113 protein-coding genes, 5 pseudogenes and 1 other annotated feature (1 of these 119 running past the window's edge) are annotated in these 115,343 nt (G+C 34.1%); of the genes and pseudogenes, 93 read left to right on the forward strand and 25 right to left on the reverse strand.

Features of this window, described 5'->3' with window-relative positions; genetic code table 11:
- Nucleotides 1–114: 114 nt before the first annotated feature.
- Complete coding sequence (locus RBB48_RS13490) at nucleotides 115–1,362, forward strand: DUF4153 domain-containing protein (protein ID WP_098082528.1); 1,248 nt, start codon at nucleotides 115–117, stop codon at nucleotides 1,360–1,362.
- A gap of 133 nt (nucleotides 1,363–1,495) precedes the next feature.
- Here the strand turns inward: RBB48_RS13490 and RBB48_RS13495 are convergent, their stop codons facing one another.
- Nucleotides 1,496–2,452 (reverse strand): arsenic resistance protein, encoded by a 957-nt coding sequence (locus RBB48_RS13495; RefSeq protein ID WP_088063036.1) that lies wholly within the window; start codon nucleotides 2,450–2,452, stop codon nucleotides 1,496–1,498.
- Between the two features lie 443 nt (nucleotides 2,453–2,895).
- On the opposite strand from RBB48_RS13495, the gene RBB48_RS13500 reads away from it, so the two are divergent.
- From RBB48_RS13500 to RBB48_RS13520, 5 genes are all read left to right on the forward strand, one after another.
- A complete protein-coding gene (locus RBB48_RS13500) occupies nucleotides 2,896–3,588 on the forward strand; it encodes an FMN-dependent NADH-azoreductase (protein ID WP_088063037.1) in 693 nt (230 codons plus the stop codon).
- Between the two features lie 235 nt (nucleotides 3,589–3,823).
- Nucleotides 3,824–5,179 (forward strand): branched-chain amino acid transport system II carrier protein, encoded by a 1,356-nt coding sequence (gene brnQ / locus RBB48_RS13505; protein WP_306007763.1) that lies wholly within the window; start codon nucleotides 3,824–3,826, stop codon nucleotides 5,177–5,179.
- A gap of 83 nt (nucleotides 5,180–5,262) precedes the next feature.
- The gene (locus tag RBB48_RS13510; RefSeq protein ID WP_000750833.1) at nucleotides 5,263–5,682 is read left to right on the forward strand and encodes a VOC family protein; all 420 of its coding nucleotides are present in this window, start codon (nucleotides 5,263–5,265) and stop codon (nucleotides 5,680–5,682) included.
- Between the two features lie 332 nt (nucleotides 5,683–6,014).
- Nucleotides 6,015–7,664 (forward strand): copper resistance CopC/CopD family protein, encoded by a 1,650-nt coding sequence (locus RBB48_RS13515; protein ID WP_098133644.1) that lies wholly within the window; start codon nucleotides 6,015–6,017, stop codon nucleotides 7,662–7,664.
- A 34-nt stretch (nucleotides 7,665–7,698) separates the two neighbouring features.
- A complete protein-coding gene (locus RBB48_RS13520; protein WP_306007764.1) occupies nucleotides 7,699–8,319 on the forward strand; it encodes a YcnI family copper-binding membrane protein in 621 nt (206 codons plus the stop codon).
- 42 nt (nucleotides 8,320–8,361) lie between these two features.
- On the opposite strand, the gene RBB48_RS13525 is transcribed toward RBB48_RS13520, so the two are convergent.
- Nucleotides 8,362–9,267 (reverse strand): DMT family transporter, encoded by a 906-nt coding sequence (locus RBB48_RS13525; protein ID WP_098082531.1) that lies wholly within the window; start codon nucleotides 9,265–9,267, stop codon nucleotides 8,362–8,364.
- A gap of 97 nt (nucleotides 9,268–9,364) precedes the next feature.
- On the opposite strand from RBB48_RS13525, the gene RBB48_RS13530 reads away from it, so the two are divergent.
- From RBB48_RS13530 to RBB48_RS13545, 4 genes are all read left to right on the forward strand, one after another.
- Nucleotides 9,365–10,234: a LysR family transcriptional regulator gene (locus tag RBB48_RS13530; RefSeq protein WP_088063041.1), complete on the forward strand. Its 870-nt coding sequence runs from the start codon at nucleotides 9,365–9,367 to the stop codon at nucleotides 10,232–10,234.
- 120 nt (nucleotides 10,235–10,354) lie between these two features.
- Entirely contained in the window at nucleotides 10,355–10,786 is a 432-nt protein-coding gene (locus tag RBB48_RS13535; RefSeq protein WP_088063042.1) for an Rrf2 family transcriptional regulator, read from the forward strand.
- Between the two features lie 70 nt (nucleotides 10,787–10,856).
- A complete protein-coding gene (locus RBB48_RS13540) occupies nucleotides 10,857–11,507 on the forward strand; it encodes a DsbA family oxidoreductase (protein WP_088063043.1) in 651 nt (216 codons plus the stop codon).
- A gap of 57 nt (nucleotides 11,508–11,564) precedes the next feature.
- Complete coding sequence (locus tag RBB48_RS13545) at nucleotides 11,565–12,167, forward strand: nitroreductase family protein (protein ID WP_088063044.1); 603 nt, start codon at nucleotides 11,565–11,567, stop codon at nucleotides 12,165–12,167.
- 151 nt (nucleotides 12,168–12,318) lie between these two features.
- On the opposite strand, the gene RBB48_RS13550 is transcribed toward RBB48_RS13545, so the two are convergent.
- On the reverse strand, nucleotides 12,319–12,738 hold the full coding sequence (locus RBB48_RS13550; RefSeq protein WP_088063045.1) for a GNAT family N-acetyltransferase: 420 nt from the start codon (nucleotides 12,736–12,738) through the stop codon (nucleotides 12,319–12,321).
- 184 nt (nucleotides 12,739–12,922) lie between these two features.
- Between RBB48_RS13550 and RBB48_RS13555 the strand changes: the two genes are divergently transcribed.
- The 3 genes and pseudogenes from RBB48_RS13555 (at nucleotide 12,923) to RBB48_RS13565 (ending at nucleotide 15,952) form a co-directional block, all read left to right on the forward strand.
- A complete protein-coding gene (locus tag RBB48_RS13555; RefSeq protein ID WP_000997338.1) occupies nucleotides 12,923–13,054 on the forward strand; it encodes a hypothetical protein in 132 nt (43 codons plus the stop codon).
- Nucleotides 13,055–13,163: 109 nt separating this feature from the next.
- Nucleotides 13,164–14,761: pseudogene (locus RBB48_RS13560) on the forward strand (amidase family protein).
- A 177-nt stretch (nucleotides 14,762–14,938) separates the two neighbouring features.
- A complete protein-coding gene (locus RBB48_RS13565) occupies nucleotides 14,939–15,952 on the forward strand; it encodes an AI-2E family transporter (protein WP_137050649.1) in 1,014 nt (337 codons plus the stop codon).
- Nucleotides 15,953–16,037: 85 nt separating this feature from the next.
- On the opposite strand, the gene RBB48_RS13570 is transcribed toward RBB48_RS13565, so the two are convergent.
- Entirely contained in the window at nucleotides 16,038–16,982 is a 945-nt protein-coding gene (locus tag RBB48_RS13570) for an L-lactate dehydrogenase (protein WP_000715320.1), read from the reverse strand.
- Between the two features lie 201 nt (nucleotides 16,983–17,183).
- Between RBB48_RS13570 and RBB48_RS13575 the strand changes: the two genes are divergently transcribed.
- Both RBB48_RS13575 and RBB48_RS13580 read left to right on the forward strand, forming a co-directional pair.
- On the forward strand, nucleotides 17,184–18,620 hold the full coding sequence (locus tag RBB48_RS13575) for a flavin monoamine oxidase family protein (RefSeq protein WP_088063047.1): 1,437 nt from the start codon (nucleotides 17,184–17,186) through the stop codon (nucleotides 18,618–18,620).
- A gap of 103 nt (nucleotides 18,621–18,723) precedes the next feature.
- Nucleotides 18,724–19,647 (forward strand): CobW family GTP-binding protein, encoded by a 924-nt coding sequence (locus RBB48_RS13580; protein ID WP_088063048.1) that lies wholly within the window; start codon nucleotides 18,724–18,726, stop codon nucleotides 19,645–19,647.
- A 109-nt stretch (nucleotides 19,648–19,756) separates the two neighbouring features.
- Here RBB48_RS13580 and RBB48_RS13585 read toward each other — a convergent pair whose 3' ends face one another.
- Nucleotides 19,757–20,752: an S-layer homology domain-containing protein gene (locus RBB48_RS13585; protein ID WP_088063049.1), complete on the reverse strand. Its 996-nt coding sequence runs from the start codon at nucleotides 20,750–20,752 to the stop codon at nucleotides 19,757–19,759.
- 203 nt (nucleotides 20,753–20,955) lie between these two features.
- Here RBB48_RS13585 and RBB48_RS13590 point away from each other — a divergent pair.
- The 6 genes and pseudogenes from RBB48_RS13590 to RBB48_RS13615 all read left to right on the forward strand — a co-directional run.
- Nucleotides 20,956–21,388: pseudogene (locus RBB48_RS13590) on the forward strand (3-oxoacyl-[acyl-carrier-protein] synthase III C-terminal domain-containing protein); the annotation flags it as partial.
- Between the two features lie 179 nt (nucleotides 21,389–21,567).
- Nucleotides 21,568–22,785, forward strand: coding sequence for a substrate-binding domain-containing protein (locus tag RBB48_RS13595; protein ID WP_088063050.1), 1,218 nt, complete (start codon nucleotides 21,568–21,570; stop codon nucleotides 22,783–22,785).
- Between the two features lie 90 nt (nucleotides 22,786–22,875).
- Nucleotides 22,876–23,649, forward strand: a complete 774-nt coding sequence (locus RBB48_RS13600) for an ABC transporter ATP-binding protein (RefSeq protein ID WP_088063051.1) — start codon at nucleotides 22,876–22,878, stop codon at nucleotides 23,647–23,649.
- Nucleotides 23,627–24,328 (forward strand): branched-chain amino acid ABC transporter ATP-binding protein, encoded by a 702-nt coding sequence (locus RBB48_RS13605; protein ID WP_088063052.1) that lies wholly within the window; start codon nucleotides 23,627–23,629, stop codon nucleotides 24,326–24,328. Before RBB48_RS13600 ends, RBB48_RS13605 begins: the two co-directional genes overlap by 23 nt.
- 21 nt (nucleotides 24,329–24,349) lie before the next feature.
- Entirely contained in the window at nucleotides 24,350–25,210 is an 861-nt protein-coding gene (locus tag RBB48_RS13610) for a branched-chain amino acid ABC transporter permease (RefSeq protein WP_088063053.1), read from the forward strand.
- A 49-nt stretch (nucleotides 25,211–25,259) separates the two neighbouring features.
- Nucleotides 25,260–26,213: a branched-chain amino acid ABC transporter permease gene (locus tag RBB48_RS13615; RefSeq protein ID WP_142291733.1), complete on the forward strand. Its 954-nt coding sequence runs from the start codon at nucleotides 25,260–25,262 to the stop codon at nucleotides 26,211–26,213.
- Between the two features lie 92 nt (nucleotides 26,214–26,305).
- Here the strand turns inward: RBB48_RS13615 and RBB48_RS13620 are convergent, their stop codons facing one another.
- A complete protein-coding gene (locus RBB48_RS13620; RefSeq protein ID WP_088121888.1) occupies nucleotides 26,306–27,094 on the reverse strand; it encodes a LysR family transcriptional regulator in 789 nt (262 codons plus the stop codon).
- 120 nt (nucleotides 27,095–27,214) lie between these two features.
- On the opposite strand from RBB48_RS13620, the gene RBB48_RS13625 reads away from it, so the two are divergent.
- The 15 genes from RBB48_RS13625 to RBB48_RS13695 all read left to right on the forward strand — a co-directional run bounded on the left by RBB48_RS13625 (nucleotide 27,215) and on the right by RBB48_RS13695 (nucleotide 43,314).
- Complete coding sequence (locus RBB48_RS13625) at nucleotides 27,215–27,763, forward strand: DUF4865 family protein (RefSeq protein WP_106382822.1); 549 nt, start codon at nucleotides 27,215–27,217, stop codon at nucleotides 27,761–27,763.
- A 42-nt stretch (nucleotides 27,764–27,805) separates the two neighbouring features.
- Entirely contained in the window at nucleotides 27,806–28,213 is a 408-nt protein-coding gene (locus tag RBB48_RS13630; protein ID WP_097908184.1) for a tautomerase family protein, read from the forward strand.
- Between the two features lies 1 nt (nucleotide 28,214).
- Nucleotides 28,215–28,538: a carboxymuconolactone decarboxylase family protein gene (locus RBB48_RS13635; protein ID WP_306007765.1), complete on the forward strand. Its 324-nt coding sequence runs from the start codon at nucleotides 28,215–28,217 to the stop codon at nucleotides 28,536–28,538.
- A gap of 153 nt (nucleotides 28,539–28,691) precedes the next feature.
- Nucleotides 28,692–29,135, forward strand: a complete 444-nt coding sequence (locus tag RBB48_RS13640; RefSeq protein ID WP_001205523.1) for a MarR family winged helix-turn-helix transcriptional regulator — start codon at nucleotides 28,692–28,694, stop codon at nucleotides 29,133–29,135.
- An 82-nt stretch (nucleotides 29,136–29,217) separates the two neighbouring features.
- Nucleotides 29,218–30,273, forward strand: coding sequence for an LLM class flavin-dependent oxidoreductase (locus RBB48_RS13645; RefSeq protein WP_087982925.1), 1,056 nt, complete (start codon nucleotides 29,218–29,220; stop codon nucleotides 30,271–30,273).
- A 617-nt stretch (nucleotides 30,274–30,890) separates the two neighbouring features.
- Nucleotides 30,891–32,294, forward strand: a complete 1,404-nt coding sequence (cydA, locus tag RBB48_RS13650) for a cytochrome ubiquinol oxidase subunit I (protein ID WP_306007766.1) — start codon at nucleotides 30,891–30,893, stop codon at nucleotides 32,292–32,294.
- On the forward strand, nucleotides 32,281–33,297 hold the full coding sequence (gene cydB, locus RBB48_RS13655) for a cytochrome d ubiquinol oxidase subunit II (protein ID WP_000950075.1): 1,017 nt from the start codon (nucleotides 32,281–32,283) through the stop codon (nucleotides 33,295–33,297). Before cydA ends, cydB begins: the two co-directional genes overlap by 14 nt.
- Nucleotides 33,297–35,012 (forward strand): thiol reductant ABC exporter subunit CydD, encoded by a 1,716-nt coding sequence (gene cydD / locus RBB48_RS13660; protein ID WP_306007767.1) that lies wholly within the window; start codon nucleotides 33,297–33,299, stop codon nucleotides 35,010–35,012. The genes cydB and cydD overlap by 1 nt, the downstream gene beginning before the upstream one ends.
- Before the next feature lie 2 nt (nucleotides 35,013–35,014).
- The gene (gene cydC / locus RBB48_RS13665) at nucleotides 35,015–36,739 is read left to right on the forward strand and encodes a thiol reductant ABC exporter subunit CydC (protein WP_088608627.1); all 1,725 of its coding nucleotides are present in this window, start codon (nucleotides 35,015–35,017) and stop codon (nucleotides 36,737–36,739) included.
- A gap of 162 nt (nucleotides 36,740–36,901) precedes the next feature.
- A complete protein-coding gene (locus tag RBB48_RS13670) occupies nucleotides 36,902–38,050 on the forward strand; it encodes a hypothetical protein (RefSeq protein WP_088608626.1) in 1,149 nt (382 codons plus the stop codon).
- A 106-nt stretch (nucleotides 38,051–38,156) separates the two neighbouring features.
- Complete coding sequence (locus RBB48_RS13675) at nucleotides 38,157–40,718, forward strand: glycosyltransferase (RefSeq protein WP_106382824.1); 2,562 nt, start codon at nucleotides 38,157–38,159, stop codon at nucleotides 40,716–40,718.
- A gap of 19 nt (nucleotides 40,719–40,737) precedes the next feature.
- A complete protein-coding gene (locus RBB48_RS13680) occupies nucleotides 40,738–41,868 on the forward strand; it encodes an aminotransferase class I/II-fold pyridoxal phosphate-dependent enzyme (RefSeq protein WP_306007768.1) in 1,131 nt (376 codons plus the stop codon).
- Nucleotides 41,861–42,427: an acyltransferase gene (locus tag RBB48_RS13685; protein WP_088063064.1), complete on the forward strand. Its 567-nt coding sequence runs from the start codon at nucleotides 41,861–41,863 to the stop codon at nucleotides 42,425–42,427. The genes RBB48_RS13680 and RBB48_RS13685 overlap by 8 nt, the downstream gene beginning before the upstream one ends.
- 128 nt (nucleotides 42,428–42,555) lie before the next feature.
- Nucleotides 42,556–42,777: a hypothetical protein gene (locus RBB48_RS13690; RefSeq protein WP_087982911.1), complete on the forward strand. Its 222-nt coding sequence runs from the start codon at nucleotides 42,556–42,558 to the stop codon at nucleotides 42,775–42,777.
- Between the two features lie 90 nt (nucleotides 42,778–42,867).
- Complete coding sequence (locus tag RBB48_RS13695) at nucleotides 42,868–43,314, forward strand: DUF6376 family protein (protein WP_087982909.1); 447 nt, start codon at nucleotides 42,868–42,870, stop codon at nucleotides 43,312–43,314.
- 91 nt (nucleotides 43,315–43,405) lie between these two features.
- Here the strand turns inward: RBB48_RS13695 and RBB48_RS13700 are convergent, their stop codons facing one another.
- Entirely contained in the window at nucleotides 43,406–44,407 is a 1,002-nt protein-coding gene (locus RBB48_RS13700) for a S66 family peptidase (protein ID WP_306007769.1), read from the reverse strand.
- Between the two features lie 186 nt (nucleotides 44,408–44,593).
- Between RBB48_RS13700 and RBB48_RS13705 the strand changes: the two genes are divergently transcribed.
- A complete protein-coding gene (locus RBB48_RS13705; RefSeq protein WP_088063065.1) occupies nucleotides 44,594–45,547 on the forward strand; it encodes a D-alanyl-D-alanine carboxypeptidase family protein in 954 nt (317 codons plus the stop codon).
- 245 nt (nucleotides 45,548–45,792) lie between these two features.
- Nucleotides 45,793–46,395 (forward strand): nitroreductase family protein, encoded by a 603-nt coding sequence (locus RBB48_RS13710; protein ID WP_170968397.1) that lies wholly within the window; start codon nucleotides 45,793–45,795, stop codon nucleotides 46,393–46,395.
- A gap of 41 nt (nucleotides 46,396–46,436) precedes the next feature.
- Here RBB48_RS13710 and RBB48_RS13715 read toward each other — a convergent pair whose 3' ends face one another.
- Entirely contained in the window at nucleotides 46,437–46,607 is a 171-nt protein-coding gene (locus RBB48_RS13715) for a hypothetical protein (protein WP_048543210.1), read from the reverse strand.
- Between the two features lie 699 nt (nucleotides 46,608–47,306).
- Between RBB48_RS13715 and entFM the strand changes: the two genes are divergently transcribed.
- Nucleotides 47,307–48,587, forward strand: coding sequence for an enterotoxin EntFM (entFM, locus tag RBB48_RS13720; RefSeq protein ID WP_000755539.1), 1,281 nt, complete (start codon nucleotides 47,307–47,309; stop codon nucleotides 48,585–48,587).
- Nucleotides 48,588–48,685: 98 nt separating this feature from the next.
- Here entFM and RBB48_RS13725 read toward each other — a convergent pair whose 3' ends face one another.
- Entirely contained in the window at nucleotides 48,686–49,450 is a 765-nt protein-coding gene (locus RBB48_RS13725; RefSeq protein WP_088063066.1) for an alpha/beta fold hydrolase, read from the reverse strand.
- Nucleotides 49,451–49,690: 240 nt separating this feature from the next.
- Here RBB48_RS13725 and RBB48_RS13730 point away from each other — a divergent pair, with 240 nt between their 5' ends.
- The 3 genes from RBB48_RS13730 (at nucleotide 49,691) to hitS (ending at nucleotide 53,287) form a co-directional block, all read left to right on the forward strand.
- Nucleotides 49,691–51,451, forward strand: a complete 1,761-nt coding sequence (locus tag RBB48_RS13730; protein WP_088063067.1) for an ABC transporter ATP-binding protein — start codon at nucleotides 49,691–49,693, stop codon at nucleotides 51,449–51,451.
- A gap of 88 nt (nucleotides 51,452–51,539) precedes the next feature.
- Nucleotides 51,540–52,217, forward strand: a complete 678-nt coding sequence (gene hitR, locus RBB48_RS13735; RefSeq protein ID WP_217993520.1) for a response regulator transcription factor — start codon at nucleotides 51,540–51,542, stop codon at nucleotides 52,215–52,217.
- Nucleotides 52,214–53,287 (forward strand): envelope stress sensor histidine kinase HitS, encoded by a 1,074-nt coding sequence (hitS, locus tag RBB48_RS13740; protein WP_098082534.1) that lies wholly within the window; start codon nucleotides 52,214–52,216, stop codon nucleotides 53,285–53,287. Before hitR ends, hitS begins: the two co-directional genes overlap by 4 nt.
- A 23-nt stretch (nucleotides 53,288–53,310) precedes the next feature.
- On the opposite strand, the gene RBB48_RS13745 is transcribed toward hitS, so the two are convergent.
- Nucleotides 53,311–53,898, reverse strand: coding sequence for a DUF3139 domain-containing protein (locus RBB48_RS13745; protein ID WP_131933543.1), 588 nt, complete (start codon nucleotides 53,896–53,898; stop codon nucleotides 53,311–53,313).
- Nucleotides 53,899–54,094: 196 nt separating this feature from the next.
- On the opposite strand from RBB48_RS13745, the gene RBB48_RS13750 reads away from it, so the two are divergent.
- From RBB48_RS13750 to RBB48_RS13765, 4 genes are all read left to right on the forward strand, one after another.
- On the forward strand, nucleotides 54,095–54,814 hold the full coding sequence (locus RBB48_RS13750) for a 3-ketoacyl-ACP reductase (protein ID WP_000818985.1): 720 nt from the start codon (nucleotides 54,095–54,097) through the stop codon (nucleotides 54,812–54,814).
- A gap of 137 nt (nucleotides 54,815–54,951) precedes the next feature.
- On the forward strand, nucleotides 54,952–55,623 hold the full coding sequence (locus RBB48_RS13755; protein ID WP_106382826.1) for an O-methyltransferase: 672 nt from the start codon (nucleotides 54,952–54,954) through the stop codon (nucleotides 55,621–55,623).
- Between the two features lie 131 nt (nucleotides 55,624–55,754).
- A complete protein-coding gene (locus RBB48_RS13760; protein WP_088063071.1) occupies nucleotides 55,755–56,627 on the forward strand; it encodes an aminoglycoside 6-adenylyltransferase in 873 nt (290 codons plus the stop codon).
- A 117-nt stretch (nucleotides 56,628–56,744) separates the two neighbouring features.
- Nucleotides 56,745–57,572, forward strand: a complete 828-nt coding sequence (locus RBB48_RS13765; protein ID WP_088063072.1) for a peptidoglycan-N-acetylglucosamine deacetylase — start codon at nucleotides 56,745–56,747, stop codon at nucleotides 57,570–57,572.
- Between the two features lie 88 nt (nucleotides 57,573–57,660).
- On the opposite strand, the gene RBB48_RS13770 is transcribed toward RBB48_RS13765, so the two are convergent.
- Nucleotides 57,661–58,269: an NUDIX hydrolase gene (locus RBB48_RS13770; protein ID WP_106382827.1), complete on the reverse strand. Its 609-nt coding sequence runs from the start codon at nucleotides 58,267–58,269 to the stop codon at nucleotides 57,661–57,663.
- A gap of 81 nt (nucleotides 58,270–58,350) precedes the next feature.
- Between RBB48_RS13770 and RBB48_RS13775 the strand changes: the two genes are divergently transcribed.
- The 20 genes and pseudogenes from RBB48_RS13775 (at nucleotide 58,351) to bcbE (ending at nucleotide 79,741) form a co-directional block, all read left to right on the forward strand.
- Nucleotides 58,351–58,989, forward strand: a complete 639-nt coding sequence (locus RBB48_RS13775; protein ID WP_306007770.1) for a pyridoxamine 5'-phosphate oxidase family protein — start codon at nucleotides 58,351–58,353, stop codon at nucleotides 58,987–58,989.
- Between the two features lie 233 nt (nucleotides 58,990–59,222).
- Nucleotides 59,223–59,454: a binding site (T-box leader), on the forward strand.
- Nucleotides 59,455–59,605: 151 nt separating this feature from the next.
- On the forward strand, nucleotides 59,606–60,901 hold the full coding sequence (locus RBB48_RS13780; protein ID WP_087982880.1) for a homoserine dehydrogenase: 1,296 nt from the start codon (nucleotides 59,606–59,608) through the stop codon (nucleotides 60,899–60,901).
- On the forward strand, nucleotides 60,894–61,952 hold the full coding sequence (gene thrC, locus RBB48_RS13785) for a threonine synthase (protein WP_000276442.1): 1,059 nt from the start codon (nucleotides 60,894–60,896) through the stop codon (nucleotides 61,950–61,952). The genes RBB48_RS13780 and thrC overlap by 8 nt, the downstream gene beginning before the upstream one ends.
- Nucleotides 61,949–62,842 carry a homoserine kinase gene (gene thrB / locus RBB48_RS13790; protein ID WP_088063077.1) on the forward strand — a complete coding sequence of 298 codons (894 nt, stop codon included), beginning with the start codon at nucleotides 61,949–61,951 and terminating at the stop codon, nucleotides 62,840–62,842. The genes thrC and thrB overlap by 4 nt, the downstream gene beginning before the upstream one ends.
- A gap of 112 nt (nucleotides 62,843–62,954) precedes the next feature.
- Complete coding sequence (locus tag RBB48_RS13795; RefSeq protein WP_088063078.1) at nucleotides 62,955–63,164, forward strand: DUF6366 family protein; 210 nt, start codon at nucleotides 62,955–62,957, stop codon at nucleotides 63,162–63,164.
- A gap of 213 nt (nucleotides 63,165–63,377) precedes the next feature.
- On the forward strand, nucleotides 63,378–65,681 hold the full coding sequence (locus RBB48_RS13800; RefSeq protein WP_306007771.1) for a glycoside hydrolase: 2,304 nt from the start codon (nucleotides 63,378–63,380) through the stop codon (nucleotides 65,679–65,681).
- 283 nt (nucleotides 65,682–65,964) lie between these two features.
- On the forward strand, nucleotides 65,965–66,966 hold the full coding sequence (locus RBB48_RS13805; RefSeq protein ID WP_000093639.1) for an LCP family protein: 1,002 nt from the start codon (nucleotides 65,965–65,967) through the stop codon (nucleotides 66,964–66,966).
- Nucleotides 66,967–67,048: 82 nt separating this feature from the next.
- A pseudogene (locus RBB48_RS13810) lies at nucleotides 67,049–67,504 on the forward strand (sensor histidine kinase); the annotation flags it as partial.
- 100 nt (nucleotides 67,505–67,604) lie between these two features.
- On the forward strand, nucleotides 67,605–68,426 hold the full coding sequence (locus RBB48_RS13815) for a peptidoglycan-N-acetylglucosamine deacetylase (protein ID WP_088608996.1): 822 nt from the start codon (nucleotides 67,605–67,607) through the stop codon (nucleotides 68,424–68,426).
- 14 nt (nucleotides 68,427–68,440) lie between these two features.
- A complete protein-coding gene (locus tag RBB48_RS13820) occupies nucleotides 68,441–69,097 on the forward strand; it encodes a YkyA family protein (RefSeq protein WP_087982867.1) in 657 nt (218 codons plus the stop codon).
- A gap of 159 nt (nucleotides 69,098–69,256) precedes the next feature.
- Nucleotides 69,257–69,937, forward strand: coding sequence for an MgtC/SapB family protein (locus tag RBB48_RS13825; RefSeq protein WP_000119502.1), 681 nt, complete (start codon nucleotides 69,257–69,259; stop codon nucleotides 69,935–69,937).
- Nucleotides 69,938–70,033: 96 nt separating this feature from the next.
- Nucleotides 70,034–70,555 carry a GNAT family N-acetyltransferase gene (locus tag RBB48_RS13830; RefSeq protein ID WP_097906846.1) on the forward strand — a complete coding sequence of 174 codons (522 nt, stop codon included), beginning with the start codon at nucleotides 70,034–70,036 and terminating at the stop codon, nucleotides 70,553–70,555.
- Between the two features lie 297 nt (nucleotides 70,556–70,852).
- Nucleotides 70,853–72,661 (forward strand): IucA/IucC family protein, encoded by a 1,809-nt coding sequence (locus RBB48_RS13835; protein ID WP_088608997.1) that lies wholly within the window; start codon nucleotides 70,853–70,855, stop codon nucleotides 72,659–72,661.
- Nucleotides 72,662–72,719: 58 nt separating this feature from the next.
- Nucleotides 72,720–74,558 (forward strand): IucA/IucC family protein, encoded by a 1,839-nt coding sequence (locus RBB48_RS13840; RefSeq protein ID WP_306007772.1) that lies wholly within the window; start codon nucleotides 72,720–72,722, stop codon nucleotides 74,556–74,558.
- The gene (gene asbC / locus RBB48_RS13845) at nucleotides 74,545–75,783 is read left to right on the forward strand and encodes a 3,4-dihydroxybenzoic acid-AMP ligase AsbC (RefSeq protein WP_097908411.1); all 1,239 of its coding nucleotides are present in this window, start codon (nucleotides 74,545–74,547) and stop codon (nucleotides 75,781–75,783) included. The genes RBB48_RS13840 and asbC overlap by 14 nt, the downstream gene beginning before the upstream one ends.
- Nucleotides 75,780–76,034, forward strand: a complete 255-nt coding sequence (gene asbD, locus RBB48_RS13850) for a petrobactin biosynthesis protein AsbD (RefSeq protein WP_001250756.1) — start codon at nucleotides 75,780–75,782, stop codon at nucleotides 76,032–76,034. The genes asbC and asbD overlap by 4 nt, the downstream gene beginning before the upstream one ends.
- Nucleotides 76,035–76,078: 44 nt before the next feature.
- Entirely contained in the window at nucleotides 76,079–77,062 is a 984-nt protein-coding gene (gene asbE / locus RBB48_RS13855) for a petrobactin biosynthesis protein AsbE (RefSeq protein ID WP_142293485.1), read from the forward strand.
- A gap of 37 nt (nucleotides 77,063–77,099) precedes the next feature.
- Nucleotides 77,100–77,942 (forward strand): petrobactin biosynthesis 3-dehydroshikimate dehydratase AsbF, encoded by an 843-nt coding sequence (asbF, locus tag RBB48_RS13860; protein WP_088063085.1) that lies wholly within the window; start codon nucleotides 77,100–77,102, stop codon nucleotides 77,940–77,942.
- Nucleotides 77,943–78,068: 126 nt separating this feature from the next.
- Nucleotides 78,069–78,275 (forward strand): alpha/beta-type small acid-soluble spore protein, encoded by a 207-nt coding sequence (locus RBB48_RS13865; RefSeq protein WP_000113545.1) that lies wholly within the window; start codon nucleotides 78,069–78,071, stop codon nucleotides 78,273–78,275.
- A gap of 236 nt (nucleotides 78,276–78,511) precedes the next feature.
- Nucleotides 78,512–79,741, forward strand: coding sequence for a bacillibactin exporter BcbE (gene bcbE, locus RBB48_RS13870; protein WP_088063087.1), 1,230 nt, complete (start codon nucleotides 78,512–78,514; stop codon nucleotides 79,739–79,741).
- Nucleotides 79,742–79,794: 53 nt separating this feature from the next.
- Here bcbE and RBB48_RS13875 read toward each other — a convergent pair whose 3' ends face one another.
- Nucleotides 79,795–80,409 (reverse strand): LysE/ArgO family amino acid transporter, encoded by a 615-nt coding sequence (locus tag RBB48_RS13875; RefSeq protein WP_048543181.1) that lies wholly within the window; start codon nucleotides 80,407–80,409, stop codon nucleotides 79,795–79,797.
- A gap of 118 nt (nucleotides 80,410–80,527) precedes the next feature.
- Here RBB48_RS13875 and RBB48_RS13880 point away from each other — a divergent pair, with 118 nt between their 5' ends.
- Together RBB48_RS13880 and RBB48_RS13885 are read left to right on the forward strand one after the other, a co-directional pair.
- Nucleotides 80,528–81,970, forward strand: coding sequence for an aminotransferase-like domain-containing protein (locus tag RBB48_RS13880; protein WP_088063088.1), 1,443 nt, complete (start codon nucleotides 80,528–80,530; stop codon nucleotides 81,968–81,970).
- A 12-nt stretch (nucleotides 81,971–81,982) separates the two neighbouring features.
- A complete protein-coding gene (locus RBB48_RS13885; protein WP_087982849.1) occupies nucleotides 81,983–82,150 on the forward strand; it encodes a DUF3933 family protein in 168 nt (55 codons plus the stop codon).
- A 109-nt stretch (nucleotides 82,151–82,259) separates the two neighbouring features.
- Here RBB48_RS13885 and RBB48_RS13890 read toward each other — a convergent pair whose 3' ends face one another.
- Complete coding sequence (locus tag RBB48_RS13890; RefSeq protein ID WP_000686805.1) at nucleotides 82,260–83,225, reverse strand: patatin-like phospholipase family protein; 966 nt, start codon at nucleotides 83,223–83,225, stop codon at nucleotides 82,260–82,262.
- Between the two features lie 87 nt (nucleotides 83,226–83,312).
- Nucleotides 83,313–83,483 carry a YjcZ family sporulation protein gene (locus RBB48_RS13895; protein WP_098082482.1) on the reverse strand — a complete coding sequence of 57 codons (171 nt, stop codon included), beginning with the start codon at nucleotides 83,481–83,483 and terminating at the stop codon, nucleotides 83,313–83,315.
- Nucleotides 83,484–83,707: 224 nt separating this feature from the next.
- Between RBB48_RS13895 and RBB48_RS13900 the strand changes: the two genes are divergently transcribed.
- The 4 genes and pseudogenes from RBB48_RS13900 to RBB48_RS13915 all read left to right on the forward strand — a co-directional run bounded on the left by RBB48_RS13900 (nucleotide 83,708) and on the right by RBB48_RS13915 (nucleotide 86,556).
- The gene (locus RBB48_RS13900; protein WP_088063091.1) at nucleotides 83,708–84,460 is read left to right on the forward strand and encodes a YwqG family protein; all 753 of its coding nucleotides are present in this window, start codon (nucleotides 83,708–83,710) and stop codon (nucleotides 84,458–84,460) included.
- 145 nt (nucleotides 84,461–84,605) lie between these two features.
- On the forward strand, nucleotides 84,606–85,766 hold the full coding sequence (locus RBB48_RS13905; protein ID WP_088063092.1) for a transglutaminase domain-containing protein: 1,161 nt from the start codon (nucleotides 84,606–84,608) through the stop codon (nucleotides 85,764–85,766).
- Nucleotides 85,767–85,865: 99 nt separating this feature from the next.
- Nucleotides 85,866–86,064 (forward strand): annotated as a pseudogene (locus RBB48_RS13910) (DUF4083 domain-containing protein).
- 30 nt (nucleotides 86,065–86,094) lie between these two features.
- On the forward strand, nucleotides 86,095–86,556 hold the full coding sequence (locus RBB48_RS13915; RefSeq protein ID WP_046954986.1) for an NUDIX hydrolase: 462 nt from the start codon (nucleotides 86,095–86,097) through the stop codon (nucleotides 86,554–86,556).
- A 45-nt stretch (nucleotides 86,557–86,601) separates the two neighbouring features.
- On the opposite strand, the gene nadE is transcribed toward RBB48_RS13915, so the two are convergent.
- A complete protein-coding gene (gene nadE, locus RBB48_RS13920; RefSeq protein WP_087982839.1) occupies nucleotides 86,602–87,420 on the reverse strand; it encodes an ammonia-dependent NAD(+) synthetase in 819 nt (272 codons plus the stop codon).
- 270 nt (nucleotides 87,421–87,690) lie between these two features.
- Here nadE and RBB48_RS13925 point away from each other — a divergent pair, with 270 nt between their 5' ends.
- The 4 genes from RBB48_RS13925 (at nucleotide 87,691) to galT (ending at nucleotide 92,907) form a co-directional block, all read left to right on the forward strand.
- Nucleotides 87,691–89,571 carry an ABC transporter permease gene (locus RBB48_RS13925; RefSeq protein WP_088063093.1) on the forward strand — a complete coding sequence of 627 codons (1,881 nt, stop codon included), beginning with the start codon at nucleotides 87,691–87,693 and terminating at the stop codon, nucleotides 89,569–89,571.
- 115 nt (nucleotides 89,572–89,686) lie between these two features.
- Nucleotides 89,687–89,974, forward strand: coding sequence for an AbrB/MazE/SpoVT family DNA-binding domain-containing protein (locus RBB48_RS13930; protein ID WP_048543174.1), 288 nt, complete (start codon nucleotides 89,687–89,689; stop codon nucleotides 89,972–89,974).
- Nucleotides 89,975–90,249: 275 nt separating this feature from the next.
- The gene (locus RBB48_RS13935; protein WP_088063095.1) at nucleotides 90,250–91,200 is read left to right on the forward strand and encodes a serine protease; all 951 of its coding nucleotides are present in this window, start codon (nucleotides 90,250–90,252) and stop codon (nucleotides 91,198–91,200) included.
- A 210-nt stretch (nucleotides 91,201–91,410) separates the two neighbouring features.
- A complete protein-coding gene (galT, locus tag RBB48_RS13940) occupies nucleotides 91,411–92,907 on the forward strand; it encodes a UDP-glucose--hexose-1-phosphate uridylyltransferase (protein WP_306007773.1) in 1,497 nt (498 codons plus the stop codon).
- A gap of 305 nt (nucleotides 92,908–93,212) precedes the next feature.
- On the opposite strand, the gene RBB48_RS13945 is transcribed toward galT, so the two are convergent.
- The gene (locus RBB48_RS13945; protein ID WP_064474209.1) at nucleotides 93,213–93,521 is read right to left on the reverse strand and encodes an ArsR/SmtB family transcription factor; all 309 of its coding nucleotides are present in this window, start codon (nucleotides 93,519–93,521) and stop codon (nucleotides 93,213–93,215) included.
- 109 nt (nucleotides 93,522–93,630) lie between these two features.
- On the opposite strand from RBB48_RS13945, the gene RBB48_RS13950 reads away from it, so the two are divergent.
- From RBB48_RS13950 to RBB48_RS31685, 3 genes and pseudogenes are all read left to right on the forward strand, one after another.
- Entirely contained in the window at nucleotides 93,631–94,566 is a 936-nt protein-coding gene (locus tag RBB48_RS13950; RefSeq protein WP_088609004.1) for an aldo/keto reductase, read from the forward strand.
- 49 nt (nucleotides 94,567–94,615) lie between these two features.
- Nucleotides 94,616–95,284, forward strand: a complete 669-nt coding sequence (locus RBB48_RS13955; RefSeq protein ID WP_306007774.1) for an MFS transporter — start codon at nucleotides 94,616–94,618, stop codon at nucleotides 95,282–95,284.
- Between the two features lie 152 nt (nucleotides 95,285–95,436).
- A pseudogene (locus RBB48_RS31685) lies at nucleotides 95,437–95,623 on the forward strand (hypothetical protein).
- A 45-nt stretch (nucleotides 95,624–95,668) separates the two neighbouring features.
- Here RBB48_RS31685 and RBB48_RS13960 read toward each other — a convergent pair.
- Together RBB48_RS13960 and RBB48_RS13965 are read right to left on the reverse strand one after the other, a co-directional pair.
- Nucleotides 95,669–95,893, reverse strand: coding sequence for a hypothetical protein (locus RBB48_RS13960; RefSeq protein WP_000162604.1), 225 nt, complete (start codon nucleotides 95,891–95,893; stop codon nucleotides 95,669–95,671).
- An 84-nt stretch (nucleotides 95,894–95,977) separates the two neighbouring features.
- Nucleotides 95,978–96,325: a DUF4257 domain-containing protein gene (locus tag RBB48_RS13965; protein ID WP_060490074.1), complete on the reverse strand. Its 348-nt coding sequence runs from the start codon at nucleotides 96,323–96,325 to the stop codon at nucleotides 95,978–95,980.
- A 196-nt stretch (nucleotides 96,326–96,521) separates the two neighbouring features.
- Between RBB48_RS13965 and RBB48_RS13970 the strand changes: the two genes are divergently transcribed.
- The 5 genes from RBB48_RS13970 (at nucleotide 96,522) to RBB48_RS13990 (ending at nucleotide 101,636) form a co-directional block, all read left to right on the forward strand.
- Complete coding sequence (locus RBB48_RS13970) at nucleotides 96,522–97,049, forward strand: DinB family protein (RefSeq protein ID WP_262719801.1); 528 nt, start codon at nucleotides 96,522–96,524, stop codon at nucleotides 97,047–97,049.
- A 182-nt stretch (nucleotides 97,050–97,231) separates the two neighbouring features.
- The gene (gene rsgA, locus RBB48_RS13975) at nucleotides 97,232–98,281 is read left to right on the forward strand and encodes a ribosome small subunit-dependent GTPase A (RefSeq protein WP_088063100.1); all 1,050 of its coding nucleotides are present in this window, start codon (nucleotides 97,232–97,234) and stop codon (nucleotides 98,279–98,281) included.
- A gap of 206 nt (nucleotides 98,282–98,487) precedes the next feature.
- Nucleotides 98,488–100,470 carry a HAMP domain-containing methyl-accepting chemotaxis protein gene (locus tag RBB48_RS13980; protein ID WP_306007775.1) on the forward strand — a complete coding sequence of 661 codons (1,983 nt, stop codon included), beginning with the start codon at nucleotides 98,488–98,490 and terminating at the stop codon, nucleotides 100,468–100,470.
- A 195-nt stretch (nucleotides 100,471–100,665) separates the two neighbouring features.
- Nucleotides 100,666–100,971 (forward strand): hypothetical protein, encoded by a 306-nt coding sequence (locus RBB48_RS13985; RefSeq protein ID WP_000539573.1) that lies wholly within the window; start codon nucleotides 100,666–100,668, stop codon nucleotides 100,969–100,971.
- Between the two features lie 296 nt (nucleotides 100,972–101,267).
- On the forward strand, nucleotides 101,268–101,636 hold the full coding sequence (locus RBB48_RS13990; protein ID WP_000965083.1) for a DUF3979 family protein: 369 nt from the start codon (nucleotides 101,268–101,270) through the stop codon (nucleotides 101,634–101,636).
- Between the two features lie 36 nt (nucleotides 101,637–101,672).
- Here the strand turns inward: RBB48_RS13990 and RBB48_RS13995 are convergent, their stop codons facing one another.
- Entirely contained in the window at nucleotides 101,673–102,713 is a 1,041-nt protein-coding gene (locus RBB48_RS13995; protein ID WP_087982788.1) for a YkvI family membrane protein, read from the reverse strand.
- A gap of 241 nt (nucleotides 102,714–102,954) precedes the next feature.
- Here RBB48_RS13995 and RBB48_RS14000 point away from each other — a divergent pair, with 241 nt between their 5' ends.
- The 3 genes from RBB48_RS14000 to RBB48_RS14010 all read left to right on the forward strand — a co-directional run bounded on the left by RBB48_RS14000 (nucleotide 102,955) and on the right by RBB48_RS14010 (nucleotide 105,113).
- Complete coding sequence (locus tag RBB48_RS14000; protein WP_000105195.1) at nucleotides 102,955–103,398, forward strand: Dps family protein; 444 nt, start codon at nucleotides 102,955–102,957, stop codon at nucleotides 103,396–103,398.
- A gap of 107 nt (nucleotides 103,399–103,505) precedes the next feature.
- Nucleotides 103,506–103,961 (forward strand): DUF3939 domain-containing protein, encoded by a 456-nt coding sequence (locus RBB48_RS14005; RefSeq protein WP_060490081.1) that lies wholly within the window; start codon nucleotides 103,506–103,508, stop codon nucleotides 103,959–103,961.
- Nucleotides 103,962–104,168: 207 nt separating this feature from the next.
- Nucleotides 104,169–105,113: an alpha/beta hydrolase gene (locus RBB48_RS14010; RefSeq protein ID WP_097908270.1), complete on the forward strand. Its 945-nt coding sequence runs from the start codon at nucleotides 104,169–104,171 to the stop codon at nucleotides 105,111–105,113.
- 45 nt (nucleotides 105,114–105,158) lie between these two features.
- Here RBB48_RS14010 and RBB48_RS14015 read toward each other — a convergent pair whose 3' ends face one another.
- Together RBB48_RS14015 and RBB48_RS14020 are read right to left on the reverse strand one after the other, a co-directional pair.
- Nucleotides 105,159–106,160, reverse strand: a complete 1,002-nt coding sequence (locus tag RBB48_RS14015; protein ID WP_306007776.1) for an LLM class flavin-dependent oxidoreductase — start codon at nucleotides 106,158–106,160, stop codon at nucleotides 105,159–105,161.
- 105 nt (nucleotides 106,161–106,265) lie between these two features.
- Nucleotides 106,266–106,457: a DUF3896 family protein gene (locus tag RBB48_RS14020; protein ID WP_048543153.1), complete on the reverse strand. Its 192-nt coding sequence runs from the start codon at nucleotides 106,455–106,457 to the stop codon at nucleotides 106,266–106,268.
- A gap of 241 nt (nucleotides 106,458–106,698) precedes the next feature.
- Between RBB48_RS14020 and RBB48_RS14025 the strand changes: the two genes are divergently transcribed.
- Nucleotides 106,699–108,162 carry a flavin monoamine oxidase family protein gene (locus RBB48_RS14025; protein ID WP_098649353.1) on the forward strand — a complete coding sequence of 488 codons (1,464 nt, stop codon included), beginning with the start codon at nucleotides 106,699–106,701 and terminating at the stop codon, nucleotides 108,160–108,162.
- 84 nt (nucleotides 108,163–108,246) lie between these two features.
- The gene (locus RBB48_RS14030; RefSeq protein ID WP_306007777.1) at nucleotides 108,247–108,831 is read left to right on the forward strand and encodes a GNAT family N-acetyltransferase; all 585 of its coding nucleotides are present in this window, start codon (nucleotides 108,247–108,249) and stop codon (nucleotides 108,829–108,831) included.
- Between the two features lie 24 nt (nucleotides 108,832–108,855).
- Here RBB48_RS14030 and RBB48_RS14035 read toward each other — a convergent pair whose 3' ends face one another.
- Nucleotides 108,856–109,758 carry an aldo/keto reductase gene (locus RBB48_RS14035; protein WP_088063104.1) on the reverse strand — a complete coding sequence of 301 codons (903 nt, stop codon included), beginning with the start codon at nucleotides 109,756–109,758 and terminating at the stop codon, nucleotides 108,856–108,858.
- Between the two features lie 165 nt (nucleotides 109,759–109,923).
- Here RBB48_RS14035 and RBB48_RS14040 point away from each other — a divergent pair, with 165 nt between their 5' ends.
- Nucleotides 109,924–110,874 carry a CobW family GTP-binding protein gene (locus RBB48_RS14040; protein WP_000613417.1) on the forward strand — a complete coding sequence of 317 codons (951 nt, stop codon included), beginning with the start codon at nucleotides 109,924–109,926 and terminating at the stop codon, nucleotides 110,872–110,874.
- A gap of 96 nt (nucleotides 110,875–110,970) precedes the next feature.
- On the opposite strand, the gene RBB48_RS14045 is transcribed toward RBB48_RS14040, so the two are convergent.
- Nucleotides 110,971–111,441 carry a GNAT family N-acetyltransferase gene (locus tag RBB48_RS14045; RefSeq protein ID WP_088063105.1) on the reverse strand — a complete coding sequence of 157 codons (471 nt, stop codon included), beginning with the start codon at nucleotides 111,439–111,441 and terminating at the stop codon, nucleotides 110,971–110,973.
- Between the two features lie 135 nt (nucleotides 111,442–111,576).
- Entirely contained in the window at nucleotides 111,577–112,527 is a 951-nt protein-coding gene (locus RBB48_RS14050) for a metal ABC transporter substrate-binding protein (protein ID WP_088063106.1), read from the reverse strand.
- A gap of 267 nt (nucleotides 112,528–112,794) precedes the next feature.
- On the opposite strand from RBB48_RS14050, the gene RBB48_RS14055 reads away from it, so the two are divergent.
- The 3 genes from RBB48_RS14055 (at nucleotide 112,795) to RBB48_RS14065 (ending at nucleotide 114,700) form a co-directional block, all read left to right on the forward strand.
- Nucleotides 112,795–112,944: a hypothetical protein gene (locus RBB48_RS14055; protein WP_179861950.1), complete on the forward strand. Its 150-nt coding sequence runs from the start codon at nucleotides 112,795–112,797 to the stop codon at nucleotides 112,942–112,944.
- Nucleotides 112,945–113,059: 115 nt separating this feature from the next.
- Nucleotides 113,060–113,719: an oxidoreductase gene (locus tag RBB48_RS14060; protein ID WP_048559679.1), complete on the forward strand. Its 660-nt coding sequence runs from the start codon at nucleotides 113,060–113,062 to the stop codon at nucleotides 113,717–113,719.
- A gap of 489 nt (nucleotides 113,720–114,208) precedes the next feature.
- Nucleotides 114,209–114,700 (forward strand): DinB family protein, encoded by a 492-nt coding sequence (locus tag RBB48_RS14065; protein ID WP_088063107.1) that lies wholly within the window; start codon nucleotides 114,209–114,211, stop codon nucleotides 114,698–114,700.
- Nucleotides 114,701–114,997: 297 nt separating this feature from the next.
- On the opposite strand, the gene namA is transcribed toward RBB48_RS14065, so the two are convergent.
- Nucleotides 114,998–115,343 carry the end of an NADPH dehydrogenase NamA gene (namA, locus tag RBB48_RS14070; RefSeq protein WP_306007778.1) on the reverse strand. 692 nt of this gene lie beyond the right edge of the window, so 346 of the gene's 1,038 nt are visible here — the last part of the coding sequence; its start codon lies off the right edge, out of view; the stop codon is at nucleotides 114,998–115,000.

Here is a 115,343-nt window from a genome sequence, read left to right on the forward strand (position 1 = left end):
AAATATTTATTGTAAAACAATAAATTTTGTATTAAAATCAATATCATAATAAATCAGTGAGGTGCTTTTTATAGAAAGTTAACAACGCTGTTTTTTATTAGAGGAGGTAAAACTATGAACAATCACAATTTGATTATTAAAAATATGGATAACCCTCATGAGTTGGAGAGAATGTATAGAAAAGACCCGAAAGCTTTTAAAAAGTCATTCTCACAAGCATGGGATGAAAACCCTGATTCTCAGCTTCTAGCTGCTTGGTATGAAAGATTGAATTTCAAGGAGACGGCAAATAAAGAAAAAATATCGCTGTTTCAAAAAGGTTTCTTATTCATGGGCATGTTAGCTATTCTAGCTGGGCTAAGCACTAGAATCATTTTCCACTTTGTCGAGCAGGAAGCAATTGCTCCAATTAACTTGGCTTTTGGTGTAATTCCCTTTATTGCTGCTTATTTTATTTACAATAATACTCCGAAAAAAAGTATTATTTACTTACTTGCAGCGTTGTTCCTAATTGCCGGGTTGTATCTTAATATGTTGCCATTAAATTATAAAGACAGCAGTATCCTTGCGTATTTACATCTTCCTATAATGTTATGGGTCTTATTGGGACTTGCGTTTACGGGAAATGAATATTCAAAAGGTAGTACAAGATTAGCGTATATTAAATTTAATTTAGAATATGGTCTTCTCTACGCGAGTATGGCAGTGAGCGGAATGATACTAGCATTATTCACCATGCGATTATTTAGCTTCGTTGACTTGGATATAGGAGAGTTCTATTTTAGTAATGTTGTTTTATTTGGAGCTGCCGCTCTCGCTGTAGTGGCTGCATACTTAGTATCATTGAATCTTAAACTTGCTAAAAATATTACACCATACATATCTAAAATTTTTAGTCCGCTTGTCTTGATCACATTGTTTATCTATCTAATAACGGTAATTTGGGTCGGGAAAAATCCATTCTTGGACCGCAATTTCCTAATGGCCTTCAACGGAATACTCCTTGGTGTATTGGCTGTTACTATATTTTCTATCGTTGAGAGTGATTCAGACGAGAAAAAGAGCATTTCAGATTATATAAATTTTGCCTTAATTGTTCTGGCGCTTATTATAGACACTGTCGCATTGTCAGCCATTGTATTCAGACTTTCTTCTTACGGGATTACACCTAATAGACTTGCTGTTTTAGGCGTAAACATACTGATTTGGGCAAATCTCATTTGGATTATGTTTTCCTATATGCGTTTTCTACAAAACAAATCAGGACCGACAGCTATCCAAGATGCTGTTACGAAGTATTTGCCAATCTACGGACTTTGGGCAGCTTTCGTTATATTTACTTTTCCTATAATGTTTAATTAGAAAGGTTTTGTTAATGTAACGACAAGCTAATTTTCTATAACGTATAAAATCCTTAGAGCTGATAATTATCGTTACTTCTATAATTTCTCGACAATAAAAAAACGTCCTAAAGTAGGACGTTTTTTTATGTATATTACTGTTTTTTCTTAATAAGTAACAACACTTGTGAAACACAAGCAAGTACTGGCAGTTCAATCAACGGTCCAATAACGAGTGCAAGTGCGATAAGAGGCTCGTCCGGAAAAGCTGTTACAGCGATGGCGAGTGCAACAGGTGAGTTTCTTGCTAATGTTGTTAAGTTTAAACTTACTGTATCTTTATAAGATAAACGCATTATGCGTCCGATAAATTGTCCCAGTACAAAATTAATGATGAAGAACAATAGAACAGGAATGAGTAGTAATAAAACGACATTCATATTTTGTAGTAAATATTTTCCTTGTGATGCAAACATCGCTACGATTGCTAAACTTAAAAATACAATTTGAGCAGAGCTGAAAAACGGAATGAGTTTATTCTCGAGTGTTTCAGCTTTTTTCAGTTTATTCATAATGAATTTTGTAGCGTGTGCAAGTACAAATGGTAAGAAGATTACGATAACAATACTTTCTACTAAAACAGAAACCGCTACAGTCTTCATGACACCAGCAAATAAAAATAAATAAATGGGAAGGAGTAGTACTTGCAAAATTAAATTTACAGGCAAAATTGCAGTAGAAAGTGCTACATTTCCTTTCGCTATTTCAGTAAAGATTAAGTACCAATCTGTACATGGAGTAACCATTAACATAATAAATCCAACCCAAAGTGCTGGGTGATCTGAAAGAAATAGTGCTCCTAATCCCCAAGCGAGTAAAGGTGTCCATACAAAATTAATAGTAAGGCTTGTTCCAGCGAATTTTAAATTGCGGAATCCATTTTTTATTTCTTTCAATGGAATGCTGAGAAATAATCCATACAGCATGAAAAATAAGAAGGGGACAATAAATTGCTCTGCATACATATGTATCAAATTAAATTGTCCGAGTACGATGCCGCATGTAACAGCAAAAAGAATAATAAAAGTTTGAATCTTTTCTATAGTGCTCATGAGTAAATCCTTTCTAAATATGAATTGCCCTCTCAACATCCATTATACAAATAATAAAGTTACAATGGATGTTTTAATTGTATCGAGGTTTTTATTTTTAATTCGAGATATTTTTTTATTTAAAGTTACTTGACTAAAGTAAGTGAAGTGTATTACAATCACTTACATAAGGTAATTAAATAACAAAAAGTATTAATTGTTTTACTTAAGGTATCAATTGGAACTTTTTATCCCGCATTAATGGGCAGTAAGACCCCCACCTCAGAATTCAGCGAAAGCAAAGAAGTTAGGCGGAGATCAACTGCCCATAAAAGCCCGATTGGTTCAACTAATAATCAGTGGGGGATGAAGAACTCCCCCACTGATTAAAGTTTCACTTTATTAGAATAAGAATTTTTATGATGATGAATAATGAATATGATAAGAAAGTTTAGGTGAAGAAAATGGGATTATTTAGCTCTTTATTTGGTAAAAAAGAAGAAAATACAAAAGTAGAGGGGAATAAAACAATGTCAAAAGTATTATTTGTAAAAGCAAACGATCGTCCAGCGGAGCAAGCAGTTAGTTCAAGAATGTATGAAACATTTGTAAGTGCTTATAAAGAAGCCAACCCAAATACAGAAATTACGGAGTTAGATTTATTTGCATTAGATCTTCCGTATTACGGAAATATCGCTATTTCAGGTGGATATAAACGTAGTCAAGGAATGGAGTTAACAGCAGAAGAAGAGAAGGCTGTAGCAACGGTAGATCAATATTTAAATCAGTTTTTAGAAGCTGATAAAGTTGTATTTGCGTTCCCACTATGGAACTTCACAGTACCAGCGCCATTAATCACATATATTTCATACTTATCTCAAGCTGGAAAAACATTTAAATATACAGCAAATGGCCCAGTAGGTTTAGCTGGCGATAAGAAAGTCGTTGTATTAGGTGCGCGTGGTTCAGATTACTCTTCAGAACAAATGGCTCCTATGGAAATGGCAGTTAATTATGTAACGAATGTGCTTGGGTTCTGGGGAATTACAAATCCAGAGACTGTTGTAATTGAAGGGCACAATCAATATCCAGATCGTTCACAACAAATTGTTGAAGAAGGTTTAGAGAACGTTAAAAAAGTAGCGGCGAAATTTTAATTGATAGTAAATGTAAAAAACCAACATGGATGACCATGTTGGTTTTTTAGTCTATTTCTATGTTAAAAAATGTATATTTATAAAATAAAAGAAAAGTTTGAAAATAGTATTGCAAAATATTATATGACAAACTATAATGAGTTCAAGAATAGTTGATAGTCGAATTTAATATTCAGAAAATTCAATTAGTTAAAAATGGAAAATGAGATAAGGAAATTTGAATGGGGGTTATATTATGGCGAATAAAGTACCGTTTTCGTTCATAGTAGTTATTGGATTAATGTTATTTGCACTATTTTTTGGAGCAGGAAATTTAATATTCCCAGCAATGCTCGGTCAATCGGCAGGAGAGAATGTATGGATTGCTAACGCTGGATTTTTAGTAACGGGTGTTGGATTACCATTACTAGGTGTACTGGCATTTGGTTTTTCGGGTAAAGATGATTTACAGTCATTAGCAAGTCGTGCACACCCAGTATTCGGGATTGTGTTTACAACAGTTTTATACTTAGCGATTGGCCCGTTATTTGCAATACCAAGAACAGGAAATGTTTCTTATGAAATTGGTCTTAAACCGTTTATGCCAGAAGGAGTAGGTTCTACACCTTTAATTCTTTTCACAATTGTATTCTTTAGCATCACTTGTTTTTTTTCGCTAAATCCTGCGAAAATTGTCGATATTGTTGGAAAAATCTTAACGCCAATTAAGTTAACTTTCATTGGTATTTTAGTAATCGTTGCTTTTATACATCCGATTGGAGATATGCAAGCACCAGTGGAAGCTTATACATCACATGCATTCTTTAAAGGATTCCAAGAAGGATACTTAACAATGGACACGCTTGCATCATTCGTATTTGGAATCATCATCATTAATGCAATTAAAGAAAAAGGTGCGAAAACGAAAACGCAGATTATGATCGTTTGTGCAAAAGCGACAATCATTGCAGCATCTATTTTAGCAATTATCTATACAGCTCTTTCTTATATGGGTGCTTCAAGTGTTGCAAAGCTTGGACATTTAGAGAATGGTGGAGAAGTATTAGCAAAAGTTTCTAACTACTATTTTGGATCATATGGTGGAGTATTATTAGGATTAATGATTACAGTAGCGTGTTTAACAACTAGTGTGGGACTTGTATCAGCATGTTCTTCATTCTTCCATAAGTTATTCCCAAATGTTCCTTACAAAGCGATTGCAATCACGCTATGTGTATTTAGTGCAATTGTTGCAAACGTAGGATTAACACAATTAATCGCAGTTTCTGTTCCAGTACTAACAGCAATTTATCCACTAGCAATCGTATTGATTTTCTTAACATTCTTCCATTCATTATTCAAAGGAAGAGCTGAAGTTTATCAAGTGAGCTTAATCGTAACATTTATCATCAGCTTATTCGATGGATTAAGTGCAGCTGGAGTTAACATTGAAGTAGTAAGCCGAGTGTTCACTAAATTCCTTCCGATGCAAGAAGTAGGATTAGGATGGATCTTCCCAGCGATTATCGGTGGATTTATCGGATATGGCATTAGCGTGTTAAAAGCAAAAAATCAAGTTCAACCCGCTAGTGCGAATAAGAAAATAGGGTAAATAAAAAAGTTATAGAATTTGATTCTATAACTTTTTTTGTTACTATTAATAATGAAAGAAAATAAAGTAGTAGGGGAAATAAAATGAAAAAAACAATTGATCATATCGGCATCGCAGTTCGAGATATAGATAGTACGATACGTTTTTATGAAAAGGTGTTGTTAGGAACTTTAATAGATCGTTACGTAAGTGAAGCTCCTGGTGTTGAAAGCGAAGTAGCCATTCTTGAAGTGGATGGAGATAGAATTGAATTACTTGCGCCTACGAATAATACGACATCTCCAATAGCACGCTTTATTAAACAAAAAGGTAAAGGTGTTCATCACGTTGCATATCGTGTCGATGATTTAGATGTGGCCCTAGAAGAGCTAAAAGAACAAGGTATTCGAACGTTAGAGCATACACTTCGAATTAATAAGCACGGTAGAAGATTAATATATCTTAACCCAGCTGATACAGAGGGAACAATCATTGAGTATTGTGATTATCCAGAAGAGAAGTAAAGAAATTTTATGATAGAAGAAGGGTATTGCGTAATAACGTAATACCTTTTTTATTTATGTATTTCACACTTTCTTCACAAATGATTCACGATAACTTTTCTTCGTCAGGAACTTACATAAATATATTTTATGATATAATAACAATCGACTTTAAAAATGTAAGTTGTATCACTGAAGGTAGTTACTATTGTATTGGAAGTTTAGGGGTGAGAGAGAAATAAAGAGTTACACTGTGTAGAAACTTATATTTAATCAGGTTAATATTTCGCCGGAAAATTGAACTTGGGAAGTTAAAGGAATGAAAATATAGTGATGTGGAAGAAAGAAGTGAAATGGTTGTGAAAGTAATGAGAAGGTTAGGGGCATGGCTATTAATTGCATGTGTGCTTATTATATTGATACCAAAAAGTGCATCTGCTCATGCGTACATTGTGAAATCAAACCCTGCTGAAAATGAAACGTTGAAGAAAGCACCATCTGTAGTGAAAATTGAATTTGATGAGGATATACAAGTTTCGCATTTTAATACATTGTTTGTAAGAGATACCTCAGGTACAAGAGTAGATTTAAAAGATGCTCATATTGATAAGAAAAACAAAAAGTTATTAGAAGCAGGGTTAAAAGGAAATTTGAAAAACGGTCTCTACTCTATTCAGTGGAAAGTGATTTCTGCTGATGGGCATCCCATTCAAGGAGTTATTCCGTTCCGCATTGGGGCAGCAGAAGCGGGAGCAGACGACGTACAAGTAGAAGAGATGGGATATGTCCCGCAAATAGATATGATTATGGAACGTGGAGTACTATATACAAGTTTCTCACTATTTATAGGAGTGCTATTCTTTAATCTTATTATGTATAAAGGGAATGCAACCTCGGTTCGATCAAGGAGTAAGAACATAATATGGATCTCATTATTGGGTATATTGATTAGCTTATTATTCAATCTGCCATTGCAAGCGAAAATAAATGCTGATGTTTCATGGTTAGAAGCATTCGATCCATTACTATTAAAAGAAACATTACAGCTTTCTGTTTTTGGATATGTATGGATTACTCAAATGGTTCTTATTAGTTCGCTTATAATTGTTACTTATTTTGCGATGAAGCGTGAGAAGCTGTCGTCGTTTAAAGTATGGAGCATTCCGATAGTATTGTTTATTGGGATCCTTGTTATGAAAGCATTTAATAGTCATGCATATGGTTTAAAGTTTAAAGAGATTGCTGTCGTTATGGATTTTCTGCATTTATTTGCAGCATCATTATGGATTGGTGGTCTATCATCCATTATTCTTCTTTTACGTAAAGAGGATGACAAGTGGAGTATGTATTGGGATATGATTAAGCGTTTTTCGCCGTGGGCAACAGGTGCTGTCATCGTGATTTTAATAACAGGTCTTTTTAACAGTACATTCTTTATTCCAACTATCCACTCGTTATTTGATACGAAGTATGGATTAGCTTTATTAGCAAAGATACTTTTATTCATTTTCATGGGGATATTGGGAATTGTTCACTATGTGAAAGGGAAAATGAGAGCGGAGCAAGGATTAGGCGCTACGGTGAAAGTAGAGTTTATCATTGGAATTATCATTTTCGTCATCGTAGCTTTTATGACAAACGTACAAACACCACCGATGCCTCCTACTGGACCTTTTACAGAGAGTAAGCAATTAGATAATGGGTATGAACTTACTTTACATGTAAGTCCTAATAAAGTAGGACAAAATACATTCCATATTACTTTAAAGGATGAAAATGGCCAACCTGTTACTGATATGGAGCAAATTATTTTAACTACGCAATCATTAGATATGAATATGGGAAAAGGTTCATTTAAAGTTTCGGCCGTGTCACCAGGAGAATATGAAGCGGAAGGTATGTATATTAATATGACAGGAAACTGGAATATACAAGTGCACGGATTAACAAAATCTCTTGATAGTTTTGATACGGATTATAAATTTATAGTAGGCGGCAGATAAAGAGAAGGTATAAATAAAAAGGAGTTAATAGAAAATGAAACGTATAAAAAAAATTGGCACAACAATGATCGCAACAATTATTGCAATGGGCATTTTTTCGTTACCAGTTAGTGCGCACGTCGCTGTGAAGCCAGCGACTTCGGACGTTAATTCTTGGGAGACTTACACGATAAAAGTACCGGTTGAAAAGAATGTAGCAACGACAAAAGTTACACTGAAAATACCGTCTGGAGTGGAGTTTCAACAGTATGAACCCGTGCCAGGATGGAAAGTGGAAGAGCAGAAAAATAATGCTGGAAAAGTTAAAACTGTAGTGTGGGAAGCAACGGGAGAAGGGATTTTACCCGGTCAGTTCCAGCGATTTACTTTCGTCGCTAAAAATCCGGATAAAGAACAAAAAATAGTTTGGGATGCATATCAACAATATAAAGACGGAGAAATTGTTGAATGGACAGGCGATGAAAAAGCTGAAAAACCACATTCACTTACTACAATTGCAAAAGGTACGTCATTAACAGGGGAACATGGTGAAGTGTCTAATGTAGAAAAGAATGAAGGTACTAGTAATATGCAATTGATAGCAATTGCCCTATCTATTTTGGCGATTGTATCGTCGGTAGGGGCGTGTGTTTTTGTAGTGCGCCGTAAAAAGTAATATATGAAAAAGAGCCTACAAACAGTAGGCTCTTTCCCATATTTATTTCACTTCAACCTGCTGCCTTACAGCAAGTGTTTTCGGCTTTATATTTACGAAACAAATACTCACAACAATAAATAATAGTCCGATGAATAAGCTAATAGTAATGGCCTCATGTAAGAAAATTGAACTTACAATAATAGCGATTAGTGGAATGAGGAATGTATAAGCCCCAACTTTACTTGCTTCACCGGCTCCAACAAGAGTGAAGTATGCAAGCCATCCCATTGCAATTACAAAGAATGAAATAAAGAGTAGAACACTAACAAACGGTATACTCCAAGCAATACTAGACCAGCTTTCAAACTTTGATCCAAATCCAATTAAGCAAAGCCCGCCAATAATAAGCTGCAGTGTTACCATCCAAATGGAATTAACGCGGTGCCCAGTCTTCTTAATAAATACTGTTCCAAGTGCCCAGCCAATCGCGCATCCTATCGCGAGAAGGATTCCTATAATAGAAATATGTCCAGTTAAACTACTAGAGCTAATGACACCTACGCCAATAAATCCAAGAACAAGCCCGAAAATTTTTAAGCCGTACATAGATTCTTCAAGCCAAATCCATGAGAAAATGCCGAGTAAAACAGGTTGTAGAAATACAATGGCGGAAAATAACCCAGCGGGCATATATTGAAGGCCTACAGTTTGTAATCCGTAAAATATAATGATGTTAAGTAAAGAAGAAATAACGTATAAATGCCAAGTTTCTTTTAAGTGTAACTCTTTGTATTTCGGTAATGCGAAAAGAAGTAAAATGAATCCTCCAATTAAAGTTCGAACGCCTGCAAATAAAACGGGTGGTGTATAATGCAGGGCAAACTTAGATAAAGGCCAATTGATTCCCCACATGAAAACGAGAAAGGTAAGGATTATGGCCGTCTTAGTTCGAGAAAGTTGTGTCACGGTAAGACCTCCTTGTTGTTATTCATTTCACTATGATATGATATCGACTGTAATAAATAAAATGAATCTTTTTTATAAGGAGTATAAGTGATTAGTTATGACCATTACACAACTGCAAGTATTAATAAAAACTGTTGAGTTAGGTAGTTTTACGAAGGCTGCTCGGGTGTTAAATATGACGCAGCCAGCTGTAAGTCATGCGATTTCAAGTATTGAGTCAGAGTTAGGAGTTACGATTCTTATACGTGATAAACGAAAAGGGCTAATCGTTACGGATGTAGGAAACAGAATTCTTGTGCATATTAGAGAGATTTTGAACGGTGTAGAGAAGATTGAACAAGAAGTTGCGATGGAGAAAGGACACGAAGTTGGGACGATTCGAATTGGGAGTTTTCCGAGTGCTTCTGCACATTTCTTACCCAAAATGATAAACCTTTTTAAGGAGAAGTATCCGAACTTAGAAGTCGTTCTTTGTGAAGGAACGATTAAAGAAGTTGAAGATTGGTTAGTATCGAGGGTTGTTGATATAGGAATTGTCATTTTGCCTAATAAAGAGATGGAGATTGTCCCATTAACGAAGGGGAAAATGGTTGCTATCTTAAGAGATGATCATCCTCTTTGTAAGAAGGACTCTATTGCAATTAGTGATTTAGAGAATGAACCGATCATATTATGTAAGGGTGGATACGAACCACCCATTATTGATATGTTTAAACAAGCCAACGTACCACTTCGGGCTGAGTATGTAATATCGACCGTTACTACAGCTTTAAATATGATTCAAGAAGGGTTAGGTATTGCAATATTAGCCGAATTATCTTTAACGAATTTACCACAGAATGTGCAAACGAGAGAATTGGAACCACAAGTATGGAGAGAAATTGCTTTAGCTGTTCCTTCATTAAAGGATTCCTCAATCGCTGTGCAGCTATTTATTGAAGAATTTCAAGCGCTATTTGCAGAATAAAAAGAGGTGTCTCATATATCATAATGGGACACTTTTTAATTTGCTTATAAAAAATCTATGAAAAGGATTGACTTATCTTTTTGTTGTAACTATAATGATTACATCGAGGTGGTGATCACGATGAAAATTAGTAGCCGCTTTTCTATAGCTGTTCATATTTTATCTATTTTGAAAAACAATCCATCTTCACTTTGTACTTCAGACTATATAGCTGAAAGTGTAAACACAAATCCAGTAGTCATTCGTAAAATGATGTCGTACTTGAAACAAGCTGGTTTTGTATATGTAAATCGCGGTCCAGGTGGTGCCGGATTATTAAAGGATTTACACGAAATCACATTGTTAGATGTATACCATGCAGTAAATGTAGTCAAAGAAGACAAACTATTTCATATTCACGAGCAACCAAATCCAGATTGTCCAATTGGAGCAAATATTCAAGCGGTGTTAGAAGTTATATTAATACAAGCGCAATCTGCGATGGAAGAAATTTTGAGAAATATTACGATGGGGCATTTGTTTGAAACTTTGCAAGAAAAAATGAATGCTTAAATCATATTTATATTTTTTTGTTATTAATGTAACTAATTTAATTACAACTATAAAGGTAAGGTGTAAAAGTATGACTATAAAAATGAAAGTATACTCAGATTTTATATGTCCATTTTGTTTTTTAGCAAAAGGTCCATTAGATGAAGTAGCGAAAGAGAAAGATGTAGAAATTGAATGGATGCCATTTGAATTACGTCCAAGTCCATATTCAAAAATAGATCCATGGAATGAGCCAGAAAAATTAGGCTCATGGGATGCTTTTATTCTTCCAACTGCGAAGAAGTTAGGAATCGATATGCGTTTGCCGCGTGTTTCACCGCATCCATATACACATTTAGCTTTCGAAGGATGTCAATTTGCGAAAGAACGTGGACTAGGAAATGAGTATCATCACCGCGTATTCACCGCATTTTTCCAAGAAGAGCAAAACATTGAAGATATTAATGTTTTAACAAAATTAGCGGTAGAAGTAGGTCTTCCTGAAGCTGAATTTAAAGATGCTTTAGTAACTCGTAAATATAAAGAAAAGCATCAAGAAGCAATTCAGCATGCATATGATGAAGCAAATATTATGGCTGTTCCAACTGTCATGATTGGAGATGAAGTCATTCAAGGGCTTGCTAGTAAAGAAACGCTACAAAGAGTCATCGATAAAGAAATTGAAAAGGATAAAACAAATTCATTTGAAGGTATGCAATGTAATACAGATGGATATTGCTAATTCGCTTGTTATGAAATAACAAAATAAATTATAAAACAAATATTTGGAGGAATTAAAATGTCAGCAACTACAACAAATTTAAAAGAAGCAATCGTGAACCGTCGTTCTATTCGTAAAGTAACAAAAAACGATGCAATTACGAAAGAAAGAATTGAAGAAGTTTTACAAACAGCTTTACACGCACCAACATCTTTCAATATGCAAAGTGGTCGTATGGTTGTATTAATGGATGGAGAACATGAAAAGTTTTGGGATATTGTTAAAGAAACACTAAGAGCCCGCGTACCAGCAGAAAACTTTGAAGCGACTGTAGAAAGATTAAAAGGTTTCCATGCAGGTGTTGGGACTGTGTTATTCTTTGAAGATCAAGCAACAGTAGAAAAAATGCAAGAAAATGCACCATTATATAAAGATCAGTTCCCATTCTGGTCTCATCAAGGAAATGCAATGTTACAACATACTGTATGGATGTTATTATCGGCTGAAGGAATTGGTGCATCCCTGCAACACTACAATCCAATCGTAGATGCTGAAGTGAAAGAAACTTGGAACATTCCAGCAGAGTGGAGCTTAGTAGGACAAATGCCATTTGGTGAGCCAAATGAACAACCAGGAGAAAGAACTTTCTTACCTACTGAAGATGTAGTGAAATTTTATTAAGAAATTTAATATATAAAAAGTAAAATAAAAGGAGAGTACGTATTAGTCATATATGTACTCTCCTTTCGTATGCAATGTTAAACTCTTACTGCAAGAACGATTTCCTTCATATGAATCGAAGTTTTTCCTTACAATTAAAAATCTGTTATGTTTATTGTTTTGTAATGACAGTAAACATCCCCGTCATGTTTGGTGAGTAATCCTTAAAATCAAATTTTTCATAGAACGATTCTTTACCTTCTGATGCAAATAAACCGACAAACGCCTTATCAGGGGCATTCTCATGTAAGTATGCAACTAAACGATGCATGATTTCTTTCCCGATACCATGTTTCTGATAATCCGGATGAACTACTATATCTTGAATATAGAAATAGATAGATCCGTCACCAACAATTCGCCCCATGCCAATTATTTGTTCATTATCTTTCACTGTGATGCAGTGAATAGAATTCTTCAGTGAAGTATCTGCTACATCAAAATTCATATAATCAGTCCACCCAACAGAATCACACAAATATTTGTACTCTTCTAATGTTGGAATGTTATGTTCAAACTCATATGTTTTCAAAATGTACCCTCCAAGCCCTTAAATTTAACAAGTATATACATTCGACATTTTTTTATCTTTTCCTCTTATGTAACTGAATTCCCTTTAGCTATTGAATTTCGTCCAGTTTCCGTATTTGTATTTGTGTTAATTAATAAGAGTTTAGGGGAAAAATATAAGAAATAATCGAAAGGGAAGTGGGAAAATGAATGATGAGAAAAAGTATACAGTGGTAGGTACTGATGTTGAAGAAGTAAAACGTTTAAATGAAAATTCGGGATTATCATATAATCAAGTGAAAGAATTATTAGCGAAGCAAATGCAAAAAAAGAAGTAATGAAATTGAAATCCTTTATTTTTTCATTTAGCATTCTAATTAGAGAGAGTTATGAGGATAACTCTCTTTTTCAATACAATGGAGCAACTTTTAGAGCGGAGGAAACAGCATGAAAAAGTGGATAAAGATAACGCTGTCAATTGCTGGGGGTATCGTCCTATTGACATGTGCCGGAGGATATTACGTGTATAAAAATTATTTTCCAAAGGAACCTGAGCGTATCGTATATGATAAAGATAGAGTGTTAAAACCGATACATAATCAGTTGAAAGGGATTAACATAGATAATTTGAAGATAAAAGAAAAAGAGGTTGTAAATGCGACTGTGAACGAGCTTCAAAAAATGATTGATGATGGAAAATTATCATATGAGGAGTTAACGAGTATTTATCTTTTTAGAATACAAGAACATGACCAAAATGGAATATCATTAAATGCTGTTACAGAGATTAATCCAAATGCAATGGAAGAAGCGCGAAAGTTAGATAAAGAAAGGTCTTCAAATAAGAAATCGAACTTATACGGCATGCCGGTTATCGTAAAAGATAATGTACAAACAGAAAAGGTGATGCCGACAAGTGCGGGCACGTATGTGTTAAAAGATTGGATTGCAGATGAAGATGCGACAATCGTGAAGAAGTTGAAAGAAGAAGGTGCTTTTGTTTTAGGAAAAGCGAATATGTCTGAATGGGAAAATTATTTATCCTTTACAATGCCTAGCGGATATAGCGGGAAAAAAGGACAAAATTTGAATCCGTACGGTCCGATTACGTTTGATACATCAGGATCAAGCTCTGGATCTGCTACAGTAGTTGCGGCAGATTTTGCGCCGCTTGCAATCGGGACAGAAACGACTGGATCAATTGTAGCACCAGCGACGCAGCAATCAGTAGTTGGATTACGTCCAACACTAGGTATGGTGAGTAGATCAGGGATTATTCCGTTAGCTGAAACGCTTGATACAGCAGGGCCGATGGCAAGAACGGTAAAGGATGCGGCAACGTTATTTAACATAATGGTAAGTTATGATGAAAAAGATACTATGACAGAAAAAATGAAAGAAAAAGAAAGAATTGATTATACGAAGGATTTATCAATAGATGGATTGAAAGGGAAAAAAATAGGGGTTCTTTTTTCAATAGATCAACAAGATGAGAATAGAAAGAAAGTAGCAGAAAAGATTAGAAAAGACCTTCAAGATGCAGGTGCGATATTGACTGATGATATTCAGTTAAACAGCGAGGGTGTAGATAATCTGCAAACATTAGAATATGAATTCAAACATAATGTTAACGATTATTTTTCACAGCAAAAAAATGTACCGGTAAAATCGTTAGAAGAGATTATAGCGTTTAATAAAAAGGATAGTAATAGACGAATAAAATATGGACAAACATTAATTGAGGCGTCTGAAAAATCTGTTATAACGAAAGATGAGTTTGAAAAAGTAGTGCAAACGAGTCAAGAAAATGCAAGAAAAGAGCTAGATAGATATTTAGTAGAAAAAGGTTTGGATGCTTTAGTTATGATTAACAACGATGAAGTTCTTCTGGCTATCCAGAATTAGCGGTGCCAGCAGGATATGATAACAATGGAGAGCCAGTAGGTGCAGTGTTTGTCGGGAAGCAATTCAGTGAGAAGGAACTATTCAATATTGGTTATGCGTATGAACAGCAGTCTAAAAATAGAAAATCACCTAAATTGTAAAAGGGTAAACGAAAAAAAGAGCTCCATTGAAGTAAGTAGGTGGCTAATGTAAATAGAATCTAACAATATAAAAAGAAAAAAAGGATTCTTTCTAATTAGTAAGAAAGATTGTCTATAGAAGTTCATAAAATGTAATATATTCAATTTCCATCCACTGAAGGGGGAGGTTAAATCTTAATGAATGAAGTGAAAAATTTCTTTCGAAGTAGAGGGTTTCAACGGTTTCTCGTTTTAATAATAGTAGCGTTAGTATTATATGGATTAAAAAGTATGATCAATTTAATATTAATTACGTTTATACTGACATTTTTAATGGATCGTTTTCAACGTTTTATTTCAAAGAAATTGAAAGTGAACCGGAAAATTGTTATCGCCTGTTTGTATATCATATTAGTTTCCTTTATTGGCACGACATTATATAAATATTTACCTGTGTTAACGATACAAATTTCACAATTGATTTATCAATTTAAATTGTTTTTTCAAAACCCACCTGATAATGAAATCATTAAATATGCACTTTCGACAATTAACGGAATGGAAGTATCAAAATATATAGAACAAGGTGTAGATGTCATATATCAATCGATTGCAAATATAGGAAAAGTCAGTTTGCAAATACTCCTTTCTCTTATTTTAAGTTTATTTTTCTTATTAGAAAAAGAACGCATCATATCATTTACTTCGAAATTTAAAGATAGTAGTCTGAAGGTTTTTTATGAGGAGATTGCATATTTTGGTGAAAGGTTTGCAAGATCGTTCGGTAAAGTAATTGAAGCGCAGTTTTTAATTGCAGTTGTAAATTGTATTCTTACTGTCATTGCATTAATTGTTTTAGGATTTCCGCAGCTTCTCGTATTAGCTGTCATGATTTTCTTACTTGGATTAATCCCTGTTGCCGGGGTAATCATTTCCTTGTTTCCACTTTGTATTATTGCATATAACGTAGGCGGAGTTATGTACGTTGTATACATACTTGTGTTCATTACAGTAATCCATGCTCTTGAAAGTTATTTTTTAAACCCGAAGTTTATGTCTGCGAAAACGAATTTGCCAATCTTTTATACATTTATGATTCTCATCTTCTCAGAACATTTCCTTGGAATATGGGGGCTTATTATCGGGATACCAATCTTTATCTTTTTATTAGATGTACTTGATGTAAACAATGAGGAACAGTTTAAAAAATAGGAAATGATAGAAAATAACTGATGTTTTCAAGGAACAATCAAAAAAGCAATCCAAAATAAATTGGATTGCTTTTTTGCATACACAATTAAAGAACTGGAGCCATTGTTTCTTTTAATACTTGAACAGAGTGATCGAATTTTAATTCTTCTTCTTCACTTAATTCCACTTCTAAAATTTCACGAACACCGCCGCGATTTAAAACAGCAGGTACGCCGATATAAACATCTTTTTGACCGTATTGGCCTTCTAAGTAAGCTGATACTGTTAATACGCTATTTTCGTCGTTTAAAATCGCCTTTGTAACACGTAGAAGTGACATACCGATACCATAGTAAGTTGCACCTTTTCGCTCGATAATATGGTAAGCTGCATCACGAACGTTTATGAAGATTTTGTCTAAATCTTCTTGCGTGTATGTGTTGTCTTTATCAAGAAGCGTTTGTAGTTTTTGAATACCGACTGATACGTGACTCCAAACAGGAAGTTCCGTATCACCATGTTCACCGATTATATAAGCATGAATGTTGTGTGGACCAATATCGAAATACTCACCTAACATATAGCGGAAACGAGCAGAATCAAGTGTTGTACCAGAACCGATTACGCGTTCTTTTGGTAAACCAGATTCTTTCCAAGTTACGTAAGTTAAAATATCGACAGGGTTAGTTGCGATTAAGAAAATACCATCAAATCCGCTATCCATAATGCTACGAACGATTTGTTTGAAGATTTTCGCGTTTTTCTCAACTAAATCTAAACGTGTTTCGCCTGGTTTTTGTGGTAATCCAGCCGTAATGACTACAAGATCAGCATCTTTACAATCTTCGTAGCTGCCTTTCCATACTCTAGTTGGAGCTGGAGCAAATGGAACTGCATGACTTAAATCCATGGCTTCTCCTTCAGCTTTTGCCTCGTTTACATCAACTAAAACAAATTCTTCAGCTACAGCTTGGTTAATCATGCAGTAAGCATAACTACATCCAACTGCTCCTGTTCCTACTAATACAACACGGTTAATCCCTTTTTTCATTTCAAAATTCCTCGCAATTTCATTGATTTTATTATGTAAGATAATACGTCTTACTTCTATAGAGTCATATCTAGTTTATTACATTTTATAAAAGATATTCAAGTATTTGAAAATGTATCCTTGCAATTTCTTGCATGAAACATAGGAAGTAAGTTAAAGGAATATAATGCAATAAAATCCTTTATCAAAGGGGAAAAGGGTATGATGCAGCCATTAACGATGGGGAAAATGCTTCATATTATTAATGTGGGGCTCGTTAAAACGAAGAATCCAAAGCAAATTATTATTGCTGGTGCAGGGATTTCAGGATTAGTTGCAGCATCGTTATTGAAAGAAGCAGGGCATAACATAACAATTTTAGAAGCAAATAATCGAATAGGCGGAAGAATATATACGATTCGTGAACCATTTAGCTCTGGTTTATATTTTAATGCAGGGCCGATGCGAATTCCTGGAACACACGAGTTAACTTTAGCTTATATTCATAAATTTAAATTACCGTTAAATCTGTTTATAAATAAAACCGCTTCAGATATTATTTATACGAATAATATTAAAACGAGATTGAGCATATTCGAAAAAAATCCAAGTATACTTGGATATCCTGTTTTAGAGAATGAAAAAGGGAAAACGGCAGAAGAGTTAATGTTAGTAGTATTAGAACCCATACTAAATTTTATAAAAAAAGATCCTAATAAAAACTGGATTATCGTTGAAAAAAAGTATAAAACATATTCGCTCGGCTCATTTTTAACTGAATATTATTCAGACGGTGCAATAGATTTGATTGGGGTACTTCTTGATATGGAAGCTTATATGGGAATGTCTTTAATTGAAGTATTACGGGAAATGATTTTTTTTACTTCAACGACGAAATATTATGAGATAACGGGTGGAATGGATGTATTACCCAATTCATTTTTGCCACAGCTAAAGGATAATATTTTTATGTCATATAAAGTAGAGAAAATTATACAAGAAGATAATAAAGTAATGTTACAAGGAAATCGTGAGCAAACGTTAGAGCGATTTACTATAACAAGTGATATTGCTATTATCACAATTCCATTTTCAGCGTTACGATTTGTAGAAGTTCGGCCGTATCATTTATTCTCTTATTATAAAAGACGAGCAATTCGTGAATTAAATTATATTGCTGCAACTAAAATTGCGATAGAGTTTAAAAGTAGATTTTGGGAAAGAGTGGGGCAATGTGGCGGTAAATCTATTACAGATTTACCTATACGGTTTACATATTATCCGAGTTATGGCATTCATACACCAGGGGCAGCTACCGTTTTAGCGAGTTATACGTGGGCAGATGAGGCGTTAACATGGGATAGTTTACCGAATAGTGAACGCATTCGTTATGCATTAAGAAATTTAGCGGAAATATACGGTGACATCGTTTATAGTGAGTTTGTTACAGGGGCATCTTTTAGCTGGAGTCAAAATCCGTATTCTTGCGGCGCATTTACAGCTTTCGAACCGGGCCAAGAACTCGAGTTATTTCCGTATATTACACCACCATCTGGGAAAGTGCATTTTGCCGGAGAGCATACGACATTAACACATGGGTGGATGCAAGGAGCAATAGAGTCTGGAATTCGAGTTGCTCATGAAGTAAACGAAAAGTGAACATATATTTACAAATCACCACTCTTTTAATAAAATAATAAATATAAATCGTAATTATTACGCTTTGAATACGTTTGAAATAAAGAAATGGATGGTCGATCAAGTGAAAAAAGTAGAAATTCATATATTAGGTGGCTTTTTAGGTAGTGGAAAATCAACATTATTACAAAATTTATTGTTAGCGGAGAAAAAGAAGAATAGAAAAGTTGCAGTATTAATGAATGAAATTGGTGAATACTCGGTAGATACAGATATTATTGGAAAAGAGAATGTTTTAAGAGAGCTTCTGAAAGGATGTATTTGTTGTACGCTAAAAGAAGAGCTTGAAATACAATTACATTCGTTATATCAGCAAGAAAGACCAGATGTCATTTATATAGAAACGACAGGTGTTGCGCATCCAATTGAAGTGTTAGATGCATGTGTATCACCAATTTTAGCGCCTTTCCTGGAAGTGAAATCAATTGTAGTCGTTTTAGATGCAGTAAGGTGGTTAAATCGAAGTGTATTAAGTGCAAACATTCAGCAATTATTACATGAGCAATTGAAGTTTGGTAGCCATATTTTAATTAATAAATCAGATTTACTAACAGATGCGGATAAGAACAAAGTAATTGAAGAAGTGAAAACAATAAATAATCATGCGAAATTGTTTGAAACAAAGTATTGTAATATATCTTTAGAGGATATAGAAGAAGTTGAATTTACGAATGATGGGGAACATGAGACACTACATGTAAAACAGCATTTGCATATACAAACGATGACATATCAATTTACGAAATCAATTGATCAAGATAAATTATACGAATGGCTTTCGAATTTACCAGATAGTATTTATCGTGTAAAAGGTTTTGTGAAATTTCATGGGGACAAATATCCTCACTTATTCCAATACTCGTTCGGGGTACCGACTTTATTGGAACAAGACTTCGGTTTCCCAACGAACTTGGTAGTAATAGGAGAAGGGCTAGATAAGAAACAATTGGCTGAAGGGTTAGAGAAAGTGGAACTTAATTCTAATTAAGATTAAAGGAGCTGCCCCACAAGTCGTTGAAACCGACTTGTGGGGCAGCCTTTTTATTTCTTATGAGTAACCATTTAGCTACTTGTATTCATGTTAAATAGTCACTCTTTTAGTATTTTCGTTTTCCAAGATAAACATTTACTCTAGTACTAGAGTCTCTACTAAATTCAATTTTGCGACCATCTAATTCTATTGTTCGAGAGCTTGCAGTAGGATTTTTAATTAGACTATACAGATAATCTGCTTTAGTTGGTAGTAGTGTATTTAGGATTTTTCTCACCGGCTCGTTTAATACAGGATCATCACTATGAATAGACATTCTATATGCACTGTCATCATAGGGAGAAAAATTAAAATGCATAATGCCATCATATGTTTGACCAGTTTTAGTGAATACATAGTTATAATCGGTTTTTAAAAACCCAGAATCAATCAGTATATTCTCAATTTCTTTATACTTATCCTCATCTTTCGCAGGAATAGAATCAGGAACAAAATAAGGACTTACATTAATTGCGCTATACATAAACCTTGCAAATTGTTCTCTTGTTACATTCAGTTTTCCGCCATATTGATAGTTTCCAATTCCGTTTGTAATACCATTACTATACAATGAACGAACAGAGTTTGTTGCCCAATGATTATTTGGAACATCATAGAAAAGGTCGTTTGTTTTTACAGGTAAATGAAACGCTTTTTGTAAGATAACAGCCATTTCATATCGAGTTAATGTATCATCAGGTCTAAACTTGTCAGTGCTATTGTCCCCTGTCATGATTCCTTTTTGAGCAGCTGCTTTAATATTGTTTTCAAACATATGCCCATGAATATCAGAGAAATGTTTACTTGTAGATCCGGTATTTTCTAGTTTTAAGTATCTTGAAATAATCGCAGCTACTTGCCCACGAGTTACATTGTCCCCAAATCCAAATTTTCCGTTACCATAACCATTCATGACATTTTGTTCAGTTAAATGGTCAATCGAATCTTCAGACCAATGCCCTTTTGGTACATCGATGAAACGTTCAGTTTGTGCATGAGCATTCGTTGCACCGAATAATGTGGCGGTAATTAAGCCTGTTGCAAGTACATGTTTAAAATTCATTATGATTCCTCCTAAGTATATAAAACAATATTTTCTCACTCATATCCGTTACTTTTAAGTGATAATCACTTATTTATTATATTAGTATATTTAGTTTTTGTAAAATATGGATTTACTTTCGGAATATTGCTTAAATATATTTGGTGTTATAAGAGGGAGGGAAGTATAAAAAGTTAACTGACGGGGCGTTGACTCATTTTGATCATGAAGATGTTCGTATCCCAGCTGGTGGATCGAAGCAGGTTGCGAGCTATGATACTGTTGAGAATCGACAACATTATTATTGATGTAATAGATCCTATTAGTATGAAAGAACGTCTAGACCGGGTTTCAACTCCTAATTTTGACAAGGTGATTCGGGAGGCGTTAAGAAAAAGTGGATTTACTCCTAAAGATATTAAAGTATTGTTACCACTGCATACAAAACGTTCTATGTTAATAGAATTGATACAGGGGCTAGGGCTAGCAGAAGAACAAGTTGTATATTTAGATCATTATGGACATATGTCAGCGCTGGATCCTTGCATTGGTCTTCACTTTGCAAATGAACAGGGAAAATTACAGGCCGGAGATATTGCAGTAGTAGTTAGTGCAGGGACTGGATATACGTGGGCAGCGACTGTAATTAGGTGGTGAAAAATGCTAGATGAATATATGGTAAATGGAGGTATTTGGAAAGAGGCGGCGAATGTAAAGGTACTTCATTAAATTTTTTTAACAGATTTGTTTGTATGATCAAAGAAAAGTCATAATTACGGATGGGCAACTTTGGCGTGTTTGACTCTATCAGAAAGTAAAGTATGGGGAGGATCACAATGTCGATGAAAAAACGTAAATGGCTAAGAACGGTGGCTACTGGTTGTATTTTAAGTTCGTTATTAATAACGGCAGCTTGTTCAGGAAAGAAAACAAGTACAGAGGATGAAAAGACGATTAAGGTAGGGGTTCTTGCTTCATTAACAGGTCCATTAGAATCATATGGAAAACAAACAGTGAACGGATTTGAATTAGGGTTAGACTATGCAACGGGTGGAACTGGGAAAGTGGAAGGGAAGAAGATTAAGTTTGTTGTAGAAGATACGGAAACAAAAGCAGAGGTGGCGGTTAAAAAAGCTACGAAGTTATTAGAAGAAGAGAAAGTCGATTTTTTAATCGGATCATCTAGTTCAAGTGATACATTAGCGGTATTACCACTAGCTGAAGAATATGAAAAAATAATGGTTGTTGAACCGGCAGTTGCTGATAGTATTACCGGAAAGAACTGGAATAAATATATTTTTAGAACAGGAAGAAGTTCTTCGCAAGATGCGATTGCAGGAGCAGCGGTAATTGCAAAAAAAGATGTAAAGATTGCGACGTTTGCTCCGGATAATGCATTTGGCCGTGAAGGGATTGCAGCTTTTAAAGCTGGAGCGAAGAAATTAGGTGCGAATATTGTAAACGAGCAATATGCTGATACGAATTCGACTGACTTCACTGCAAATATTCAAAATATCATTAGCTCAAAACCAGATTATTTATTTATCGTTTGGGCAGGGGCAAACTCACCTTGGAAACAGTTAAAAGATATGAATGTGGAAGCACAAGGTATTAAAATTTCTACCGGTGCACCAGATATACCGGCATTAAAAACGATGGATGCGTTAGTAGGAATGCAAGGTTTTTCTGTTTATTATCATACACTCCCGAAAAATAAGGTGAATGATTGGTTAGTGGAAGAACATAAAAAACGATTTAATGGTGCGGTGCCAGATTTATTTACAGCAGGTGGAATGTCAGCGGCAATTTCTATTGTAGAAGCTTTAAAGAAAACAAAAGGTGATACAGATGTTGATACGTTGATTAAGAAAATGGAAGGAATGGAATTTGATACACCGAAAGGAAAGATGAAGTTTAGAGAAAAGGATCACCAAGCGATGCAAACACTTTATTCTATCACATTGAAAAAGCAAGATGGTGTTGATTATCCGGTGCCAGTATTAGAGCGAGAATTAACGATGAAAGAGACAGAACCACCAGTTCAAAACAAATAAACTGAATTTTCTGTTGTTTTTGTATAAAGAGGGGGATGCCCTCTTTATACGTATTTCTTTCATACTTAAAGCTTTAAAGGGAGGGATTTCGTGACACATTTGCTAGAAACGAAAAATCTTAGCGTATCTTTTGGCGAGCATCATGTTATTAAGGATGTGAATTTAACGGTACAAAAAGGAAAACTTATTTCCATTATTGGACCAAATGGTGCAGGAAAGACAACGTTATTTAATTTACTAAGTGGACAAATTTCTCCAACAAAGGGTGAAGTATATTTTAAAGGACGAGAGATTACAAAATTATCAATTTCGGATCGAACTCGATTAGGAATCGGCCGTTCTTTTCAGCTTACAAATATATTCCCAGAGTTAACGGTACTTGAAAATGTTCGTTTAAGTGTTCAATCATTTGTTCAAGATTACTATAGTTTTTTTCCGAGTTCGGCAAAATTTAAGCAACAAGTGGGAGAGGCGAGACGTTTCTTAAAAACAGTCTTACTTCACGAGAAAGAACATGTATTAGCGAAAGATTTAGCACATGGGGAAAAACGAAAGTTAGAGCTTGCGATGTTACTAGCTTTAAAAACGGATGTATTACTACTTGATGAGCCGACGGCAGGTATATCAGTTGAGGAAGTACCGGCTATTTTACAAGTGATTGAAAATATTAAGAAACATCCAGAGAGTACAATTGTACTAATTGAGCACAAGATGGATATGGTACTAGGTTTATCAGACCATCTTATCGTTTTGTTCCATGGAGAGTTATTGGCTGAAGGTTTGCCTGAAGAAATGATGAAAGATGAGCGTGTACAAAGTGCTTATTTAGGGGGATTATATAGTGGCACTATTACAAGTGAATAATATAGAGACGTATTTAGATCAGTTTCATATTTTACAAGGGGTATCTCTTGCTGTTGAGAAAGGAACGATTACTGTACTGTTTGGAAGAAATGGGGCAGGGAAGACGACGACATTACGTTCGGTTATGGGATTTCACCATATCGCACATGGTGAAATTTATTATGATCGTACACAAGTAAATGGATTATCTACACATTTAATTTCAAGGAAAGGAATAGGTTATGTACCAGAAAATCAAGGTATTTTTCACGATCTGACAGTAGAAGAAACATTCGCTCTTGCTAGGGGTAAGGGAGAAGAAGCAGAAGAGAAAATTGAGTGGATGCTTGAACTATTTCCAGATTTAAAGCAGTTTTGGCACAAAAAAAGTGGACTCTTAAGCGGAGGACAAAAACAAATGCTAGCAATTTCAAGAGCATTTATTAATAGTGATGGTTTATTACTTATTGATGAGCCGAGTAAAGGCTTGTCCCCTATTATGATAGAAAAATTAATGATAGCCATTTTGAAAATGAAGGAGAAAACAACAGTTTTACTCGTTGAACAAAACTTTATGATGGCTAGTCAAATTGGTGATTACTTTTATATTATGGATAACGGAAGAATTGTTCATAAAGGTTTTATGCATGAATTAAAAGAGGATAAGGAAATGTGTCACAAATATTTAGGAATCTCTTAACATGAATCCGAGGTGAGAAGGATGGATGTGTTAATCAATTTATTTGTAAATGGGATTTCAACAGGGATGCTCATTTTTTTATTAGCATCAGGACTTTCACTTATTTTCGGTTTAATGAGCGTTCTAAACTTCGCACATGGTGGTTTATTTGCCTGGGGAGCGTTTACAGGTGTTTGGATATTTAATATGACAGGTAGTTATGTATTAGCGTTAATTGGAGCAATTGCTATGGGGATGTTTCTTGGATTCATTTTAGAAAGATTCCTTATTAGACCGGTATATGGAAATCATGTTCGCCAGCTTCTTGTGACGCTTGGAGGAATGCTTGTACTTAGTGAATGTATTAAAGTATTTTGGGGGCCAAATCCAATTGGTGCTAAATTACCGTTATGGTTACAAGGTAGTTATACATTTGAAGGTATTATATTAATTAAATATCGTCTATTCGTAATTTTAATTGGGATCATCATTTATATTTCCTTACTATTATTGCTTAAAAAAACAAAGATAGGTCTAATGATCCGTGCAGGTGTAATGGATAAAGAAATGGTTCAAGCGCTCGGTATTAACGTAAAAGCGATATTTTCTTTCGTCTTTTTATTAGGAGCAGGGATGGCAGCGTTGGGAGGCTTCTTATTAGCACCGTATTCAGGAGTTATTTTCGCCGAGATGGGTATGCAGTATGCGATTTTAGCTTTCATAGTAGTAATCATTGGAGGATTAGGAAGCGTACAAGGTTCAGCAATCGCATCTTTAATTGTCGGATTAGCGGGTGCTTTTACAGCGTATTTTATACCGGATTTATCACTTGCAATCAATATGTTAATGTTACTATTTTTCTTAATAGTGAAGCCAAATGGACTTGTTAGTGAAAAGGGGTGAAATGGTGAACAGCACATCAAATCGAATTAAAGTATACTTCGGAGTATTTATGTTCATTTGTTTAAGTGTATTTCCATTCGTAAATGATTCACGGAGCTTGTTAATTTTGTTCACTCAAATCTTCATCTTTGCTATTTTTGCAATGAGTTTTGATGTATTGCTTGGGTATACAGGAATTGTATCGTTCGGCCATTGTATGTTCTTTGGAATAGGAGCGTATGGGGTAGCACTTTTATTTGATCGGCAAGGAGTATCCATAACGAACTTTTTAATAGGGATAGTAGCTGCAATTATCATTTCAGCAATTGTTAGTTATATAATCGGTTTGCTTTCGTTACGGCTGAAAAGTCATTTTTATGCAATGTTAACACTTGCTATTTCACAGTTATTTTTCGTACTTGCTGAAAAATGGCGTGGACTCACTCACGGAGGGGACGGTTTTACATTTGGTGTACCAGACTTATTCCGTGATCGTTTTACGTTTTATTATGTAACACTTATATGTTTAATTGTCATTTTTATTCTGTTACGTCTTTTCACAAAATCTTCTATTGGAAAAGTATTAAAGGCAATTTCACAAAATGAGCAACGTGTTGAAGCATTAGGATATAAAGTTCTTCATTATAAAATTATTGCTAGTATTGTTGCAGGAGTAGTTGCTACGATTAGCGGTGGTTTATTTGTTATCACACTACGCTTTGTTAATACGACTGTATTTTCAATTGAAATGACATTAAATGCATTATTGATGACAATGATTGGAGGCGTTGGAACGTTAATTGGAGCAATTGCTGGAGCTGGAATTATTGAATCACTGAAATATTATTTATCAGAACTAGCCACAGCGTATCCGATTTTTGAAAGATGGACAATTATTCTTGGTTTATTGTACATTATCGTCTTGCTAGTTTTTCCGAAAGGATTAGTTGGCACGATTAAGAGACTGAAGAATGTGAAACAGAGTAAGAAGGAGAAAAGTGCAGAAGTGGAGCAAAATGTGTGAAAAATCAATTGTATAGAATATGAAAATCCCTCTTTTAAATTCGTAAAGGAGGGATTTTTATTGGTGTATGTAATTAGTTTATAGCTATTCTATTAATCAAATAGTTCATCAGGGATTTGTTTTAAAGAGTTTTCATTTGTAAAAAAATGAACAGCTAATTTCTCGATTGGAACATTTTCAATTGGTACCAATGTATCATTTCTAATCGGCAAAAAGGCTATTCCTTTTCCGTCCTGAATAAACTCTTCCATAAGCGAATAAGAATCTAATTGTTGAAGTTGACGCTGAGATAAATGATTTTCTTTTAGAAATTGTATCGTCTTATTTCTAAAAGGGCACTTTTTGTCATTACTAACGAAGAAGAGTTCCTGCGAATAGTCAATGGTACGTGTTTCTTTCGTTTTTAATAAGCCTATAGAAATTGAAGTAGTAAATACTTTTTTAAAAGCTGCGTCGGGATCATCCTCATAAGTGATGACCATATCAACTTTTTGTTGTTGCAGTAATTTTTGTAAATGACTACTATTTTCTACATATATTTGATAATTCCTGAAATTTTCTTTAATACGCTTACTTACATAATTAGTCAAAATAGATTGTGACGTCGCGATTATATAAGAAGAACCACTCGTTTTAATTTTATCTTTCGCTTCTTCTACTAAAGTTAATATTTGATTCGTGTAGTCTAATAAAATGTCACCAGAAGGTAACAAGGAAACGCCTTTGTTATCTCTATGTAGTAAAGGAGTTTCTAATTCTTGTTCTAATTTTTTGATTCGCTCAGTTACGTTCGGTTGAACATATCCTAACTCTTTAGCAGCTTTACTAATAGAGCCTTCGCTAGCTACAGTTTTGAATATAATAAGATCATTTATTTCCATGTATCACAGCTCCTTATACGGTATCATTATAAATGATATCAAACATAATTTATACCTATTTTACGTTAGTCAATCATCGGTTTATCATTGTGTATATAAGATAGAAAGTGAGTGATAAACATGATTGGAATGCAATATAAGGTTATTTTGCCAAAGGATTATGACATGGAGATTATTAAAAAAAGGGTAAAGGATAATGGATATAAAACTGATGGTTTTCAAGAATTGAATTTCAAAGCATATTTAATTACTGAGGCAGGTAAGGATGGGAATTTCTATAACTGTTATGCACCGTTATATATTTGGAATGGTCATGAAGGAATGAATACATTTATATTTGAAGGGTATTACGATAATATTTTACAATCGTTTGGGTGGCAACAAATAAATATAGGTGTTCCATTAGTTGTTAATCTAAGTGATGACTTTAAGAAAAGTAAATATGTTGTTGAACATGTAGGGAGTATTTCTCAAAGTAATTCACTGAGGGAGACTCAATTAAAAACTATAAATGAAAATATACAAAATATAGAAAAGTGTTTAGGAAATGTAATAGTTTATAATCCAGATAAATGGGGATATAGTCAATTCAGATTTTACAATGAAAAGCCTGATATGGTAACGAATAAAGATGTTACAGTATATGAGATTTTACACATTTCACGATGAAAATTTGTTGAATGTTAAATTAAGGAAAAGGAATGAAAATGTATGCCTTTTGTGAACGTTTATTATCATGAAAATAAATTAAATAAAGAAGAGTTGAAAAAGATAGGTGAATGTATTCATCTTTCATTAATTGAACATTTTAACATCCCTAAAAATGATTATTTTCAACTGTTTTTATCTTACTCGCAAAATCACTTTTTATATAATCCATATTATTTGTTGGAAGGAGGAGAAAAGAGAACAGAGAATATGATTTATGTTTCTATTACATGCGGACCGGAAAGAACGATAAAACAGAAAAGTGATCTGTATCAGTCGATATCCTCGAAGATTTCTGAATGTTCTAGTATAAAAAGTGCAGATATTTTTATTACGCTAAATGAGACATCTGCTGAAAATTGGTCATTTGGTCAAGGATTGGCACAATTGGTAAAAGTGAAGGGAGAGTGAAATGATGAATGAATCAATTAAATATTGTATTCAAGAGAGAATGAAAGAAATGGCACCTGCATTTGCTCATTATAGTGAAGAGATATTGTTTGAGGAAGTGTGGCGGGATGACACTTTAACATTAAGAGAAAGAAGTTTATGTACAGTGTCGGTATTAATCAGTCTTGGTCATACAGAACAATTACCATTTCATTTGCGACTGGCCAAACAAAATGGAATTGGAGAAAATGAAATGATCGCATTAATAACACATATGGCTTTTTATGTTGGTTGGCCCAAAGCTGTAGCAGCTTTAAATATAGCAATGAATGAAATGGAAGATTAAGAATAACGATAAGAAAGAATTCATTTAAATATGAATTCTTTCTTATCGTTATTTATGCAATACTCTAATGAGATATTTTTCACTTTTTCTCTTGCTTTTTTATCACTTGCGTAGTAAAGTGATAGTAAGATTCACGATAGGAAGTGATCAAACATGCGTGATAATACGATAGGGTCATTAATATGGTTACGTTTAATACGATTTACGAACCAAAGTAATCAGATGTCAAATGAGTTTTTAAAACGGTTTGATTTAACGACAGCTCAATTTGATGTGCTTTTGCAAATACGTACGTATCAGCCACTCACACAAATGGAGTTAGCTGAAAAGGTAACTGTTACACAAGGCGGTATTTCTCGAATGTTAACTCGTCTTGAAAAAGAAGGATATATTGTACGAAAACAAGATTGGAAAACGAAAACAATTAGTCTTACAGAGCAAGGGGAAGCAGCTTTAGAGAGAGCGTTGCCAGAGCAACTTGCATTTCAATCATCGTTTTTTGATGATGTATTAAATGAAGAAGAGCAGAAAATATTATACGAGCTGATGACGAAAGTTCATAAGCATAGTGAAAAAAAAGAATTGCCGCAAGAGTAATTTTTTTTCACTATCAATTGACTAATCAAGTGATGGGTGATTGAAGAAAATGAATACGACTGAATTAAAGGAGAGAGCAACTATGGAAAAATACCGTATGGATACAAGTAAAGGAATAGAGTTTGGATTATATTCAATTGGGGATCATGTTTTAAATCCACATAACGGAGAGAAAATTAGTGCAGAACAAAGAATTCATGAATTAATTGAAACAGCAAAGTTAGCGGATGAATCTGGACTTGATGTATTTGCTGTCGGTGAAAGTCATCAAACGCATTTTACAACGCAAGCTCATACAGTTATTTTAGGAGCTATTGCACAAGCTACGAAAAATATAAAAATTGCAAGTTCAGCAACGATAGTAAGTACATCTGATCCGGTACGAGTGTATGAGGATTTTGCTACAATTGACTTAATTTCTAATGGACGTGCAGAAATCGTGGCTGGTCGTGGATCTCGTATTGGGGGATATAGTTTACTTGGTTATGACGTGAATGATTATGAAGAGCTATTTGAAGAGAAGATGGAACTTTTATTAAAAATTAATAAAGAGGAACATGTAACATGGAACGGACAGTTCAGAGCGCCGCTTGCACATGCATCGGTTATTCCGAGAGCTAAAAATAATAACTTACCAATTTGGCGTGCAGTTGGTGGCCCACCAGCTAGTGCGATTAAAGCAGGACGTGCGGGTGTACCAATGATGATAACAACACTAGGTGGTCCAGCTATTAACTTTAAAGGATCAGTAGATGCTTATCGTGAGGCTGCGGCGCAAAGTGGATTTAATCCAGCAAGTTTGCCAGTTGCAACAACGAGTTTATTTTATACAGCAAAAAATTCACAAGATGCGTTTAGTGAATACTATCCTCATATTAATGCTGGCATGCTTACACTGCGTGGTGGTGGGTATCCGAAGCAACAATTTACAAATGCAGTAGATTATCGTGACGCATTAATGGTTGGTAGCCCGCAACAAATTATTGAAAAAATGCTTTACCAATATGAATTGTTTGGACAACAACGTTTTATGGCACAAATTGATTTTGGTGGTGTGCCACTTAATAAAATTGAGAAAAATATCGAATTAATTGCTACTGAAATTTTACCGGCTGTTAGAAAACATACAGCGAAATAATTTAAAAAATACCGAGAGTCTAATCGATTCTCGGTATTTTTTTATGTATTAATTTAGTTTGAAAAAATGGCAAAAAAATAAATTTTTAGTCTAGAAAGAGGGAAGGGATTTTCTATTTTTGAATAACATTATTTCGTGTTTGAATTTTAGGAATGTATTTTTCTCTTGACAAAAAAGCAACTGATTTCTTCATTGGTAAAGAGGACATTTTTTCGTGAATAAGTCAAGCGTATGTAGAGAAAAATGATTTATTTATTGATATGAGAGTAAGTCTTATATTAAAAAAATACATTTTAGTAATGAGAAAAATCTAATTCAAAAAAATGACAAAAGACATATTTCAGACAAAATGATGTCAATAATACGTCAAAAATCAGCTGAATTTACTATGCAGGTATATTATACAATTCGATTAACGGATAAAACACTACTGAAATAGTGAAAAGGTAAATTTTATGAGAAAGTTCTTTTGTAATTATCTTGAAAACTGAAAAATTATATTTTCTAAAAGTACATAAACAAATTTATCTTTCTATATTTCTAAGATTTGAGTTGTTTTATTCATACAACTCAATTGAAATTACGATATAAAAAATTATGAAGGAAGTGATTGTAGTATGGAAACGCTCGAATTGGCACGAATACAATTCGCATCAACAACGATTTTCCATTACTTTTTTGTTCCGCTGTCTATTGGTTTAGCTTTTATCATTGCGTTAATGCAAACGTTATACGTGGTAAAGGGACAAGAAATTTATAAGAAGATGACTAAGTTTTGGACACAAATATTCCTAGTTAACTTTGCGGTAGGTGTAGTAACTGGTATTTTACAAGAATTCCAGTTTGGCATGAACTGGTCAACATATTCACGTTTCGTAGGTGATGTGTTTGGTCCATCACTTGCAATTGAAGGCTTATTAGCATTTTTCATAGAGTCTACATTCCTAGGTTTATGGGTATTCGGTGAGGACAAATTACCGAAGCGAATTCACTTGTTATGTATTTGGCTCCTTTCAATTGGAACAATGTTATCAGCATTTTGGATTTTAACTGCAAGTGCATTTATGCAATCGCCAGTAGGATATGAAATGGCAGCAGATGGACGTGCACAGATGAATGATTTCTTAGCGATTATTCAAAACCCACAATTATGGGTACAATTCCCGCATACAATTACAGCTGCGATTGCAACTGGTGCATTCTTTATTGCAGGTGTGAGTGCATGGAAAATAACGAAAGCTCAAGAAACTGAAGTGTTTAAAAAGTCGTTCCGCATTTCTATCATTGTTGGAACACTTACAACGGCGTTAGTATTATTCTTTGGTCATGCGCAAGCACAACAATTAATTAAGACGCATCCAATGAAAATGGCAGCAGCTGAAGCGTTATGGAATACGAGTGAGGATCCAGCGCCATTTACAGTATTTGCGAAAATTGATGCAGAGAAGCAAGAAAATTCGTTTGAAATTCAAATCCCTTATATGCTAAGTCTATTATCATTTGATAAATTTAGTGGTCAAGTAGAAGGGATGAATCAAATTCAAAAACAATATGAAGAAAAATATGGGCCTGGAGATTATATACCGCCAGTACACACTATGTTCTGGAGTTTTAGAGCGATGGTAATGAGTGGAACATTTATGCTTCTTCTAGGAGCATACGGATGGTTCTTATCAAGAAAAGATCGTTTAGCTGAAAAAACTTGGTATTTAAAATTAATGGTGTATGCAATTGCACTACCGTTTATCGGTAATACAGTAGGATGGATTATGACTGAAATGGGACGTCAGCCTTGGGTAGTTTTCGGTGTTATGAAAACGGAAGATGCTGTATCTCCAAATGTTACGTTCGGAGAAGTATTATTCTCTTTAGTTTCATTCACATCACTATATTTAATTATAGGTGGAATCACTATTTACTTATTCGTTCGTATTATTAAAGGACATGAGAATAAGAAAGCGAAACAGAATTCTCAAAGCCATGATCCATTTGATAAGGAGGAAGAGTATGTTATCTCTTAATGAGTTGTGGTTTATCATTATTGCAGTTTTATTCGTAGGCTTCTTTGTACTTGAAGGTTTCGATTTCGGTGTAGGTATAGTTTCAAGGTTTTTAGGGGAAAACGATTTAGAGAAAAGAATTTACTTAAATACAATTGGCCCATTTTGGCACGCGAATGAAGTATGGCTTGTTTGTGCAGGTGGGGCTATGTTCGCAGCATTCCCGCACTGGTATGCAACTTTATTTAGCGGGTTTTACATTCCGTTTGTATTTATGCTTCTTGCTTTAATTATAAGAGGGGTTTCCTTTAAATTCCGTGCGAAAATAGACAATCATAAATGGAAAGGTTTTTGGGATTGGGGTATGTTTTTAGGAAGTTTACTACCGCCTGTTCTTTGGGGAGTTGCAATTGCTAACTTTATGGTAGGTATTCCAATTGATGAAACGAAAAATGCTGTAGGTGGATTCTTACCATTACTTCATCCATTTGCATTACTTGGAGGAGTTATGTTCCTTCTGCTATGTATTGTTCACGGATTGCAATTCCTTACTATACGTACAACTGGTAAGTTAAGAGAACGTGCACGTATTGCTGCGTTGAAAATTGCACCGCTTGCAATTATAGCACTTCTTATTTTTGCCGGTGTAGGGTTATGGAAAACAGATATTTTCACTGGTCATGGTACAGAGTGGATTATGGTTCCGATTGGAGCTTTTGTAGCATTATGTGCGTCAACATTATTAAATAAAAGAAGAAGAGATGGTTGGGCTTTCGTTATGACGAGTTTAACAATCATTTTACTAAGTGCGAGTGTGTTTGCCGGCATGTTCCCACGTGTCTTAATTAGCTCGTTAGGGTCAATATACGATTTAACGATTTATAATGCAGCATCGGGAGATTATGCACTAAAACTGATGACGTATTTTTCAATTGCTATATTGCCATTTGTTTTGGGAAGTCAAATATGGAGTTTCTATGTGTTTAGACAACCTGTTAAGTCAGATAAAGATTTGGAGTACTAATGAAAAGAAAAAGAGGACTTCCGTCGTATCCTGGTAGCCGAGTTTTATATGTAGTGTTAACAATCATTAGCATTTTAGAAGCTATAAGTATTATTGGGCAAACAGTGTTTTTAGCACGGGCTATTACGTTTTTATTTCAAGGAGAAACAGTGCAATCTGTGTTAAATGAAACGGTTTATTTTGGAATCACGTTTGCAGTACGTCATATGCTAGTTCGAATTTCGCAAATATTAGTGGAACGTTTCGCTGAAAAAACAGGATCGCTACTGCGAAAACAATTAATAGAGGCGTATTTCACATTAGGTCCACGGTATGTTCAAACTGCTGGAACAGGTCATCTGGTTACCTTATCGATTGAAGGTATTGAGAAATTTAAAACATATATTGAATTAACAATTCCTAAAATGATTAGAAGTAGTATCGTACCGGGACTAATTGTACTATATGTTTTTACGTTAGATATTGAGTCTGGAATCATTTTAGTTGTAACGATTCCTATCGTAATTACATTTATGATCCTACTAGGATTAGCAGCGCAGAAAATGGCAGATAGTCAATATGAAACATATCGAGTACTTTCTAATCATTTTGTAGATACGTTAAAAGGATTAGAAACATTAAAGTATTTAGGGAAAAGTAAACAACACGAAGGAAAGATTGAAAAAGTAAGTAAAAGGTATAGAAAAGCAACGATGCGTACTTTGCGAGTTGCTTTTCTTTCTTCTTTTGCATTAGATTTCTTTACGAGCTTATCCATTGCATTTGTGGCGGTCGGATTAGGGATACGTTTAATAGATGGGACAATTGTACTATTGCCAGCCCTTACGATTTTAATTTTAGCTCCGGAATATTTTCTGCCAATTAAACAAGTTGGAGCGAATTATCATGCTACGTTAGATGGACAACTTGCAATGGAGCAAATAGAAGAGATTTTACAGCAACAAAAAGAAATAGGAACGAAAGAATCTAATGTAGGTTTAATATGGAATGCCTCTAGTAACTTGAAATTACAAGATGTAAAAGTAAAGAATAATGAATCTGAAAAAGCTATATTAGAAGGAATTGATTTTACTTGGAAAGGCACCGGCGCTATAGGTGTAATTGGTGAAAGTGGGGCAGGGAAATCGACGTTAATTGACGTATTAGCAGGATTTTTAACTTCTTCGGGTGGAAAGCTGATAATAAATGGTGTGAAAATTGACGGGTCTACTCGAGAAGATTGGCAAAAGAATATTGCTTATATTCCGCAGCAACCTTATATTTTCCCGCTTTCATTAAAAGATAACATTTGTTTCTATGAAACAAATACAACTGATGCAGAAGTGGAAAGAGTTATTAATGAAGTTGGTCTTCGTTCACTCGTTACATCGCTTCCGAACGGGATGTATGAAAGAATTGGAGAAGGTGGACGTATGCTTAGTGGCGGGCAAGAACAACGTGTCGCTATGGCGCGTGCACTTTTAAGCAAAAAGCCAATTATTTTATTAGACGAGCCTACAGCACATCTTGATATTGAAACTGAATTTGAAATAAAGCAAGCGATGTTACGTCTGTTTGAAGGTAAGCTAGTATTTCTTGCAACACATCGTCTTCACTGGATGAAACAGATGGATCATATTCTTATTTTAAATAAAGGGGAAATGATAAAAAGCGGCACGTATGAAGAACTTTTAAAGAATGAGGCATTACATTTTCAAAGGAAAGAGAGGGGATAGAGATGAGTAACTGGATTAAACCTTATATACAGCAAAATAAAGGTAGAATGACTGTAACTATTTTCCTTGGTCTTCTTGGAGTTAGTTCAGGTGCGATGTTACTTTTCATTTCAGGTTATTTAATCTCTAAATCTGCTCTTAGACCAGAAAATGTAATGGCTGTATATGTTCCTATTGTTGCAACACGTGCGTTTAGTATAGGACAAGCGGTATTTCATTATTTAGAGCGTTTAGTTGGACACGATGTCGTACTACGCATATTAGAAAAGATGAGAACGAAACTATACAGAATAGTAGAACCGCAGGCGTTATTTTTCCGCTCACGATTTCAAACGGGCGATATGTTAGGTATATTATCCGAAGATATAGAGCATTTGCAAAACCTATATTTACGTACAATATTTCCTAGTCTATTAGCGTTAGTTGTATATAGCATATTCGTACTTGTTATCGGAGCATTTGACGTAGTATTTGCACTTATTGCAGCATGTATGTTGGCTATTATCGTTTTTCTTCTTCCGTTTGTATCATTACTTTTAATGAAGCAACATCATGTTACTTTAAAGCAAGGAAGAAGCCGTTTGTATCAACAACTAACAGACGCTGTTTTTGGGTTATCTGATTGGCAAGCAAGTGGTAGAAAAGATGAATTCATTGATAAGTATGTAGAGCAAAATGCTCAGTTGTTAAAAACGGAAAAAAGAATGAAGCGCTGGAATCATATTCGGGACAGTATCATTCAATTAGTAGTGGGAATCGTAGTTATTTCAATGATCATATGGACTGGAAATGAGGCAGCAAGTGAACAGATTGCATCTACCGTTATTGCGGCTTTCGTCTTAATGACGTTATCTGTGACAAATGCGTTAATTCCACTTTCAGATGCTATCGATCGAATTCCATCATATGTAGAATCTGCTCATCGTCTAAATAAAGTAGAAGCTAATGATGTTTTACAGGATGAAAAGGAATTACATGAGGATAAAGATTATGTTGCATCAAAATATATAGACATTGAATTAAATAATGTATCGTATAGTTACCCAGATAGTAATGAATTTGTATTGAAAGAAGTATCACTGCAAATAAAGGCAGGAAAGAAAATCGCCATTTTAGGAAGAAGTGGAACAGGAAAATCTACTTTGTTAAAATTGTTAGCAGGTGCGCTAAGCCCGTTACATGGTGAAGTTTTATTGAATAGTGAACATGCTCATACGAATCTTTTATCAAAATATATTTCTGTATTGAATCAAAAGCCGCATTTATTCGATACGACAATTGGAAATAATGTGCGAATCGGTAAACCAGAGGCTACGGATGAAGAGATATGGACAGCTTTAGAGAAAGCACAATTAGCTTCGCATATAGCTTCTCTTCCAGATGGATTGCAAACAAAAATGCATGAAATGGGAAAAAGGTTTTCTGGTGGAGAAAGACAACGGGTTGCTTTTGCTAGAACGCTAATGCAAGAGGCTCCAATTATTGTACTTGATGAACCTACGATCGGCTTAGATCCAAAGACAGAACTATCTTTAATAGAAACAATGTTTTCTGCAACAGAAGAAAAGACTGTTATTTGGATTACACACCACCTTGTAGGAATTGAACATGTAGATGAAGTTATATTCCTTGATCGTGGTCAAATTGTGATGCAAGGCAGTCATGAACAACTTCTGAAAGAAAACGAGAAGTATCGAAAGCTGTATGAGTTAGATAAAGGAATATAGTTTGAATAAGTAATAATTGTAAAATAGCTACGCCAAATGGTGGAGCTATTTTTGTTTTGAAATGAATATTCTATTCTTTTTTAATGTTGGATTGCAGATGTATATGATCATTATGAATGAAAAATGAATTTCATATTATACATATAATGGAGGGGGATATACATGAAGGAGCAGTATAAAATTATTGTTTTAAGTGATGAAGTATCAGGGGGAAGGATTCAAAATGCATTAGACAAAAATAAATGTAAAACAATAGTTCATGTTGTAGACGTTTCAACTATTGTTCGTATAGAAAATTCTTTTCAATATATAGTCATTTGGAGAGTGGACGCAGAAAAACTTACAAATGAATTGATAAACAAGGGCGTGCAAAGTAAAAAAATTATTAATTTAACAAAATACATGTATGAATGGAGGAATAAATTAATTTCTATATATCAAATAAATCCGGATCTTATGTTTTTATACATGTCTATGAAAAAAGTAAAGAGTGATCCCACATATGAATTGTTTGCTACCGGTTTGTCTTATCCGCATTGTGGCATAAGTACGGAGCTCCTCTCAAAAAAGTCAATAAAATTAACACTTCCATCGCAAGATCTATACTATGATTATTTAATAGCGTCACAACTTCTATCAAACGATCATTCATTTCAATATTGTTTGATAGGAATAGCCTATTTCTCTTTTTACTTTGACATGTCGTTATCATCTGAAGCATATAGAATTCACAAAGTATATTATCCATTGTTTCAAGATGGTCATCATACTGTAGTTCATTCTCCTTTACCCACTGATGGATTCTCACATCTAGATAGTCCGAAACCACTTTTTTCTATTTTTACTTTGCATTTTGAATATATTTTATTAGACGAACTAAAAGATGAATCATTGATACTACCTTGGATAAATGCTGAATGGAATACCACTCCCCTTCATATTCCTTTTGAAGAACATGGGAAAATGAGAGCAGCTTCACATGCTAAATTGTCGTATCCTCATACTTTAGTTGAAAATAAAACGATTTTTAAAACATATTTAGAATTACTGTTAAAAAATGATATAAAGCCACTAATTGTTGTCTTCCCTGTTACTTCACATTATTTCAATTGTAGTAGTAAGAAATTAAAAGAAGATTTTTATAAAGTTATAAATGATTTTCAAGCACAATATTCTTTTCAAATCATAGATCTATTTGATTCACCATTATTTTGTGATGAAGATTTTTATGATAGTGATCATATGAATAAAAAAGGTGCAAATAAAATGTCCGCGTTATTAAATATGTTTATTCAGGAACGAAAAGTATGATATTTCGATTCATATTTGCATAAAAGTATATAGGCTCCATACAGTTAAAGTAATGTGATTTTTGCATCGCGTATACAAATAATATGCGAAGAGGTGAGAGAGTAAAATGAGAACACATATTGAAAGAACTGTAGAGGTGGTAGATCAACTTCCGTTGGTAAGTGTGTTAATTCCTACGTATAATCGACCTCGCTACTTTGAAAAGGCATTATGTAGTGTGTTAGAACAAACGTATCCTAATATAGAAATTATAGTTGGAGATGATAGTACGAATGACGAAACAGAAAAGGTGTTACAAAAATACTTATGTAATCATTCAAATATTATTTATATAAAAAACAGGTCAACTCTCGGACAATTTGAAAATGCGCTAATGTTATTTAATGAAACGAACGGTGAGTATGTAAACTTTTTAATGGATGATGATATATTTCACGTGAATAAAATTGAAAAAATGATGAAGTATTTTTTGAATGATCTAGATAATGAAATTAAGCTTGTAACATCTCATCGCCAAGTAATTGATGATAAAGGGCAAGAACTACGACATATTTATTCAACTGTCCGTTTATTTGAAAAGGATACGATTATAGAGGGAACAGAATTAGCAAATAGGGTAATTGTGGATCAAAAAAATTATATCGGAGAACCGACAACAGTTTTATTTCGTAAAAATGATTTACAAGAACCGTATGGGATTTTTGATAAGAGGCGGTATCTATGTAACGTAGATATAGCTTCATGGTTATCTTTATTAAGTAAAGGAAAAGCAGTATATATAGCAGAGACACTTAGTTACTTTCGATTACATCCAGATCAACAGTTAAATGAATCTAATAAAATGATGGATGGGTTAGAAGATTTTTCACATAGTATTATAGCAGGAAAAAAATATGGTTTCTTATCCGACGAAAAAGAATTAGACAAAGCGATAACTAATTTTCTAGATTATGCAAGAAGGATAGTTCCATCATCGATATTGTATACATTAGACTATTATCAAAAAATTAGGAGAAAGAAAATAAACATAGAAAAGAAAAAACAACATATAAATAATAATTCTCCTTTACCAAAAGTAAGTATACTTATTCCCGCCTACAATAGACCTTATTACTTGGAATTAGCGCTCAATAGCGCACTGAATCAAACATATGAAAATATTGAAATTATTATTTCTGACGACAGTACAAATAATGAAGTTAATGCTATGATTCAACCGTATTTACGTGAATATGAGTGTATTACATATGCCAAAAATGAAACTCCGTTAGTTGCTGAAAACTTTAATAAGTGTATAGAACTTGCGAACGGGGATTATATAAACTTTTTATTAGATGATGACTTATTTCATCATGAAAAGATCGAGAGAATGATGAAATACTTTTTGACGTTAGAAAATATTTCATTTGTGACGTCATATCGTGAACTGATTGATGAGAATGGAGAGATATTACCACCCTCAACATTGAATATGAAAATTGCGAAAGAAACTACACTTTTTGAAGGAAAAGAATTAGGAAATTACATATTAAAAAATTTAAAAAATATAGTTGGTGAGCCGACAACTGTTCTGTTTAATCGAGATTTGTTTGAAGGGAAGTTTGGGTATTTTAGAGGAAAGGCTTATTCTTCTATTAATGACATTGCAACTTGGCTAGATATGATGAGGAAAGGAAAAGTAGTTTATATACAAGAACCTCTTAGTTATTTTAGACAACATAGTGGACAAAATCAAAAACAAATACATTTTATTTTAATGACAATTGAAGAGTGGATTGAATTAATTATAGATGCATATAATAGTGGATTTTTAAGTTCTGAGAGAGATTATAAAGAGAGTTTATCTTATTGTTTAGAAAATGCGGGATTTATAGTTAAGGATGCGGTAAGAAATGGGGAACTAGATCAAATTTATAATGAAAAGATAAAAAAAGGGTTAAACAAGCTAGTCGCTCATATGTTTGAGAAAGAATCTTGTTATTGTCAATATTGCAATCAGCAATTTGAAAAATTTTCACCTTGGCCAGCACATTATGATTTTCCGAAATATAAATTTGAGATGTGGAATAAAGATACAGGGATATGCCCAGTTTGTAGTTCAATGGATCGTGAAAGGTTGTATCGTGCGTACATTGAAATGGAAACGGACTTGTTAAGTAGAGAATACACTATGCTTCATATTGCACCTGAAGAGAAGTTAAGAGATTGGTTTAACGAGTATAAAAATATTACGTATGTATGTGGGGATATAGAACCAAAGGATCCATTAATGAAGGAAATTGACGTTACAAGCATTACATATGATAGTAATACTTTTGATGTAATTTTATGTAGCCATGTATTAGAACACGTTCTTGACGATGACAAAGCAATGCGAGAGTTATATAGAGTATTAAAGCCAAATGGATGGGGAATTATTCAAGTACCAATCGTAATGAATGTAGATTCTATTATAGAAAATAAATTAATTGTAACACCACAATTGAGAAAATTAGCTTTTGGTCAAGAAGATCATGTGAGAATTTATAATCAATCGGGATTCATTCAACGATTAATGAATGCAGGGTTTAAGGTGGAATTATATAACGTAGCTGAAAGAAAAGGAATGAAAAGTGCTAGGAAATTTGGATTATCTGAAACAGATACGCTCTATATTGTCCGAAAATGATAGGAAGGAATAGATAGATATGGAGAATATTCCTTTTTTGCGTGCTTCAACTGTACCTGTAATTGAGTATTTGGACGAATTGAAGGAAATAGATACATCTCACATATATACGAATTATGGACCTATAAATCAACGTTTTGAAGAAACAATTATGTCGGAATTTTTTCAGAACAGGGGCGCTGTTACAACGGTGGCAAACGCAACATTAGGGTTAATGGCCGCTATTCAACTTAAGAAAAGAAGAAAAGGAAAATATGCCCTCATGCCTAGTTTTACATTCCCTGCGACTCCATTAGCGGCTATTTGGTGTGGATTGGAACCTTATTTTATTGATATTTCAATAGATGATTGGTATATGGATAAAACAGTACTTTGGGATAAGATTGAAGAATTAAAAGAAGAGGTTGCGATTGTTGTCCCGTACGCAACTTTTGGATCATGGATGGACTTAGAAAAATATGAAGAATTAGAGAAAAAGGGTATTCCGGTTGTCGTAGATGCGGCACCGGGATTTGGGTTAATGAATGGAAGTATGCATTACGGTCAGGATTTTAGTGGTATGATCGTATATAGCTTTCATGCAACAAAGCCGTTCGGAATTGGTGAAGGAGGGCTCATATATAGTAAAAAGGAAGAAAATATACAACGTATTAAAAGAATGGGTAATTTCGGATTTGATAAAAATCGTGAATGTACGATGATGGGGTTTAATTGTAAAATGTCTGAATATGCGGCAGCTGTTGGGATTGCGACTATGAAAAAATGGAATCAAAAATTAAAAGAACGCACCCGTATTTCTGAATGGTATAAACAATTGTTACAAAGTAATGGATTAATGAAAAAAGGATGGAAACTCCAAAAGACAGAAGCAGTTATTCAACAATTTATGCCTATTCTTTGTCCGGAAGAAGTTCACAACATACAAGTAATAGAAGAACTGAAAAAACAGAAAATAGAAGCTAGATTATACTTTTCACCATCATGCCACCAACAAGTTCTTTTTAGAACTTATAAGTCTACAGATTTAATAGAAACGAATAAAATAGCCAAACGAATAGTAAGTTTACCTTTATGGGAAGGAATGACGAAAGAAATAGTAGAACAAATTGTAATCTGTTTAGGGCAGAAGGTGGTGTCGGCAGATGAATAGTTTTTATAGTCAAGAAGAGCTAAAGAAAATTGGATTTTTATCTGTTGGGGAAAATGTATTGATTAGTAAAAAAGCAAGTATATATAATCCAGGTGTTATATCAGTTGGTAATAATGTAAGAATTGATGATTTTTGTATTTTAAGTGGTAAAATCACAATTGGAAGTTATTCGCATATATCAGCGTATACAGCGTTATATGGAGGGGAAGTTGGGATTGAAATGTATGACTTTGCAAATATCTCAGCTAAAACAATCGTATATGCAGTACTAGATGATTTCAGTGGAAATACATTAATGGGGCCAACTGTCCCGAATCAATATAGGAATGTGAAAACAGGAAAAGTTATTTTAAAAAAGCATACGATTATTGGTGCTGATTCTATTATTTTTCCAAATGTAACTGTAGGAGAAGGCACAGCAGTTGGTGCGATGAGTATGGTAAAAGAGAGTTTAGATGATTGGTATATTTATGCTGGAGTTCCCGTAAGAAAAATAAAACCTCGTCAAAAAAAGATGCTAGAGTCAGAAAATGATTTTTTAAAAAGCATTAATTCTTAACAAAAAAGAATTAATGTTTTTTATTTTTAAGATACAGCAAAGTTGTATCTTAACTTATTATGTTTTAAATTTAGCTGACAAAGGCAATACTGAGCCATAGTGAATGTAAAGTTGGAGGGCGAGCATATATGTTTGATGAGGATGGGATTGTTTTAATTATGGAACCAGCTGATGAAAGTAACTTGAGGAGGTTTATTTTTTCGGTGCCAAAGTCAGTGTATGAAAAGAAGGGGCTTACATTACACTATGGAACAGCTATAGGACAAGGATATATGGATATAATTGAAGATATTATTAGCGTAAATATAGAAATAGATGCTGTAACGATAATAGGGCATGTAAGAGGGTAAATAGCTATTTGAAAAAGGTTATAAGTAATTTAGCTAGAAGTTATGCATAGAGAAAATTGCAGACAATTATAAAGGCGAAGGGAGTCTAAAATGAAAATCAAATCAATTTTATTAGTATGTATAGTTTCAATTGGTTTAATGGGATGTTCACTAGTAGAGCAAGGAAAGAACTCCATAGATTATGCTCAAAAAGCGACAGACTATGTAAATGAAATAAGTGCATTTGCAAATGATGCACCAGCATTAGCTGAAAAGGCTGTTAATGATAGCGAAGCTCGAAAAGAGTTAGAAACGAAGCTTAGTGAAATTAAACAAGATATACCCGCTTTCAATGAATTAACACCACCTGATGTAGCAAAGGATCTTCATCAGCAAATCGTCGGATATAACGAAAAGTTAAATACATTAATTGATACGGCAATGACGAAGATAGAAGAAGGAAAAGTGGATGTAGAGCAATTTAAAAACTCTGAGCTTATGCAGACGATTGATCAAGTTCGTGATTTGAAAGAGAAGGTTCAAAATTTAGGACAATAATAAAAAAGCTCCGTTTGTGATGAACGGAGCTTTTTTATGTTTTCTAATGGAAAAGTTTATAATATTTTCTTCCTATAATATAAGTGTTTTTTTATATCTTCCATTGTTCTAAAATATGTATTGTTTTATTAGTTGCATCCATGTTCACTTGAGCACCTATCGGCATAGTGATCATCGGATGGGTATGACAACAATCAAAGTCAGCTAATAAAGGAATTCTTTGATTTTGCAGTACTTCTAATAATATTTCATAAGGTTTGCGATTTGTACCACAATCATCAAACTGCTCATGTTTTCCAAGAATAATACCTGAAACTTTATCAAATACGCCGTTAACTTTAAGTAATGAAAAGCTTCTTTCAATAGTAGCTGCATCTTTTGAACTATCCTCAATAAATAAAATATCCCCATTTTGAATACATGGCATATAAGGACTACCCCAAATTCCTTCTATTGTATTTAAGTTCCCTCCAATAATACGTCCAGTAGCTTGTCCATTTGTTACGGAAATCCAATTATTTGGTTTAAGTTCTTTTTCTTTCGTTTTCACTTCCCAATTAATAAATTCATCTGACCAAAATAAAGGCTGTTTTATGTTGTAAGGAAGCGATTGATCATGTAGTAATGTTTCTACAAAATAATTGTATGTATAATCTACAAAAGGCTCAAATTCTCCAAAGGAGGGGACGAGTGCCGGACCGTAAAATGTAGGGATTCCTGTTTTGGCATAAATCTCTAGCAATAAAGCTGTTGCATCTGAATAGCCAATCATTATTTTAGGGTTATTTTGAAAAGCATCATAATCAATATAAGGTAATAAGGAATTGGAATTCATACCGCCAATTGTTGACATAATACAAGATACATTAGGATTCCTTATTAAAGCATTCAGTTCCTCGGCACGCTCTTGTATACTGCCGGAGCGATAATAATCATATCGACCTGTTAGTGAACCTTCTAATATGTGAAATCCTTTCTGTTGTAAATAAGATTTCGCTCGTTCAAATCTTTTAGGAGAAGTGTAGGTTGCTGGTGAAGAGGGCGAATAAATGCCGATTGTGTCTCCGTATTTTAATGGTTTTGGAAGTAGCATCGTAAGAATCCTTTCTATTGAATTATGAGTTTCTAATATTACCATTGAATATTCTTATATTTCGGTATTATTAGTGTAACATAAATGTATTAGATGAATAAATATGCTTTTTACCTTGACGATATAAAGTAATTATTGTTATGGTTAAACGTGAGTGTATAAAAGGTTTGCTAAAGGAGTTTTGAAATGAAGCGGTTAAAATGGGGAAGGCTGACGATCCTAGTAGTCATTATTTTAGGGATATGTTGGTTCTTATTCCAAGGAACTCAAAAGAGTGCAACAAATATAGAGGGACAACCTTTACAGGTGGCAGAACTACCTAAAACAGGATTAGCTGAAAAAGTAGTGCCACCAAAGTACATACCACCGAAAATTGATGCAAAAGCAGCTATGATTATTGATGCGAATAATGGAGAAGTTATTTATCAACATAATGAAAAAGAAGCTTTTGCGCCAGCAAGCATGTCTAAGATGATGACAGCGTATCTTCTATTAGAAAATGTACATAATGGGAAAGTTCGCTGGGAAGATCCGGTGAAAATGAGTATGAAAGCGGCACAAACAGAGGGTGCGAGAATCCCAGTCCAAGTGAATGACACATTGACTGTTAAAGATTTGTACCATGCATTAATGATTGAATCGGCAAATAATTCGGCTGTAGCTTTAGCAGAACATATGGCTAAGACGGAGAAAGATTTCGTTCAGCTTATGAATGCAAAAGCGAAGGAGTTAAAAATGTCGGATTATGCTAAATTCGCAAATGCATCAGGACTACAAGAACCTGATGGAAGTGAGACGAAGATGACGGCTGCTGATGTAGCAAACTTGGCGTATCATCTAATAAAAGACTATCCAGAAATATTAGAAGTGACTCACTTACGTCAAAGTCAGTTAGCATTTAATAATATTAATGTTATAAGTACAAATGATATGTTAAACAAAAATAATAAAGCTTTATATATAGAAGGAATAGACGGATTAAAAACAGGATTTACAGATAGCGCGGGGTATTGTTTTACGGGTACAGCAAAACAAGGTGATACTCGTATTATTACTGTTGTAATGGGAACGAAAGGTAAAACGCAGCGTTTTACAGAGACGAACAAGCTAATGTCTTATGCTTTTGGCTTAGTTAATTAAGTGAAATACTGAGTTGGATCATCATATAAGCAAGGCAATTTGTTGTTACTTATTATCGGTAACAATAAATTGCCTTTTTATTGTTAGTATTAGGAAGTAAAAAGGTAAAAAATGTGAGTGTTATTATTTGAGTTTATTATTGTTTGTTGATAGTATAAAGTTAGAAGCTTATTAATGATAAGTTTTAAGAGGCGGAACATGATGTATACATATGAAAAAGCCTCAAATGAAAATTGGAGGGAATTATGATGGCAAAAGATTTTTACACAGCAATTGAAGACAGAAGATCTATTTACGCGATTAGTAAAGAGCAAGTAGTTTCTGATGAAAAAATTCAAGAAGTGATTTATCATGCTGTAAAACATACACCTTCAGCTTTTAACTCTCAGAGCGCCCGCGTTGTCGTCTTGCTAGGAGAACAACATGATAAGTTATGGGATATTACGAAAGAAACGTTACGAAAAATTGTACCTGAAAATAACTTTGCATCTACTGAAGAAAAAATGAATGCATTTAAAAGTGGTTATGGAACGGTTTTATACTTTGAAGACAGTCAAGTAGTGGAAGAACTGCAAGAAAACTTTGCATTATACAAAGAGAATTTCCCAACGTGGTCACAGCAATCCTCAGGAATGTTACAATTTGCAATTTGGACAGCTTTAGAAATTGAAGGATTTGGTGCTACATTGCAGCATTACAATCCATTAATTGATGAAGAAGTGAGAAAAGAATGGGAAGTTCCAGAAAGCTGGAAACTTACTGCGCAAATGCCGTTTGGTAAACCGGTGGTACCTGCAGGTGAAAAAGAATACCAACCTTTAGAAAATCGTGTGAAAATTTATAAATAATGCGAGATAAAAGGTGAACAGGGATACAACCTGTTCACCTTTTATAAGTAATAAGGATTTTTTTGATAGGAATTTTTCATCTGATCTTTTAATTCGTTTTTACGTGTTTCAATAGTTGATATTTTTTGTAAGGTAATAATTGAAACGAATTGAAAAAAAGCAGAGTACAATTCTATATTTTTATTTATAGGATCATCTATTATGTTTTTCATAAATATACCTCCTTTTTTAATCCCATTATTTGCGGGCAATAAGACTTCCATCTCAAAATTCAATGTACCGCCCTGTAAAAGTTCCATAGGTTTCAGTGTAGGGTAAATAAAATTTGTATTGGTTAAAATACCACTATATATATGATAATATAAATATCCTATAAATTCCATAGTTAGTGAAAAATAGGAAGTGGTGTGTGTGTTTTCGCCAAATTAGAACAGAATTTTTGAAGTTAAATCTTACAAATCGTCAAATCTTTTATAAGTGATAGATAGTATCAAAAAAAGTTTTCTGAAAATATTATACTATTGATTAAAAAAGCATTTTTTGTCATGATAAGAGTATGCTTTATGTAAGGGACTTTACTAGAAAATACATTCTTTGCATTGGATTCGATGAATAGAGTTTTTCAAAGTGGATAGAAAATGTATATTAAGATAATGAATGAAATGTCGAATTTTCAATGAAATACATAAGAGAATTGAAAAAAGCATTGCAAAAACAATAAGTTTAATGGTAAAGTTCACATGAAGTTCACACGGAATTCACTTCATTCATTTAAAATGAACTCTGTGTGAAAAATAAAACTCTTGTTAAAAAATGGAACTTAATGAATATTTTACTTTGATAATATTGTAATGTATTAAGTTTATAAGTTTTTTTAAGAGGATAGTAGGGAAAGGAAGTAAAGACAACTTATGAAAAAAGTAATTGCAGGTTTAGCAGCAGCTTCTGTAGTGGGTGTTGCAGTTCCAGGTATGGATTCTGCTCAGGCACAAGTTTCAAATGAGGCGCTAAAAGAAATTAATGGACAAACTCAAACTCAAACGACTGTAACTGAAACAAAAAAGGTAGAAACAACTTCTGAATTAAAATACACGGTAACAGCTGATGTATTAAATGTACGTTCAGGTGCTGGTACAGGACATAACGTTATTTCTAAAGTGAAATCAGGTCAAGTACTACAAGTAATTGGACAAGAAAACGGTTGGTTCAAAGTAACTGTAAACGGTCAAACTGGTTATGTAAGTGGTGACTTCGTAACGACTGGTGGTAAAACAGGAACTACTGTTCAACAAGGAACTGGTACTTACACAGTAAACGTTTCTTCACTAAACGTACGTACAGGCCCAAGTACATCTCATACAGTATTAGGCTCTGTAAATAAAGGTAAAACAGTACAAGTTGTTGGAGAAGTACAAGATTGGTTTAAAATCAACTTCAATGGTGGAACTGGATACGTAAGCAAAGACTTCGTAACAAAAGGTGGTTCTGCTGTATCTAACGAAACAAAACAACCAACTACAAACAACAATACTACTACAGTTCAAACTGGTGGTTCTTATGTTGTTAACACTGGTGCTTTAAAAGTACGTACAGGCCCAGCTACATACAACGCTGTAATCGGTGGCGTAACACAAGGTAAAGTATTAAACGTTACTGGCGCTGAAAATGGTTGGTACAAAATTAACCATAACGGCCGTACAGGTTACGTAAGTGCAGACTTCGTTAAGTTTGTAAAAGGCGGAGTAAACAACGTTACAAATAACAATAACGTTACAAATAACGTTCAACAACCAGGTAAAGACGTACAAAAACCAACAACAGGTGGAGATACATCTTCAATCGCTGGATTCGCTAGATCATTAAATGGTTCACCATACAGAACTGCTGGTACAACACCTGCTGGTTTTGACTGCAGTGGATTCATTCACTACGTATTAAATCAAACTGGTCATAAAGGCGCTCGTCAAACAGTTGCTGGATACTGGAGCTCTAAAACAAAAACTAGCAATCCACAACCAGGTGATTTAGTATACTTCCAAAATACTTATAAATCAGGTCCTTCTCACATGGGTGTTTACTTAGGAAACGGTCAGTTCATTAGTGCAGAAACTGATGCAACTGGTGTACGTATTAGTTCTGTAAGTAACTCTTACTGGAGCAAGCACATGTTAGGTTACACAAAAGCATACTAAGAAAAAGTAGTTTATATACTTTTCGTATAGAGAAAAGGCTTTCCAGGGAAACTTGGGAAGCCTTTTTATAGTTGAGTAAATTGGGAATGTAGTAGTTTTTACTGTAACTTCCCATTTAAAAATCGAGCGTATAGGTCATGAAAGTAGTTGGGACGAAATAAGTTTGCTGCATGTCCTGCTAACGGTATTTCTTTATATAAAACGTTAGGAAGAACGGACTTTAAATCAAAAAGACAAGATTTATAGAGATGATCATGTTCACCCATTACCCATAATATAGGGTGGGGAAGTGATTTTAATTTAGATTTTAAATCGAATTCTAAACGATGCCGTAATGATTGGGAAATAATTGATGAATGTAATTGCAATCCGAAACGGTAATAAATATTTCTTGAAATGACTGCGAACGGATTTGCCTTTAGTATGCCACTTGGAAAAATGGTATTTGCATATTGAGAGAGCCATTTAGAGTATTCGTCTCCGCGCTTCTCCCAAAATTTTTGAAATACGTTATATAAAAGGGATGGATTATTATAATGTCCACCAATATGACAAATGCTTAATACTTTTTCTGGGTGCATTTGTGCAAAAATTGTAGAGATATAACAGCCATAACTTAGAGCGCAAATATGAGCTTTTGTAATACCTTCTTTTTCATATAATTTCAATAGTTGATCTACGAGGCGCTGTAATGAAAATTCGATAGCTTCTCCTTTATCGTCGCCGTGACCTAATAAGTCATAAGTAATAATGTTGTAAGAGGCGGAAAATCGCTTATGCTCTTTTTTGAAGGCACGACGATTGCCGACTAATCCATGAATAAAAATGATTGTTTCCTTTTCGGAATGTATATTTGTTTGCAAAAAGGATACTCCTTTCAATAACGGGAGATTTATACAGTATTGTAAATTAGTTATCTATAATTCACATAGAATAATATTAAGTACCAGGTAATAATATCAGATGTTTATATCTGTTGTAAAGATGCATTTGTATGTATATTTTGTAAAAACAGAAAAAGTGTGTTTACATTCAGTTTACATTTGTATTGTATTCTACTTTTAGAAAGAACAGTTTGGTTGAACACGAGGAGATGAACAAAAATGGAAGTTAGAAATGAGATGGAGAAAAAAGGGAGATGGAGGCAGTTTTTACGCCTTATTCAAGATACAAATCCTCCAAAGGGGATTCTTGCTTTTGCGTTATTAATGAGTTTACTTTCTACTGGAGCAAGTTTATTTATACCGATGTTAACGAAGGGCTTAGTAGATAATTTTTCACTTTCGTCAATTAGTACAGGACAAATTGTTGGGCTAATTGCATTCTTTATTATGCAAACTATAGCCGCGGGATTGTCTATATATTTACTAAATTATATAGGACAGAAGATTGTAGCTGGACTGAGAGAACGTTTGTGGAAAAAGGTGCTTATTTTACCGGTAACTTATTATGATCAAAATAGAACAGGCGATACAATTAGCCGTATGACAAATGATACAGGAGTTGTGAAAACGTTAATTTCTGAGCATTTGTCAAATTTATTAACAGGCGGTATTTCAATTGTTGGATCATTAATTGTACTATTTGTTTTAGATTGGAAAATGACACTTTTACTTTTAACGGTTATTCCGTTATCAGTACTCATCTTAGTTCCACTTGGACGAAAAATGTATAAGATTTCAAAAGCACTTCAAGATGAAACGGCTTCTTTTACTAGTGTATTAACACAAGTATTATCAGAAATTCGTTTAGTGAAATCTTCGAACACAGAAAAAAAGGAATATGAAACTGGAAATAAAGGTATTGAAAAGCTATTACAATTTGGCTTGAAAGAGGGAAAAGTGCAAGCGTTAATTTCACCAGTTATGTCGTTTGTTTTAATGGCATTACTTGTTATTATCGTAGGGTATGGTGGAATGCGAGTTTCTAGCGGTGCATTAACAACAGGAGAACTAGTAGCATTTATTTTATATTTAGTTCAAATTATAATGCCGATGAGTCAATTATCTATGTTCTTTACACAATTCCAAAAGGCAATTGGTGCAACGGAAAGAATTAATACAATTTTAGAATATGAAGTAGAAGATCATGAAACTGGTGTGAAAGTCACAAATGCTAAGCAGCCAATCGTTCTTGAAAATGTATATTTTGAGTATAACGAAGAAGAGAAAGTTTTAAAGAATATTGATTTCACAATTGAATCAGGAAAAGTAACAGCGATTGTAGGACCAAGTGGTAGCGGGAAAACGACGTTATTCTCACTATTAGAACGTTTTTACGAGCCAACTAGCGGTGCCGTTAAATTAGGAAAAGACTCAATTACGAGTTATTCATTGCAATCATGGCGACGTCAAATTGGTTACGTTTCACAAGATAGTCCGTTAATTGATGGGACAATTCGTGATAATATTTGCTACGGTGTTGAGGGTGAAGTAACAGATGAAGAAATTGAAAAAGTAGCAGCGATGGCATATGTTGATGCATTTATTCATGATTTGCCAAACGGATATGCAACAGAAGTTGGAGAGCGTGGTGTGAAGCTTTCTGGAGGGCAAAGACAGCGAATTGCAATTGCTCGAGCGTTACTTCGAAATCCACAAATTCTTATGTTAGATGAAGCAACTTCCAGTCTAGATAGTAAATCAGAGTCTGTCGTTCAGAAAGCGTTAAATAACTTAATGAAAGGCAGAACAACATTAGTTATTGCACATAGACTTTCTACTGTTGTGGATGCAGATAAAATTATCTTTATAGAAAAAGGGAATCTTACAGGAAGCGGTACACATGATGAATTATTACAGACACATGATATGTATCGTGAATTTGCAACGCAACAATTGAAAATTAAAGAGGGCGTATTATAAAATGAATCATCAGTGGGGTTTTTATTCCACTAATGATTCATTTTTAAAAGTTTTATAAAGGATGCGAATTAGAAAGGAAATGGTTTCTTTGATACCTAACATTTTAATAGTGGACGATGATCCGCACATTAGGGAACTTGTTTCTGTATTTTTAGAACGAGAAGGTTTTCAAACATATGAGGCAATTGATGGACTAGATGCACTTCAGAAAATAGACGAAGTAAAAGTTGATATGGTTGTTCTTGATATCATGATGCCAAATATGGATGGATTTGATGTATGTTTTGAATTAAGGAAGTACTATGATATTCCGATTTTGATGCTAACTGCTAAAGGGGAAACGTCTCAAAAAGTAAAAGGATTTCACCTTGGCACGGATGATTATCTTGTAAAACCATTTGATCCTATAGAACTAGTAGTGAGAGTTAAGGCGTTATTGAAACGTTACCAAATTACAGTGTCGCAATCGATTCAAATTGGGAATGTACTGTTAAATCGTAAAACATTTGAAGTTACAGCCGGAGAACAAACAGTCACATTACCGCTAAAAGAATTCGAATTGCTCTTTACTTTAGGTTCTAAAGCAGGAAGAACTTGTGCGAGAGAGCAGTTAATTGAAGATGTATGGGGATATGATTTTGAAGGGAATGAACGTACACTAGACGTTCATATTAATCGACTACGTGAGAAGTTTCAAGAAGAGAAGTCGAAGTTTAGTATTAAAACGATAAGAGGATTAGGGTATCGCTTAGAGGTAAGTAAATGAGGAAAAGAAAACGAATGAGTAAGTTGAAGATGTTGAAAGTAACGGGAGCGGTATTAGCGCTTTTTTCTTTTCTCACTATAATTTGGTCTATCGCATTTTATGTAGCAACTAGTATATTGAATGCTTTTGAAGTAAACGTATCGTCGTTTGTGGCCTTTCTAATTAGTGATATGGTCGGTTTTGTATTTATTGTTCTTATCTGGACATTGATTGGGATATTAATGAGACCAAAACGAGAGGCAATGATTTGGACTATTATTGAACCGATACAAAAAATTGCAAAAGGAGACTTCTCCGTAAAAATACGAAATGAAGAAAAGTATGATGGAGAAATTGGTGTACTCGTAAAAAGTATAAATGATATGACAGATGAACTGAATGCGATGGAGAAAATGCGCCAGGAATTTGTATCGAATGTTTCTCATGAAATACAGTCACCATTAACATCTATAAAAGGATTTGCTAGAGCGCTACAAGATAACAATCTTTCCGAGGAAAAACGAAAGCATTATCTTACCATTATTGAAACGGAAACGACGAGATTATCTAAACTAAGCCAAAATTTACTGAAACTAACTCTTTTAGAGTCGGAAGAGTATACACCAGAAAGAGTGACTTATCGATTAGATCAACAGTTAAAGCAAACTGTGTTAAATAGTGAACCGCTCTGGGCTGAAAAAGAAATTGAATTAGATCTTGATTTAGAAAAAGTGTATATAATTGCGGATCAAGAAAGTATGAGTCAAGTGTGGATTAATTTAATTCATAATAGTATTAAATTTACGCCAAGTCGTGGCACAATTACAATTCAGTTAAAAGAATATGAGAAATTCGTAGAAATACGTATCCATGATTCGGGAATTGGTATATCTGAAAAACAAAAACAACATATTTTTGAACGGTTTTATAAAGCGGATTCTTCACGAAATCGTGCTTATGGAGGAAGTGGCTTAGGCTTGGCCATTGTAAAAAAGGTACTTGACCTTCATCAAGGAGAAATAAAAGTCGAGAGTGAGGAAGGGAATGGAACAGAATTTATTGTGTGTATTCCGAATTATGAAGAGAAATAGTGTTAGGAGGATATCTTCTAACACTATTTTTCTTTAAAAATACATTCCCCGTTACTGCAACTATATTGATAAGCTGTTCCTTGGCCATTCATACGGTATGAATAATCTGATTCTTTATCTTTCTTAAAGTCAACATATGCTTCTGCACCGTTTGTATCATCATCGATATCAATGAATTGAACATAGCGTATAGAATAATCTTTCTTTTCGCTTAAACCTCTTTCTTGCAAGTTAGTATGGATACCGTCTACTAACTCGTCAAACAATGACCAGTTTAAATTAAGATTTTTAAATGACTCAGTATGTCTTCCTAAAATGCCGTTGTCTTGTATTATTTTCTTATTATTATCGTATGTATAAGAGTATGTAAAATAAGGTTCGTCTTTATATACTACCTCTGCATAATAGCCGATATTATAAATGGGAGTATATTTTCCGGTTATGCTTTGTATTTCTTTTTGCTTATAGCCTTGTATAGTATAGAGATAGTCGCTAGTATCTTTTTCTATTACTTTATAATGTAGTGGATTACCAAATATAAAGTACATAGCCAAAAATATGATACATAGTCCGACTGCAGTTAGTGACAAGAACCATTTTTTTCTTTTCATACACATACACTCTCCTATGCTGGATTTATTTTTATTTTACATGAATTATGGCAAAAACATGAGACTTATCAATAAAAACTTTCCATAGTTACCTATAAGTAACCTACGCACATGAAAGTGCATCATTGCCTTTTTACATAAACACAGATACAATTTTAATATAATACATAACTGAGATGATTAAGGAGTGTTATACTTGGCAGAATTATTACAAGGTAAAAATGCTTTAATTACAGGAGCAGGTAGAGGAATTGGTCGCGCTGTAGCAATCGCATTAGCGAAAGAGGGCGTAAATGTAGGTCTTTTAGCTCGTTCAGAAGAAAACTTGAAAGCTGTAGCGAAAGAAGTAGAAGCAGAAGGCGTAAAAGCTGTTATTGCGACTGCTGATGTATCTTCATATGAAGAGGTAACGACTGCAATTGAAACGTTAAAAAATGGTTTAGGGTCTATCGATATTTTAATTAATAACGCTGGTATTTCTAAGTTTGGTAAGTTTTTAGAATTAGACGTTGCTGATTGGGAAAAAATCATTCAAGTAAACTTAATGGGTGTATACTATGCAACTCGTGCAGCTTTACCAAGTATGATTGAACAACAATCTGGTGATATTATTAACATTTCATCTACAGCAGGACAAAAAGGTGCACCTGTAACAAGTGCATACAGTGCTTCTAAATTTGGTGTTCTTGGCTTAACAGAATCGTTAGCGATGGAAGTTCGCAAACATAATATTCGTGTAACAGCTTTAACTCCAAGTACAGTAGCAACTGATATGGCTGTAGATTTAGGGTTAACTGATGGAAACCCAGATAAAGTAATGCAAGCAGAAGATATTGCAGAGTTTATCGTAGCGCAGCTGAAATTAAATAAACGTACATTTATTAAATCAGCAGGACTTTGGTCTACTAATCCGTAAGGGATAATTTCATAAACAAAAGAAGGGATATTTATTCTGTAATGGAGGAGATGTCCCTTCTTTATTTTTGTTTACGAGACAGAATTTTCTGTATAATATGTGAATAGTAGAAAAATATTGAAAGGGATGGTATTTACATGAGTACGATTGAGAAATGGACGGCTGTTGATCAATATGTGAGTGATGTATTAATACCGAAAGATTCTACATTAGAAGAAGTACTTCAAGCAAACGCTGCAGCTAATTTACCAGCACATGATGTATCGCCAACGCAAGGGAAGTTTTTGCAACTATTAGTACAAATTCAAGGAGCTCGAAACATTTTGGAAATTGGTACTCTAGGCGGATATAGCACGATATGGCTTGCAAGGGGATTGCCATCTGGAGGCAGAGTTGTTACATTGGAGGCAAGTGAAAAGCATGCTGAAATTGCACGTAGCAATATTGAGCGTGCCAATTTGAATGATAGAATTGAAGTGCGAACAGGATTAGCTTTAGATTCTTTACAGCAAATCGAAAATGAGAAGTATGAACCATTTGATTTTATTTTTATAGACGCTGATAAACAAAATAACCCTACTTATTTTGAATGGGCACTGAAACTATCACGCCCTGGTACTATAATTATTGGTGATAACGTAGTACGTGAAGGAGAAGTTATTGACAATACGAGTAACGATCCTCGCGTACAAGGGATACGTCGCTTCTATGAATTAATAGCTGCAGAGCCACGTGTAAGTGCTACTGCGCTTCAAACTGTCGGAAGTAAAGGATACGATGGGTTTGTAATGGTAGTCGTAAAAGAATGACGGAAGGTGGTAAAAAGATGAAAAAGATGTTTCAAAAATTATAACATGTATCGTGTACAACACAGCTAGCTCGTGGACCTCCAACATACTTGGAAATATAAGTTTATATAAAAATTGGAGGTTAGGAATAGATGAGAACTGAAAAAGAAATGTTAGACTTAATTATTAGTACAGCAAAAGAGGATGGAAGAATTCGAGCTGTCATCATGAATGGGTCACGTGTAAATCAACATGTGAAAAAAGATTGTTTTCAAGACTATGATATTATGTATGTTGTAAATGATATACAATCTTTTACGTCTAATCATAATTGGATTCATAGATTTGGCGAAATAATGATTGTACAAATGCCGGAAGAAATGTCATTAGTTCCACCAGATGAAGACGGGAAATTTCCGTATTTAATGCAGTTTATGGATGGAAACCGAATTGATTTAACGCTCGTTCCCTTTGATTTGATAAATAAGTTCATTGGACAAGATAGTTTAAGTGAACTGCTTCTGGATAAAGATAATTGTATTGACGAATTTCCACCAGCAAGCGATAGGGATTACTTAATAAAAAAGCCTACAGAAAAAGAGTTTTTAGATTGCTGTAATGAATTTTGGTGGTGTAGTACGAATGTGGCAAAAGGACTATGGAGAGAAGAACTTTCTTATGCGAAAGGAATACTTGATGGCCCGGTGCGGGATATGTTCATCGTAATGTTAGAATGGCATATTGGTATGAAAACAGACTTTACAGTTAATGCAGGAAAGTTTGGAAAGCTTTTCGAGCAATACATTGAAAAAGATATGTGGGAGCAATTTAAAAGGACCTATTCGAATGCTGAATATGAAGACATTTGGGAGTCGTTTTTTGTAATGGGCGATTTATTTAGAAAAGTTGCGAACGAAATTGGTAACACATATGGGTATCAATACCCGCAAGGTGATGATGACAGAGTGACAAGCTATTTAAAACATGTAAAAGCTTTGCCGAAAGATAGTGCATCGATTTATTAATTGTATATAGCAGTAAGACTGTCCTAATTATGGACAGTCTTATTTTTGTTCATGAATAATAATTTCTCTAACAAAGTGCAGATGAATCACATATGAAATTTTAGGGAGGTTTTTATTATGTATTATTTTTATTCGTCAGAAATGTTTGCCCCATATGAATGGGGACTAGAACGAGATGTTTCGTACGCCTATATGCCATATCACTCATTTTATTATGGAGACTATATGAGTTCATTGCCATACACATATATCCCTCAAAAATATACAGTACAAATGAAAGCATATGAGCGTGGATCGTGGACGCCATTTTCGTGGGTCGAAAAATATGCGTACGCATTTTCAGGGCCGTACAATAAAGCGGAAGTCGCTCTTACATTTGATGATGGACCAGATTTAGAATTTACGCCGAAAATTTTAGATAAGTTAAAACAACATAATGTGAAGGCGACTTTCTTCTTGCTTGGTGAAAATGCAGAAAAGTTTCCGAATGTAGTAAAACGTATTGCGAATGAAGGGCATGTAATTGGCAATCATACGTATAGCCATCCAAATTTAGCGAAAGTAAATGATGCTGAGTACCGTAATCAAATTATGAAAACCGAAGAAATATTAAATCGTTTAGCTGGTTATGCACCGAAATTTATTCGTCCGCCATACGGTGAAATACTTGAAAATCAATTGAAGTGGGCAACAGAGCAAAATTTTATGATTGTACAATGGAGTGTTGATACGGTTGATTGGAAAGGAGTAAGCGCTGATACGATTACAAATAATGTGTTAGGGAATTCATTTCCTGGCAGTGTTATACTTCAGCATTCAACACCAGGTGGGCATTTGCAAGGATCTGTAGAGGCACTAGACAAAATTATTCCGCAGTTAAAAACGAAAGGGGCACGCTTTGTAACGCTGCCAAGTATGTTCCAAACATCGAAAGAGAGAAAATAAACTGGAATTTAAATCAGTCGGGTATTGTCAATCATCCACTATAAAGAATAGGACTCCCAAGTACTTTAAAATGGGAGTCCTATTTTATTTATAAACTATTATTTTCTAGTAAGTTTTTTCCTTTTTCTATAACAAATTCATAGTATGCAAGATCATATGGATAAATATCTTCAAATGTTATTGTTATCGGTGTATTGCTTAAAACAGAAATAGCCGTAAAAGATGAAATCTCTCTTTTTAATAGTTGTAGAAAAGAAGTTGCATGTATTTTCATCACATCGTCTACTTCTTCACCTGGTGCAAATGAAAGTGTATTGATGACATTGTGAAAATACATATGACAAAATTCACGATCAGTAAGATTTGAAATTTCATAATCTATTTTAAAGATACCTTTGTATGCTAAATCAGTAGTTTGAAAGGAAAGTCCTAATTCTTCTTCAATTTCACGAAGACCGCCAATTTGTACTTCTTCATCATGCATAATATGTCCAGCTGAAGTAATATCCCATATACTCGGTGCTTCTTTTTTATTTTTAGAGCGTAATTGAAAATATAAAAACATATCTTCAGCATCTTTTTCTACAAACCAACAATGAAATGTTTCATGCCAATCACCGTCACGATGCACTTCATCACGTAATTTCTTCCCAAGTATATTTCTTTCAATATCAAATATTGTTAACCACTCTGTCATTTAAATTCCCCTTTCTGCAAATTTTATTATACAATATCTGTATTGAATTTTGGGAGAATAAAGAAAAAGGGGTAGGTATAAGTGGGGATAGAGAATAAGGAAATAAAATCGATTATTTCAACAGAGGAAGAGTTACGAAAAATATTGGGGCGACCAAGTGAGCGAGCTTTGAAAAAAGTTATTTCATCATTAGACCATCATTGCATAGATTTTCTGTCTAAATCTCCTTTTCTAGTATTATCTACTGCAAATAAATTAGGAGAGTGTGATGCTTCGCCGAGAGGAGACGCACCTGGATTTGTATACGTATTAAATAATAATAAAATTATTATTCCAGAAAGACCAGGCAACCGTCGTATAGACTCCATTTTGAATATTATTTCAAATCCGCACGTAGGGTTACTCTTTTTGATCCCTGGTCTTGGGGAGACACTCCGAATAAACGGCCGAGCATTCATTACAAACGATGAAGAAATTTTGCAAGAAATGCAGGCAAATGGACGCAATCCGTTACTTGGAATTGTTGTTGAAATAGAGGAATGCTATATTCATTGCGCAAAAGCTTTTATTCGTTCTAAGATGTGGGATTCAGAATTTTGGTTAAATAAAAAAGAATTACCTTCAGCAGCAAAAATGTTGCTGGAGCATGCGAAAGTGAATGCTTCAGAAGAAGATGTTGCACGTTCTTTAGAAGAAAATTATACGAAAAGATTGTATTAAAAAACTTTATTAATATATCTTTGTAAGGTGAATATGTACACATTTTAGAATGGGATATTTATATATGAACTGTTGATTTACAAAATGGAGAAATAGCAAAATAGGTAAATCGAGCGGCAATTGTAAAATGTTATTGTGAAATATAATAAAAAAAGATTTTGAAAATAGTTAGTAAAAATAGGCTTGCTTTTTAAAAAGTTGATAACTATAATGAGTTAACAAATAAACATGAACGAAAAGTAACGATAAGGACACGGAATCATTTTTACGGTTTACAGAGAGGGAAGCCAAGGGTGTGAGCTTCCTAACACGAGAAATGATTTTACCACCTTTGAACTTCAATAGTGAACGAGTAATCTAGTAATTATTGACGGAATCAGCCGTTATCTGAACTTGAGCAATCTAGAAGGAGTTAAGTCTGGATTGGAACAAGGGTGGAACCACGAAAACACATTCGTCCCTTTCCTAGGGATGAGTGTGTTTTTTTACTTTGAAAGGAGGTGCAGTAAAATGAAACGATTTGTACGTACGGAAATAACCACCACCTGCATGATTAAAAAGCAGAGCAAGGTGATTGATAGAGATAAAAAATAAAATTGTAGGAGGAGATTAGAAAATGAATAACGTTATTAATGTTGGGGTGTTAGGCTTAGGTACGGTCGGAAGTGGTGTTGTCCATATTTTGAAAGAACATTATAAAAAAATTACACTTGATACAGGGTATGAAGTGAAGGTAAAGACAGTCGTTGTACGTGACTTAGAAAAAGAACGTGATGTTTGCATTGATGGAATCGTAGTAACAAGTCATGTCGATGAAGTTCTAAATGATCCAAATATTGATATTGTAGTAGAGGTAATGGGCGGAATTGAAGAAGCAAAGCAACATATTGTTAAGGCTTTACGAAATAAAAAACATGTCGTAACAGCAAATAAAGATTTAATGGCTGTATACGGTGCAGAGCTTCTCCAAGTGGCGAACGATAATGATTGTGATTTATGTTATGAAGCAAGTGTAGCGGGCGGTATTCCGGTGTTAAGAGGATTAACAGACGGATTAGCTTCAGATCAAATTGAAAAAATAATGGGAATTGTAAATGGAACAACAAATTACATGTTAACAAAGATGAGTCAAAATGGATGGTCGTATGAAGAGGCTTTACAGGAAGCACAAAAATTAGGTTTCGCAGAATCGGATCCAACAGCGGATGTAGATGGGTTAGATGCGGCGAGAAAGGTAGCCATTCTTGCAAACTTAGGTTTTTCGATGAATGTTTCTTTAGATGATGTGCAAGTAAGAGGGATTCGAAAGGTCGAAAAAGAAGATTTACAAATGGCTGAAAAGTTAGGATTTACTATGAAATTAATTGGTAAAGCAGAGAAACAAGGGTCAGCCATTCATTTAAGTGTAGAACCGACTCTTTTACCAAGTCATCATCCATTATCGAATGTAAATAATGAATTTAATGCAGTATATGTTCATGGTCAAGCAGTAGGAGAAGTAATGTTTTACGGACCTGGAGCTGGGAAGTTACCAACTGGTTCTGCTGTAGTAAGTGATATTATTTCAATCGTTAAAAATATGAATCAAGTTCAGAAAAATAAAAGCGCATTAAAAGAACCAGAACCGTATGAATTACAGGGGGATGAAGAAGTCGTTTCGAAATATTTCTTACGTATTTCATTACGAGATGAACCTGGGATGTTGCAAAAAATAACAGAATGTTTCGTTAATTATTCTGTAAGTTTAAAAGAAGTTATTCAATTACCCTTAAATCGTGAACTTGCAGAAGTCGTTGTTGTGACACATCAAACTTCAAAGTATCAATTTGAACGAGTTCTAGGAGCGATAGAAAGTGTCGCAAGTGAAATAAACAGTTATTACATTATTGAGGAGGAAAAACAATATGTATAAAGGATTATTAAAACAGTATGCTTCTTATTTACCGGTGAATGAAAATACACCTGATGTTAGCTTAATGGAAGGAAATACACCTCTTATTCCGCTATTAAATATATCAAAACAATTAGGGATTCAGTTATACGGTAAGTACGAAGGTGCGAATCCGACAGGTTCTTTTAAAGATCGTGGTATGGTAATGGCTGTTGCGAAGGCGAAAGAAGAAGGTTCGGAGGCAATTATTTGTGCATCAACAGGTAATACTTCGGCATCGGCCGCAGCATACGCGGCACGCCTTGGAATGAAATGTATAATCGTAATCCCGGAAGGAAAGATTGCACATGGAAAATTAGCGCAAGCAGTCGCTTACGGAGCTGAAATCATTTCAATAGAAGGAAATTTTGATGATGCACTTAAGGCTGTAAGAAATATTGCTGCGGAAGAGCCGATTACATTAGTAAACTCAGTGAATCCTTATCGAATTGAAGGGCAAAAGACAGCAGCATTTGAAATTTGTGACCAGTTGCAAAGTGCACCAGATGTTTTAGCGATTCCTGTTGGGAATGCCGGAAATATTACAGCATACTGGAAAGGTTTCTGTGAATATGAGAAAGAAAAAGGCTATAAGAAGCCAAGAATTCACGGATTTGAAGCGGAAGGAGCAGCTGCTATTGTAAAAGGACATGTCATTGAAGAACCTGAAACAATTGCAACAGCGATTCGTATCGGTAACCCCGCAAGTTGGTCATATGCAGTAGAGGCTGCTGAACAGTCTCACGGTGAAATAGATATGGTATCAGATGAAGAAATTTTACATGCGTATAGATTATTAGCAAAAACGGAAGGGGTTTTCGCTGAGCCAGGATCAAATGCTTCATTAGCAGGTGTAATTAAACATGTTCAATCTGGAAAAATCAAAAAAGGAGAGACAGTTGTTGCAGTTTTAACTGGAAACGGTTTGAAAGATCCTGATATCGCAATTTCTTCTAATACATTAGATATTGCAAGTGTTTCAAATAATATAGAACAAATTAAAGAACATATTAAAGGGGTGATTATGTCGTGATACCATTAAGTATTCGTGTTCCTGCTAGTACAGCGAATGTTGGACCTGGATTTGATTCAGTAGGAATAGCTTTGTCATTATATTTAGATGTGGTGGTAAAAGAAAAAGCTGATAGATGGCAAGTAATCCATTCCTTTGAAGAATTAATTCCGACAGATGATAAAAATTTAATCGTTAGCACGGCATGTAAAGTATGTCCTTCTTTATCACCTCATATAATAGAAGTTACTAGTAATATCCCGCTTACAAGAGGACTAGGAAGTAGTGCATCAGCAATTGTAGCAGGGATAGAGCTTGCGAATCAACTTGGCAATTTAAACTTAACGACTGATCAAAAAGTTCAAATTGCAACAAATTTTGAAGGGCATCCAGATAATGTTGCGGCTTCTATATTAGGAGGAACTGTAATCGGAGCACTTGATGGAAAGAATGTTTCGGTTGTAAGAATTGAAAGTAAGGAATTAGGTGTAATTTCTCTTATTCCAAATGAAGAGTTAAATACAGAGGAAAGCCGATCTGTATTACCAGATGTGTTTCCGTTTCATGAAGCAGTTAAGGCTAGTGCAATCAGCAACGTATTAGTAGCTGCGTTTTGTCAAAAGAAGTGGGAAGTTGTAGGTGAAATGATGGAAAGAGATCATTTTCACGAGCCGTATCGTTTAGAACTCGTACCGCTATTACCCTCAATTCGTAAATGTGCAAAAGAGTTTGGAGCATACGGCACAGCGCTTAGTGGTGCAGGTCCATCCATTTTTATATTAACGCCATATGATAAGCGTCAAGAAATTGCTGAGCAATTAGCGAGAGTATTTACGTCTATGAAAGTGTGTGTGCTAGAAATCGATCATAGAGGAATTACTGTAAATAAAGAAGAACATATAGAACTATAAAAAAGCTAGCATTGCTAGCTTTTTTTGTTGTAAATATCTTTTCAGTTGGCATATAAAAGAAAAGTAATAATGTATAATTTAGTAAAGCGTGTATTAATTTGGAGGTGATCGTATGAAAAAAGAGTCACCAGAAGAAAACAGAGAACGTATAAGGCAAAGTGAATTGAAAAATAATCCTACCGGTTCTTTAAATGATGGATTCAACAGAGCTGAATCAGGTAGTCCAGTTGATATGACGGGTGGTATGAATTGGAAAGGTACAGCGCTAGTAATTTTAGTGCTAGTTTTAGGGTATATTATATACACTTATTTTTTTAGTTGAAAAATAAGTGTTAAGGCTTCGAATTATTTGCTTTTATATTTAGTGGGGATGAAAAAACACGGTTATTGTACTACATATACTTTAAGCAGATTATAGTTGTTCATACACACTTATTTATAATACTCAAAATAGAGCTAGCGTTATGCTAGTTCTATTTTTTTGCCACATTCCTGTAACAAAGCCCCTGTATATTCAGTGGTGGAGGTGCAGAAGATGAAAAAAATGATAGCAATATGTCTTCTTACAACGATGTCATTTTCGACTTTAGTCGGGTGTGATGTAAAAGGTAACAAGGCTGTACAAGATTCTAAAGTAAAGAAAGCGACGTATAAAGAGTTTACTTACGATGTAAATCCAGAGACTTTCATGTTAACTGTAGAACATGATGGTGTAAAGGAACAGGCGTCACAGCCGTTACCGAAAATGAAGGTGTCGAATGTAAAAAAAGACAAGGATCGAACATCTTGGGAATATCCAGATCAAAAAGTAAAAGTGAATCTAGAAAAGAAAAAAGATCACTTAAATATTGAAGTGGAATCGACTGGTGCAGAAAGCTTTACGTGGCCGAAAGTACAAGCTGAAAATTATACACTTCCGTTATGGGAAGGTAAGCAAATTCCGAGTAATGATGAAAATTGGAAGAAGTTTTTAAAGGATGATGCATATTCATTTGCTGAATCATTTTCTATGAAGTTTTTTGCGTTAAATGGTTCGAAATATTCAATTGTATTTATTGCGAACAATATGTTTAATAATGAATTGAAATTTCATTCGGATCCGAAAATAGGATTTGATTTTATACATGAATTCCCGAGTATAAATAAAAATAAAGCATATGGATTTCAATTATATGTGACAAATAATGATGCAGTCAGTATTGCTAAACTGTATAAGGATAATATTGCTCAAAAAGGTGAATTTAAAACATTACAAGAAAAGGCTAGAAAAAATAAAGAGATTGAAAAACTTTATGGTGCTGCTCATTTTTATTTTTGGAATCAAAATGGTTTGTCTGACAGTAACGTAAATTGGCCTAAAATAAGAGAGCAAATAAATAGTCCTGTATTTAGCCATATAAAAGGGCTTATTCAAAAGAATAGTTCGGAGCCTGGAGAACTGAGTGTGTTTGAGCAAGTAAGTAAACAAGATTTCATTGATAAGTACCAAAAAAATGTTATTTTGCGTTATGTAAATGAAGTATTATCAATGAAGGAATTGTATAAAGATGATATTTTTCAAAAGGTTGATCAGAACGCTAGTGAGTTATTAAACAAAGGGATAGACCATTTATCGAAGATGGAGTTATATAACTTAAATAAGCATGTATTAAAGTCAGCGCTCGGTGATGCGGTTGAAGAAGTAAGTAAATGGGGTAAGGCAGATGGAACGGATATTATAAAGGAAATGAAAGAATCAGGAATAGACAATGCATGGATTGGGCTACCGAACTGGGAACAAGGGTATATGCAGCCTGATTTCGTGACAGAAGCTAAGAAAATGGGATATTTAGTTGGTCCGTATGATTCTTATCATTCTATTCACGAAAAAGCTGATAAAAATTGGAATACAGCTTCTTTTCAGGATCCATCGTTATATGAAGAGGGAACTGTGACGAAGAAAAATGGAGAAAAAGTGCAAGGATTTTTAGGTAGAGGGCGAAAGTTAAATCCAACTTTATCTCTTCCTAGTGTAAAAGAGCGAATGAACGATATTTTACAAAATGGACCTAAATATAATTCATGGTTTATTGATTGTGATGCAACAGGTGAAATTTATGATGACTATTCAGCCAAACATATAACGACACAAGAACAAGATTTAAAAGCAAGATTGCAACGAATGGATTATATTGCGCAAGAAAAAGGTATGGTAGTTGGCTCAGAAGGCGGAAATGACTTTGCAAGTAGCACGATTGCATTTGCTCACGGTATTGAAACACCGGTTATTAAATGGGACGATGAAGATATGAGGAAAAATAAAACAAGTCCGTATTATGTGGGCGGATATTGGTCACCGAATCAAAATGTTCCAGAAAAATATGCAAAACAAGTACCGTTAAAAGAAGAATATAAACAAGTGTATTTAAACCCTGTATATTCAGTACCATTATATAAATTAGTATACAATGATTCTGTAATTACAACGCACCACTGGGAATGGGGAAGTTTGAAAGTAAAAGATGAGGTAGGGAACCGTATGCTATACGAATTATTGTATAATGTTCCTCCGTTGTACCATTTAGATGAAGTAGAGTGGAATAAGCATAAACAAGAAATTACGCAGCACCTGAAAGTTTGGAATGACGTTCATGAAAAGGCAGTAAAAGAAGAAATGACGAACTTTGTATATTTGTCAGAAGATAAATTAGTTCAATCTGCTTCTTATGGAAAAGATATTAAAATTATTGTGAATTTCTCGAATGAAGATATAGAAATAGAAAAGACGAAACTAAAAGCAAAATCCGCTTTCATTAATAATCATGGGAAAAAAACAATGTATACACCGCTTGAGAGATAATATGAAATGTATTGTTGCATTACTAATTTTTTAGGTGAAAATTGAAGGATTCGAAACGAATAAATTTATAAATCTATAATTTCGAATGTTGCGAAGTGCTAAATATTTGAAGTTGGAAAATAGTGACTTGCCAAAAATAAGCACGAGAGTATAATGTGAAATGGAATACATATTGGATTCATCATGTAACCTTACAAAAATGTAAGGTGTTTGAAAGGAAATTCAATATGAAGAATACTAGACATACATTATACTAGGGAAAGAGAAAGAGAGGCGAATGAAGATGAGCTCTGAATTAGAACAAAATACGAGAAGCAATAAAAAACGTTCTAAAAGAAGGTCAATAAAATGGTTCATTTTAATTCCATTTTTCCTACTTATTTTTGGAGGAGTAGGATATGGATCATTAATATATAATAAAGCAAAAGCTGTTGTAAGTGATGCGTATGCACAAATTGATAAATCATCAAAACGTGATAAAGAAGTTGAGCCTTTAAAGGATAACATCTCTATTTTAATTATGGGTGTAGATGGTAGTGAAATGCGAAAAAGTCAATATGGTGAAGCTGTTCGCACAGATGCACTTTTATTAGCAACAATTAATAAAGATGATAAATCAGTTAAATTAGTAAGTATTCCGCGTGATTCACGTGTATATATTCCATCTAGAAAGAAATTAGATAAAATTACACACGCACACGTATTTGGTGGTGTTGAAAGTACACGAGATACGGTGGAAAGATTTTTAAATGTTCCTGTTGATTATTATGTGAAGTTTAACTTTGAATCATTCGTACAAATTGTCGATTCACTTGGTGGTATTGATATTGATGTACCTGTTACTTTCACAGAGCAAGATAGTAAAGACCAAGCGGGTATGATTCATTTAGAAAAAGGCTTCCAACATTTAAATGGAGAACAAGCACTTGCACTTGCAAGAACGCGTAAAATTGATAGTGACGCAATGCGTGGACAAAGACAACAACTTGTAATAGAAGCAATTGCAAAAAAAGCGATGTCTGTGCAATCAATTAGCAAAATGGGCTCTTTACTTGATGCGGTTGATAAAAATATGAAAACGAACTTAACTTTCGATGATATGCTTGCGATTACAAAAAATATGGCAGGATCTAATTTAGAAATGGAAAAAATGCAAATAGAAGGTACGGATAAACGTATCGGAGGTATTTATTATTACATTCCAAACGAAAAAAATGTAAAAGATATTTCGAAAAAATTAAATGAGCATTTAGGTGTAACACCAAAACCAGTTCGAAATGAATAATAAAAAAAGATTGGCCTTTGCCAATCTTTTTTATTGAGATGGATTTGTAACTTTTCTGTAACGATTTTTTATTTTAGAAAACTTATACTTAAATCATTTCAATTTATATAAACAAAAGGTGCAATTATACGATATACTAGAGGAGACGATTTGGCAATTAACTCCTAATGCTGAAGAGAAGCAAATGCAATTCATCAAAACTATAGAACGAATTGAATTGATAGGAGATCGAAATAGGCTAAAGCAAGTTTTCTTGAATATTGTTCAAAATGCCATTAAATATTCACATAAAAATGGTAAAGTATATATTGAAGCGACTAAAAAAGAAGGACAAGCAGTGATAAAGGTGAAAGACGAAGGGATTGGAATTGCTACAGAGCATTTACCATATATAGAACAGTCATTTTACTAGATTAATAACCGTGCTACAGGTGTTTTAGCTATCGTTAAAAAATGGTGGAGCTTCATGGAGGTACACTTAGTTATTATAAGTAAAGAAGGAAAAGGAACAACCATTTTGATAAAACTCCCATTATAATACATATAAAGTCTGTTTATATAGTGTAATAAAATAAATAGATGTATAATTATATTGGGTGATTTATATATAAGATTAATAGGGAGAGGAATTCGATAGAATGGAAAAAGCTTTTAAAGTTAAACGAGTAGTAGTCGGCTTAATAGCGATTGCAGCAGTAGCTATTGGGTATTTCATGTTTCAATCCATTACTTCACCAGCAAAGGCTGTTGCAAAACAAGAAAACGTAGTACAGCTTGCAAGTGAACAACCGAAAGTAGAAATGAATAAAACGGCACCAAGTCGTTTTAATGGAAAAGAAAGAAAAGTTGCTTACCTTACATTTGATGATGGCCCAGGGAAATATACGGCTGAATTGTTAAATACGTTAAAACAGCATGATGCGAAGGCGACGTTCTTTTTAATTGGAGCGAATGTAAAAGGATTTCCGGATTTAGTGAAACGTGAAAATGCAGAGGGTCATTATGTAGGTATGCATAGTATGACACATAATTTTGCAAAGTTATATAAAAATGGCGAGTATGTAAATGAAATGAAAGAAGATCAAAGCTTAATCGCAAATATTATTGGAAAATCACCTAAATTAACACGTCCACCATACGGTTCGATGCCTGGATTAAATGAAGGTCTTCGAAATAAAGTAGTAGAGGGCGGTTTTAAAGTATGGGATTGGACAATTGATTCATTAGATTGGAGATATAACAAAATGCAAGTTGATGCAGCGGCAGCACAAATTGCTCAAAATGTAATAACAAATGCAACAAAACCACAGGAAGTTATTTTAATGCATGACATTCACCCACAATCAGTTGCTGCTGTGCCAGCAATTTTAAAAGGGTTAAAAGAAAAGGGTTATGAGTTTGAAGCTTATCATGAAGAGAGTCACTTCCCAGTGAATTTCTGGCATGATAACCGTATGTAATGGAGGAATGAACGTTGAAGTATGGAAAAGTAGCAGTAGTTGGAGCACTATCAGTAGGACTATTAACAGGTTGTTTCGGTGAAAAACCAGAAGAAAATCTATATACAGCTTTTGAAACAGCAGCGACACAAGAAAAATTATTAGTTGATGAAGCGAAGAAGTTAGAGAAATTAGAGAATGAAGGTCAAGAACTATATTCTCAAATTTTACAAGAAGGTAAAGATCATAATGACGCTGTTATGAAGAAGATAGAGCAAGCTACTGCAAATGTAGATGACCGTGAAAAAGTATTAAAAACTGAGAAAGAAATGCTAGAAAAAGCTCAGAAAGAAACAAAATCTGTTCAAGGAAATATAGAGAAGCTTGAAGATAAGAAGTTACAAAAACAAGCGAAAGCAGTAGAAGAGTCGTATAAAAACCGTTATGATGCATTCCAAAAGATGAATGAAAATTATACGAAGGCGTTAGCGACTGAAAAAGAACTGTATGAAAAATTAAAAGTAAAAGAAACGAAATTAAAGGAGATTGGTGAAAAAGTTAAGGCTGTTAATGAATTAACTGTGGAAGCACAAAAATCAAAAGAGCAATTTAACAATTTTACAAAAGAGTATAATGACAGTAAATTAGCATTCTACAAAGATGCAGAGATTAAGATTAAAGATCAGAAATAAAGAAGAATCTTAAGCATAATAAAAAGCCGGAGAAACATCGTTACAAATGTTTTTTCGGCTTTTTATGTTAAATGAATAGAAAAGACTGGAATTGATATCATAAAAGAGTTATAGTGAATTATTCCAAGGGAAACATTGTAAAGTAAGGAGAATGGAAATATGTCATATGAATTTTTACTCAAATTAGGTTTAGCACTCTTTTTAGGATTATTCATCGGGATAGATAGGCAGCTAAAGAATAAGCCGCTTGGTGTGAAAACAAGTATGGTTATTTCTGTAGCAAGTTGTTTAATTACGATGGTTTCAATTGAAGCCGTACATGTATATTCTGTTCCAGGGCATACAAATATGGATCCAATGCGTCTAGCTGCTCAAATTGTGAGTGGGATTGGTTTTCTTGGGGCAGGTGTTATTTTACGAAGAAGTAATGATGTTATTTCTGGATTAACGACAGCTTCTATGGTGTGGGCTGCTTCAGCTTTAGGTATAGCAATTGGGGCGGGCTTTTATTTACAAGCGACGGTTGCTATGATTTTAATTATTTTAGCAATTAACGTACTTCCACAACTTGTGAAAATTGCAGGTCCGTATTCATTAAGACAAAAGGATTTATCTATAAAAATTACTGTAAAAGAGCATCATGAGTTAGATGGTATATTTAAGCAAATTAAAAATTTAGGTATGCATGTGAAACGAGTGAAAATTAAAGATATAGATAATGGAGCATTTCAGCAACTGGAAATGGTTATTTTAGCTCCAGAAGATTTATATACAACAGAGTTATATAGTTCCCTGAAAGAGATTGATCGTGTTGTTTCAGTTGAAGTGGAAAGTAGATAATTGTGATAAAAAAGAGTGAAGTGCATTCGCTCTTTTTTTATTTGGATTTTTAAGGAAATAAATTGATATAATGATGAATAACAAGGGGGAGAAATGATGGAAATACATATTAGAAGAGCGATAAAAGATGATATACGAGGTATAGCAAAGGTGCATGTTGATAGCTGGAAAACAACGTATAAAGGGATATTTGCTGACGAATTTTTAGAAAATATAACATATGAGCAACGAGAAAAACAATGGGAAAACATTTTTCAACAAGAAGATAAATACCAATATAGATTTGTAGCAGAGACGTCAGATGAAACAATAATCGGATTCATTGACGGGGGAGTGGAAAGAAGTGGTACATATAATTGTGATGGGGAATTATATGCAATCTACCTTTTACAAGAGTATCAAGGAATGAAAATAGGACAAAAGTTATTTCAAGCTTTATTATCGGAATGTATAAACAATGATATGCAATCACTTTTAGTATGGGTTGTTACGAATAACCCTTCTAAAAATTTTTATGAAAAATTTAATCCAGAAAAAATTGATACGAAATTTTTAGAGAGAGTACAGGTAGAAGAGACAGCCTATTGTTGGAGGGATATAAATAATATTATTATGTAAACTTTATGTTTGAAAGAGGTATACGAATTAATGTATACCTCTTTTGTTTAACTATTTTGAAGGGGATTACTAATGAAATAAATAAGTATGTAGTTTGAAAGTGAGAATTTTTCTTGTGTATTTTTAATTAGATTAAAGAAAGGCTGAAAAAAAGAAATATTTATTCGGATTTAAAAATTCTGAAATAAACTATTGAATTGATAATGATAATCAATTAAAATTTTAATTGATAACGATATTCAATTATCGATTGTAATATGAAATTACGATAGCGTTCATATAAAGAGGAGGACAAGTATGCAGCGTGCGAAACAAATCGCGGAACATGCAACAATACAAAGTTTTTTAAATTGTTATTTAAGAGAAACAGGAAGTGGAGAATGGATTACAGCGGATAAAAGGATAGAGGATATTTTCTACAATTCATTTCAAAGAGATACTGGCTCTACTTATTTATGTTGTCGGTTATCGGCACAAAACATTACTTTGTATGGAGAAGTTATATATAAATCAGCAACAGATCGCCATTTGTTTGGAGAACAATTTTATTATCAAATGGGAGAAAATAAGAATGTTATAAAAGCAGATTACGTTACTGTTATTACATTCTTAATAAAAGAGATGTCTATCAACTACGGAGAAGGGACGAATCCTGCTGAACTTATGCTTCGAGTTATTTGTAGTTGTCAAAATATTGAAGAATTTACAAAGGAGAGAATAGAAGATACATCTGCATTATACGGTTTCCATACATCCTTTATAGAAGCGGAGCAATCTTTATTATTTGGACATTTAACGCATCCAACCCCAAAGAGTAGACAAGGTATTTTGGAATGGAAAAGCGCAATGTATTCTCCAGAATTAAAAGGAGAATGTCAGCTTCATTATTTTAGGGCACATAAAAATATAGTAAATGAAAAATCATTATTGTTAGATTCTACAACAGTAATTCTAAAAGAAGAGTTACGTAATGATGAGATGGTTTGTAAAGAATTTATATCGAAGTATTGTAATGAAGATGAATATTCATTACTTCCAATTCATCCGCTTCAGGCAGAATGGCTATTACACCAATCATACGTACAGGAGTGGATAGATCAAGGAGTACTTGAATATATCGGTCCTGTCGGTAAGTATTATATGGCAACATCATCACTTAGGACGTTATATCATCCCCAATCAAAATATATGCTTAAGTTTTCATTCCCAGTAAAAGTAACAAATTCAATGCGTATTAATAAATTGAAGGAACTAGAGAGTGGTCTTGAAGGAAAGGAAATGCTAAATACAGCAATTGGTGAAGTGTTAGATAAGTTTCCAGGTTTTGATTTTATTTGTGATCCAGCATTTATTACATTAAATTACGGGGCAAAAGAATCTGGATTTGAAGTAATTATACGAGAGAACCCTTTTTATGGTGAACATGCAAATGACGCTACTTTAATTGCTGGACTAGTTCAAGATGCAATACCTGGAGAACGTACTCGTTTATCGAATATTATTCATCGACTAGCAGATGTAGAAAGTAGAAGCTGTGAAGAAGTAAGTTTAGATTGGTTTAGACGATATATGAATATTTCTTTAAAGCCGATGGTATGGATGTACTTACGTTATGGTGTTGCAGTAGAAGCGCATCAGCAAAATAGTGTTGTTCAGCTAAAGGATGGTTATCCGGTCAAATATTATTTCCGTGATAATCAAGGGTTTTATTTCTGTAATTCAATGAAAGAGACGCTTAATAATGAGTTGGCTGGCATTGGAGAACGTACTGGAAATCTATATGACGATTATATTGTAGATGAGAGATTTCGTTACTACTTAATTTTCAATCATATGTTTGGTCTCATTAACGGTTTTGGCACAGCAGGATTAATTAAGGAGGAAATTCTTCTCTCTGAATTAAGATCTGTACTTGAAGCGTTCCTTTCGTATAACCGTGAACCTTCTACCTTTTTAAGAGAATTGTTAGAAGAGGATAAGTTGGCATGTAAAGCAAATTTATTAACGAGATTTTTCGATGTCGATGAGTTAAGTAATCCTTTAGAACAAGCAATTTACGTACAGGTACAGAATCCGCTCGTTAGAGAAGTGGCTGTCCGTTCATAAATAACGTTAAAATTTCACGTAATACAAATAATGGTATTTTTCATAAGGTGGAGGAGTTATGAGAGTGGACATGTATCATAAGAGAATATTGAAAGCGCTTGAATCAAAAGATTACATTTCAGTACGAAGAAGAGTGTTACGTCAATTAGTAGAGTCGTTAATTTATGAGGGGATTATTACGCCAATTCGCATAGAAAACGAAGAACAAATTCTTTTTCTTATTCAAGGACTTGATGAGGACAACAAAAGTGTCACGTATGAATGTTACGGAAGAGAACGAATGACATTTGGACGTATCTCTATAGATTCATTAGTAATAAGAGTTCAAGAGGAAAAACAAGAAATACAATCAGTTTCGCAATTTTTGGAAGAAGTTTTTCGAATTGTTAACGTAGAACAAATGAAATTAGATTCTTTTATTCATGAATTAGAACAAACGATATTTAAAGACACGATTGTACAATATGAAAGACATAATAAGGTGAAATATACCCAAAAATCGTACGATGAATTTGAAAGCCATTTAATAGATGGTCATCCATATCATCCTAGCTATAAAGCACGCATTGGGTTTCAATATCGTGACAATTTTCAATATGGATATGAATTTATGAGACCAATAAAAATTATATGGATTGCAGCTCATAAGAAGTATGCGACTGTAGGTTATGAAAATGAAATGATCTATGACAATATTTTAAAAGGTGAGATAGGCGAGCATATATTAGAAACGTATATGGAACGAATTCACAGTGCGGGATGTAATCCAAAACAGTACGTGTTTATACCTGTTCATCCTTGGCAGTGGGAGAATTTCATCATTCCAAATTACGCTGACCATATACAGGATAAAAATATAATTTATTTAGGACAATCGGCGGATGATTATTGCGCGCAACAATCGATGAGGACGTTAAGAAATGCTACGAATCCAAAGAGACCATATGTAAAGTTATCGCTGAACATACTTAACACTTCAACACTCCGTACGCTGAAACCATATTCAGTTGTGAGTGCACCAGCTATATCGAATTGGTTAAGTGATGTCGTAAGTCAGGATTCTTATTTAAGGGATGAATCGCGCATTATTTTGTTAAAGGAATTTTCGAGTGTAACGTATGATACGAATAAGAAAGCCACATATGGTTCATTAGGGTGCATTTGGCGTGAAAGCGTTCATAAATATTTAGATGAGCAAGAGGATGCGGTTCCCTTTAACGGCTTATATGCAAAGGAGAAAGACGGGACACCAGTTATTGATGCATGGTTAAACAAATACGGGATAGAAAATTGGCTGCGATTACTGATTCAAAAAGCGATCATACCAGTTATACATCTTGTTGTAGAGTATGGAATCGCATTAGAATCACACGGACAAAATATGATTTTAGTTCATAAAGAAGGGCTACCTGTCCGTATTGCATTAAAGGATTTCCATGAAGGACTTGAGTTTTATCGTCCATTCTTAAAAGGAATGAATAAATGTCCAGACTTTACTAAAATGCATAAAACGTATGCGAATGGGAAAATGAATGATTTCTTTGAAATGGATCGTATTGAATGTTTACAAGAGATGGTATTAGATGCACTGTTCTTATTTAATGTAGGAGAATTAGCTTTCGTACTTGCAGACGAATATGATTGGAAAGAAGAAATTTTTTGGATGATAGTTGTCGAAGAAATTGAAAATCATTTTAGAAAATATCCACACTTGAAAGATAGATTTGAAAGTATTCAGCTATACACTCCTACATTCTATGCTGAGCAATTAACGAAGCGACGATTATATATGGATGTGGACTCGCTTGTTCATGAAGTTCCAAATCCATTGTATAGAGCAAGACAACTTATCAAACAAAAATCAGTTGTTACAGGGGGAAATTATGCTAATCGTTAATAAACAAGAGTATAGCAAAAGTGATTTTGATTTGAGATTACAAGTTTATGAGGAAATGGAACAATTTCAAAAAGCAGCAGGAAATAGATTCGCGCTTTGTCTGAAAGATCCATTCGATATTATTACGCTTGTGTTTTTCTTAAAAGAAAAGAAATCATCAGTATTGCTTATACATGAAGATACGCCAAAAGAAACGGCTATTGAAATGGCAAAGCGTGCAAATTGTATCGGGATATTATATGGAGAATATCCCGATTTTACGAAATTAGAAGTAGTGAACGCTTTACTAGAAGAGCCTTCTTTATTGCAATATAGTTCTGGAACAACAGGAGAACCAAAACTGATTCGTAGAGCATGGGCGGAAGTGGATACAGAAATTACTGCTTATAATGAAGCTTTAAACTGTGAAGTAGATGAAGTGCCGATCGTTATGGCTCCTGTTTCACATTCATACGGACTAATATGTGGTACGTTATCTGCAATTACGCGAGGAAGCAAACCTATCATCATTACGAATAAAAACCCTAAATTCGCATTAAATATAGTTCGCAATACAGAAAAACATATCATTTATGCAGTACCGCTTATGTTACATATTATGGGGAGTTTCCCGCAAGGAACGTTTCAGTTTCATAAAATTATGACATCCGGAGCACCTTTACCAGAAGCATTATTTTATAAACTAAAAGAAATGACAACATATATGATGCAGCAATACGGTTGTTCTGAAGCAGGTTGTATTAGTATATGTCATGATATGAAAAGCCATTTAGATTTAGGTAATCCACTACCTCATGCGAGTATAAGTATAGGTTCAGATGAAAATATGCCCGAAGAAATCGTAGTGAAAATGAAAGATAAGGAAATTTTCACGAAAGATTTGGGGTATAAATCTGAGCATGGTCTTCATTTTATGGGGCGCATGGATGATGTGATTAACGTTTCAGGATTAAAAGTCTTTCCGATAGAGGTAGAAGAAACAATGCTTCGACTAGAAGGCGTTCAAGAGGCAATTGTATATCGGGGAAAACATCCTGTGATGGGCGAAGTTGTTAAAGCGAAAGTAATCTCTCATGTTGATCCAGTGCGAATAAGAGAATGGTGTATGCAGCATTTACCACCTTATAAAGTTCCGCATGAGATTGAAAGTGTAACTGAAATTCCGAAAAATAAAACTGGAAAAGTAAGTAGAAAATTACTAGAGATGGGAGAGGTTACAACATGAGACGTGAAACATTAAAAAATGAAGTGTTGAAAATTATGACAGAAAAAATGGAGCTAAAAAATGTAACGCATTTAGAAGAAACGATGCGTTTAAACCAAGATTTATATATAGATTCGGTAATGATGTTACAACTCATAGTCTACATAGAAATGGATGTAAAGCTATGCGTTCCAGAGGATGAGGTAGACCCAAAAGCATTTCTTACTGTAGGATCTTTGCTTGATTTTATGGAGGAGTTACAGCCGGTATAAGTAGTAAATGTGAATAATTAACCTTTAGGAAAGTGGATGAGAATATGACTTCAATTAAAGTTCACTGTTTAGTGAGTTGTTTTTGTGAAATTATAAAAAGGCGTAGCGAAATAGATTTCCGTCCATTTTATTTTGGATTATGGGACGGAGATTTTGATATAACAGAAGGCGGCATTATCTCGTATCACTCCGAAAATATTAACCATGATAATTATTTATTATGGTATGAAAAATTGTACGGTATGAAAGTGAACGAATGGTATGATCATGCAAAAGGTAAAGATAGCAATGTAGAAACGTTTTTACAATTAGTAGAAAACAAGCCAGAAAATCGCTATGTCATTGTAATGGTTGATATGTCTCTATTGCCAGAGAGGGAAAATAAATTTCATCAAAAACCGTTTCCGCATTATTTAATGATATCGAAGACAGAGAAAGATGAAGAATGGTTCATGCTAGATCCTGATTTTCGCTGGGAAGGGAATATGGAAAGAGAAAAAGTGCTTCACTCTGTTCAAGATAACCCATTTGGTGGAGGGTATTTCATTGATGTAGAAGAAATTCAGGAGCCAACAGAAGAAATGGTAGCGAGTTATTTCATAGAAACTTTCAAAAGAAATGACAATGAACTGACTATGGAATTGAAAAATTTAATTATAAAAATGGCAAATGAAGAAGAAGGTTATTCGCTTTCTGGTCTTGTAGCGGCAGTGAAGCAAATACCAGTACTTGCAATTCGTAAATATAGTTATGAACATGCCTTTGCATACTTCCGTGAAACGTTGCAATATTCGGAGCAAGAGTTTGATTATTGGTGTGATCGGGTAGAGGATATTGTACAAGGATTTACAAATGTACAGTATCGAGCAATTAAAATGGCGATGACGAATAATAAAGGCATGTTATTATCAATTGTTGAAAAGTTGGATGAAATGAATGCAATTGAACTGCAAATTAAGGCTGAATTAGAGAGACAGTTTTTATCATGGAAAGAAATGAAAACAAACGAGTCTGTCTTAGCATTTTAAAAACCTAACTGAATTTAAGATAAGGGAGTTCAAACCTATGAAATATTCATTATGTACTATTTCCTTTCGTCATCAATTAATTTCATTTACTGATATTGTTCAATTTGCATATGAAAACGGTTTTAAAGGAATTGAATTGTGGGGGACTCATGCACGAAATTTGTATATGCAAGAGTATGAAACGACAGAACGAGAATTGAATTGTTTAAAGGATAAAAACTTGGAAATTACGATGATAAGTGATTACTTAGACATATCATTATCGGCAGATTTTGAAAAAACGATAGAGAAATGTGAACAACTTGCAATATTAGCTAATTGGTTTAAAACAAACAAAATTCGTACGTTTGCTGGACAAAAAGGTAGCGAAGGTTTCTCGGAACAGGAGAGAAAAGAGTATGTGAATCGTATTCGCATGATTTGTGAAGTATTTGCTCAGCATAATATGTATGTACTTTTAGAAACACATCCAAATACGTTAACGGATACGCTGCCTTCTACTTTGGAATTATTAGGAGAAGTAGACCATCCGAATTTGAAAATAAACCTTGATTTTCTTCATATATGGGAGTCTGGTGCAGATCCAATAGACAGCTTCCATCGACTAAAGCCGTGGATACAACATTACCATTTTAAGAATATATCGTCAGCAGATTATTTGCATGTGTTTGAACCAAATAATGTATATGCAGCAGCGGGAAGTCGAATTGGTATGGTTCCATTATTTGAAGGTGTGGTAAATTATGATGAGATTATTCAGGAAGTGAGAGATACTGACCATTTTGCTTCACTCGAATGGTTTGGACATAATGCGAAAGATATATTAAAAGAAGAAATGAAAGTATTAACAAATAGAAATTTAGAAGTAGTAACTTCTTAATATAAAATGATGTAAGAGTCTCTCATTGTAGAGACTCTTTTTTAAAAAATATAAATAACCAAAAATTACCATGTATTTAAATTGAAATTTAACACAATTTATATATAAATAAGGAGGTGATTGGTAATGGCTAGAAATCGTAACTCTAATCAATTAGCATCACATGGAGCACAAGCAGCTTTAGATCAAATGAAATATGAAATTGCACAAGAATTTGGTGTACAACTTGGCGCTGATACTTCTTCACGTGCAAACGGTTCTGTAGGCGGTGAAATTACAAAACGTCTAGTAGCGATGGCAGAACAACAACTTGGTGGCGGATATACTCGCTAATTGTAGAAGGTTATAGGAGAAAGGAAGGATTCTTCCTTTCTTTTTTTTCAATTAATTGGTATGAATATATTGCGAACTGGATTCAAAGAATAGGAATAATACTATATTTTCCCCAATTTCTTTTGTTGTAAATGGGAAGTAGTAAAGATGTAATAGCCCTGGTGGAATGAAAAATTACGTTCCAGCAGGGCTATTATATGGTCAGAAATATACGATGAAAGGGTTCCGAAGCCAACATGTTAAAAAAAGAAAACTGTTGTTTAATTGCGCTTGCATCAGTTCCACTTGTTATGACATTAGGGAATTCAATGCTCATTCCAATTCTACCGACAATCGAAAAGAAATTACATATTTCATCGTTTCAAGTATCCATGATTATTACAATTTACTCTATCGTAGCCATTCTTCTTATACCGATTGCTGGTTATTTATCAGATAGATGGGGACGAAAGATGATAATGGTTCCGAGTTTGCTGATTGCGGCTATAGGAGGAGCGATAACTGGTTGGGTATCATGGAAAGTTGATAATCCCTACACTTGGATATTGGTCGGTAGAGCGATTCAAGGTATTGGTGCTGCTGGTGCAATGCCAGTTGTTATACCATGTGTTGGTGATTTATACAAGGATGAAAAACAAGTTAGTACAGGTTTAGGAATCATTGAAACATCCAATACATTTGGAAAAGTGCTGAGCCCTATTTTAGGATCTGCTCTTGCTGCCATTGTATGGTTCTTACCATTTTGGGCAATTCCAGTTTTATGCATAGTATCAATTGTTTTATTACTTATTCTAGTAAAGGCAAAGAAACAAGAAGGAGAAGTGCCACCACTTAAAGAGTTTATAAAATCGATTATCTCTACATTTCGAGAAAAGGGAAGATGGTTAATTGCCATTTTTGTATTAGGTGCAATTATTATGCTTATTTTATTCGGAATTCTCTTTTATTTGTCGACGATACTGGAATCAAAGTATGACATACATGGTATATGGAAAGGTTGTGTACTTGCTATCCCGTTACTTGTACTGTCACTTAGTTCATATATGGCGGGTAAAAAAATTGGAGATAATCAAAATGTAATGAAGAAGTGTATTTATATTGGTTTTTTAATGGCAGCTGCATCAGTCATCATTCCTTTATTTATAAAAGGGATTTATTTACTACTTCTTTGTCTCGTTATCATGGGGATAGGAATTGGTATGGCACTCCCATGTTTAGACTCCCTAATTACACAAGGAATTGAAAAGGAGCAAAGGGGAACGGTTACATCTTTTTATAGTTCCATGCGATTTATCGGTGTAGCAGCCGGCCCACCTCTATACTCTTTTTTCATGAAAGGTGCTGACCATGAAGTGTTTTATGTAACAAGTATTTTCGCTGGTATCGGTGCTGTTATAGCAATGATTTGGATTAAACCAGCAAAAGATGCAAAGAACGTAAAACAGAAACCGGAACCTACTTCATAATTTGAAAGAGAATTGCATGATGTTTTCAGTAACATGCAATTCTCTTTCATTCATTAAGAATACATAACTTGTTTTAACATATAAAGCGCGACGCCCCATATGATGAGGCCAGAAAATTTATTTAATAATACGATTGTCTTTCCGGTTGAGTCTATTCTTTTTAGAAATTTCCCCGCTAAAGCTAAGCTTATAAACCAAATCCACGAAACGATAATAGTTGCAAGTGTGAAAGCCCATTTTTCACTTCCTATGTATTGAATAGAATTTGTTCCGATTACACCGATTGTATCTAAAATTGCATGTGGATTTAATAACGAAACCGATGCAGCGAAAAGGATTTGCTTTTTTAATGGCATACTGTTTTCTTTTTTTATATCGTTGGAAGGGTTACTTCTCCAAATAACAAAGCCCATATATAGGAGAAAGAAAAATCCAATTATATATAACGTGTTAGTTAGCCAAGAAAAAGTAAGGAGTACAAGGGAGACACCCTGCACTGCAATCAATATGAGTAACGTATCACATATAGAGGCAGTTAATACTACAGGGGCTGCCCTCCAAATGTTTGGTTGGCTCGCACCTTGGTTAAAGACGAAAACATTTTGGACACCTAATGGAATGATAAGACCAAATGCAAGAATGATACCATGAATAATTGCTTCACTCATCATATTACCTCCTATTTTAATTCAGTATGATAGTGTATATTGTATAGAAGAAATGAAAATTTGTATCCATCCATATGGTTGGAGAGGTTACCAACCAAAAAGAATATAAGGTGATATGATGGAAAGATTTGTTTGGAAACCGAATATGTCTCTAGCGACTCCTCTGTATAAACAAATAGAAACGTATATAAAAGAAAGAATCGTTAATGGAGAATGGACTGTTGGAACGAAATTACCTTCACAAAGAGATTTGGCACATACATTCGGTGTGAACCGGAGTACAATTGTAATGGCTTTCGATGAACTAGTGGCAAAGGGATACATTGAAGGGAATGGCAGGAAAGGAACAATTGTTGTAAATAATAATGAGAATGCTTCAACGTACGCGCCCCCGCCTAACTGGCAGTCTTATGTAGAAACAGGACTTCATTATCCGAATCTGCCTGCTATTCAAGAGATTAATCAAGCTGAATTTTATCCGCATGTAATTCGTTTAGGAACAGGTGAGCTCGCGCCGAGTCTTTTACCTGAAAAAAAGATGAAAGATATTATGAATAAGCTTTTAAAGTCGAGCATGATACTTGGGTATGAAGAACCAAAAGGGAATTTCTATTTAAGGAAGAAAATTGCGGACTATTTAAAAGGACATGGTATAGATGTAACTCCTGATTCTATATTAATTGTTTCAGGAGCAATTCAAGCGTTGCAACTTATTTCTATGGGACTTCTTCCAAAAGGGGCATCCATCTTATTAGAAAAACCATCTTATTTATATTCTCTTAATGTTTTTCAATCAGCAGGAATGCGTTTAATTGGTATACCAATGGATGAGAACGGTTTACATGCATCATATATTACGAAATATAAGAAGCAATTTAATGCATCTATTTTATATACAATTCCGTCTTTTCATAATCCGACGAACTTTAGTATGAATGCGAAGAAACGAATAGAAGTGATGGAAATATGTAACGAAATTGGTTTGCCTATTATAGAAGACGCGGTGTACCAAGACTTATGGTTTGATGAGCCTGTTTCAAAGCCTTTAAAAGCATATGATAAAAACGGAATTGTACTACATATTGGGAGTATGTCTAAAGTCATTAGTCCAGGATTAAGAATTGGATGGATTGTTGGATCTGAGCCAGTCATTCAAAGATTGGCAGACATAAAAATGCAAACAGATTATGGTTCAAGTTCTATATCCCAGCAAATTGCAGCGGAATGGTTTGCAGATGGATTGTATGATGAACATTTACAGTTTGTAAGAACTAAGTTGAAAAAACGTAGAGATTTTATGTTGCAAATGTTAGAGAAATATTGTCGTGATATAGCAACATGGTATGAACCGACAGGTGGTTTTTATATTTGGTTACATATGAATGTACCCGTTTCGAACCGTAGCTTATTTGACAAAGCTTTGAAAGAAAAGATTTTATTAAATCCAGGTACTTTGTATGATAGAAGTGCAAACCAATTTTTGCGTCTATCCTATTCATACGCAACGTTAGAAGAAATTGAAATAGGTATAAAAAAGCTTGCACAACTAATGAAAAAGTAAGAGGAGAAAGTAATGAAACAATACGTAATTTGCCAAATTATTAATGGAGAAAAATATTTAGCTGCTTATGCGGAGACGAAGCAGGATGCAATTGAAAAAGCAGAATTGTTAGGGTTACGAACGGGAAATCGATATACCGTTATTACTGCGGAAGAAGCTAAAGGGTTAACGTATCCTTAAGAGACGTATAATAATTTATGCAGGAAGTAAATAAGCCTCGTAATCTATGATATTACTAGGCTTATTTTTTTTGAAAGCGTTACGTGTTCTCGTATGAAAAATAATAGTATTATGAGTCAAGTTGACGGAAATACCGATTTGTTTTTCGGTCCTGATTTCCGTTTCTATAGTCATCAATATATTGTCTGAAGTTCCAAGATTGTAAAAACTTATTTGCGGCGTTATAACCAGAATTGTAAAGCCACTCTTTTTCTTCCTTTGTTAACTCAAAGTTGGTACTTGTAATGGATCCTGTTGGAATTGTAATCGTTCTTGCTTTTGATTCCTTATCTAAATGACGTAAATCATGGGCTTGCATCATTGTTTTAAAAAGTCCTTTGAACATGGAGATAGGCTCGTTATAATGGGCAGGATCAGCTTGAATCTCATCTTTTACGAAATGAAATCCAAATGTTGGCCAGCGAGGAGAGGAAGGTGAGTCGAAAATCCAAATTGGGTAATTGCTTAAAATCCCTCCATCAACCATATAACAAGGTTGCTTCCATTTAGGGGTTCTCCATTTTACCGGTTCAAAGAAGAAGGGGATTGTACTACTCATTCTTACAGCTTTAGCAATAGAGAAGCGATAATTTAAAAATCCGTAATTTGGTAAGTCATCAGGAAAGATAACCATTTTACCATTACTTATATCAGAAGCAATAATTTTAAGCTTATTTAAATCAGGTAAATCTGTGAATAAGTGAACTCCTTTTTTGCGAAGTAATTCTTCAATCCATTCTTCTATAAATATATTAGAGTAAATACCAAGAGTAGTCCATGCGCTTAATCCTTTTCCGATAAAGGGGATTCTGTCAATAAAGGTTCTCTTCGTAAATTTATTATAATCGATATCAGTTATAATCGTTTTTAACTCTGAACAAGAATATCCTGCTGCTAGGAGCGCAGCGATAATGGAACCAGCTGATGTTCCAGCTACACGTTCCCATTCATAGCCTTTTTCAGCTAACGCGCAAATTGCCCCTACATGCGCAATTCCGCGTACACCGCCCCCCTCAAAAACACCATCAATCTTCATTAATCATACTTCCTTTCGAATAAAAGATTTGAAAATGGCAAAAAAGCACGTATTGTACGTGCTTTTTTACAATAGTTTTTAAATTTACTAGCAGCCTACAAAGCCGCCCCAACAGCTAGCTCCGATGATGATTAGAAGGATAAATAAAACGATTAATAAAGCGAAACCTCCATAACCACATCCACCACCGTAACCGCCGTAACCGCCGCAACTACCACCGTAACCACCGTAACCGCCGCAACTATATCCGTAACCCATGTGGAATTCCTCCTTAAATTAAAAATAAAAATGAACGAGGGGAAAATGTACTGGAAGAAATAATGAACTATCGTGTTTGTAGGAACAATGTATACTATGCTTTTTTAAACTTGTTCGCGTATGGAGGAAGAGCCCGTTTTTTTGGAGGCTTGTTGTTTTTACAAAGAATGGAGTATAATTTTTGTGCGATGATACAAATAAGTATGTAAATATAAGGAGAATTTATGAATAAACAAATTGAAGTATTAATTGATAAATATGGGCTGACACATTTAAAAGAGGAACTTATTCACACTGTATTTCCTTGTGTAAAAGTTGTGCCAAAGCAGGAGGAAACAGTTGCGGTAGGTAGTTCGAAAATGGGAGGAGTTCCTGACTTGCCAGCTACATTGGAATACCCAATGCACAAAGGAAATCCATTACAATTTATCGCTCAATTTAATTTAAATGATTTACAAAATGTTGGTATGGGTCACAATCTTCCTAAGACAGGGATGTTATATTTCTTTAGCATTGAAAATTACTTTGAAGAAGATGTGAATCCAACTGAAGCGGGGCGTGTACTTTATTATGATGTTCCTGTAGAGCAATTACGAAGAGCAGATGAATTGCAAACAAATTATAACCAGTGTGCAACTACTTTTGAACTGACATATAAATTGCCAGAGCTTTTCATTGAAGATGAGGCTGATTCAGATCGTTTCTTACAATTGCTTGAAGAACTAATCCCAGACAACTATGATAACCATCAAATGTTTGGTGAACCATTCTCTGTACAAGAGGAAGTATTATATGAGACAGGAGAATATATGGGGATAGACCCGCAGCAAATGACGCTTTTATTCCAAATCGATTCAGATACTAAAAATTGTAATATGATGTGGGGAGATTTAGGAATGCTTTATTTCTGTATTGGAAATGAAGACTTAAAAAATCGACGTTTTGAAAATGCGTGTTGTGTATTACAAACTTGTTAATGAAAAAGGTTGTTCTTGTAAAAAGAACAACCTTTTTACAATGTTAAATATGCATAATCTCATATGACCTATACGGAAAAGTATTGTATACTCTGAAACTATACGATACTTTTTCGTATAGTTATAGAATGTAAGGAGTGACGAGATGAGAAAGACAAGTAAGTATGTGACAGCTACCCTGCTTTGTTCAACTATAGTAATGGGAGGCTTACACGCGTCAACGGTATCTTATGCAGCTACGAATCCGTCTGTAGCGACAACACAATCAGATGCAAAGCTATTAGATGATTTCCGAAAAGAATTAAAAAAACAGGTTGATAATCGAGAAGAAAATATTACAATCACATATAAAAAGAAAGATAGAAATGCTAGAAATGTTATGGACCAATTGTATGGCGAGTTTAATAAAATTGTAGATGCAGATGAGTATGTAAAATATAATGTAGCGTCTACTAAATATTCTATTAAAGGGTTACCAGGAAACTATACGTTTACATTGCAAGTGAAATACCGTGAATCAAAAGAGCAAACACAATATGTAAAATCTCAGGCAAAAGCAATTATCGGTTCAATTGTAAAAACAGGGATGGATGAGCATGAGAAAGTAAAAGTTATTCACGATTATGTTGTAAAACATGTATCTTATGATACGTCTTATAAAGCGTATACAGCATATGAAGCATTAGCGAATCGTTCTGCCGTTTGTCAAGGCTATACGTTATTAACGTATGAGTTGTTAAAAGAAGCAGGTATTCAAAATCATATTGTAACAGGCACAGGGAATGGACAAGCTCATGCATGGAATTTAGTAAACATTGAAAACAAATGGTACCACATTGATACGACATTCGATGATCCAGTACCAGATAAAGCTGGGCGTGTAACATATTCATATTTTAATATGTCTGATGAGCAATTAAGTAAAGATCATGAATGGGATCGTAGTAAATATCCGGCGGCAACTGCAAGTTACTTTAATGAATTAACAAACAAAATAAAAACGGGTAGTTCAAAGACTGCTGCGTATGAACAAATGTTAAAAGAAACAAATTTAAAATATTTGTCTGCACAATACGGGGCAGATAATTATAGTGAATTTAAGAAAAAATTACAGCAACAATTCGCTTCTAAGCCAGAAAAGGTAGAAGTACGATATAAGCAATCGATGGATGGAACAATGCAAGATATAAAGAAAGTGTTAAATGAAATAAATTGGCCAAAAGGTGCAAAACGTGTATCTTATGAAGTAGCACCATATAGTGCGATGGCAGATTATTCATTAGCGACAATTACATTTACTTATTAATTAAAAAGAGCATCTGTAAAAGGTGCTCTTTTTATTATGTATCACTTCAAAAAACAGAATTGTGTGATAAAATATAAAAAGGAAGGATGTGGGATTTGAATGAATTTGTTCGAAAGTAATATTTTTACATTGATATATACTTGTTTAGTAATCGGACTTATCGTTTTGTTTTTCCTATCATTTACTTTGTTCCTTAGAAAATTATTGCAAAAACAGCGCTGCAAAAAAACAACATGTAATTAATATGAATAATAAGCTAGATCGAATGATTGAATTGCTTGAAAAAGATAAGAAATAATGATAGAAGATGTATGAAAAGGGGAAGAGGATGGCTAATTATATAAAAGAATTACGTGAAAAAGTAGGTCACGACTGTGTTCTCATAAACTTTGCGGGTGGTTGTGTGTTGAATGAACATGGAGAAGTATTACTGCAAAAAAGAGGTGATTTTAACGCTTGGGGATTTCCTGGCGGTGCAATGGAAATTGGAGAATCTGCCGCAGAAACCGCGATTCGAGAAATAAAAGAAGAAACAGGTTATGACGTGGAAATAAATGAGCTTATCGGGGTGTATACAAAATATTTTCAAGCATATCCAAATGGAGATAATGCCCAGTCAATTTTAATATTCTTTTCATGCTCAATTGCCGGTGGAGAGCAAAAAGTAGACGGTGATGAAACGTTGGAATTGAAGTTTTTCCCGCTAAACAAAATGCCACCATTGTTTAATCAACAACATGAGGATTGTTTACAGGACTTACTAGAGAAAAGAGTAGGGGTGTATCGTTAACATAAAAAAGAAGCTAATGAGATTAGCTTCTTTTTTATGTTTTATTTATTTCCACCAATCATCAAACATTGATGCTGGAACTTGTCTTTTATGTTCGCTCACTGTGTAACGTTTTTCAATTTTTTCTGCAACGTCAGTTGGAACTGCTTTACCTTCTAAATAATCATCTAGTTGATCATACGAAATACCTAACTCCGTTTCATCAGCTTGACCTGGTTTTTCATCCAATAAATCAGCAGTTGGCATTTTTAAGTAAAGTCGCTCATCCGCACCTAATTCTTGTAAAAGAGCACGTCCTTGACGTTTCGTTAAACCCGTTAATGGTAATAGGTCTGCACCACCATCTCCGAATTTTGTAAAGAATCCTGTAACAGCTTCTGCCGCGTGATCAGTTCCGATAACAAGTAGACCTTTTTGTCCTCCAATTGCATATTGTGTAACCATACGGATACGTGCTTTCACGTTACCTTTATTGAAATCTGTTAATGATTCACCTAATAAGTTTTCGTATTGGTTTGAGAAAGAGTCAACTGTTGAAGCGATATCAAATGCAACAGATTGATCAGCTTGAATAAATTGTAATGCTAATTGTGCATCATCTTCGTCTTTTTGCACTTTATAAGGAAGACGCACGGCGATAAACGTTGCGTTACCACCTTCATTACGAATTTCCTCCACTGCAAGCTGAGCTAAACGTCCAGCTAATGTAGAGTCTTGTCCGCCACTAATGCCAAGTACAAATCCTTTTGCACCTGTTTTTTTCACATAATCTTTTAAGAAATCAACACGTTTACGGATTTCTGCTTTCGGATCAATTACAGGCTGAACATGTAATGCTTTCATAATCTGTTCTTGTAATGTCATTATGTTTCCTCCTATTCATATTAAAGCGGTAAATAAGTTTATATGTATATTGGTACATACTTCTATCCTTTATTATTTCGCAAAACTAACGAATATACAATAGGATGCGTGTATGAATATGAATGTAGTCATTATAATGAAACTCTTTCGTTTAAGCAATTTTTTTTAAACCTTTCAATAATGTAAGGTTTTTGTCATTTGAATCGATGGAAGGTATTTCCGGACTTTACTAATATAAGAACATAGTTAGTAGAAGGGTGGAGAAGGAATATGAACATTAGAGAACTCGCATATCGAAATGTAACACGAAATAGACGAACATACTCAGCATATTTTTTAAGTAGTGCATTTGCCATTATGGCCTTTTTTGTTTATTCATTTTTTGCGTTTCATCCCGCATTAAGTGCTGGAGAATTGGGACGATACGTATTCGTAAGTATGTCTTTTGCACAGTCCATTATTTACTTATTTACGTTTTTCTTTATTTTATATTCGATGGGAATGTTTTTAAAAACGAGAAAGCGTGAATTAGGAATTTTAATGATGTTAGGTATGACGAAATATCAATTAAAGCGTCTTATCTTCTTTGAAAATATTATGATTGGGATAGGGGCTATTATTTTTGGAATACTTGCAGGAATGCTATTTTCCGGAATGTTAATATTTGTAGCTCCGATGATATTAAAATTAGATATTTCCTTAGCTTATTACATACCAATGAAAGCCATTGTTGTAACGAGCATTATGTTTTTCGTATTATTTATGATCATTTCATTGTTTAGTGCAGGAATGATTCGGAAAAATAAAATTATGAAATTGTTTAGAGGATCAGCAGAAGCGAAGCCGGAACCGAAAGCTTCCATTATTTCTTCTATATTAGCGGTCATATTGCTTAGTGCGGGATATGCGGGAGCGCTTATGTCACACGGTGCAATGGTATTTGTCATGATGATTCCTGTTACAACGGTAGTCATTATTGGTACATATTTGCTGTACAAGCAGTTGAGTGTCTTTATTATTAGACTATGTAAAAAAAGTAAACGTTTCTATTGGACACAGACAAATATTGTTACGTTATCAGATTTAGCTTACCGTATGAGAGACAACGCCAGAATGTTCTTTATTGTAACTATTATTTCAACTGTAGCATTTTCAGCAATAGGTACATTAGTAGGTTTCACGTCCATGACGAAAGGGATTATGGAGAGACCAATTGCGTTTCAGTATCATTCTAAGCAAGGAAATAGTAATGAATCACAGCATTTGAAGATGATTGATGAAGGATTAAAGAAACATAGTATAACAGCTTCTAAAGCTACTATTTCAACGAAAAGGGCGGAGGAGCAGTCGTTAAGAAGTGCTATTTTCATAAAAGAATCAGATTATAAGGAATATGCGAAGTTAACAGGAGAACCATTTCAAACTGTAGCAAATAAAGAAGCTTTATTTTTATCAGTCGATATACCAGGCCCACCGATGAAAGAAAGAAAAGAAATTACTTTACCACATTTGAATGAATCTTTAAAAGTGAAAAAAGTTAATACTTCTTCATTAAGTAAAATACTAAGAGGTAACGTTTATGTAATCTCTAAAAATCAATATGATGCATTACAAGATGGATTTAAAGAGGAAAAAGATTATGTGTACAAAACAGAAGGAACGAAAGATGAAATAGAGGTTGGTAAAGAGCTTACTCATCAAATGAAGACTTATGAAGAACATGCAACGTTTAGTGCAGAAGAGTACGAACAAAACCAAAGTTTACAAATAGCAGGACCAATTTTATTTGTAGGTTTCTTTATTGGTATAGTATTTTTCGTATGTGCAGGAAGCTTCCTTTACTTCCGTTTGTTTTCTGATTTAGAGGATGATACTCGTTTGTTTGAAATGATTAGAAAAGTAGGTTTAACGAGCGGAGAATTATCGAAAGTAGTTACAATTCGATTAGCACTATTATTCTTCGTTCCAATAGGTGTTGCAACATTACACGGGGCAGTAGCGTTAACTGCACTGGGACAGATGTTTGAGTACTCATTATTTAAAGAAAATGCGATTGTATTAAGTGTTTTCGTAGGAATTCAAGTTGTATATTTCTTATTCATACGATCTCGTTATTTAAAACAATTGAAAGAGAGATTACGTATTAGTTAAATGTGTATTTTTAACTTGAGTACAAAATTTTCTAAAAAGATACAAGTATTACCAAAAAGTGATAAAATGGAAAGAGCGAGGTGGAAAAATTAATAGAAAGTAAGGGGGGAGTAATATGAAAGCAACAGGAATTATTCGAAAAGTAGACGAATTAGGACGAATTGTTATTCCTAAAGAGTTACGAGAAGTATTAGGAATACAAATCAAATCACCACTTGAAATTTTCGTAGAAGAAGATAAAGTCATTTTACAAAAATATCAACCTTACAATGCTTGTCAAATAACAGGTGATGTTTCAAATCAAAACATATCATTAGCAAATGGAAACATTACTGTTAGTATAGATGGAGCGAAACATTTAATAAAAGAAATAGAGAAGTTTTTAAATAAGAGTGAGGCTTAGTCTTAATTTATTTTATTTTTAAAATTTCATATCATTCTTTAAAAACTATGAAAGGACCATTAAATTGGTCCTTTTATTTTGGTTATTGGTTGTACCAATCGAATTTTTGGTGAATAAAAATTACGAGATAAATAAAAAGAGTAGTATAGAATTAGTAAGCTATATTGAGAAATATTTTTAAGGAAGGAAAACGAAACGAATAAAACGAATGTTACATTTAAACCTTTTCAAAAGTGGTCTGAAATGAAAATAATATATTTTCAGGAGGGATTACGATGAATAGTAGTACAGCGAATAAACAAAAAGGTATACAATTGATTCCTTTTACAGTAGATAAGGTGGTTGAACAAGTAAATGAAATTCCACCAGGTGTACAACTCATTCATGCTCCACAAGTATGGGAGAAGAGTGCGAAAGGAAATGATATTGTTGTTGCCGTATTAGATACAGGTTGTGATGTGAATCATATAGATTTAAAGGATCGCATTATCGGTGGAAGAAATTTCACGAAAGATTACGAAGGGGATCCAAATATTTATCTTGATAATAACGGACACGGTACTCATGTAGCGGGGACAATTGCAGCGACTGAAAATGGTGTCGGTGTTTTAGGAGTTGCACCACTTGCTAAAATGTTAGTGTTAAAGGTTTTAGCGGGAGATGGTTCTGGAAGTTATGAGCAAATTATTGAGGCGATTCATTATGCTGTAAATTGGAGAGGGCCTAATAAAGAAAGAGTTAGAGTTATTTCAATGTCACTTGGTGGCCCGCAGGACGTTCCAGAATTACATGAAGCGATTCAAAATGCAGTAAAGCAAGATGTTCTCGTCGTATGTGCTGCTGGGAATAATGGAGATTGTAATGATAATACAGAGGAACTAGATTTCCCAGGTGCTTATTCCGAAGTAATTGAAGTCGGCGCTGTCAATTTAGAACGGAAAATCGCATGTTTTAGTAATTCGAATCAAGAAATTGATTTAGTGGCGCCAGGTGATGAAATATTATCTACGTATCCTGAAGGGAAATATGCGGTATTAAGTGGAACTTCTATGGCGACACCGCATGTCGCTGGAGCGCTGGCATTGCTCATTAAGCAGTGTGAGAGAGAATATGGTAGAAAGTTATCAGAGCCAGAAATATATGCACAACTTATTAAAAGAACTGTACCTTTAGGGTATGAACGTACATCTGAAGGGAATGGATTAATAGATTTATTAAAAGAATAGCAAATACTAAAAACATCTCATAATTTTATGAGATGTTTTTTTGTATGGCTTTGTCGAATATATCGTGGAATCTAGTATTTATTTCTTTTTCATGAAATGTTTATTAGGGTGGTGGTTATCCCATAGATCTGTTCATAAAATGATAAAAGGTACATAGAACTGGCATCGTAACAACGAAAACCGCTATAAGGTTAGAGGAGGTATATACTGATGATATATCAAGCTATCCAGCAGTTAATTGATCGTGCTATTGAAGTTCAACTGATTGAAAAAGAAGATGAAATATATACAAGGAATCAAATCCTTTCCTTACTTCGTTTAGATGACTTTGTAGTGGAAGCGTCAGCGCCCGCGCCCGCAAAGAAAGCAATTTCGGAGTTATTGGAAGAGTTAATTGAATATGCTTGTATGCATAAAGTCATTGAGACAGTAATGGACGAGAAGGAGGTTTTAGCAAGTGCAATTATGGATGTTTTTATGTCCAAACCGTCCGTTATCAATTCTCTATTTTATGAAAAATACGAACAAAATCCGAAGGCTGCGACAAATTACTTCTATGAGTTAAGTAAAAACAGCAACTATATCCAAATGAAGCAAATTGCCAAAAATATAAATTATAAAGTAAATACGGAATATGGACCCATTGATATAACGATTAACTTATCAAAACCGGAAAAAGACCCGAAACAAATTGCTAGAGAGAGAGTATTGGAAAGTACAAATTATCCAAAATGTTTACTCTGTATTGAGAATGAAGGATATAGAGGCAGAATTGGACATCCAGAACGCACGAATCATCGTATGATTCGTATGAATCTTACAGATGAAAGCTGGTTTCTACAGTATTCTCCGTATATATATTTCAATGAACACTGTATTGTATTGTCTTCAGAACACCGTGATATGAAAATTGACCGTCAAACATTTTTACGTTTGTTAAAATTTGTAGAAAAATTCCCGCATTATTTTCTTGGTTCTAATGCTGATTTGCCTATTGTAGGAGGATCTATTCTAACACATGACCATTATCAAGGTGGAAACTATGAATTTGCTATGGCAAATGCATCAAACGACCTAATTTTTGAACTAACTAACTTTCCAGAAATGCAATGTTCTATTATTAAATGGCCTATGTCAGTTATTCGCTTAAGAAGTAAAGACATAGAACAAATAGTAAATGCAGGGGAGTACATATTAGAGAGGTGGAAGGGATATAGTGATCCATCTGTTAATATATTTGCATTTACGAATGATATTCCACATAATACGATAACTCCGATTGCTCGTTACCGGAATAGTATGTACGAATTGGATCTTGTTTTGCGGAACAATCGTACAAGTGAAGAACATTTGTTAGGTATTTTCCACCCTCATGCGGAAATACAGCATATTAAAAAGGAAAATATCGGTCTAATTGAAGTAATGGGGTTAGCAGTACTTCCGGCGCGTTTAAAAACAGAACTTCAGGAAGTGGAAAAATTCTTACTTAACATTCCAAGTGATATTCCAACGCTTCATATACGATGGGCTGAACAATTAAAAATCAAATATTACCATCGGATACATGAACAAAATGTACAGGAGATAGTAAGAGCAGAATTAGGACAGAAATTTATACAGGCGCTTGAAGATGCTGGCGTTTTTAAACGAGATGACGAAGGGATATCGGCATTTAAACGTTTTATTCAGAGGTTAAATAAGGAATGAACTTAGTAGTGATGGTGATTACAAAATGACCTAATTATATGATAAGGGAGGTAATAATATGGAGGAGTGTGAGCATAAGCAACTACAGGAATTGAAACAGATAGGCGGCCCTATATTAATGATGTGTATAAAATGTAATCAAATAATTAAAGTGTCCAAAGGATCCAGTACAAAAATAAAGTGAAAAAGAATGAAGCGTATATATTTCTAGTGTGTGATGAACAAAGTTCCTTCTGATTAAAGTTGCATTTTATTAAAAGAATAGAACCATACTAAAAAACATCTCATATGAATATGAGATGTTTTTAGTATGGTTCTGTCGCATGTAATACGACGTCTAATAAACCAGGGAATCTAGCATGTAAGTCATCTTCACGAATTGAAATGAAACGTTGTGTTCCTTCAATGCGTGTATACATAACACCGGATTCACGTAAAACCTTGAAATGGTGAGATAAAGTTGATTTCGCAATTGGAATGTTTAACGCACCACAAGATTGTTCATTTTTCTCTAATAGCATTGTTACAATTTGTAAACGAATTTGATCGCTAAGTGCGTATAAGACTGAAGAGAATTGAATTTCTTCTCGGTTTGGATGATAAAGAGTACGCATTTTTTTCACCTACTTGTATCAGTTAATATAGTTTGCACTATAACATATAAAGTGGTATATTTCTATTGTTCGAATATGTTCGAACAATAGAAATATAGGGGGAGAAAAAATGAAATATACAAAATTACAAAAGGCAGGGTTACATATTTCGAAGTTGGGGTTAGGAACAAACGCTGTAGGGGGGCATAATTTATATGCTAATGTGAACGAAGAAGAAGGAAAACGATTAATAGAAGAAGCTATCCAGCGAGGGGTTACATTTTTTGATACAGCGGATTCATACGGTCTCGGTAGATCAGAGGAATTGGTAGGAGAAGTATTGAAAGGAAAACGTCAAGAAGTTGTACTTGCTACAAAAGGTGGAATACAGCCGTTATTAAATGGAGAAGTTTATATTAATAATGAACGAAGCTATTTAAGAAATGCTGTGGAAAATAGCTTAAGAAGATTACAAACTGATTATATTGATTTATATTATTTACATTTTACAAATCCAGAAACAAGTTACATAGATTCAATTGGAGAGCTTGCTCGTCTAAAAGAAGAAGGTAAAATTCGTGCAATTGGAATATCTAACGTAAACGTAGAGCAATTAAAAGCAGCGAATCAGCACGAACAAATAGATGTTGTACAATCACCGTATAATATGTTGGATCGTACTGCTGGAGAAGAACTTTTGCCGTATTGTATAGAATCAGGTATTTCATTTATACCATACGGGCCTCTTGCTTTTGGGATACTAGGTGGAAAATATACAGAAGATTTTAAATTAAACGAAGGCGATTGGCGTCAAAGTGTAAATCTATTTGAAGAAAATACATATAAGAGTAACTTTAAAAAAGTTGAGAAGTTAAAAGGTTTAGCTAAAGAAATGAATCTTGAAGTATCACATTTAGCTTTAGCATGGCTATTAAATAAAAAAGGCATTGATACTGTTATTCCTGGTGGGAAACGAGCGGAGCAAATAAGAGAAAGTGTAAGAGCGGTGGAAGTTTCATTGAATGAAAAGGTTATGGAAGAAATTAAATCTATTTTAGAAGATTAGTTGAGAAGAGGGGGACTTCCCTCTTTTTATATAAAAGGAGAAGGTTTAAATGAAAAGAGTACTAGCTGTATTCTTTACGATCATGTTTATGATAGGTACAGATACTTTCTTAATTTCACCACTTTTACCGACATTACAGAAGGTGTATCATGTTTCAACTGAGCTGTCAGGGTGGATGGTGAGTTCATATGCTTTAGGATACGCTGCATTTTCATTTTTTGGTGTATGGCTGTCCATTCAATTTGGCTTACAAGTTCATGAAGTAGGTACAACTATGCTTATATTAGGATTAGGGAATTTAGCTGGTAATATTTTTGGCCCTAGAATCACAAATAAAATTGGTTATAACCTTTCTTTCTATGGTGGAATTATATTTACAGCAGTGCTATATGTATTACTTCCTCATGTAAAGAACATTATATTGGTGGAGTTATTGTTCTTTGTTTTGTTTTTTGTGACAGGAATTTTGTTTGTATTAATGATGAGGCACTTACAAAACATATCTAGTGTAGCAAGAGGAACAGGAGCCGCGCTTGCTAATGCTTCTATGTATATTGGTCAAATGATTGGAGCGGCAATAGCAGGACTGCTATTTGCAGCATCTCACAATTTTATACTTATAGGTAGTTTTACTGCGTTACTATATATAGGAGCTTTATTTTTGTTTAGAAAAAGTGAAAAGCTTAATGAAGATAGTGAAACAGGAATTGTATCATAAAGCCTGTACAAATAAAAAAGAGCTATATCTCCTCTTTTGAGGTGACATCAAATAAAGCGAGTGCAAGAAGTGCAGTTAGTCTATCAATGAAAATAGCAGTTAGAAACCACATATGAAATCAATATTAGAAGAGTAATAATACAAAGGGATCTTTGAGTGCAGAGATTAAAGAAAATAGACAAATAGTATAAAGGTATCGTAATAAAGTTATGAGGAATCCAAAAATAAAAAATCCCTACAGAGATAGGGATTCATATATCGGCATATAGTTCCTTGGAAAAGGATATACTTAGTTTAGCATATAGGACTACTTATATTTGTGAAATAGATGTGAAATAGCTGTGAAAAAATTCTAAATAAAAAGCACTGTTTTAGCTAATGTAACTAAAACAGTGCTTTTCTCTTTGATTGAACTGTTGCTGCATTTTCATCATGTATGCCTGCATCTTTAATAATTCGTTGTTTTGCTTTATTTAATAGATGGTCTACTGCTTCACCAAAATAATTAGCTTCGCTTTTTGTGCGGGCTTCTCGTAAACATTTATAGTTTTCTAGCAGTTCCTCTTTTTCAGTGTTTGTTAAGAAATCTTCTATTTTCTTTTTTGTCATACGAAACACCCTTTCTTCTGACAAACGACGCAATAGAAAATATTTATTGTTTATTATAGCAATAATTTTTAAAGAAAGTATAGACTAACGTCGTAATAATTTGTCAATTTCTTGAATCTTCTCATCAGCTTTCCCAATTTGTTTATTTTTAGCCTGCTCACCACCAAGCGCTTGGTGCAGTAAGAAAGTCTGACCGGAAATAGCAGTCACAATGGATACTTTAATAATTTCTTTTATTAAGGTAACATCGAATAAAACGAGTCCAAGAAGTGCAGCTAGACTACCAGTGAAAATATCAGTCAAAAACCCAAAGTGAAAAAAAGTTTTCAAACGGCGTGGAAGCAATAACTTACCTTGGTTATTGATTAGATGGGAAACGAAACCGGTAATGCCACCAACGAGTATAGCGGTTAGCCATTGATACATTTCCATCGAATCCACTCCTTTTAGTGAATAAGATTCGATTCTTTTATATTGATTCCTTTTAATATTTCATAGAAGCATATTGAGAAAGTTTGTTTGGGTTTATTACGTATTCAATTTAATTATAACAGAAAAATCTGACATATTTCAGTCTATTATATGAAGCGGTTATTCCTTAATATGAATGTAGAAAGGGGTGCGTGAGATGAATATAGATTATCGAATAAGAAGTATGGATGGTTATACAAAAAATATAGGGGAATTAGTAAGCATGCTGGAGCATACGAGGGCTGTAACATTACAGGAAATAAACGATCTATCAGTTGAGCAAGTAGATTTCATTATGACGAGTGGAGGGAATTCCATCGGAGCGTTACTAAAGCATATAGCAGCTGTAGAAAAAGCCCATCAACTTATTTCATTTCAAGAGCGCGACTTTACAAAAGAAGAATTAGAAATATGGGAAGACGCACTGTATTTAGGGAAAGCGGGGAGAACAATCCGTGGTAATGAAATACAGTATTATATACAAATTCTACAAAGTGTTCGAGAAGAATCTCTGAAGTATTTGAATGAACAAGATGATGAATGGCTTATGTCAGAAAGAAAGTGGCCTAACGGTGTAGCGTATAACCAGCACTATCTGTGGTTTCATGTGCTAGAAGATGAGATTAGTCATCGTGGACAAATTAGAATGATGAAAAATAAAATGTTTGAAAATTGCGTTAAATAAGGTAGCTTTTTAAATAAATATTCCATATAATGAGAGTAATTAAAATGAGAACGGGGTGATGTATTATGGTGAAAATAACGTATATGAATCATAAACCAAATACAAAGGTGGATGGAAAGGGCGAGACTGTATAAGTGAGCGCACGATCCTTCCGCTTAGCTTAAACTAGGGAGGATATCAATTTGAATCAAAATATTTTAGAATCATTCGGCTGGGATTCTTTTTTTGAAGAACAAGCTGTAGAGAACTTTGAAGTAGGGCGTATTTTACTAGAGCATAAACATATATATCGAATTATTTGTAATGATGGTGAATATATGGCAGAGCTGTCTGGAAAGTTTCGGCATGAAGCAGTAACGAAGGGAGATTATCCAGCGGTTGGTGATTGGGTGTATATAAAGAAAATAGAGAATGAAAAGAAAGCAATTATTCATCGTATTTTTCAAAGAAGAAGCTCTTTTTCTAGACAAGAGGCTGGTAATCGAACGGAAGAACAAGTAATAGCAGCAAATGTAGATTATCTATTTTTAGTAAATGCACTTAACCATGATTTTAACGTAAGAAGAATAGAACGTTATTTACTATTAGCGTATGAAAGTGGTGCAATGCCTGTTATTGTTTTAACAAAGAGTAGCTTATGTGAAGACGTGGAACAGAAAATTGTTGAAACGGAAGCTGTGGCAATTGGTGTTCCGATCTTCGTCGTTGATAGTTTAAAGCATACTGGTATTGAATCGCTGCAGCAATTTGTTTCTTCAGGAAAAACAATTGCTTTAGTCGGGTCATCGGGGGTTGGAAAATCCACTTTGTTAAATGCACTCATAGGACTTGAAGTAGCAAAAACGGGAGATATTCGTGAGGAAGATAGTAAAGGAAGGCATACGACAACTCATCGTGAATTGTTCCGATTACCGAGTGGTGGTTTAGTTATTGATACTCCGGGTATGAGGGAGCTACAGCTTTGGGAAGGAAGCGATGCAATTCAAACAACATTTTCTGATATTGAAGAATTAGCAAAAACGTGCCGTTTTAGGGATTGTAAACATGAAAATGAGCCAGGGTGCGCAGTGCATAGTGCAATTGATAACGGAATTATTACGATAAATCGTTTGCAAAGCTATAAAAAATTACAAAGAGAACTGGCGTATTTTATGAGAAAACAAGATGCTATTCTTGCGAGAGCAGAGCGTGATAAGTGGAAAAAGATTTCTAAACAGCATAAAAAAATATGAAAAGCCAAAGGGTGGTTCCCTTTGGCTTTTTTTGTATTTGTAAATTTTATAATAATATTATTCAAATATATAGACAAAGGGAATTTAATTGTTTAAACTTTACAAAGTATTCATCGTAATAGATTATGAAAATAATAATTTAGGGATGGGAAATGTTTACAACTCGCTAGATTTAACTATTGAAATTGAAAAGCAGGAGGTTTGTAATGGGTAGACTATTAAATTGGTTTCGTGATATGAAAGTAGCAAAAAAACTACTAATTTCGTTTTTTGTCATTTTAATTGCGGCTGTCTCTATTATTGGAGGCATGTCTTATCAAACAGCTAAAAAGAACTTTGAATCACAAATTACGAGCAGTGCTCACGACAATATAAAAATATTAGATAATTTAATCAATCAAATGATTGAGGCGAAATTTAATGATGTAAATAATTTTGCACGGGTGATTCAAGGTAATATGTATCAAGGGGATAATCAAGATGAATTAAGAAAAATGTTATCTCAATATATTAATTTGAATAAAGATGTTGAACAAGTATACTTTGCTGGGAATGATAAGAAATTTGTGCAAGAACCAAATATACAAATGGCAGCAGACTATGATCCAACAGAACGTTCTTGGTATAAAGATGCAGTGGCAAAACAAGGGGGTATTGTCGTTACTGAGCCATATAAGGCGCAAGGAAATGGACATATTGTCGTAACGATTGCAAAACAAGCAGAAGATAAAAACGGTGTTGTAGCAATAGATTTAAGTTTAGATAATTTATTAAAAACAACAAAGTTAATCAATATCGGTAAAAAGGGATATGCTTTCATTTTAGATGGAAAACAAAAAATAATTGCACATCCTCAAGAAAAATCAGGAGAAAAAGCAGCTGATTCTTGGGCGAAGAAAATTTATGAAGATAACCATGGTGCTTTTTCATATATGTATGATGGCAGCGAAAAACAAATGGTATTTGCTACAAATGTAAAAACAGGTTGGAAAATCGGTGGAACGATGTACTCAAATGAAATAATTGAAGCTGCGCAGCCTGTATTTTATAATATGTTAATTGTTATGTTCATTTCATTAGTTATAGGCGGAGCACTTATTTATTTTGTGACACTTTCTATAACGAAGCCATTAAAAAGATTAGTTGCTACTTCTAAAGAAATAAGTGAGGGAGATTTAACGCAAACAATCGAGATTTATTCTAATGATGAAATTGGCCAACTTGCAAAAGGATTCAATGAGATGACAGATGCATTGCGAACGTTAATTGGAAGAATTAATACGTCGGCTGGACATGTTGCAGCAGCATCAGAAGAGCTAACGGCAAGTGTAAGACAAGCGAGTGAAGCAACTGAGCAAATTACAATGGCAATGGATGAAATATCGAGCGGGGCAACAACGCAAACAACGAGCGTAGAAAATGGTGCAATGTTATTATTTGATGTAACAGAAGGAATTCAGCATGTAGCAAATAGTTCATCATCAATTAGTATGGCTTCTGCTCATACTCGTGAAAAAGCAGAAGATGGCGGGAAACTAGTAGGAAAAACAGTAAATCAAATGCAGTCTATTGCAGAATCTGTTTCACAATCAGATGAAGTTATACAGTTGCTAAATAATAAATCAAAACAAATTGGTGACATACTAGAAGTCATTCAAAATATTGCAGATCAAACGAATCTTCTAGCTTTGAATGCGGCAATTGAAGCTGCAAGAGCAGGAGAGCACGGAAGAGGATTTGCGATTGTTGCAGATGAAGTACGTAAATTGGCGGAGAAGTCTAGTGTATCTTCTAGTGAAATTAGTAAATTAATATGTGAAATACAAGATGACATGAGTAAGACGGTAAAATCAATGGGGCATGTAAATGAAGAAGTTCAATCTGGACTTGTTATTGCGAATGAAACGAAGCAAAACTTTACTGAGATTTTACTATCTACAAATGAAATTGCAGATCAAATTAAAACGATGGTTGAAACGGCTAACGGGATGTCAAAAGGTGCAAATGAAGTGTCTATTTCAGTAGGTCAAATTGCAATGACAGCACAGAACAATGCGACAAGTACTCAAAACGTTGCAGCATCAGCAGAAGAACAACTAGCGTCCATTGAGGAGATTAGTTCGGCGGCTGGTACATTATCTCAAATGGCTGAAGAGTTACAAGGGTTAATTGAAAGATTTAAAGTTTAACAGAGGACAGACTATCTCCAAAATAGCAGTATGCTATTGGAGTAGTCTGTTTTTATTATGTAAAATGAAATGAGATTGAGAGTATCTTTATAATATTTAAAGGTATATTTTGTATGATATTTGTCGAAAAATAGAGGTATTTGTTTGCTTTGTGTATAATTATAATCGTATAAAATGCAAATAAAGGAGATTACTATGGGAGTTTATTGGGGTACCAAAAGACATTCTTGGCTTAGTTATGTCTCATTTTGGTTAAGTATTTCATTTTTTATTGTCTTTCTAATTGAAGTGTTTATTTTAAAAACACTTTCGAATAGTTCGGTGCAAATTGTTAAATATTTTTATTTTATACTTGTACCAGTAAACATCTTTCTTAGTTTAAAGTTACTCTTTAAGAAGAATGAAAAGAAAGCATTACCTATTTTTAGTTTCATCGTATCATTATTATTTACAATTTTAATACTAGTATTAGCGTTAGTAGCTACGGGGAAATTCTTTTAAGGGGAGTGATAAAAGTCACTCTTCTTTTTTGTGATTGTAAGGAAATACTAAGCGGAGGATGGACAAAGAGTGCATTTACTTATGTTTGATATGATTGGAAAGCGTTAGAAGCATATTAAGAAATATAATGAGAGACAATTCATATAATAATGAAGAGAATCAGGTGTTTTACATGCAATTATGAAGCAAATGAATACGGTAAAAACGACGATATATGGTACAATACATATGGATAGTGATAGAGATAAAGGGTATATAAAATACTCATCGTTTTTTAGTAAGAGAGGGGTTATCTTATGCTATACGAGGATTTGATGACATTATTTCAAGCAGCTCCGAAAGAAGAAGGTAGAGGCGGCTGGAAATATATAATCCAGGAACGAAATGATAAATATGAAATTGTTGATGAACTGTTGAAAAATCAAATGAGTGTTGAATTGTATTTTAATGAATATGATGAGGTGAAAATCACTTTATATAAAGATGGAATGCCTATTTCTACTATGCAAAGAATTGCGATTTCAAAAGTTGAATTAGACGAAGAGGAAGAAGGAATTCAATTCGTTTTAGAACGTATGCCTAGTCGGATGATTCGGTTGCAATTAAAGCCATATTTAGCACTCGAAATGGGGCCGTACTGGGAAGTATGCGATGATTGTGAATGAACATAAAAGAAGCATCCAATAACATGGATGCTTCTTTTATGTTTTTTGAAGTTGTTTAAAAGCAATAATTGGCAGTAAAATGATGCTGACCCATCCAATTATAGGATATAGAATGTGGAGTAATTCACTGTAACCAATGTAACTAAAGCAATAACTAATTAGTAAAATGAAGAAAATAATATTGTTACTTTTCCATCTGGTGATGGATTGAATTTGTTTTGTCATTCCGAACACATTACCAACTAAAGTTGTGAACACTTCACCGAAAATGATAAGAACAAAGAAAAAGTGAAAAGTTGCATTGAATTTTCTTATGACTTCAGCCATTGGGATATTATATTGATAAAATTGATCGACTGATAAAATAGCTAAATGGCTACATAATAAAATTAAAGAAAGTCCTGCACCGCCTAAAATACCGCCCCATAAAATGGCCTTTCGATCTTTTACTTCACTGGCTAACGGGACGAGAACGCTTTGGGCGAGAGAAAGATTTAAGGCGACATATGTAATAGGACTAGTAATCCACTTCATATTCCAGCTTTCTGCAGGAATAGTGTCACTAATAGGAGTTGTACCGTGAAAAAAAGTTGTAATAGCAAGTCCGATAATAAAAATCATCATAATAGGTACGACAAGTGTATTAACTTCAAAAACCCCTTGTAATCCGCGACTACCTATAATGAGACAGGCGATCAATATAATGAAAATACCAAGTTGTCTTGGTAAACGAAGTTGCTCTTCAAATACCGCCCCAGCTCCTGATAACATAACGCTCGTTACACCAAATAATACGAGTAATAATAGTGTGTTTACAACATTGCCAACTACATCCCCAAATAAATATTTGTTAAATTCTTGCGCTGAAAATGCACCGATTTGTGATGAAAGTAACATCATCTTTGTGCCAAGCCAAATAAAAAAAAATCCACTTACACATATGCCAATTGTTCCATATAATCCGTTCACTGTAAAAAATTCAACGATTTCTCGTCCAGTAGCAAATCCAGCTCCAACGACTGTTCCAATATAAGTAGCAGCGACCTTCTTTGCTACTTGCCATTGTTGATTGTCCATGTTATCCCTCTTTCTACTACGATGAGCTTGATTTACTATTATGCATATGTATGAGCTTGGACAATTAGACGTATGAAGTGTTTGAAAACATACATGAATTAAAAGATATTAGGGAAGTATTAAAGGTGTTAAAACTTTGTTACATATGAGCCAATCGTTCGAAAGGATAGGAAATGTATGGTAACATGTAACTAGGTTATTAAAAGATAAACATTATGAAATGATAAGAGGAGTGGATTGTATGAGTACGAAAACAAATGTTGTTGAAGTATTAAACAAGCAGGTAGCAAACTGGAATGTGTTATATGTGAAACTACATAATTATCACTGGTATGTGACAGGACCACACTTCTTTACGTTACATGAGAAATTTGAAGAGTTTTACAATGAAGCTGGAACAAATATTGATGAATTAGCAGAACGTATTTTAGCGTTGGAAGGTAAACCGCTAGCGACAATGAAAGAATATCTTGCAACATCTAGTGTGAGTGAAGGGACAAGCAAGGAATCTGCAGAAGAAATGGTGCAAACATTAGTGAATGATTACTCTGCACTTATTCAAGAATTAAAAGAAGGTATGGAAGTTGCTGGCGAAGCTGGCGATGAAACATCAGCAGACATGTTGTTAGCGATTCATACAACATTAGAACAACATGTATGGATGCTAAGTGCGTTCTTAAAATAAATATAAGTATATAAAGAAAAAAGTCATTGAAAAATTCTTTCAATGGCTTTTTTTGTCATTTTTCAGTTTTCTTTTATGCTATAATATAGTAAAAAGGAGGCGATGCAATGTTTCGCTTTTTCAGAACTGGAAAAGAAGAGCGTGAAATTACGAAAGATGAATTAGAACAAGCGATGGCTAAGTTTCTAGAAACGAATGCTAATATTGTTTATACAGTATTAGTAAATGATGATTATACAGTAAATTATGATTTGTTAAAGCCGTATTTACTTGCATTTCCAACAAATAGTTTTCTTATTACGAAGGAAACGCTTGAGGTATTTGAACATACAGAAGAAAATCTAAACCTAGTTAAAGAAATTGATATCGTACAAAAAGCAGTAGATCAATACGTAACAGAAAAAGAAATGTTTCCAATTGTTGAAGGTAGTGAAGATCGCCTTATATGCGGGATGAAATTAGGGCCGTATTTAAATCGTATATTAAAAAGAGACTTATATATTTCAGAAAAACACTATTTAGTTTCAAGTAAACCAGACAGAAAAAAACAAAAGAGTGGGTAGATGTATTGAAAACAACAATAAATATATTGTTGTCTTTTTTTGTTTAGTAAAATATTGATTTTTCAGTTTATTAAATTTTATACTAAACTTATTGGACGAAGAGAAGTAATGATTAAGTATTGTTAGCGTGAGTTATATACAGTGATTACAGAATGGTATAAAGGTTTGAGAAATAAATATTATAAAAGATTACGGGGGAATGGATGTATGAAAAATAGTATGACTTACATTCAATTATTAAATGAAACGTTACATTGTTACGCAAATAAAGGGAGTTTGGAAGCGTACACTTATATAATGGAGCATGCTAAAGGTGTAGTGGGGAATAAAGCGCAAATATATAATTTTAAATATGCGCTAGCGAGTGCAGCGGGGCTTGAAGAAGAAGCGTTACAGATAATGAAGGAAGCTATTATAGACAATGGATTTTGGTACGGAAATGAGTATTTAATTTCGGACGATGATTTAACACCACTACATAAATTTGAAGAGTTTCATAAAATGGTTCAATTATGTAAAGAAAGAGAAGAATTAGCAAAGAAAACAGAACGAGCAGACGTGAAATATTTAGACAGCAATAAAGAAGGAAAACTATTTATTGCAATGCACGGGGATCAAGAAAATATAGAAATAATAGAACCATATTGGAAATCTGTTTTGACACAAGATTATACGTTAGCTTTACCACAATCTTCGCAAATTCAGTTTTCAGATGGATTTGTTTGGGATGATAAACATAGAGGGAAAGAGGAATTAAAAGAGCATTACGTTATGTTTATAGAAAATCATACAGTAGAAAGTGTAATAATTGGTGGTTTTTCTGCTGGCGCAAGAGTAGCTTTGTATACAATTTTACAAAAAGATATAGATGTAGATGGTTTTATTTTTGTGGCGCCGTGGCTTCCAGAGATTGAAGAATGGAATGAGTTGTTGGAAGTGTTACAGAATAAAAATATAAAGGGATATATAGTGTGTGGGGATCAAGATGAAGATTGTTTCGAATGTACGCAGCAATTTGTACAATTATTAAGAGATAAGAATATAGAACATGAGTTTAAAGTTATACCCAATTTAAATCATGATTATCCTAAGGATTTTGATGAACTATTAAAAGAAGCTATTGAATATATAGACGACAAAAATAATAAGTAGTAAAAAAGGGAGATGCATCATAATTGATGTATCTCCCTTTTGTCATTATAAATGAAAAGCATTTGCTAGTAAGCGATAAGAATTCAATTTATCTTCAAATCGATGAGTAATTGTGACAATCATAAATTCATCAGTATTGTACGCTTTGCTTAAGTTTACGATTTGTTCTTTCACAGAAGATGGATCACCGACGATCATACGTTGACGATTTTCTTTTATACGGAATAAATCATAAGCGCTGTATGAATAATTTTGTGCAGTTTCGATAGAAGGAGTACCAGTTGTACGCTTTCCTTGTTCTAGTAATAAGATTGATAAATCTAAACTAGAAGCAATTTTTTCCGCCTCTTCATTCGTTTCTCCGCAAATAACAAAAATAGAGACGATTGATTTTGGTTTATCTCCTAAATAAGAAGGTTGGAACTGTTCTTGATAAGCATTCATTACTTCAGGGCCACCGTATCCGTTAATGAACTGTGCGAATGCAAAAGAAGCACCTTGTTTTGCGGCAATCATTGCACTCTCTCCGCTAGAACCAAGCATCCACATCTCGGGAGATGTTGGAATGACAGGAGTAGCCTTTAAATTTGCATAATGATGGTTTTCTGGTACTTGATCATGTAAGTACATTGCAACATCTGCAATTTGTTCTGGGTATTGATCAAGTGAGACCATTTTGCCTTCTTGAAGTGCGCGAGTTGCAATTGGCATACCACCAGGTGCTCTGCCGACACCAAGATCAATACGATTTGGATAAAGCGCTTCTAAAACACGGAAATTCTCAGCAACTTTATATGGGCTATAGTGCGGCAACATAACACCACCTGAACCCACTCTCATACGATCTGTTTTTGCTGCAATATGTGAAATAAGTACTTCAGGACTTGAACCAGCAAGGCTGACAGAGTTGTGATGCTCCGATACCCAAAAGCGTGTATATCCGAGTTTTTCAACTTCTTGCGCAAGTGTAACTGTATGTGAAAAAGCTTGGGCTGCTGTACTACCATCTGAAATAGGTGATTGGTCTAATACGCTTAATTTGATCATAGAATATACCTCTCAATCTTAATGTACATCCTATTATATATTTACTTACGAAAAATGCGTAATAAAATGCTCAAAATAAAAAGTGGATAAATTCTATATTTACTTTTAACGAGAAAATCCTCGTTCATAATGATTCATTTCGGCTAAATTTAATATATATTCGTAGTTATCAATCTCAAGTTTTAGTTGTTCACGCTCTTTTTTAGATAGATGCTTACAACTAAGTTTGTTGCATAGTTGTTGTTTCTTTTCTTCTAAATACTTCTTTGTAGCGTGGTAGTCGTAAGTTTGTTTCATTTTTAACCACTCCTTCTTTGCTGTTGCTATATTATACGAAGCGTGAAGAGGTGTGAAAGCTAACTCTTATGTACTTTTAGTGAATATTCCTCTTTCTATGTTGTTATGTTTATAGGAATTTATGAATAAAATGCACTAAACCACTAATGCCCATAAAAGCCCGATTGGTTCAACTAATAATCAGTAGGGGAAGACCCCCCCACTGATTATAGTTTCACTTTATGAAGTAAGGGGTGGAATTGTGCAGAAAGATATAATGTATAACACTGAGATGGATGAAACGTTAAAAGTTATAAATAAAGGGTTAAAGAAGACGACTCGTCCGAAGCGAATTATAGTAGTAGGGGCCGGTATGGCTGGGTTGGTTTCGGCATCTTTATTAAAAGCTGCAGGACATGATGTGAAGATTTTTGAAGCAAACAACCGGGTAGGTGGCCGCATAGAGACGGTTAGAATGGAAGATACCGGATTATATTTAGATGTTGGGGCAATGAGAATTCCGTATTCGCACACATTAACGATGGCATATATAAGAAAATTCGGGCTACAGGTAAGCCCTTTTATTAATAGGAATGAGACAGATATCGTTTACGTAAATGGCCGAAAAACGACATTAAAACAATATGAAAAAGATCCAAGTATATTAAAGTATCCTGTGGAAATGAATGAAGTTGGGAAAACGTCTGAGGAGCTATTAATGTTAGCGGTGCAGCCCATTATAAATTTTATAAAAAAGAACCCAGAGAAAAATTGGGATATTGTAGTAAAGGATTTTGGGAGATACTCTACAGGACAATTTTTAAAGTATTACCCTTATCAATATAATACTTACTTTTCACCAGTAACAATCGAGATGATTGGTGTTTTATTAGATTTAGAAGGTTTTTTGGAAAGGTCATTTGTTGAGACGTTACGCTTTTTATATATTATGCAAGTGGAGAGTGGATTTTGTGAAATAGTAGGCGGGAATGATAGATTACCGAAGTCCTTTTTACCACAATTAGAAGAAAATATTATATATAATCAAAAATTAATGAAGCTACAACAACATGATAATGGTGTGACAGCTTTCTATCGAAACGAGGAAACTTTTGAGTATAGTAGTATTACAGGGGATTTAGTTATTATTACAATTCCATTTTCGACAATGCGCTTTGTGGAAGTAGATCCATTTAATTCTATATCTCATGAAAAATGGAAAGCGATTCGTGAATTGCATTATATGCCAGCGACGAAAATAGGAATTCAATTTAAAAGTCGATTTTGGGAAGAACAAGGACAATTAGGTGGCAGAATTATAACGGATTTACCAATTCGTTACGCCTATTATCCAAGTCACGGAATTGGAGAAAAAGGACCTGCTATGATGTTAGGAAGCTATACATGGTCTTATGATGCGTTGTTATGGGATGGGTTATCAAAAGGTGATCGTATTTATTACACACTACAAAATTTAGCGACCATATTAGGCGGTCAAGTATATGATGAGTTCATGTCTGGCATATCAAAAAGTTGGACATTGGATCCATATGCACTTGGAGGATTTGCGCTATTTCAGGCAGGTCAAGAATCTGAGCTACAACCAGCGATTATAAAACCAGAGGGGAGATTATACTTTGCAGGTGATCATACAACGTTATATCACGGATGGATACAAGGTGCAATTGAATCTGGAGTTCGTGTAGCGGTAGAGGTAAATAATTAAAATGTATAAAATTCAGAAATTTCTTTACTGTATAGTTTGAGATGGATATTATTATATATAAAAGAATTAAAAGGAGTGTTGAAAGTGAATCCGTTATTATTTGATTTTCCTTCTGAATTTTATACTGATAGGCTATTTATTCGAATGCCGAAACCGGGTGACGGTAAATCTGTATACGATGCAATTCAAGCTTCTATGAAAGAATTAAAACCTTGGATGGTTTTTGCACAAAAAGAGCAAACAGAGGAAGAAGTAGAAGTGAGCATTAGAAAATCGCATATTCAATTTTTACAGCGTGAGGATTTAAGATTACTAGTTTTTTCGAAAGAAACAGGTGAATTTATTGCATCAGCTGGATTGCATCGTATTAATTGGGATATACCTCAATTTGAAATTGGGTATTGGATTGATTCAAGGTTTAGTGGAAAGGGTTATATGGTAGAGGCTGCAAAGGGTATAACAGATTATGCTTTTTCTGAGCTGAAAGCAAATCGCGTAGAAATTCGATGTGATTCTTTAAATAAGAAGAGTGGAGCGATACCTGAGAAATTAGGATTTAAGTTAGAAGGTACATTGGAAAGTGCGAGTGTAGCGGTAGATGGAAATGGATTAAGGGATATGTGTGTATTTGCCATGACTAGAAATACATATGAAAAAGAAGAGCTGTAAAGAAACAGCTCTTCTTTTTGTGTATTATGGTACAGGATGTCCATTAGAGCTTTCGAAAATTGTAAACCATTGTTGACGATCTAAATTAACTTTTGTAGCAAGGGCGGCTGTTTTAACACGATCTAATTTACCAGATCCAACGATTGGCATCATGTTAGCTGGATGAGCAAGCAGCCATGCATACATAACTGTATCGATGCTAGTAACATCTAGTTCAGTAGCAACCTTCTGTAAAGTTTCACGTAAACGTACAGCACGTTCTGATTGACCAGTAAAGATTTCTCCGCCAGCAAGAGGCGACCAAATCATAGGATTGATTCGCTTTTCTTGGCATAAATCAATTGTCCCTTTTTCGAAATGTTCAAGCTGCATCGCAGATACTTCAATTTGATTTGTAATGAGCGGGAAATCTAAATAAGAACTTAACATATTAAACTGTGAAGGTAAAAAGTTAGATACACCGAAGTGACGGACTTTTCCTTCTTGCTTTAAGCGTGAGAACGCTTCTGCTACTTCATTTGGATCCATAAATGGATCAGGGCGATGAATGAGCAGTACATCAATATAATCTGTATGTAAGTTTTGTAGTGAGTCTTCCGCGCTTTTTATTATATGTTCAGCACTCGTATTGTAGTGCGCAACATATCTCTCTGGAAATTTTGGTGATGGGGGAGCGATTCCACATTTTGTGATAATTTGCATGTCTTCGCGTAAGGAAGGCTTGAGTTGTAACGCTTCTCCAAATAATCCTTCACACGTATATCCGCCATAAATATCAGCATGATCGAAAGTAGTAATTCCCATATCCATACAAGCTTCCATAAAAGAAAGTAACTCTTGCTTTGGCATATTCCATTCTGCTAAACGCCAAAAACCTTGAATAATACGAGAAAATTCTAGTGTTTCGGCCATTTGAACTCGTTCCATTATAAGTACCTCCTTGATGAATGAATCATTTTTTGAAAAGGCTTTCTTGCTACATATTATTATATAGTTACAGTGTCGTACATACAATAAATATGTTTTGCTACAAAAACGATTTTCTCTATATGCTATAATGTAAAAACATATAGCTATAAGGAGATGTACGAAATGATTCCAGTAACAATATTAACTGGTTTTCTTGGATCAGGGAAAACGACATTATTAAATCGCATTTTATCAGAAAATCACGGTCATAAATTAGCAGTGATTGTAAATGAAATAGGACAAATTGGTATTGATAATCAGCTGATTATGAATGTCGAAGAAGAGATTATGGAGATGACGAATGGATGTTTATGTTGTACTGTACGTGAAGATTTACTAGTCGCTTTAAAACAATTACTGGACGTAAAAGCAGAAGGTAAAATGGAATTTGATGGATTAGTAATTGAAACGACTGGTCTTGCAAATCCAGGTCCGATTATTCAAACATTCTTTTTAGATCCTGTGATTCAATCTGCATACCAAATTAACGGCGTTGTAACAGTAGTAGATAGTTATCATATACATAAACATTTTGAAAAAGGACTAGAAGCAAAGGAACAAATTGCATTTGCTGATGTCGTTTTAGTAAATAAATTAGATTTAGTGGATGAAAGTGAAAAGGAAAATCTATTGCAGGAACTGCAAGGTATTAACCCAACTGCAAAGTTAATCGAGGCGACTAACTGTGATGTAGATATTCCATCGTTACTACAAATTCAAACGTTTAAAACGAAAGATACGTTACAAATTTATCCTCATAAAGAGCATAATCATCTAGAAGGGGTAAAGTCGTTTGTACTACGCGAAGAGCGACCGTTAGATTTACAAAAACTAAATGAGTGGATGTCAGCTGTCGTTCAAGAGCTAGGGGAGTATTTATATCGCTACAAAGGAATTTTATCGATTGATGGAGTAGATAAACGTATCGTTTTCCAAGGTGTGCATACACTGTTTGCTGCATCATATGATAGAGAGTGGCAAGAGGGCGAAGAACGAGTAAGTGAAGTTGTGTTTATCGGAAAAGATATTAATAAAGAATGGTTCCAAGAACATTTCGGGGAGTGTGTGAAATAAGTCTGCATATATTGCAGGCTTATTTTTTAACTTAACTAAGTATTTTGTAGAAAAATGCTAGATTGCAAAAAACGAAGGATAATAAAAAGCCTGTTTTCACAGGCTTGTATGTTCATCTAATAGTAACTCCATTACAACACCTACAACTGGACCTTCGTCATCAATATCACCATTTAAACGGAAACCAAATGACTCGTATAATCCCATTGCGAGTTTGTTGTCTGGATGTAAACTTAAATAAATTATTTTACATTCAAATTTATCTTGTAAGAATTGAATGAGTATGCGAAGGAAACGTTTTGCGTATCCTTTTCCTTGATATTGCTCGTCAATCATAAAGCGATCTAACCAAACACTTTTACGTTTTTCCCAATACCATCCATACATTGCGTATCCTACAAGTGTTTCTCCATCATATAAACCTACTGACGTTCCGTTTCCCTCATATAATGATTCTGCTAGAGAAAACGCATTGCTTTCAATAAATTGCTGCTGGTCTTTTGCGACGTTTAAAGCAGCTACCGAACGCCAATTTTTTGCTGTAACTTCACAAATGTGAAGAGTCATAATTCCAACTCACCTTCTAAATTAATATAGCTTAAAAGCTAATATGGATAATTTTACTTGTTATTTTGGTCAAGTCAAGTAAGAACAAATAAAAAAGAAGCTGAATGACATATTCAGCTTCTTTTAAAAATTTGATTAGTTAGTAGCTTCTTTTAATGTATTTACGTTTTCTTCCATTAAAGTGAAGTAATCTTTATTGCTCTTCGCATCATCTTCAGAAATAGTAGCAAGATGATTTAAGCGTAAAATTTTTGTACCCGTCTCTTTTTGAATTACGGACGCTACCTTTGGTGTAGAGAATGTTTCAAATAAAATATATTGTAGATTATGTTCTTTTACTGTTTTTGTAATGTCAGCAAGCTGTTTTTGAGATGGTTCATTAGAAGCTGAAATACCAGCGATAGCAATTTGTTTCAGGCCATAGCGTTGTTCCCAGTATCCATAAGCCGCATGAGAAACTAAAATGTCTTTCGTTTTTGCATTCGCAACAGCTGCTTTAAATTGATCATCTAAATCAGTAAATTTTGTTTGCAGTGCTGCGAAATTTTTTTCGAACTCTTGTTTATGATCAGGCTGTAATTCTACAAGTGCATTTTTAATTTTTTCTGCCTGTTTCATTGCTAGAGTAGGGTCTAACCAAATGTGTGGGTCTTTATCGTGATGATGTTCATCCTCTTTATGGCCGTCTCCGTGATCATGATGCTCTTCTTCAGTAGAAGTACGCAGTTCAATACCTTTTGATGCATTTACAATTTTAACATTTTCTTTTTGTAATGCTTTTTCCATTTTTTCAGCAAATGGTTCTAATTCAGCGCCGTTATAAACGAATAAATCGGCTTTTGCAACTTGTACTGTTTGTTTTTGACTTGGTTCAAATGTATGTGAATCTGCACCAGGTGGGTAAATCGCTTCAACAGTTACATAGTCGCCACCAATTTTTTTTGCAAAATCTGCAAGAGGAAAAATAGTAGTATAAACAGTTAGCTTTCCGTCTTTCTTGGCATTACCTTCTTTTTTATTTGAGCAGCCAGTAAAAATTAAAGTGAAAATAAGTAAGAATGAAAATATAGTCAATCTTTTAGGCATGAAGTTCTCCTCTTTTCTTTTTTTACGGATATATTTTCCCCAATTATAGAAGAAAAATATCATTTTAATACAAAACGGAATAATTACGTTTTAGTTTGCGAACTTAGTATAATACATCTTTTATAAAGTTGCAATAAATAATAATCATTCCGATTTGTTTTTGTTATAAAGTTGTCAAATTTGGATGTATTATTTTTAGGAATGCATGCATATGTGACAACGCTACGTTCATATATTTGAAAGGAGGGTGTAGAGGGGGATGAGTGTTTGGGTTACTTAATGGAAGCTATTTTATTGATATTAGCGGTAGTATTACCATTAGCATTAGTCTTAATTTTTTTAAGAAGATTAATAAGTAATTTAGGAGATGCATCAACAGTAATAAAATTGCGAGAGAAAGATGAGAAAAAAGAGTGAGTAAAGCACTATGCGTACGCATAGTGCTTTACTTGTGGTAAAATGAGAGCAGGAAACTCCTAAAAGTTGTATTTTACTGAAGGAGAGAAAAGTAAAATAAGAGGTATATGCATATATGAATAAGCGAACAGCGTTAGTACTTGGTGCAAGTGGTTTAGTTGGACAAGAGATAACGCGTCTATTACTTGAATCAGATTACTACGATTCGGTTACTATTTTTGTAAGGGAACCAATGCAATGGCAACATGAAAAATTACAGCAAAAGCAAATAGATTTTTCGATGTTAGAGGAATATAAAGAGTTTTTTGCTGTAGATGACGTATTTAGTTGTCTAGGAACAACAATCAAAAAAGCAAAAACAAAGGCAAATTTCAAAAAGGTAGATTATGAATATACGTTACGAGCTGCTTGTTTAGCTGAAAAACAAGGGGTACAAAATTTCCTTGTTGTGTCTTCAATGGGAGCAAAACCTAAATCGTTTTTCTTTTATTCGCAAGTTAAAGGGAGAATGGAAGAGGAATTACAAAAGTTAGTCATTGGTGGTATTCACATTTTTAGGCCATCTTTATTAGTAGGAAATCGACAAGAATTTCGTTTCGGTGAACGAATGGCTGAAAAGTTATCTCGTATCATTCCTTTTATATTTAAAGGGGCTTTCAAAAAGTATAAACCAATTTCAGCGAAAGATGTGGCGAAAGGGATGTATATAACTGCATTGAGAGAAGAAACGGGTATTTATATTTATAACTCAAATGAAATTACAACGATAGAATAAAAAACGTGAAAAATGGCATGTATTAAAAATCAAGTTTGAATCTTGAATGAATAGTAAATACATGTAGTTTAGCAATTATAAGAAAGTAAAAAAGGAGTGGGAATCCCACTCCTTTTTTACGATAATTTATTATGCAAATCGCATTCTTATCCCGCTATTTGTGGACAGCAAAACCCCCGCGGATTAAAGTTTCACTTTATACGTCTCCAACTCTAGTACGACAAGTGACCTCGTTTATTGCAATGCTATTTTTAGAGTCGTATTATACTAACGGATGATTTCGTCTTATAAGAATGTTTCACTTCATTTGAAAATATACTACTATCATATATCCATTGTTTGTAATGCCAATAAATCAAATAGAATATACTTTCTATTTGGAAATAATCTGTTTGAGTAAAATCTGAAGGGAATTGGGTTCCGAAGATATAAAAGTCCTATATGTACTACTCCGTATTTTTGGGAGATTTGCAAAAGGAGGATATAAGAATGAGTAAAAAAGAAATGTTGCAAAATGGAATTAAGCAAGTGTTTTACGAAGAAGAATGGTATCCACCTTTATCAGACGCGTTAAAGCACCTTACTGCTGCACAAGCATGTTGGCAACCAGAAGGAGAGGCTAGTAATACGATTTGGGAAAATGTAAACCATTTACTTATCTTTAAAGAACGCTTACTTGCCCGCTTGCATCAAGATGAAACATTTGTGGCGCCACAAAATAATGATGAAACGTTTGTCCAAGGTGGACGTAATGATGAGGATGCTTGGCAACAAACAGTGTTGCGAACAATTCAAGTGCATGATGCCTTACAATCTGCATTAATATCCCTTCAAGAAGCAGAACTAAATCAATTAACTCCTTCTCTACCAATTTGGCAACAATATATGAACATCCTTTTGCACGATGCTTATCATACCGGGCAAATTGTGCAACTTCGCAAGCTTCAAGGTTCATGGCCAGCGCATCGTTCTTATTTGTAAATGATACTTAAAATTGTTGGAGTTATACACGAAACAAACGAATTAATATGTAGAATACTACTATATGAAAAAACAATTTCTCACTTAATCTGAGGAATTGTTTTTTTTCGTAATCATGATTGTGGAATTCGATTTTTAACCCTGTCACATATTCAGAAAGGGAGATAAATACATAAAAAAATAGGTGTATCAAGCAAAATGTTGATCCACCTTAAAACGATATTATGAAATAACATACGTTATCTTATAGTATACTTTTTATTCCTCTAGATTCAGTAGTACATATTATTCTCGGTTTTATTTATTTGTATGGAGTTTCCCCGGTGCTCGTTTGTATTGATACGGTTCTTCTAACTCAAAACTAAGTTCATTGGCGGCTATTCTTGGAAAGTAAGGATTGCGAAGTAACTCACGTCCGATAAAAATTAAATCTGCTTCGTTATTATTTAAAATTTGTTCTGCCTGTACTCCATTCGTAATCAAACCAACAGCCCCAGTTGCAATGTTAGCATGTTCTTTAATATGTTTAGCATATTGCACTTGATACCCGGGATATACATCGATGTGTGCCGGAACAACAGCTCCAGAACTACAATCAATTAAATCTACTCCTTGTTCTTTCATCCAGTTTGTATATGGAACG

Origin of the sequence: Bacillus sp. MMSF_3353 (assembly GCF_030733445.1) — a bacterium.
GTDB classification, from domain to species: Bacteria; Bacillota; Bacilli; order Bacillales; family Bacillaceae_G; genus Bacillus_A; species Bacillus_A wiedmannii.

Excerpts from the sequence above, each read along its gene's own strand:
- RBB48_RS13925 (WP_088063093.1), top strand. The coding sequence starts at position 87,691 with ATGAACATTAGAGAACTCGCATATCGAAATGTAACACGAAATAGACGA.
- RBB48_RS13705 (WP_088063065.1), top strand. The coding sequence starts at position 44,594 with ATGAAGCGGTTAAAATGGGGAAGGCTGACGATCCTAGTAGTCATTATT.
- RBB48_RS13625 (WP_106382822.1), top strand. The coding sequence starts at position 27,215 with ATGATTGGAATGCAATATAAGGTTATTTTGCCAAAGGATTATGACATG.
- RBB48_RS13555 (WP_000997338.1), top strand. The coding sequence starts at position 12,923 with ATGAATGATGAGAAAAAGTATACAGTGGTAGGTACTGATGTTGAAGAA.
- RBB48_RS14015 (WP_306007776.1), bottom strand. The coding sequence starts at position 106,160 with ATGATCAAATTAAGCGTATTAGACCAATCACCTATTTCAGATGGTAGT.
- RBB48_RS13510 (WP_000750833.1), top strand. The coding sequence starts at position 5,263 with ATGAAAAAAACAATTGATCATATCGGCATCGCAGTTCGAGATATAGAT.
- RBB48_RS13700 (WP_306007769.1), bottom strand. The coding sequence starts at position 44,407 with ATGCTACTTCCAAAACCATTAAAATACGGAGACACAATCGGCATTTAT.
- cydB (WP_000950075.1), top strand. The coding sequence starts at position 32,281 with ATGTTATCTCTTAATGAGTTGTGGTTTATCATTATTGCAGTTTTATTC.
- RBB48_RS13635 (WP_306007765.1), top strand. The coding sequence starts at position 28,215 with ATGATGAATGAATCAATTAAATATTGTATTCAAGAGAGAATGAAAGAA.
- RBB48_RS14000 (WP_000105195.1), top strand. The coding sequence starts at position 102,955 with ATGAGTACGAAAACAAATGTTGTTGAAGTATTAAACAAGCAGGTAGCA.
- RBB48_RS14060 (WP_048559679.1), top strand. The coding sequence starts at position 113,060 with ATGAATAAGCGAACAGCGTTAGTACTTGGTGCAAGTGGTTTAGTTGGA.
- RBB48_RS13825 (WP_000119502.1), top strand. The coding sequence starts at position 69,257 with ATGTCATATGAATTTTTACTCAAATTAGGTTTAGCACTCTTTTTAGGA.
- RBB48_RS14065 (WP_088063107.1), top strand. The coding sequence starts at position 114,209 with ATGAGTAAAAAAGAAATGTTGCAAAATGGAATTAAGCAAGTGTTTTAC.
- RBB48_RS13565 (WP_137050649.1), top strand. The coding sequence starts at position 14,939 with ATGAATGAAGTGAAAAATTTCTTTCGAAGTAGAGGGTTTCAACGGTTT.
- RBB48_RS13675 (WP_106382824.1), top strand. The coding sequence starts at position 38,157 with ATGAGAACACATATTGAAAGAACTGTAGAGGTGGTAGATCAACTTCCG.
- RBB48_RS13715 (WP_048543210.1), bottom strand. The coding sequence starts at position 46,607 with ATGAAAAACATAATAGATGATCCTATAAATAAAAATATAGAATTGTAC.
- RBB48_RS13585 (WP_088063049.1), bottom strand. The coding sequence starts at position 20,752 with ATGAATTTTAAACATGTACTTGCAACAGGCTTAATTACCGCCACATTA.
- asbC (WP_097908411.1), top strand. The coding sequence starts at position 74,545 with ATGCTAATCGTTAATAAACAAGAGTATAGCAAAAGTGATTTTGATTTG.
- RBB48_RS13765 (WP_088063072.1), top strand. The coding sequence starts at position 56,745 with ATGTATTATTTTTATTCGTCAGAAATGTTTGCCCCATATGAATGGGGA.
- RBB48_RS13690 (WP_087982911.1), top strand. The coding sequence starts at position 42,556 with ATGTTTGATGAGGATGGGATTGTTTTAATTATGGAACCAGCTGATGAA.
- RBB48_RS13970 (WP_262719801.1), top strand. The coding sequence starts at position 96,522 with ATGAATATAGATTATCGAATAAGAAGTATGGATGGTTATACAAAAAAT.
- RBB48_RS13965 (WP_060490074.1), bottom strand. The coding sequence starts at position 96,325 with ATGGAAATGTATCAATGGCTAACCGCTATACTCGTTGGTGGCATTACC.
- RBB48_RS13895 (WP_098082482.1), bottom strand. The coding sequence starts at position 83,483 with ATGGGTTACGGATATAGTTGCGGCGGTTACGGTGGTTACGGTGGTAGT.
- RBB48_RS13685 (WP_088063064.1), top strand. The coding sequence starts at position 41,861 with ATGAATAGTTTTTATAGTCAAGAAGAGCTAAAGAAAATTGGATTTTTA.
- RBB48_RS14045 (WP_088063105.1), bottom strand. The coding sequence starts at position 111,441 with ATGACTCTTCACATTTGTGAAGTTACAGCAAAAAATTGGCGTTCGGTA.
- RBB48_RS13930 (WP_048543174.1), top strand. The coding sequence starts at position 89,687 with ATGAAAGCAACAGGAATTATTCGAAAAGTAGACGAATTAGGACGAATT.
- RBB48_RS13730 (WP_088063067.1), top strand. The coding sequence starts at position 49,691 with ATGGAAGTTAGAAATGAGATGGAGAAAAAAGGGAGATGGAGGCAGTTT.
- RBB48_RS13935 (WP_088063095.1), top strand. The coding sequence starts at position 90,250 with ATGAATAGTAGTACAGCGAATAAACAAAAAGGTATACAATTGATTCCT.
- RBB48_RS13990 (WP_000965083.1), top strand. The coding sequence starts at position 101,268 with ATGCTATACGAGGATTTGATGACATTATTTCAAGCAGCTCCGAAAGAA.
- RBB48_RS13615 (WP_142291733.1), top strand. The coding sequence starts at position 25,260 with ATGTTCATTTGTTTAAGTGTATTTCCATTCGTAAATGATTCACGGAGC.
- RBB48_RS13670 (WP_088608626.1), top strand. The coding sequence starts at position 36,902 with ATGAAGGAGCAGTATAAAATTATTGTTTTAAGTGATGAAGTATCAGGG.
- asbE (WP_142293485.1), top strand. The coding sequence starts at position 76,079 with ATGACTTCAATTAAAGTTCACTGTTTAGTGAGTTGTTTTTGTGAAATT.
- RBB48_RS13890 (WP_000686805.1), bottom strand. The coding sequence starts at position 83,225 with ATGAAGATTGATGGTGTTTTTGAGGGGGGCGGTGTACGCGGAATTGCG.
- RBB48_RS13530 (WP_088063041.1), top strand. The coding sequence starts at position 9,365 with ATGACCATTACACAACTGCAAGTATTAATAAAAACTGTTGAGTTAGGT.
- nadE (WP_087982839.1), bottom strand. The coding sequence starts at position 87,420 with ATGACATTACAAGAACAGATTATGAAAGCATTACATGTTCAGCCTGTA.
- RBB48_RS13905 (WP_088063092.1), top strand. The coding sequence starts at position 84,606 with ATGAGAAAGACAAGTAAGTATGTGACAGCTACCCTGCTTTGTTCAACT.
- RBB48_RS13520 (WP_306007764.1), top strand. The coding sequence starts at position 7,699 with ATGAAACGTATAAAAAAAATTGGCACAACAATGATCGCAACAATTATT.
- RBB48_RS13885 (WP_087982849.1), top strand. The coding sequence starts at position 81,983 with ATGAAACAATACGTAATTTGCCAAATTATTAATGGAGAAAAATATTTA.
- RBB48_RS13865 (WP_000113545.1), top strand. The coding sequence starts at position 78,069 with ATGGCTAGAAATCGTAACTCTAATCAATTAGCATCACATGGAGCACAA.
- bcbE (WP_088063087.1), top strand. The coding sequence starts at position 78,512 with ATGTTAAAAAAAGAAAACTGTTGTTTAATTGCGCTTGCATCAGTTCCA.
- RBB48_RS14050 (WP_088063106.1), bottom strand. The coding sequence starts at position 112,527 with ATGCCTAAAAGATTGACTATATTTTCATTCTTACTTATTTTCACTTTA.
- RBB48_RS13595 (WP_088063050.1), top strand. The coding sequence starts at position 21,568 with ATGTCGATGAAAAAACGTAAATGGCTAAGAACGGTGGCTACTGGTTGT.
- RBB48_RS13515 (WP_098133644.1), top strand. The coding sequence starts at position 6,015 with ATGGTTGTGAAAGTAATGAGAAGGTTAGGGGCATGGCTATTAATTGCA.
- RBB48_RS13915 (WP_046954986.1), top strand. The coding sequence starts at position 86,095 with ATGGCTAATTATATAAAAGAATTACGTGAAAAAGTAGGTCACGACTGT.
- RBB48_RS13610 (WP_088063053.1), top strand. The coding sequence starts at position 24,350 with ATGGATGTGTTAATCAATTTATTTGTAAATGGGATTTCAACAGGGATG.
- cydD (WP_306007767.1), top strand. The coding sequence starts at position 33,297 with ATGAAAAGAAAAAGAGGACTTCCGTCGTATCCTGGTAGCCGAGTTTTA.
- RBB48_RS13755 (WP_106382826.1), top strand. The coding sequence starts at position 54,952 with ATGAGTACGATTGAGAAATGGACGGCTGTTGATCAATATGTGAGTGAT.
- galT (WP_306007773.1), top strand. The coding sequence starts at position 91,411 with ATGATATATCAAGCTATCCAGCAGTTAATTGATCGTGCTATTGAAGTT.
- RBB48_RS13495 (WP_088063036.1), bottom strand. The coding sequence starts at position 2,452 with ATGAGCACTATAGAAAAGATTCAAACTTTTATTATTCTTTTTGCTGTT.
- RBB48_RS13780 (WP_087982880.1), top strand. The coding sequence starts at position 59,606 with ATGAATAACGTTATTAATGTTGGGGTGTTAGGCTTAGGTACGGTCGGA.
- RBB48_RS13835 (WP_088608997.1), top strand. The coding sequence starts at position 70,853 with ATGCAGCGTGCGAAACAAATCGCGGAACATGCAACAATACAAAGTTTT.
- cydA (WP_306007766.1), top strand. The coding sequence starts at position 30,891 with ATGGAAACGCTCGAATTGGCACGAATACAATTCGCATCAACAACGATT.
- RBB48_RS13710 (WP_170968397.1), top strand. The coding sequence starts at position 45,793 with ATGATGGCAAAAGATTTTTACACAGCAATTGAAGACAGAAGATCTATT.
- RBB48_RS13900 (WP_088063091.1), top strand. The coding sequence starts at position 83,708 with ATGAATAAACAAATTGAAGTATTAATTGATAAATATGGGCTGACACAT.
- RBB48_RS13995 (WP_087982788.1), bottom strand. The coding sequence starts at position 102,713 with ATGGACAATCAACAATGGCAAGTAGCAAAGAAGGTCGCTGCTACTTAT.
- RBB48_RS13695 (WP_087982909.1), top strand. The coding sequence starts at position 42,868 with ATGAAAATCAAATCAATTTTATTAGTATGTATAGTTTCAATTGGTTTA.
- RBB48_RS13950 (WP_088609004.1), top strand. The coding sequence starts at position 93,631 with ATGAAATATACAAAATTACAAAAGGCAGGGTTACATATTTCGAAGTTG.
- RBB48_RS13795 (WP_088063078.1), top strand. The coding sequence starts at position 62,955 with ATGAAAAAAGAGTCACCAGAAGAAAACAGAGAACGTATAAGGCAAAGT.
- RBB48_RS14040 (WP_000613417.1), top strand. The coding sequence starts at position 109,924 with ATGATTCCAGTAACAATATTAACTGGTTTTCTTGGATCAGGGAAAACG.
- RBB48_RS13760 (WP_088063071.1), top strand. The coding sequence starts at position 55,755 with ATGAGAACTGAAAAAGAAATGTTAGACTTAATTATTAGTACAGCAAAA.
- RBB48_RS13830 (WP_097906846.1), top strand. The coding sequence starts at position 70,034 with ATGGAAATACATATTAGAAGAGCGATAAAAGATGATATACGAGGTATA.
- RBB48_RS14035 (WP_088063104.1), bottom strand. The coding sequence starts at position 109,758 with ATGGAACGAGTTCAAATGGCCGAAACACTAGAATTTTCTCGTATTATT.
- RBB48_RS13540 (WP_088063043.1), top strand. The coding sequence starts at position 10,857 with ATGACTATAAAAATGAAAGTATACTCAGATTTTATATGTCCATTTTGT.
- RBB48_RS13980 (WP_306007775.1), top strand. The coding sequence starts at position 98,488 with ATGGGTAGACTATTAAATTGGTTTCGTGATATGAAAGTAGCAAAAAAA.
- RBB48_RS13985 (WP_000539573.1), top strand. The coding sequence starts at position 100,666 with ATGGGAGTTTATTGGGGTACCAAAAGACATTCTTGGCTTAGTTATGTC.
- RBB48_RS13630 (WP_097908184.1), top strand. The coding sequence starts at position 27,806 with ATGCCTTTTGTGAACGTTTATTATCATGAAAATAAATTAAATAAAGAA.
- RBB48_RS13535 (WP_088063042.1), top strand. The coding sequence starts at position 10,355 with ATGAAAATTAGTAGCCGCTTTTCTATAGCTGTTCATATTTTATCTATT.
- entFM (WP_000755539.1), top strand. The coding sequence starts at position 47,307 with ATGAAAAAAGTAATTGCAGGTTTAGCAGCAGCTTCTGTAGTGGGTGTT.
- RBB48_RS13620 (WP_088121888.1), bottom strand. The coding sequence starts at position 27,094 with ATGGAAATAAATGATCTTATTATATTCAAAACTGTAGCTAGCGAAGGC.
- RBB48_RS13575 (WP_088063047.1), top strand. The coding sequence starts at position 17,184 with ATGATGCAGCCATTAACGATGGGGAAAATGCTTCATATTATTAATGTG.
- RBB48_RS13570 (WP_000715320.1), bottom strand. The coding sequence starts at position 16,982 with ATGAAAAAAGGGATTAACCGTGTTGTATTAGTAGGAACAGGAGCAGTT.
- brnQ (WP_306007763.1), top strand. The coding sequence starts at position 3,824 with ATGGCGAATAAAGTACCGTTTTCGTTCATAGTAGTTATTGGATTAATG.
- cydC (WP_088608627.1), top strand. The coding sequence starts at position 35,015 with ATGAGTAACTGGATTAAACCTTATATACAGCAAAATAAAGGTAGAATG.
- RBB48_RS13955 (WP_306007774.1), top strand. The coding sequence starts at position 94,616 with ATGAAAAGAGTACTAGCTGTATTCTTTACGATCATGTTTATGATAGGT.
- RBB48_RS13960 (WP_000162604.1), bottom strand. The coding sequence starts at position 95,893 with ATGACAAAAAAGAAAATAGAAGATTTCTTAACAAACACTGAAAAAGAG.
- RBB48_RS13875 (WP_048543181.1), bottom strand. The coding sequence starts at position 80,409 with ATGAGTGAAGCAATTATTCATGGTATCATTCTTGCATTTGGTCTTATC.
- RBB48_RS13805 (WP_000093639.1), top strand. The coding sequence starts at position 65,965 with ATGAGCTCTGAATTAGAACAAAATACGAGAAGCAATAAAAAACGTTCT.
- RBB48_RS13800 (WP_306007771.1), top strand. The coding sequence starts at position 63,378 with ATGAAAAAAATGATAGCAATATGTCTTCTTACAACGATGTCATTTTCG.
- RBB48_RS13500 (WP_088063037.1), top strand. The coding sequence starts at position 2,896 with ATGGGATTATTTAGCTCTTTATTTGGTAAAAAAGAAGAAAATACAAAA.
- RBB48_RS14010 (WP_097908270.1), top strand. The coding sequence starts at position 104,169 with ATGAAAAATAGTATGACTTACATTCAATTATTAAATGAAACGTTACAT.
- RBB48_RS13490 (WP_098082528.1), top strand. The coding sequence starts at position 115 with ATGAACAATCACAATTTGATTATTAAAAATATGGATAACCCTCATGAG.
- RBB48_RS13745 (WP_131933543.1), bottom strand. The coding sequence starts at position 53,898 with ATGAAAAGAAAAAAATGGTTCTTGTCACTAACTGCAGTCGGACTATGT.
- RBB48_RS13645 (WP_087982925.1), top strand. The coding sequence starts at position 29,218 with ATGGAAAAATACCGTATGGATACAAGTAAAGGAATAGAGTTTGGATTA.
- thrC (WP_000276442.1), top strand. The coding sequence starts at position 60,894 with ATGTATAAAGGATTATTAAAACAGTATGCTTCTTATTTACCGGTGAAT.
- RBB48_RS13680 (WP_306007768.1), top strand. The coding sequence starts at position 40,738 with ATGGAGAATATTCCTTTTTTGCGTGCTTCAACTGTACCTGTAATTGAG.
- RBB48_RS13840 (WP_306007772.1), top strand. The coding sequence starts at position 72,720 with ATGAGAGTGGACATGTATCATAAGAGAATATTGAAAGCGCTTGAATCA.
- RBB48_RS13945 (WP_064474209.1), bottom strand. The coding sequence starts at position 93,521 with ATGCGTACTCTTTATCATCCAAACCGAGAAGAAATTCAATTCTCTTCA.
- RBB48_RS13770 (WP_106382827.1), bottom strand. The coding sequence starts at position 58,269 with ATGACAGAGTGGTTAACAATATTTGATATTGAAAGAAATATACTTGGG.
- RBB48_RS14020 (WP_048543153.1), bottom strand. The coding sequence starts at position 106,457 with ATGAAACAAACTTACGACTACCACGCTACAAAGAAGTATTTAGAAGAA.
- RBB48_RS13545 (WP_088063044.1), top strand. The coding sequence starts at position 11,565 with ATGTCAGCAACTACAACAAATTTAAAAGAAGCAATCGTGAACCGTCGT.
- hitS (WP_098082534.1), top strand. The coding sequence starts at position 52,214 with ATGAGGAAAAGAAAACGAATGAGTAAGTTGAAGATGTTGAAAGTAACG.
- RBB48_RS13880 (WP_088063088.1), top strand. The coding sequence starts at position 80,528 with ATGGAAAGATTTGTTTGGAAACCGAATATGTCTCTAGCGACTCCTCTG.
- RBB48_RS13640 (WP_001205523.1), top strand. The coding sequence starts at position 28,692 with ATGCGTGATAATACGATAGGGTCATTAATATGGTTACGTTTAATACGA.
- asbD (WP_001250756.1), top strand. The coding sequence starts at position 75,780 with ATGAGACGTGAAACATTAAAAAATGAAGTGTTGAAAATTATGACAGAA.
- asbF (WP_088063085.1), top strand. The coding sequence starts at position 77,100 with ATGAAATATTCATTATGTACTATTTCCTTTCGTCATCAATTAATTTCA.
- RBB48_RS13815 (WP_088608996.1), top strand. The coding sequence starts at position 67,605 with ATGGAAAAAGCTTTTAAAGTTAAACGAGTAGTAGTCGGCTTAATAGCG.
- RBB48_RS14005 (WP_060490081.1), top strand. The coding sequence starts at position 103,506 with ATGTTTCGCTTTTTCAGAACTGGAAAAGAAGAGCGTGAAATTACGAAA.